The organism is Streptomyces sp. NPDC005004 (genome assembly GCF_053600675.1).
The window spans coordinates 1-113,731 of sequence record NZ_JBSGAH010000005.1 but is presented as its reverse complement, the minus strand read 5'-3'; the positions used below and the strand labels follow the sequence as shown (position 1 = coordinate 113,731).

The 113,731-nt window shown below is 72.6% G+C and carries 95 protein-coding genes and 4 pseudogenes (1 of these 99 cut by a window edge); 63 read left to right on the top strand and 36 right to left on the bottom strand.

The window, feature by feature from the left end; translation table 11 throughout:
- Positions 1-1,376, bottom strand: the 5' portion of a protein-coding gene (locus tag ACWEEU_RS08365) for a DUF6421 family protein (RefSeq protein WP_451730017.1). The gene continues 22 nt to the left of window position 1, outside the view; only the first 1,376 of its 1,398 coding nucleotides appear in the window; the start codon lies at positions 1,374-1,376; its stop codon lies beyond the left edge, outside the window.
- Positions 1,377-1,722: 346 nt separating this feature from the next.
- Between ACWEEU_RS08365 and ACWEEU_RS08360 the strand changes: the two genes are divergently transcribed.
- Positions 1,723-2,406: a glycerophosphodiester phosphodiesterase gene (locus tag ACWEEU_RS08360; RefSeq protein ID WP_385749654.1), complete on the top strand. Its 684-nt coding sequence runs from the start codon at positions 1,723-1,725 to the stop codon at positions 2,404-2,406.
- A 22-nt stretch (positions 2,407-2,428) separates the two neighbouring features.
- Here the strand turns inward: ACWEEU_RS08360 and ACWEEU_RS08355 are convergent, their stop codons facing one another.
- Positions 2,429-2,965, bottom strand: coding sequence for a GNAT family N-acetyltransferase (locus ACWEEU_RS08355; RefSeq protein ID WP_385749651.1), 537 nt, complete (start codon positions 2,963-2,965; stop codon positions 2,429-2,431).
- 72 nt (positions 2,966-3,037) lie between these two features.
- On the opposite strand from ACWEEU_RS08355, the gene ACWEEU_RS08350 reads away from it, so the two are divergent.
- The gene (locus ACWEEU_RS08350) at positions 3,038-3,430 is read left to right on the top strand and encodes a VOC family protein (RefSeq protein WP_385749648.1); all 393 of its coding nucleotides are present in this window, start codon (positions 3,038-3,040) and stop codon (positions 3,428-3,430) included.
- A 19-nt stretch (positions 3,431-3,449) separates the two neighbouring features.
- Here the strand turns inward: ACWEEU_RS08350 and ACWEEU_RS08345 are convergent, their stop codons facing one another.
- Together ACWEEU_RS08345 and ACWEEU_RS08340 are read right to left on the bottom strand one after the other, a co-directional pair.
- Entirely contained in the window at positions 3,450-4,070 is a 621-nt protein-coding gene (locus ACWEEU_RS08345; RefSeq protein WP_451730012.1) for a MarR family winged helix-turn-helix transcriptional regulator, read from the bottom strand.
- Positions 4,067-5,680 (bottom strand): FUSC family protein, encoded by a 1,614-nt coding sequence (locus tag ACWEEU_RS08340; protein ID WP_451730009.1) that lies wholly within the window; start codon positions 5,678-5,680, stop codon positions 4,067-4,069. Before ACWEEU_RS08340 ends, ACWEEU_RS08345 begins: the two co-directional genes overlap by 4 nt.
- 157 nt (positions 5,681-5,837) lie before the next feature.
- Between ACWEEU_RS08340 and ACWEEU_RS08335 the strand changes: the two genes are divergently transcribed.
- The 6 genes from ACWEEU_RS08335 (at position 5,838) to ACWEEU_RS08310 (ending at position 12,075) form a co-directional block, all read left to right on the top strand.
- Positions 5,838-6,386 carry a DUF5134 domain-containing protein gene (locus tag ACWEEU_RS08335; RefSeq protein ID WP_451730006.1) on the top strand — a complete coding sequence of 183 codons (549 nt, stop codon included), beginning with the start codon at positions 5,838-5,840 and terminating at the stop codon, positions 6,384-6,386.
- 102 nt (positions 6,387-6,488) lie between these two features.
- Positions 6,489-7,424 carry a M56 family metallopeptidase gene (locus ACWEEU_RS08330; RefSeq protein ID WP_451730003.1) on the top strand — a complete coding sequence of 312 codons (936 nt, stop codon included), beginning with the start codon at positions 6,489-6,491 and terminating at the stop codon, positions 7,422-7,424.
- A 91-nt stretch (positions 7,425-7,515) separates the two neighbouring features.
- Positions 7,516-8,205, top strand: coding sequence for an HAD family hydrolase (locus ACWEEU_RS08325; protein WP_451730000.1), 690 nt, complete (start codon positions 7,516-7,518; stop codon positions 8,203-8,205).
- 180 nt (positions 8,206-8,385) lie between these two features.
- On the top strand, positions 8,386-9,054 hold the full coding sequence (locus ACWEEU_RS08320; protein WP_385749632.1) for a TetR/AcrR family transcriptional regulator: 669 nt from the start codon (positions 8,386-8,388) through the stop codon (positions 9,052-9,054).
- A gap of 159 nt (positions 9,055-9,213) precedes the next feature.
- Positions 9,214-10,572 (top strand): FAD-dependent oxidoreductase, encoded by a 1,359-nt coding sequence (locus ACWEEU_RS08315; protein WP_451729996.1) that lies wholly within the window; start codon positions 9,214-9,216, stop codon positions 10,570-10,572.
- 129 nt (positions 10,573-10,701) lie between these two features.
- The gene (locus ACWEEU_RS08310) at positions 10,702-12,075 is read left to right on the top strand and encodes a nucleobase:cation symporter-2 family protein (protein WP_451729993.1); all 1,374 of its coding nucleotides are present in this window, start codon (positions 10,702-10,704) and stop codon (positions 12,073-12,075) included.
- Positions 12,076-12,098: 23 nt separating this feature from the next.
- Here the strand turns inward: ACWEEU_RS08310 and ACWEEU_RS08305 are convergent, their stop codons facing one another.
- The 3 genes from ACWEEU_RS08305 to ACWEEU_RS08295 form a co-directional block, all read right to left on the bottom strand.
- Entirely contained in the window at positions 12,099-16,463 is a 4,365-nt protein-coding gene (locus ACWEEU_RS08305) for an HAD-IC family P-type ATPase (RefSeq protein WP_451729990.1), read from the bottom strand.
- A gap of 10 nt (positions 16,464-16,473) precedes the next feature.
- Complete coding sequence (locus ACWEEU_RS08300; protein WP_385748391.1) at positions 16,474-16,995, bottom strand: hypothetical protein; 522 nt, start codon at positions 16,993-16,995, stop codon at positions 16,474-16,476.
- Between the two features lie 176 nt (positions 16,996-17,171).
- On the bottom strand, positions 17,172-17,927 hold the full coding sequence (locus ACWEEU_RS08295; protein WP_451729986.1) for a PaaX family transcriptional regulator C-terminal domain-containing protein: 756 nt from the start codon (positions 17,925-17,927) through the stop codon (positions 17,172-17,174).
- A 71-nt stretch (positions 17,928-17,998) separates the two neighbouring features.
- Here ACWEEU_RS08295 and ACWEEU_RS08290 point away from each other — a divergent pair, with 71 nt between their 5' ends.
- A complete protein-coding gene (locus ACWEEU_RS08290) occupies positions 17,999-19,666 on the top strand; it encodes an acyl-CoA dehydrogenase family protein (RefSeq protein ID WP_451729983.1) in 1,668 nt (555 codons plus the stop codon).
- 51 nt (positions 19,667-19,717) lie between these two features.
- On the opposite strand, the gene ACWEEU_RS08285 is transcribed toward ACWEEU_RS08290, so the two are convergent.
- Together ACWEEU_RS08285 and ACWEEU_RS08280 are read right to left on the bottom strand one after the other, a co-directional pair.
- On the bottom strand, positions 19,718-20,302 hold the full coding sequence (locus ACWEEU_RS08285; RefSeq protein WP_451729980.1) for an Rv1733c family protein: 585 nt from the start codon (positions 20,300-20,302) through the stop codon (positions 19,718-19,720).
- 242 nt (positions 20,303-20,544) lie between these two features.
- Entirely contained in the window at positions 20,545-21,453 is a 909-nt protein-coding gene (locus ACWEEU_RS08280; protein WP_451729977.1) for a LysR family transcriptional regulator, read from the bottom strand.
- Positions 21,454-21,622: 169 nt separating this feature from the next.
- Here ACWEEU_RS08280 and ACWEEU_RS08275 point away from each other — a divergent pair, with 169 nt between their 5' ends.
- The 3 genes from ACWEEU_RS08275 (at position 21,623) to ACWEEU_RS08265 (ending at position 25,040) form a co-directional block, all read left to right on the top strand.
- A complete protein-coding gene (locus ACWEEU_RS08275; RefSeq protein ID WP_385748378.1) occupies positions 21,623-22,357 on the top strand; it encodes an acetoacetate decarboxylase in 735 nt (244 codons plus the stop codon).
- 98 nt (positions 22,358-22,455) lie between these two features.
- Positions 22,456-23,475, top strand: a complete 1,020-nt coding sequence (locus tag ACWEEU_RS08270) for a 3-hydroxyacyl-CoA dehydrogenase family protein (protein ID WP_451729973.1) — start codon at positions 22,456-22,458, stop codon at positions 23,473-23,475.
- 77 nt (positions 23,476-23,552) lie between these two features.
- The gene (locus ACWEEU_RS08265) at positions 23,553-25,040 is read left to right on the top strand and encodes a CoA transferase (protein ID WP_451729970.1); all 1,488 of its coding nucleotides are present in this window, start codon (positions 23,553-23,555) and stop codon (positions 25,038-25,040) included.
- A gap of 63 nt (positions 25,041-25,103) precedes the next feature.
- Here the strand turns inward: ACWEEU_RS08265 and ACWEEU_RS08260 are convergent, their stop codons facing one another.
- Positions 25,104-25,781, bottom strand: a complete 678-nt coding sequence (locus ACWEEU_RS08260) for a uracil-DNA glycosylase (RefSeq protein WP_451729967.1) — start codon at positions 25,779-25,781, stop codon at positions 25,104-25,106.
- Between the two features lie 101 nt (positions 25,782-25,882).
- Here ACWEEU_RS08260 and ACWEEU_RS08255 point away from each other — a divergent pair, with 101 nt between their 5' ends.
- A complete protein-coding gene (locus ACWEEU_RS08255; protein ID WP_451729964.1) occupies positions 25,883-26,896 on the top strand; it encodes an N-acetylglucosamine kinase in 1,014 nt (337 codons plus the stop codon).
- 142 nt (positions 26,897-27,038) lie between these two features.
- Positions 27,039-27,962, top strand: coding sequence for a sirohydrochlorin chelatase (locus tag ACWEEU_RS08250; RefSeq protein WP_451729961.1), 924 nt, complete (start codon positions 27,039-27,041; stop codon positions 27,960-27,962).
- Between the two features lie 126 nt (positions 27,963-28,088).
- Here ACWEEU_RS08250 and ACWEEU_RS08245 read toward each other — a convergent pair whose 3' ends face one another.
- On the bottom strand, positions 28,089-29,132 hold the full coding sequence (locus ACWEEU_RS08245) for a lactonase family protein (protein ID WP_385748365.1): 1,044 nt from the start codon (positions 29,130-29,132) through the stop codon (positions 28,089-28,091).
- A gap of 101 nt (positions 29,133-29,233) precedes the next feature.
- Positions 29,234-30,721, bottom strand: coding sequence for an FUSC family protein (locus ACWEEU_RS08240; RefSeq protein ID WP_451729958.1), 1,488 nt, complete (start codon positions 30,719-30,721; stop codon positions 29,234-29,236).
- Between the two features lie 273 nt (positions 30,722-30,994).
- On the opposite strand from ACWEEU_RS08240, the gene ACWEEU_RS08235 reads away from it, so the two are divergent.
- Positions 30,995-31,474, top strand: coding sequence for an Lrp/AsnC family transcriptional regulator (locus ACWEEU_RS08235; RefSeq protein WP_385748359.1), 480 nt, complete (start codon positions 30,995-30,997; stop codon positions 31,472-31,474).
- A 72-nt stretch (positions 31,475-31,546) separates the two neighbouring features.
- On the top strand, positions 31,547-33,034 hold the full coding sequence (locus ACWEEU_RS08230; protein WP_451729954.1) for an MFS transporter: 1,488 nt from the start codon (positions 31,547-31,549) through the stop codon (positions 33,032-33,034).
- 39 nt (positions 33,035-33,073) lie between these two features.
- On the opposite strand, the gene ACWEEU_RS08225 is transcribed toward ACWEEU_RS08230, so the two are convergent.
- Complete coding sequence (locus tag ACWEEU_RS08225) at positions 33,074-33,853, bottom strand: LysR family transcriptional regulator substrate-binding protein (RefSeq protein WP_385748354.1); 780 nt, start codon at positions 33,851-33,853, stop codon at positions 33,074-33,076.
- Between the two features lie 59 nt (positions 33,854-33,912).
- Here ACWEEU_RS08225 and ACWEEU_RS08220 point away from each other — a divergent pair, with 59 nt between their 5' ends.
- The 7 genes from ACWEEU_RS08220 (at position 33,913) to ACWEEU_RS08190 (ending at position 47,520) form a co-directional block, all read left to right on the top strand.
- A complete protein-coding gene (locus ACWEEU_RS08220; protein WP_451729951.1) occupies positions 33,913-34,305 on the top strand; it encodes a DUF5997 family protein in 393 nt (130 codons plus the stop codon).
- Between the two features lie 104 nt (positions 34,306-34,409).
- Positions 34,410-35,264 (top strand): DUF4132 domain-containing protein, encoded by an 855-nt coding sequence (locus ACWEEU_RS08215; protein WP_451729948.1) that lies wholly within the window; start codon positions 34,410-34,412, stop codon positions 35,262-35,264.
- Positions 35,261-40,234, top strand: a complete 4,974-nt coding sequence (locus tag ACWEEU_RS08210; protein ID WP_451729945.1) for a hypothetical protein — start codon at positions 35,261-35,263, stop codon at positions 40,232-40,234. The genes ACWEEU_RS08215 and ACWEEU_RS08210 overlap by 4 nt, the downstream gene beginning before the upstream one ends.
- A gap of 88 nt (positions 40,235-40,322) precedes the next feature.
- Entirely contained in the window at positions 40,323-41,492 is a 1,170-nt protein-coding gene (locus ACWEEU_RS08205) for an AAA family ATPase (protein WP_451729942.1), read from the top strand.
- 5 nt (positions 41,493-41,497) lie between these two features.
- Complete coding sequence (locus tag ACWEEU_RS08200) at positions 41,498-45,013, top strand: vWA domain-containing protein (RefSeq protein WP_451729939.1); 3,516 nt, start codon at positions 41,498-41,500, stop codon at positions 45,011-45,013.
- Entirely contained in the window at positions 45,010-46,728 is a 1,719-nt protein-coding gene (locus ACWEEU_RS08195) for a hypothetical protein (RefSeq protein ID WP_451729936.1), read from the top strand. Before ACWEEU_RS08200 ends, ACWEEU_RS08195 begins: the two co-directional genes overlap by 4 nt.
- A 51-nt stretch (positions 46,729-46,779) precedes the next feature.
- The gene (locus tag ACWEEU_RS08190; protein ID WP_451729933.1) at positions 46,780-47,520 is read left to right on the top strand and encodes a class I SAM-dependent DNA methyltransferase; all 741 of its coding nucleotides are present in this window, start codon (positions 46,780-46,782) and stop codon (positions 47,518-47,520) included.
- Positions 47,521-47,535: 15 nt separating this feature from the next.
- On the opposite strand, the gene ACWEEU_RS08185 is transcribed toward ACWEEU_RS08190, so the two are convergent.
- Both ACWEEU_RS08185 and ACWEEU_RS08180 read right to left on the bottom strand, forming a co-directional pair.
- The gene (locus ACWEEU_RS08185; protein WP_451729930.1) at positions 47,536-48,333 is read right to left on the bottom strand and encodes a hypothetical protein; all 798 of its coding nucleotides are present in this window, start codon (positions 48,331-48,333) and stop codon (positions 47,536-47,538) included.
- A 72-nt stretch (positions 48,334-48,405) separates the two neighbouring features.
- Positions 48,406-50,700, bottom strand: coding sequence for a serine/threonine-protein kinase (locus ACWEEU_RS08180; protein WP_451729927.1), 2,295 nt, complete (start codon positions 50,698-50,700; stop codon positions 48,406-48,408).
- A gap of 397 nt (positions 50,701-51,097) precedes the next feature.
- Here ACWEEU_RS08180 and ACWEEU_RS08175 point away from each other — a divergent pair, with 397 nt between their 5' ends.
- The 7 genes from ACWEEU_RS08175 (at position 51,098) to ACWEEU_RS08145 (ending at position 56,858) form a co-directional block, all read left to right on the top strand.
- Positions 51,098-52,318, top strand: a complete 1,221-nt coding sequence (locus ACWEEU_RS08175; protein ID WP_451729924.1) for a metallophosphoesterase — start codon at positions 51,098-51,100, stop codon at positions 52,316-52,318.
- Positions 52,319-52,410: 92 nt separating this feature from the next.
- The gene (locus tag ACWEEU_RS08170; RefSeq protein WP_451729921.1) at positions 52,411-53,223 is read left to right on the top strand and encodes a DUF427 domain-containing protein; all 813 of its coding nucleotides are present in this window, start codon (positions 52,411-52,413) and stop codon (positions 53,221-53,223) included.
- Between the two features lie 118 nt (positions 53,224-53,341).
- Positions 53,342-53,767, top strand: a complete 426-nt coding sequence (locus tag ACWEEU_RS08165) for a sortase-dependent protein (protein ID WP_451729918.1) — start codon at positions 53,342-53,344, stop codon at positions 53,765-53,767.
- Positions 53,764-54,384: a class F sortase gene (locus ACWEEU_RS08160; RefSeq protein WP_451729915.1), complete on the top strand. Its 621-nt coding sequence runs from the start codon at positions 53,764-53,766 to the stop codon at positions 54,382-54,384. The genes ACWEEU_RS08165 and ACWEEU_RS08160 overlap by 4 nt, the downstream gene beginning before the upstream one ends.
- A 118-nt stretch (positions 54,385-54,502) precedes the next feature.
- Positions 54,503-54,994 carry an RNA polymerase sigma factor gene (locus ACWEEU_RS08155; protein ID WP_385751548.1) on the top strand — a complete coding sequence of 164 codons (492 nt, stop codon included), beginning with the start codon at positions 54,503-54,505 and terminating at the stop codon, positions 54,992-54,994.
- Positions 54,978-55,490: a hypothetical protein gene (locus ACWEEU_RS08150; protein WP_451729912.1), complete on the top strand. Its 513-nt coding sequence runs from the start codon at positions 54,978-54,980 to the stop codon at positions 55,488-55,490. Before ACWEEU_RS08155 ends, ACWEEU_RS08150 begins: the two co-directional genes overlap by 17 nt.
- A gap of 99 nt (positions 55,491-55,589) precedes the next feature.
- A complete protein-coding gene (locus ACWEEU_RS08145) occupies positions 55,590-56,858 on the top strand; it encodes an APC family permease (RefSeq protein WP_451729909.1) in 1,269 nt (422 codons plus the stop codon).
- Between the two features lie 234 nt (positions 56,859-57,092).
- On the opposite strand, the gene ACWEEU_RS08140 is transcribed toward ACWEEU_RS08145, so the two are convergent.
- A complete protein-coding gene (locus tag ACWEEU_RS08140) occupies positions 57,093-58,130 on the bottom strand; it encodes an Lrp/AsnC family transcriptional regulator (protein WP_451729906.1) in 1,038 nt (345 codons plus the stop codon).
- A gap of 144 nt (positions 58,131-58,274) precedes the next feature.
- On the opposite strand from ACWEEU_RS08140, the gene ACWEEU_RS08135 reads away from it, so the two are divergent.
- Both ACWEEU_RS08135 and ACWEEU_RS08130 read left to right on the top strand, forming a co-directional pair.
- Positions 58,275-59,675, top strand: coding sequence for an MFS transporter (locus ACWEEU_RS08135; RefSeq protein WP_451729903.1), 1,401 nt, complete (start codon positions 58,275-58,277; stop codon positions 59,673-59,675).
- Positions 59,676-59,787: 112 nt separating this feature from the next.
- Complete coding sequence (locus ACWEEU_RS08130) at positions 59,788-60,975, top strand: M20 metallopeptidase family protein (protein ID WP_451730468.1); 1,188 nt, start codon at positions 59,788-59,790, stop codon at positions 60,973-60,975.
- A gap of 96 nt (positions 60,976-61,071) precedes the next feature.
- On the opposite strand, the gene ACWEEU_RS08125 is transcribed toward ACWEEU_RS08130, so the two are convergent.
- On the bottom strand, positions 61,072-61,494 hold the full coding sequence (locus ACWEEU_RS08125; protein ID WP_385748135.1) for a YjbQ family protein: 423 nt from the start codon (positions 61,492-61,494) through the stop codon (positions 61,072-61,074).
- Positions 61,495-61,642: 148 nt separating this feature from the next.
- Here ACWEEU_RS08125 and ACWEEU_RS08120 point away from each other — a divergent pair, with 148 nt between their 5' ends.
- From ACWEEU_RS08120 to ACWEEU_RS08100, 5 genes are all read left to right on the top strand, one after another.
- Positions 61,643-61,726 (top strand): putative leader peptide, encoded by an 84-nt coding sequence (locus tag ACWEEU_RS08120; RefSeq protein ID WP_313884353.1) that lies wholly within the window; start codon positions 61,643-61,645, stop codon positions 61,724-61,726.
- A 181-nt stretch (positions 61,727-61,907) separates the two neighbouring features.
- A complete protein-coding gene (locus tag ACWEEU_RS08115; protein ID WP_451729899.1) occupies positions 61,908-62,783 on the top strand; it encodes an ABC transporter permease in 876 nt (291 codons plus the stop codon).
- On the top strand, positions 62,756-63,511 hold the full coding sequence (locus ACWEEU_RS08110) for an ABC transporter ATP-binding protein (protein WP_385748139.1): 756 nt from the start codon (positions 62,756-62,758) through the stop codon (positions 63,509-63,511). The genes ACWEEU_RS08115 and ACWEEU_RS08110 overlap by 28 nt, the downstream gene beginning before the upstream one ends.
- A 161-nt stretch (positions 63,512-63,672) precedes the next feature.
- Complete coding sequence (locus ACWEEU_RS08105) at positions 63,673-64,689, top strand: ABC transporter substrate-binding protein (RefSeq protein ID WP_451729895.1); 1,017 nt, start codon at positions 63,673-63,675, stop codon at positions 64,687-64,689.
- A gap of 17 nt (positions 64,690-64,706) precedes the next feature.
- A complete protein-coding gene (locus tag ACWEEU_RS08100; protein WP_451729892.1) occupies positions 64,707-65,867 on the top strand; it encodes an LLM class flavin-dependent oxidoreductase in 1,161 nt (386 codons plus the stop codon).
- A 119-nt stretch (positions 65,868-65,986) separates the two neighbouring features.
- Here ACWEEU_RS08100 and mltG read toward each other — a convergent pair whose 3' ends face one another.
- Positions 65,987-66,889 (bottom strand): endolytic transglycosylase MltG, encoded by a 903-nt coding sequence (mltG, locus tag ACWEEU_RS08095; RefSeq protein ID WP_385748145.1) that lies wholly within the window; start codon positions 66,887-66,889, stop codon positions 65,987-65,989.
- 68 nt (positions 66,890-66,957) lie between these two features.
- Entirely contained in the window at positions 66,958-68,760 is a 1,803-nt protein-coding gene (locus ACWEEU_RS08090) for an ABC transporter ATP-binding protein (RefSeq protein WP_451729888.1), read from the bottom strand.
- Positions 68,761-68,876: 116 nt separating this feature from the next.
- Between ACWEEU_RS08090 and ACWEEU_RS08085 the strand changes: the two genes are divergently transcribed.
- The 5 genes from ACWEEU_RS08085 to ACWEEU_RS08065 all read left to right on the top strand — a co-directional run bounded on the left by ACWEEU_RS08085 (position 68,877) and on the right by ACWEEU_RS08065 (position 74,228).
- On the top strand, positions 68,877-69,326 hold the full coding sequence (locus ACWEEU_RS08085; RefSeq protein ID WP_451729885.1) for a MarR family winged helix-turn-helix transcriptional regulator: 450 nt from the start codon (positions 68,877-68,879) through the stop codon (positions 69,324-69,326).
- A 163-nt stretch (positions 69,327-69,489) separates the two neighbouring features.
- The gene (locus tag ACWEEU_RS08080; protein WP_385748151.1) at positions 69,490-71,415 is read left to right on the top strand and encodes an ABC transporter transmembrane domain-containing protein; all 1,926 of its coding nucleotides are present in this window, start codon (positions 69,490-69,492) and stop codon (positions 71,413-71,415) included.
- Complete coding sequence (locus ACWEEU_RS08075; protein ID WP_451729882.1) at positions 71,412-73,193, top strand: ABC transporter ATP-binding protein; 1,782 nt, start codon at positions 71,412-71,414, stop codon at positions 73,191-73,193. The genes ACWEEU_RS08080 and ACWEEU_RS08075 overlap by 4 nt, the downstream gene beginning before the upstream one ends.
- Before the next feature lie 258 nt (positions 73,194-73,451).
- Positions 73,452-73,922: a DUF5709 domain-containing protein gene (locus ACWEEU_RS08070; protein ID WP_451729879.1), complete on the top strand. Its 471-nt coding sequence runs from the start codon at positions 73,452-73,454 to the stop codon at positions 73,920-73,922.
- Between the two features lie 42 nt (positions 73,923-73,964).
- Entirely contained in the window at positions 73,965-74,228 is a 264-nt protein-coding gene (locus ACWEEU_RS08065; protein ID WP_361784477.1) for a type B 50S ribosomal protein L31, read from the top strand.
- A gap of 14 nt (positions 74,229-74,242) precedes the next feature.
- On the opposite strand, the gene ACWEEU_RS08060 is transcribed toward ACWEEU_RS08065, so the two are convergent.
- Entirely contained in the window at positions 74,243-75,037 is a 795-nt protein-coding gene (locus ACWEEU_RS08060; RefSeq protein WP_451729876.1) for a metal-dependent hydrolase, read from the bottom strand.
- A gap of 145 nt (positions 75,038-75,182) precedes the next feature.
- Between ACWEEU_RS08060 and ACWEEU_RS08055 the strand changes: the two genes are divergently transcribed.
- Both ACWEEU_RS08055 and ACWEEU_RS08050 read left to right on the top strand, forming a co-directional pair.
- Positions 75,183-77,696, top strand: coding sequence for a DEAD/DEAH box helicase (locus ACWEEU_RS08055; RefSeq protein ID WP_451729873.1), 2,514 nt, complete (start codon positions 75,183-75,185; stop codon positions 77,694-77,696).
- 19 nt (positions 77,697-77,715) lie between these two features.
- The gene (locus ACWEEU_RS08050) at positions 77,716-78,582 is read left to right on the top strand and encodes an acyl-CoA thioesterase (protein WP_385748161.1); all 867 of its coding nucleotides are present in this window, start codon (positions 77,716-77,718) and stop codon (positions 78,580-78,582) included.
- On the opposite strand, the gene ACWEEU_RS08045 is transcribed toward ACWEEU_RS08050, so the two are convergent.
- Both ACWEEU_RS08045 and ACWEEU_RS08040 read right to left on the bottom strand, forming a co-directional pair.
- The gene (locus ACWEEU_RS08045; protein ID WP_451729869.1) at positions 78,569-79,564 is read right to left on the bottom strand and encodes a DUF6397 family protein; all 996 of its coding nucleotides are present in this window, start codon (positions 79,562-79,564) and stop codon (positions 78,569-78,571) included. The two genes, ACWEEU_RS08050 and ACWEEU_RS08045, sit on opposite strands and share 14 nt — an antisense overlap.
- A 126-nt stretch (positions 79,565-79,690) precedes the next feature.
- Positions 79,691-80,104: a roadblock/LC7 domain-containing protein gene (locus tag ACWEEU_RS08040; protein WP_199582027.1), complete on the bottom strand. Its 414-nt coding sequence runs from the start codon at positions 80,102-80,104 to the stop codon at positions 79,691-79,693.
- A 91-nt stretch (positions 80,105-80,195) separates the two neighbouring features.
- On the opposite strand from ACWEEU_RS08040, the gene ACWEEU_RS08035 reads away from it, so the two are divergent.
- Complete coding sequence (locus tag ACWEEU_RS08035; protein ID WP_451729865.1) at positions 80,196-80,624, top strand: PPOX class F420-dependent oxidoreductase; 429 nt, start codon at positions 80,196-80,198, stop codon at positions 80,622-80,624.
- 84 nt (positions 80,625-80,708) lie between these two features.
- Here the strand turns inward: ACWEEU_RS08035 and ACWEEU_RS08030 are convergent, their stop codons facing one another.
- From ACWEEU_RS08030 to ACWEEU_RS08010, 5 genes are all read right to left on the bottom strand, one after another.
- Positions 80,709-81,311, bottom strand: coding sequence for a GTP-binding protein (locus ACWEEU_RS08030; protein ID WP_385748167.1), 603 nt, complete (start codon positions 81,309-81,311; stop codon positions 80,709-80,711).
- Positions 81,312-81,501: 190 nt separating this feature from the next.
- On the bottom strand, positions 81,502-81,915 hold the full coding sequence (locus ACWEEU_RS08025; RefSeq protein ID WP_385748169.1) for a DUF742 domain-containing protein: 414 nt from the start codon (positions 81,913-81,915) through the stop codon (positions 81,502-81,504).
- Positions 81,916-81,934: 19 nt separating this feature from the next.
- Complete coding sequence (locus ACWEEU_RS08020) at positions 81,935-82,372, bottom strand: roadblock/LC7 domain-containing protein (RefSeq protein WP_385748171.1); 438 nt, start codon at positions 82,370-82,372, stop codon at positions 81,935-81,937.
- Positions 82,369-84,885, bottom strand: a complete 2,517-nt coding sequence (locus tag ACWEEU_RS08015; RefSeq protein ID WP_451729860.1) for a sensor histidine kinase — start codon at positions 84,883-84,885, stop codon at positions 82,369-82,371. Before ACWEEU_RS08015 ends, ACWEEU_RS08020 begins: the two co-directional genes overlap by 4 nt.
- 49 nt (positions 84,886-84,934) lie before the next feature.
- Positions 84,935-85,711 carry an MHYT domain-containing protein gene (locus ACWEEU_RS08010; RefSeq protein WP_451729857.1) on the bottom strand — a complete coding sequence of 259 codons (777 nt, stop codon included), beginning with the start codon at positions 85,709-85,711 and terminating at the stop codon, positions 84,935-84,937.
- Between the two features lie 174 nt (positions 85,712-85,885).
- Here ACWEEU_RS08010 and ACWEEU_RS08005 point away from each other — a divergent pair, with 174 nt between their 5' ends.
- A complete protein-coding gene (locus ACWEEU_RS08005) occupies positions 85,886-86,485 on the top strand; it encodes a class I SAM-dependent methyltransferase (protein WP_385744514.1) in 600 nt (199 codons plus the stop codon).
- A 59-nt stretch (positions 86,486-86,544) separates the two neighbouring features.
- Here ACWEEU_RS08005 and ACWEEU_RS08000 read toward each other — a convergent pair whose 3' ends face one another.
- Complete coding sequence (locus ACWEEU_RS08000) at positions 86,545-87,450, bottom strand: oxygenase MpaB family protein (RefSeq protein ID WP_451729853.1); 906 nt, start codon at positions 87,448-87,450, stop codon at positions 86,545-86,547.
- A gap of 97 nt (positions 87,451-87,547) precedes the next feature.
- On the opposite strand from ACWEEU_RS08000, the gene ACWEEU_RS07995 reads away from it, so the two are divergent.
- Both ACWEEU_RS07995 and ACWEEU_RS07990 read left to right on the top strand, forming a co-directional pair.
- Positions 87,548-87,847 carry a hypothetical protein gene (locus ACWEEU_RS07995; RefSeq protein ID WP_451729850.1) on the top strand — a complete coding sequence of 100 codons (300 nt, stop codon included), beginning with the start codon at positions 87,548-87,550 and terminating at the stop codon, positions 87,845-87,847.
- Between the two features lie 140 nt (positions 87,848-87,987).
- Positions 87,988-88,827 (top strand): hypothetical protein, encoded by an 840-nt coding sequence (locus tag ACWEEU_RS07990; protein WP_385744518.1) that lies wholly within the window; start codon positions 87,988-87,990, stop codon positions 88,825-88,827.
- A 115-nt stretch (positions 88,828-88,942) separates the two neighbouring features.
- On the opposite strand, the gene ACWEEU_RS07985 is transcribed toward ACWEEU_RS07990, so the two are convergent.
- Both ACWEEU_RS07985 and xylA read right to left on the bottom strand, forming a co-directional pair.
- The gene (locus tag ACWEEU_RS07985; RefSeq protein ID WP_451729846.1) at positions 88,943-89,125 is read right to left on the bottom strand and encodes a hypothetical protein; all 183 of its coding nucleotides are present in this window, start codon (positions 89,123-89,125) and stop codon (positions 88,943-88,945) included.
- A 190-nt stretch (positions 89,126-89,315) separates the two neighbouring features.
- Positions 89,316-90,482 carry a xylose isomerase gene (xylA, locus tag ACWEEU_RS07980; protein WP_451729843.1) on the bottom strand — a complete coding sequence of 389 codons (1,167 nt, stop codon included), beginning with the start codon at positions 90,480-90,482 and terminating at the stop codon, positions 89,316-89,318.
- A 204-nt stretch (positions 90,483-90,686) separates the two neighbouring features.
- On the opposite strand from xylA, the gene xylB reads away from it, so the two are divergent.
- The 5 genes from xylB (at position 90,687) to adh (ending at position 97,570) form a co-directional block, all read left to right on the top strand.
- On the top strand, positions 90,687-92,132 hold the full coding sequence (gene xylB / locus ACWEEU_RS07975; protein WP_451729840.1) for a xylulokinase: 1,446 nt from the start codon (positions 90,687-90,689) through the stop codon (positions 92,130-92,132).
- A gap of 107 nt (positions 92,133-92,239) precedes the next feature.
- Complete coding sequence (locus ACWEEU_RS07970) at positions 92,240-93,448, top strand: ROK family protein (protein ID WP_385744524.1); 1,209 nt, start codon at positions 92,240-92,242, stop codon at positions 93,446-93,448.
- Between the two features lie 524 nt (positions 93,449-93,972).
- Entirely contained in the window at positions 93,973-94,575 is a 603-nt protein-coding gene (locus ACWEEU_RS07965; RefSeq protein ID WP_451729836.1) for an N-acetylmuramoyl-L-alanine amidase, read from the top strand.
- A gap of 79 nt (positions 94,576-94,654) precedes the next feature.
- Complete coding sequence (locus ACWEEU_RS07960; RefSeq protein ID WP_451729833.1) at positions 94,655-95,989, top strand: GAF domain-containing protein; 1,335 nt, start codon at positions 94,655-94,657, stop codon at positions 95,987-95,989.
- A gap of 57 nt (positions 95,990-96,046) precedes the next feature.
- Positions 96,047-97,570 (top strand): aldehyde dehydrogenase, encoded by a 1,524-nt coding sequence (gene adh, locus ACWEEU_RS07955; protein WP_451729830.1) that lies wholly within the window; start codon positions 96,047-96,049, stop codon positions 97,568-97,570.
- Positions 97,571-98,225: 655 nt separating this feature from the next.
- On the opposite strand, the gene ACWEEU_RS07950 is transcribed toward adh, so the two are convergent.
- The gene (locus ACWEEU_RS07950) at positions 98,226-102,407 is read right to left on the bottom strand and encodes a CHAT domain-containing protein (RefSeq protein ID WP_451729827.1); all 4,182 of its coding nucleotides are present in this window, start codon (positions 102,405-102,407) and stop codon (positions 98,226-98,228) included.
- Positions 102,408-102,597: 190 nt separating this feature from the next.
- On the opposite strand from ACWEEU_RS07950, the gene ACWEEU_RS07945 reads away from it, so the two are divergent.
- The 4 genes from ACWEEU_RS07945 to ACWEEU_RS07930 all read left to right on the top strand — a co-directional run bounded on the left by ACWEEU_RS07945 (position 102,598) and on the right by ACWEEU_RS07930 (position 105,063).
- Positions 102,598-102,876 carry a hypothetical protein gene (locus tag ACWEEU_RS07945; protein ID WP_451729824.1) on the top strand — a complete coding sequence of 93 codons (279 nt, stop codon included), beginning with the start codon at positions 102,598-102,600 and terminating at the stop codon, positions 102,874-102,876.
- Between the two features lie 275 nt (positions 102,877-103,151).
- Complete coding sequence (locus tag ACWEEU_RS07940; protein ID WP_451729821.1) at positions 103,152-103,391, top strand: hypothetical protein; 240 nt, start codon at positions 103,152-103,154, stop codon at positions 103,389-103,391.
- 242 nt (positions 103,392-103,633) lie between these two features.
- Positions 103,634-104,614, top strand: coding sequence for an AraC-like ligand-binding domain-containing protein (locus ACWEEU_RS07935; protein WP_385744538.1), 981 nt, complete (start codon positions 103,634-103,636; stop codon positions 104,612-104,614).
- Complete coding sequence (locus tag ACWEEU_RS07930; protein ID WP_451729817.1) at positions 104,602-105,063, top strand: cupin domain-containing protein; 462 nt, start codon at positions 104,602-104,604, stop codon at positions 105,061-105,063. Before ACWEEU_RS07935 ends, ACWEEU_RS07930 begins: the two co-directional genes overlap by 13 nt.
- A 226-nt stretch (positions 105,064-105,289) precedes the next feature.
- On the opposite strand, the gene ACWEEU_RS07925 is transcribed toward ACWEEU_RS07930, so the two are convergent.
- Together ACWEEU_RS07925 and ACWEEU_RS07920 are read right to left on the bottom strand one after the other, a co-directional pair.
- Positions 105,290-106,513: a cytochrome P450 gene (locus ACWEEU_RS07925; RefSeq protein WP_451729814.1), complete on the bottom strand. Its 1,224-nt coding sequence runs from the start codon at positions 106,511-106,513 to the stop codon at positions 105,290-105,292.
- Between the two features lie 726 nt (positions 106,514-107,239).
- On the bottom strand, positions 107,240-108,139 hold the full coding sequence (locus ACWEEU_RS07920) for a LysR family transcriptional regulator (RefSeq protein ID WP_385744603.1): 900 nt from the start codon (positions 108,137-108,139) through the stop codon (positions 107,240-107,242).
- 94 nt (positions 108,140-108,233) lie between these two features.
- Between ACWEEU_RS07920 and ACWEEU_RS07915 the strand changes: the two genes are divergently transcribed.
- Together ACWEEU_RS07915 and ACWEEU_RS07910 are read left to right on the top strand one after the other, a co-directional pair.
- Entirely contained in the window at positions 108,234-109,124 is an 891-nt protein-coding gene (locus ACWEEU_RS07915; RefSeq protein WP_451729811.1) for a PhzF family phenazine biosynthesis isomerase, read from the top strand.
- A gap of 226 nt (positions 109,125-109,350) precedes the next feature.
- Positions 109,351-109,528 (top strand): annotated as a pseudogene (locus ACWEEU_RS07910) (IS982 family transposase); the annotation flags it as partial.
- Here the strand turns inward: ACWEEU_RS07910 and ACWEEU_RS07905 are convergent.
- Positions 109,528-110,211 (bottom strand): haloacid dehalogenase type II, encoded by a 684-nt coding sequence (locus tag ACWEEU_RS07905; protein ID WP_451729808.1) that lies wholly within the window; start codon positions 110,209-110,211, stop codon positions 109,528-109,530. The pseudogene ACWEEU_RS07910 and the gene ACWEEU_RS07905 overlap by 1 nt on opposite strands.
- A 980-nt stretch (positions 110,212-111,191) precedes the next feature.
- On the opposite strand from ACWEEU_RS07905, the pseudogene ACWEEU_RS07900 reads away from it, so the two are divergent.
- Positions 111,192-111,426 (top strand): annotated as a pseudogene (locus tag ACWEEU_RS07900) (sodium:solute symporter); the annotation flags it as partial.
- A gap of 87 nt (positions 111,427-111,513) precedes the next feature.
- Here the strand turns inward: ACWEEU_RS07900 and ACWEEU_RS07895 are convergent.
- Complete coding sequence (locus tag ACWEEU_RS07895; protein WP_451729805.1) at positions 111,514-112,113, bottom strand: TetR/AcrR family transcriptional regulator; 600 nt, start codon at positions 112,111-112,113, stop codon at positions 111,514-111,516.
- A 166-nt stretch (positions 112,114-112,279) separates the two neighbouring features.
- Here ACWEEU_RS07895 and ACWEEU_RS07890 point away from each other — a divergent pair, with 166 nt between their 5' ends.
- From ACWEEU_RS07890 to ACWEEU_RS07880, 3 genes and pseudogenes are all read left to right on the top strand, one after another.
- The gene (locus ACWEEU_RS07890) at positions 112,280-112,426 is read left to right on the top strand and encodes a hypothetical protein (RefSeq protein ID WP_451729802.1); all 147 of its coding nucleotides are present in this window, start codon (positions 112,280-112,282) and stop codon (positions 112,424-112,426) included.
- Between the two features lie 110 nt (positions 112,427-112,536).
- Entirely contained in the window at positions 112,537-113,187 is a 651-nt protein-coding gene (locus ACWEEU_RS07885; RefSeq protein WP_451729799.1) for a peroxiredoxin-like family protein, read from the top strand.
- Positions 113,188-113,263: 76 nt separating this feature from the next.
- Positions 113,264-113,350, top strand: a pseudogene (locus ACWEEU_RS07880) (NADP oxidoreductase); the annotation flags it as partial.
- A 277-nt stretch (positions 113,351-113,627) separates the two neighbouring features.
- On the opposite strand, the pseudogene ACWEEU_RS07875 reads toward ACWEEU_RS07880, so the two are convergent.
- A pseudogene (locus ACWEEU_RS07875) lies at positions 113,628-113,731 on the bottom strand (IS5/IS1182 family transposase); the annotation flags it as partial.

The following is a 113,731-nucleotide window of genomic DNA, read 5'->3' as shown; positions in this document are numbered from 1 at the left end:
CCGTCCGCCGTGATGCCCTTGGTGGAGGCAATCACGTTCTTCAGCTTCTTGGACAGGGCCTCATAGAACATGCTCAGCGGAAACTCGTCCGGGAGCACGTCGTCCACGAGCTTGCGCGGCGGCAGGCTCAGGTCGAGGGCGTCGGGACCCTTGGCCCACTTCGAGCCCGGGTGCGGGGCGAGGTAGGTCGCGACCAGCTCGTACCCGGCGAACCAGTGGACCAGCTTGGGCCGGTCGATGCCGTCGCGGTAGAGCCGCTCGATGTCGGCGCACAGCCGGTTGGTGACCTCGGGGGCGCGCTCCCAGTCGATGGAGAGCTTGTTGTCGGTCCAGCGGACCACGTCGTGCTTGTGCAGGTAGGCGAAGAGGAGCTGGCCACCCAGGCCGTCGTAGTTGCGCACGCGGTCGCCGGTGACCGGGAAGCGGAACATGCGGTCGAAGAGGATCGTGTACTGCACGTCACGGGCCTGGGGGACGCCGTCCGACTCCAGCTTCACGGCCTCCTTGAAGGCGGTGAGGTCGCAGCGCAGCTCCTCCAGGCCGTACATCCAGAACGGCTGGCGCTGCTTGATCATGAACGGGTCGAAGGGCAGGTCGCCGTGGCTGTGGGTGCGGTCGTGGACCATGTCCCAGAGCACGAACGCCTCTTCGCAGCGCTTCTGGTCGTGGACCAGCTCCGCGATGTCCTCGGGCAGCTCCAGGCCCAGGAGGGTGACTGCGGCGTCGGTGACCTTGCGGAAGCGCGCGGCCTCGCGGTCGCAGAAGATGCCGCCCCAGGAGAAACGTTCCGGTGCCTCGCGGACGGCGATGGTCTCCGGGAAGAGGACGGCGGAGTTGGTGTCGTAGCCCGAGGTGAAGTCCTCGAAGGTGATGCCGCAGAACAGCGGGTTGTCGTACCGCGTGCGCTCCAGCTCGGCCAGCCAGTCCGGCCAGACCATGCGCAGGACGACCGCCTCCAGATTGCGGTCCGGGTTGCCGTTCTGCGTGTACATCGGGAAGACGACCAGGTGCTGGAGACCGTGCTCGCGGCGCGCGGCGGGGTGGAAGGCCAGCAGCGAGTCGAGGAAGTCCGGCACCTGGAAGCCGCCCTCGGCCCAGCGGCGCAGGTCCTTCACGAGGGCCTCGTGGTAGGCGGCGTCGTGCGGGAGCAGCGGGGCCAGCTCCTCGACCGCCTCGGCCACCCGGCGGACGGCGGCCTCGGCGTCGGCTCGCGCGGGCGCGCCCTCGGCATCGAAGTCGATCGATCCGTCCTTGGACTGCCATGGCCGGATCTGCTCCACGGCATCCTTGAGCGTCGGCCAGGCCGGGTGCTCGATCACCCTGGTCAGCGAAGGAAGCCGTTCCTCCGCGCCTGCCTGCACAAGAATTTCCGTCATGTTCCATCCTCCACGGGAGAACCTCGCGTATGGACACCGTATGCATACCCGGTTTCACCGAACAAGAGGGGTCTCGGGAAATTATTCTGCGCAGCCGCCATTCGACCGCTGTTTTTCCTGCGGCAAACCGTGACGACGCTCACTTCCCTCAGCCAGACACGGCCGCACCGGCGTCTGTGGGTTTCAGCCACTCCGCGCGCGGGCAGCGGCACACGGTCCGTGACCGGGCGGACGCACATGAAGAGCCATCCCGGGGCGGGGCCATTAGGCTGCGGACGTGCCGCGCGGTCGACGACGTCCGTCGGGTCCGCGGACCGGGCCGCCGTCGACGGAAGCGAGTTGAACCTTGAACTTCCTTACCATCGGACACCGCGGGGTCATGGGCATCGAGCCCGAGAACACCCTCCGTTCCTTCGTCGCGGCGCAGCAGGCCGGCCTCGACGTCATCGAACTCGACCTGCACCTCAGCAAGGACGGCGCGCTGGTCGTCATGCACGACGCCGAGGTGGACCGCACCACCGACGGCTGCGGGGCGATCTCCGAGAAGACCCTCGCGGAGCTGCGCGCCCTGGACGCGGGGCTCGGTGAGCAGGTGCCGGTCTTCGAAGAGGTCCTGGACGCGGTGAGCGCGCCGCTGCAGGCGGAGATCAAGGACGTGGCGGCCGCCAAGGCGCTCGCCGAGGTCATGCACCGCCGGGACCTGGTCTCCCGCGTGGAGGTGCTGTCCTTCCACGACGAGGCGCTGGCGGAGATCTCCCGGCTGGTGCCGGGGGTGCGCACGGCTCTCGTCGCGAGCCGGTACGGCACCGACGTGGTGGACCGGGCCGTGGCGGTGGGCGCCACGGCCCTCTGTCTCAACATCCGCCGGCTGACCCAGGAGGTCGTGGAGAAGGCGCGCGCGGCGGACCTGCGGGTCTTCGCCTGGGTGGTCAACACCCAGGACGACCTGCGGCTGGTGCGCGCGCTCCAGCTCGACGGGGCGACGACGGACTATCCGGAGATCAAGCGCACGGGCCGCTTCACGGCCTGAGCCGCTCGGGACGGCCGCCGGGTCAGACCAGCGGCTTGACCAGCAGCTCGAAGCGCAGGTCGTCCCGGCGCGGTATGCCGAAGCGCTCGTCGCCGTACGGGAAGGGCGACGTCTTTCCCGTACGGCGGTAGCCACGCCGCTCGTACCAGGCGATCAGGTCCTCGCGGACGGAGATCACCGTCATGTGCATCTCGGTGACGCCCCAGGTCTCGCGGACCTGCCGCTCCGCCTCCGCCATGACGACCTTGCCCAGACCCTCGCCCTGGAGTGCGGGGCTGACCGCGAACATGCCGAAGTAGGCGTACTCACCGCGGTGTTCGAGCTGGCAGCAGGCGACGGCGCGGCCGTCGCGCTCCACGACGAGCAACCTGCTGTCCGGTGACTTGACGATCTCCCGCACGCCCTCGGGGTCGGTCCGCTGTCCGTCCAGGATGTCCGCCTCGGTGGTCCAGCCGACCCGGCTCGCCTCGCCCCGGTACGCCGACTCGACCAGCGCGACGAGGGTGTCCACGTCGGCGTCGGTGGCGTCACGGAAGGTCAGTCCGGTGGGGTGGTTCATGGAATGTTCTCCGACTTCTCGGGCGCGGCTCGGCCAGGGTCGAGGGTAACGGGGACATTAGGCTTCGCCCGCATGGTGCATGTACTCGGCAGTCGTCTGCTCGTCCGCCCGACCGACCCGGACCGTTCCCGCGCCTTCTACGGCGACCGGTTGGGCCTCTGTGTCTACCGCGAGTTCGGTACGGGTCCGGAGCGCGGGACCGTCTATTTCCTCGGCGGCGGTTTCCTGGAGGTCTCGGGGCGCTCCGAGCGGCCACCCTCGCCGGAGACGCGGCTGTGGCTCCAGGTCGCGGACGTACGGGCCGCGCACGAGGAGCTGCGGGCGAAGGGCGTCGAGATCGTTCGGGCGCCGGAGCGGGAGCCGTGGGGGCTGGACGAGATGTGGATCGCGGACCCGGACGGCATTCCGATCGTGCTGGTCGAGGTGCCGTCGGAGCATCCGCTGCGGTACCGGCCGGGGATCTGACGCCCATGCCGGGGCGGACTCAGGCACGCAGGCCGCCGAGGTGTCCCTCCAGTCCGTTCAGGAGCACGGCGAGCAGGTCGGAGAGTTCCTCCTGGCCGTCGGGGGCGAGGGCGGACAACACCCTCTTCTCGTAGGCGAGTTGCTCGGGCAGGATGCCGTCCACGAGGTCGCGGCCCGCGTCCGTGAGGCGGAGGTGGGCCACCCGGCGGTCGCGGGTGTCGGTGCGCCGTTCGACCAGTCCGGTCTCGGTGAGCCGCTTGAGGCGCTTGGTCACGGCGGCACCGGAGGAGAAGGTCTCCCGGGCCAGCTCGCCGGGGGTGAGTTCGTGTCCGGTGCGGCGCAGCGCCCCGAGCAGGTCGAACTCGGCGCGGCTGAGTCCGGCGCGGCGCAGCGGGGCGTCCTCGGCCTGCTGGAGGAGGGCGGAACAGCGGTTGATCCGCCCGATGACCTCCATGGGGCCGGTGTCCAGCCCGGCGTGCACGGCGCGCCACTGGCCGACGACCGAGGCGACGGTGTCGGTGCGGGGCGTGGAACGGGGGGCGGTGCCGGTGCCGCTCGCGCCACCGGTGGCCTCGGCCGTCGGTCCGGGGCCGTCCATCCGTCCGGTCCCGGTCTCCGGCCGCCCGTTCCTCGCCGTCATGGCCGTACCGCCTCCGTCGTCCCGTTGTCGTGCGTCCGCGCGTGTGCGGCTCGTACGTGCCGCATCGTCTCGGTGAGCGTACGGTGTCCCGCCTGTTCGGCGCGCAGGACCCGCTCCTCGGGCAGCGGGCGCTGCCACCACTCCCCCAGCGCGGTGTCGGCCGTGACCCGCAGGTCGATCAGGGCCGCGGCGAGGGCACGGCGTGCGGGGTCCAGGGCGTCCGGCCGGGGCTGGGCGAGCAGCCGGCCGGCGTGGACGCGGGCCTCCTCGACGGCGGTGAGGGCGTGCTCCACGTGCCGTCCGGCGCGCCGGTTGGTGACGAGGACGGCGGCGGCGAAGCCGGTCAGGGCACCGACCAGGGTGTCCAGGAGGCGCTGGGTCATCAGCGCGCCGGGGTCCTGGAGGCGGGTGAACTCGGTGATGAGCAGCGCCATGGGGGTCACGCAGACGGTGCCGAGCCAGTAGTTGCGGGCGATCAGCGCCTCGGCGCCGAAGTTGCAGGCCGCGCAGCACAGCACGAGCACCGCCGGGTGGAGGTGGGTCAGCGGGGCGACGGCGGCGAAGACGAGGACGCCGAGCAGGTTGCCGAGGACCCGCTGGAGGGCGCGGCTCCAGGTGCGGGTGACGTTGGCCTGGTAGAGCGCGGCGGCGGTGACGAGGGCCCAGTAGGGGCGGCCGACGCCGAGCGCGAGGGCCGCGTATCCGGCGAGCGCGCAGCCGAGGGCGGTGCGGACGGCGAGCGGGGCGAGGTGGGTCAGGGGGATGCGGCGGGGGCGCGGGTACGGCGGTTCCGCCGTCGCGTCGGGGGCGGCGGGAACAGGGCTGTTGCCGTGCAGCGCGTCGGCGTGGGCGCGGAGTGCGGCAGGGTCGGCGGCGGGGGTCGCGAGGGCGGTCTCGGCCTCGGTGAGCAGGGCGGCCAGCGCCCGCCGGGTGGGGTCGGGGCGGACACCGGGGGCGTGCAGGACCGACCAGGCGGTGTGCAGGGCGGCGTACGCGGCCGTGCGGGCGGGTCCCGCGCCGCCCTCGCCCGCGACCTGGGCGGCGACCGCGCGCAGGGCCGCGGCGACGGCGCGGCGTTCGGGCCCGTGCGGGCGCAGGAGGACCGGGGCCATGCCGACCAGCCAGGCCCAGGCTCCCGCGCCGAGCGCGAGGGCGAGGTGGCCGGGGACCTGGCCGATGGTCTGCGGGACGAAGAGCGCGGCGGACATGACGAAGGCGACGACCACGTTCCCGGGCGGTCCGATGCGGGTCGCCTCGCAGACGGTCTTCTGCACGGCGGCCAGCAGGGCGCCGACCGTCACCAGGACCACGGGGTCGGAGGTGAGCGACGCGGCGAGGAGGGCGGCCGCGAGACCGCCGGTCATGCCGAGGATCACCAGGGCGAGGACGCGGGCCCGGGCGGCGTACGGGCGGTCGTGGGCGTAGAGCGCGCACAGCGCCCCGGCCATCGTGTAGAGGGCGAGGTCGAGGCGGCCGAGAGCCAGCAGGACGAGGTTGGGCGGGAGGGTCGAGGCCACCACGCTGAGGGCGGGTTTGAACCAGATCGCGGAGGGCCGTCCGAGACGGAGCGTCTGAGCGAGCGGGAGCGGGCGGAGGGACAGGCTGCTCATACCAATGAACTTAACATGTGTTTTACCCGTAAAGCATTTGGGTTCTCGGGCGTGCGTGCTCCGGTGAGTGCTCCCCGTGTACTCCCTTGCGCTCGCGTGCGCTCCGCGTGTCGTGGGCATCGCATCCCTCGACCGACGTCGAACGGGGGTGGTGGGCGTGCACGGTCCGGCTTCACCGGCCTGGCTGCTGGTCGCGCTGTGCGCGGCGACCGGGGCCTACTGTCTGCTGCGGATGCGCAGCGGCGTCGAGGAGCAGCGCCGCGCGGCGGGCGGCGAGGCGCTGATGGGCTTCGGAATGGCCGCGATGGCGGTCCCGGCGGCGGTGTTCGCCCCGCCGCGCTGGGTGTGGCCGGTGTACGCGGCCGTGTTCGGCGCGGCGGCGCTGCGCGCGCTGTGGGCGGTACGGCGGGACGTCCATCATCTGCACCATCTGATGGGCACCGCGGCGATGGTCTACATGTCCGTGGCGATGGCGCTCGCACCGGGCGGGCACCATCACATGCCCGGCGGCTCGGGCGTGGCCCCGGTGACCGGCGCGCTGCTGCTGTACTTCACCGGCTACGTCCTGCTGACCGGGGCCCGGCTGGTACCGGCGACCGCGACCACGGGACCCGGCATGGCACGTTGGGGCGACCGTCCCGAGCTGGCGCGCGCCTGCCGTCTGTCGATGGCGATAGGCACGGTCGCGATGCTGCTGACGATGTGAGGACCCGGCACCTCAACATCCGTCCTGCTCAATGGCGTTGCCTGCGTCACTTCGGTGGACCGTGTGGCGTCGCGTGCCCCCTCCGCCCATAGGGTGCTGCCCATGACGGTCCCCGTGGCGCTGCTGCTGCTCGGCATCCTGACCTCCGTGGCCGCTCCCCGGTTGCTCGGGCGGGCGGACTGGCCGGACCGGGAGCCGGTGGTGGCGCTGTGGGCGTGGCAGTGCGTGGTGGCGGCCGTACTGCTGTGCTGTGCGCTGTCGATGACGCTCAGCGCGGCGGCGGCCTGGCAGGCGGTGCGTGGGCGGGTGTTCGCCCCGGCACCGCACGCGGTCGTCGAGGCGTACGCCCTCGGCAGGGGCGGTGCGTGGGCGGCCGGGACGGCGGTGACCCTCGCGTGCGGTGGCCTGTGGAGCGCGGCGATGCTGGTCCGCGAGGTGGTACGGGTCCGGCAGGGCCGTGATCGGCACCGGACCGAACTCCTTGTCCGCGCACCGCTGTTGCCCGGCGAGCGCGCGTCGGAGGGGCGACTCGTGGTGCTGGAGGGCGAGAGGCCGGACGCCTGGTGGCTGTCCGGGGCGGCACCCCGGCTCGTCGTCACCACGGCCGCGCTGCGCCGCCTGAAGGCGCGTCAACTCGACGCCCTGCTCGCCCATGAGCAGGGTCACGCCCGCGCCCGGCACGACTGGCTGCTGCACTGTTCGGCCGCGCTGGCGGACGGCTTCCCGCGCGTCCCGGTGTTCGCCGCGTTCCGCGACGAGATGCACCGGCTGGTCGAGTTGGCCGCCGACGACACCGCCTCCCGGCGCTTCGGGCGGGTGACGACGGCGCTCGCCCTGGTCGAACTCAACCAGCACCGGGGCGTGTTCGGGCCGTGCCCCACCCCCGAGTCGCATGTGCCGCAGCGGGTGGACCGCCTGCTGACCGCCCCGGAGCGGCTTCCGGCGCCGCAGCGGCTTCGGCTGACGGCGACGGCCGCGCTCATCCCGGTGGTTCCGGTGCTGGTGACGCTCATCCCGGCACTGCGGGCGCTGGGTTAGGGGGCGTCTCCCCGACATTCGTGGATCAGCTCGCGCCGTCTGGTGCCGGCATCCGGCGTACGGGGACGCGGGCCCGGGTAGATTCGCGCGCATGAACGCCGTCCTGTTCGACTTCTCCGGCACCCTGTTCCGTGTCGAGTCGGCCGAGTCGTGGCTGCGGGCCGGGCTCGCGGTGACCGGCGCCCGGCTCGACGAGTCCGAACTCGCCGCCACGGCAAAGCGGTTGGAGGAAGTCGGGGCGCTCCCGGGCGGTGCGGAGCCGCTGCGCGTGCCGGACGGGCTGGCGGAGCTGTGGGCGACCCGCGACCAGAGCGCGGAGTCCCACCGGGCCGCCTTCACCAGCCTCTCCCGGCTCGTCCCGCTGCCCGACCCGGGGCTGCACGACGTGCTCTACGACCGGCACATGACACCGGCGGCGTGGGCGCCGTACCCGGACGCGGCGGACGTGCTGCGCAGGCTGCGGGAGCGCGGGACGGCGATCGGGGTGGTCAGCAACATCGGCTGGGACCTGCGTCCGGTGTTCCGCGCGCACGGGCTCGACGCGTACGTGGACACCTATGTGCTGTCGTACGAGCACGGGATCAAGAAGCCGGACCCGCGGCTGTTCGCCCTGGCCTGCGAGCGGCTGGGCGTCGACCCGCGCGGGGCGCTGATGGTCGGGGACAGCCCGCCCGCGGACGGCGGGGCGGCGGCGCTCGGGTGCCGGGTGCACTTCGTGGACCATCTGCCGGTGGGCCGGCGTCCGGACGCGCTGCTGCCGGTGCTGGAGCTGAGCGGCTGAGAGCACGGCAAGCGGGATCGCGGGCGGATACCGCGATACGGCTCTCCGGTGTGCCGGCCGCCTGAGACGATCCCCCGCGTCGCCCCAGACGGCAGGCACCCCTGAACAGGCCCCGCGCTGAGCGGTGCCTGGTGCGACGAGTATAGTTGGCCGCCAGCCAGTCAACGCAGGAGTTCCCGGATGTCCCCGCGCAGCGCCTCGGTCAACGAAGAGCTGCGCCGCCGTTCCCGTGAGCGTCTGCTGCAGGCCGCGGTGGAGCTGGTCGGTGAACGCGGCTATGACGCGACCACCCTCGGGGACATCGCCGACCGCGCCGGTTCGGCGCGCGGACTGGTGTCGTACTACTTCCCCGGCAAGCGCCAGCTCGTCCAGTCCGCCGTGCACCGGCTGATGCACCGCACGCTGGAGGAGGCGCTGGAGCGGGAGCCGCGCACCGAGGACGGCCGCGAGCGGCTGGCCCGCGCCGTCGACGCGATCCTGGGCCTGGCCCGGGACCGGCCGGTGCTCATGCGCCAGCACATGGCGGGGCTGCTCCAGGCCGAGGGCTTCGTGCAGTGCCCGGAACAGCGGCGCCTGTCGGAGCTGCTGGGCGACACGGTCGCTCGGTACGGCTCGGCGGACGTCCCCGTCGACTACCCCATGCTGCGGGCGCTGCTGATGGGCGCGGTGTACGCGGCACTCGTACCCGGGGTGCCGATGCCGGTGCCGGTGCTGCGCGCGGAGCTGTTCGAGCGGTACGGCCTCGACTGGGAGCTGGGCGCGCCGCCGGAGAGCACGGCGGGCGAGACGGAGCAGGATCTGTCGCGGTTCTTCGCGACCGGGGAACGGGCGGAGACGCCTGAGGCGTGAGTCGGCGCCGCCGGACGTGTGAGCCGGAGCCGCCGGACGCGTGAAACGCGCGGCGGACACCGTCCCGCCGGCCTGCCGACCCCTGCCGTCGCGGTCGGCCGGTGCCATGCTGGAGGCGTCAGGGCACTCTCCCGATGCCCTCGGGGTGAGGAGGCCGCCGTGCTGCGTGTCGCCGTCGTCGGCTCCGGACCGAGCGGGTGCTACACCGCGCAGAACCTGGTCCAGCAGCATCCGGACGTGCGGGTGGACGTACTGGACCGGCTCCCCGCGCCCTTCGGCCTGGTGCGCTACGGCGTCGCCCCGGACCACGAGAAGATCAAGTCGCTCCAGGACAGTCTGCGGACGGTACTGGAGCACGACCGGGTGCGGTTCCTCGGCGGGGTCGAGGTCGGCGGCCCGCAGGGCGTCGCGCCCGAGCGGCTGCGGGAGACGTATCACGCGGTCGTCTACTGCGTGGGCGCCGCCATCGGCCGCCGCCTGGGCATCCCCGGCGAGGATCTCCCGGGAAGCTGGGCGGCGACGGACTTCGTGTCCTGGTACAGCGCCCACCCGGACGCGGCGGCCCTCGGGGCGCTGGACGACGTGCGTTCGGCGGTGGTGATCGGCGCGGGCAACGTGGCGCTGGACGTGACCCGGATGCTGGTGCGGGGCGCGCCGGAGCTGCACGGCACGGACATGCCGCAGGCCCCCCTGGACGCACTGGCCGCGAGCGGCATCCGCGAGGTGCACATGGCGGCCAGACGCGGACCCACCCAGGCCCGCTTCACCACGAAGGAGCTGCGCGAGCTGGGACAGGTGCCCGGTACGCAAGTCCACGTGGACCCGGCGGAGTTGGTGCTCGACCCGGCCTTCGCGGAGCTGTCCGCGCTGCCCTCCGCGCAGCGGCGCAACGCGGAGGTGCTGCGCGACTGGGCGGCCCTCCCGGGACCGGGGGCGGAGCGGGACATCCGGATGCGGTTCTTCCTGCGGCCCGTCGAAATCCTGGAGGAGAACGGCCGGGTGGGCGGTGTGCGCTTCGAGCGGACGGCGCCGGACGGGCGGGGCGGTGTCATCGGCACAGGACAGTTCGAGGACGTACAGGCGCAGTTGGTGCTGCGCTCGGTGGGTTATCGCGGAGTGCCGCCCGAGGGGCTGCCCTTCGCCCCGGTGACCGGGACCGTGCCGCACCGGGAGGGCCGGGTGCTGCGGGACGGGGTGCCGTCGGCCGGTGAGTACGTCGCCGGGTGGATCAAGCGCGGTCCGACCGGGGTGATCGGCAGCAACCGGTCGTGCGCCAAGGAGACGGTGACCTCGCTGCTCGCCGACGCGCCCGCGCTCGCCGCCCGCGTGGTGGCCGACGAACCCCTCGCGGCGCTGCGGGAGTCGGGGATCGAGCCGGTGCCCTGGCCGGGATGGCTGGCCATCGAGCGGGCCGAGGCGGAGCTGGGGGCGCGCCTCGGGCGGAAGGTGGTCAAACTGGCCGACTGGGAAGAGCTGTTGGCGGCCGCGCGGACCATGCAGGCGACGGACGCCGGGTAGTCGGCATCCCCGCGGCTCCGGCGGGGCAGGACACACGGCGGCAACACCGCGGAAATCAACAATCTGTTCAAGGCGCTTACCGTCGCCTGCAGTTCGGATGCCGCTCCCCCACCGCCGCCTGGAGTACCCATGACAGAGACCGCAGTCGTCCATCCCGTCGACGAGATACCCCCGGTGCGCGCTCTCGCGGCCTTCGGCCTTCAGCACGTGCTCGCGATGTACGCGGGCGCGGTGGCGGTGCCGTTGATCGTGGGCGGCGCGATGCGGCTGTCCGCCGCCGACCTGGCTTATCTGATCACCGCCGATCTGCTGGTGTGCGGGGTGGCGACGCTGATCCAGTGCGTCGGGGTCTGGCGGTTCGGCGTACGGCTGCCGATCATGCAGGGGTGCACCTTCGCGGCCGTCTCGCCGATGGTGCTGATCGGGACGACGGGCGGCGGACTGCCCGCGATCTACGGTGCGGTGATCGTGGCGGGGCTTGCGATCATGCTCCTCGCACCGGTGTTCGGCAGGCTGCTGCGCTTCTTCCCGCCGCTGGTCACCGGCACGGTGATCCTGATCATCGGGGTCTCGCTGCTGCCGGTGGCGGGCAACTGGGCGGCCGGCGGAGCGGGCGCGAAGGACTTCGGGGCACCCCGGAATCTGGCGCTCGCGGCGTTCGTGCTGGTGGTGGTGCTCGGGGTGCAGCGGTTCGCCCCCGCGTTCCTCTCCCGGATCGCCGTGCTGACCGGCATCGTGGTGGGCCTCGCGGTGGCCGTGCCGCTCGGCTTCACTGACTTCGGCGGGGTCGCGGACGCGGACTGGGTGGGCATCAGCACCCCGTTCCACTTCGGGGCGCCCGAGTTCCGGGTGTCCGCGATCGTCTCCATGCTGGTGGTGGCGCTGGTGACGATGACGGAGACCACGGGCGACCTGATCGCGGTGGGTGAGTTGACGAACCGTCGGATACAGCGGCGCTCGCTGGCCGACGGGCTGCGCGCGGACGGTCTGTCGACCGTGCTCGGCGGGGTGTTCAACACGTTCCCGTACACGGCGTACGCGCAGAACGTGGGCCTGGTCGGGATGACCCGGGTGCGCAGCCGCTGGGTGGTCGCCGCGGCCGGGGCACTCCTCGTGCTGCTCGGTCTGCTGCCCAAGCTGGGCGCCCTGGTGGCGGCGGTTCCCGCGCCGGTGCTCGGCGGGGCGGGGCTCGTGATGTTCGGCACGGTCGCGGCGAGCGGGCTGCGGACGCTGGCCCGGGTCGAGTTCAAGGACAACCACAATCTGACGGTCGTCGCGGTCTCGGTGGCGGTCGGGATGCTGCCGGTGGGGGTACCGGGTGTGTACGCGAAGTTCCCGGACTGGTTCCAGACGGTGATGAACAGCGGGATCAGCGCGGGCTGTCTGACCGCGATCGCGCTCAACCTGCTGTTCAACCATCTGCCGTCACGCCGGGGCGGGACCGACGAACCCGCCGCACCGGCCGAAGGTTCGCAGACGCCGACGCGGGAGACCACGGCCTAGCGGCCTTGCGGCCCGGCGACGGCTCAGGCCGCTTCCTCCTCCTTCGGGAGCAGCCGGACGACCGCCGCCTCCAGGCGCGGCAGTGTCCGCTGGCCCGCCACCGCGAGGACGATCGCCAGGGCCACGCCGGTCCAGGCGACGGGGCCGAGCGGGGTGCAGCCGACGAGGTTGCTGACGCCGGGGGTCTGGATGACGGCGACGAGGACGGCGGCCGAGCCGAGGGCGGTGAACCGGACGAGGGTGCTGTCGCGGCGGTCGAGGAGGGTCTGCACGAGCTGGGTGCCGACCACGCCGCACAGCGCCATGGTGCTGGAGCGCCGGGCGGTGCCGGGGGTGAAGCGGCCGAACAGCCAGGCTACGGTCGCGCCGAGCGCGGTGGTGAGCGCTCGGTACCGGATCTGCCGGATCAGGGGTGCGCCGAGGACACCGCCCGCCGCGTCCTCCGGGGTGGTGGCCCACTCGCCCGCCGCCGCGTCGTCGGCGGTCTTCGGGGTGACGGCGACCGCCATCGCCGGGAACAGGTCGGTGAACAGGTTGACCAGCAGCATCTGGCGCGTGGACAGCGGCGCGGTGCCGGAGACCAGGGTGCCGATGATGCCGAAGCCGACCTCGCCCGCGTTGCCGCCGATGAGGATGGCGATGGCGTCGGCGACGCTGTGCCACAGCGAGCGGCCCTCGCCGATGGCGTCGATCAGGACGGTCAGGTCGTCGTCGGTGAGCACGATGTCGGCGGCGTTGCGGGCGGCGGCCGAGCCCCGGGCGCTGATGCCCACACCGATGTCGGCGGCGCGGATCGCGGCGGCGTCGTTGGCGCCGTCCCCGACCATGCCGACCACCCGGCCGGCGTCCCGCAGCGCCTCCACGACCTGGAGTTTCTGCTCGGGCGCGACCCGGGCGACCACTCCGGCGTCGCGGAGCATCCGGGCGCGGGTCCTGCGGTCGGCGGCGGCCAGTTCGTCCCCGGTGACGACCTCGGTGCCCTCGGGCCAGCCCAGGTCGCGGGCGATGGCACGGGCGGTCTGCGGATGGTCGCCGGTGAGCATGACGGGGCGTACGCCCTCCTCGTAGAGTCCGCGCACCAGGGCCCGGGAGGTCTCGCGGGGTACGTCGGAGAGCGCGAGGAGGCCGTTGAACTCCAGGGCGTGCAGCGGGTCTTCGAGGACCTCGGTCTCGTCCTCGTCGTCGGCGAGGGGGCGTGCGGCCACCGCCAGGACGCGCAGTCCGTCCCCGGCCAGGTCGTGCGCGGTCGCGAAGGCGGGGTCGGGGGTGCCCTCGCAGGCGGGCAGGACGGTCTCGGGGGCGCCCTTGACCACGAGGAGCCGGGGTCCGCCGCCCTCGCGGCCGACGGCGGCGGCGTAGCCCCGGGCGGCCTCGAAGGACAGGCCGCCGAGCTGGGTCCACACCGGGTCGGGTCCCGCGGCGTCGAGGACGGCCTCGTCGGTGGCGTGCACGGGGCGCCCGGACCCGCCGTTCACGCGGGGGCAGGCGCGGGCCGCTCGCAGCAGGGTGCGTGCGGGTCCGGGGTCGTCGACGGCGCCGACCGTGCCCTCGGCGTCGGAGACCCGGACCAGGCGGAGCCGGTTCTCGGTGAGGGTGCCGGTCTTGTCGAAGCAGAAGGTGTCGACGCGGCCGAGGGCCTCCAGGGTGCGCGGGGTGCGTACGAGCACGCCGTCGCGGCTGAGCCGCCGGGCGGCGGCGAGCTGGGCGACGGTGGCGACGAGCGGCAGACCCTCGGGCACCGCGGCCACGGCGACGGCCACGCCCCCGCTGACCGCCTCGCGCACCGGGGTGCCGCGCAGCAGCGCGAGTCCGGTGACGGCGGCGCCGCCCGCGAGCGTCAACGGCAGCGCCTTGCGGGTGAGTTCCTGGAGGCGGCCCTGCACTCCGGTGGCCGGGGGCGTGCGCCCGGCGAGGTGGACGGCGCGGGCGGCCTCGGTGCGCTCCCCGATGTCGACCACGACGGCGTGTGCGGTGCCCGCCACCACGGTCGTGCCCTCGAAGACCATGCAGCGCCGTTCGGCGACGGGGGCGTGCGGGGTGGGATCGGCGTCCTTCTGCACCGGCAGGGACTCGCCGGTGAGGGCGGACTCGTCCACCTCAAGGCCGTCCTCCCACAGCAGCCGGGCGTCGGCGGGTACCACGTCGTCGCCTTTCAGCTCGATCACGTCGCCAGGGCGCAGTTTGCCCGCGTCGACGGTGACGGTGCCGCCTGCCGGGGCCTCCTCCGGCGGGGGTGCCACCCGGGCCTTGCGCTGCTGTTCGGCCTGGAGCCCGGACAGGGCCCGTTCGGCGCGCAGCCGCTGGACTCCGCCGACGAGCGCGTTCAGGTCGAGGGCGCCGACGACGAGGAGGGCGTCCACGACCGAGCCGAGGATGGCGGAGGCGGCGGAGCCGACGGCGAGCACCGGGGTGAGCGGGTCGTCCAGTTCGCTGCGTACGGCCTGGCCGAGCTGCCAGCTCCAGCGGGCGGGGACGAGCGCGGGATGCCGTACCGCGTGCCGGACGGTGCTGCGGGCCGCGGCGAGCGTGCGCTCCAGTGCGGTGGGCGGGGCGTCGGCGGTGCGGTCGAGGCGCTCCATGGCCTCATCGGGGCCGAGTTCGTGCCAGCGGACCCGGGCGCGGGGGCGCGGGGTGCGGGCGGAGGCCACACCCAGGGCGGCCCAGATCCCCGCGAGCAGCGCGGTGAGCGCCCCGGTGTCGACCGGCGCGTGCCGCAGTCCGGGCAGCAGCGAGCGGCGCCTGCCGCCGTCGTGGCCGTCCCCGATGGCCACGAGGAGGCCGGAGAGCGCGGCGCCGGAGCGGGCGAGGACCTGTCCGCGTCTGCTGACGTCGCGGGCGGCGGGGATCGCGGTCAGCAGCCGCCACACGTCGGGCAGTCCGTGCGGGGCGAGGACGTCGGCGTCCCAGACCACGGCGCCGCCGTGGTCGGTGAGCACCACGGCGATGTCGCTGCCGCGCAGCCCGGCCAGCACCTCGCGCTCCTCGGCGGTGCGCGGCCGGGCGACGGTGATGACGACGTCCTCCCGGCCGCGGGCCGCTTCGACGTCGTCCTCCTCGCCGGTGTCGGCGCGCAGCGCGTACACCACGTCGTCCAGCGGGCGCCGGGCGTCCACCACCTGGTCGGCGAGACCGGCGAAGTCCTCCAGGGCGGGGTCGTCGACCAGAACGACGCGGAGTCCGGCGCGGCGGGCGGCGTCGAGGACGGCCTCGGTCCACGGGTCGCCCAGCCCCTCGTCGGTGCGCAGCGCGCTCGGGTGGAGGACGAGGGTGCCCGCGATCTCGAGCTGTCTGAGCCGCTCGGGGTCGCGGACGAGCACGCCGTCGCGGGCGAGGGAGGTGCCGAACACGGCGTTGAAGGCGGCGGGCGCGTAGCGGGCGGCCTTCGGTGAACCGGCGAGCACGGCCTCGGCGGCGGAGGGTGTGTCGTGCTTGACCAGGAAGTCGGCCACCGCGCCGAGCAGGCTGCCGACCGAGGCGTGGGCGGCGTACGCCTGCGTGGGGGACTGGCGCAGGGGCGGGCGCGGGGTGTCGTCGGCGGTGACGCTGACGCGGTCGGGGGAGCAGAGCTGGTCGTGGACCGTGTCGAAGGCGGCGGCGCGGGCCACGGTCTCGGCGAGCTGGCAGCCGCGCAGGGCGCCGTCGAGCACCAGCGAGATGGGGGTCTGCCCGGCGGCGTGGACGATGGCGTTCGCGGTGGCCAGCAGGAGGTCCATGCGGGTGGCGCCGATGCGGGCGCGCAGCAGGGCGCGGAAGGGGGGGTTCTCGCGCAGCAGGGTGACCAGGGCGGTGAGCGCGCGGGGCGTGGGGGGTGTGCGCAGCAGGGACGTGGTGACGGCGACAAAGATGCCGAGGATGTCGATGCCGAGGGTGGCCGCGGCGGCGCGCACTCCGGCGGGGTCGGCGGGGTGGGTGTTCCCCTCGGGGTCGTCGCCCGCCATGAGCAGTCCCTCGCGCTCGGCGAGGTCGGCCGCGTAGTCCACGACCCGGTCGAGCATGTAGTCCTCGGCGACGGTGACGACGAGGCGGGCCAGGCCCTCGTCCCAGTAGGCGAAGACCACGTCGGGCCGCTCCGCCAGGGCGACGGCGATCCGCCGGGCCAGGTACGCGGTGCCGCCCTCGTGGCGTACGCGCTCCGGGTGGACGGCGCGCAGCGGGAGGTGGACGCGGGCACCCGCGCGCCAGTGGGCGGGGCCGCCGGGCAGCGCGGAGCGCACGACCCGGGTCACCCGGGCGGTCGTGTCGGCGGCTCGCACGCCCGCGCGGGCGGTGCCGACCGCCGCGCCCGCCGCCATTCCGACGGCGGGCGCGGCGGCTCCGGCGAGAAGTCCGGGCACGGCGGGCAGCCGTCGGACGGCGGTGAGCGGCGACATCAGCAGCTTCAGCACCATTGCGGCGCCGTCAGAGGCTGGTGCGTTCGGGGCGGGCGGTGGGCCCGAGGGGGCCGGTGGTGCCCTTGGCGTGGGCGCCGGTACGCGCCGGATTCACCGGGTTCGCCTTGACGGGGCCGGGGGGTTCTTGGTGGTGCGGCTCCGGTTCGGTACCGGATGCCTCAGTGCCGGATCTGAGGGCGGCTGTGCCGAGGTCGTGGGGGGCATCCGGGTCCACGTCGGCGTCGGTCTTCGCCGCCGTTTCCTCCGCCAGGGGGGCGCCGTTCGCGGGGTGCGCCGGGCGGGGCTGGGTCAGCCAGGCGACGGCCGCTCCGGTGAGCGCGACCGGCCACTCCACGACTCCCGTGACCCCCAGCACGCCCGCCCCGGTGTACACGAGCACGCGGCGCCCGCGCGGGGACACGGCGCCGACCTTGTCCAGCGTCTCCTGTGCCGCCTTGCCGACCGTGGCGGCACCGGGCACTCTGCCCAGGACGGAGGCGGCGCCGCGCAGGGGCGCGGTGAGGACCGACGAGGACTTCCGCTCAGCCATGACTCTCCTCGGGTGCGTTCGCCTGCCGTGCCCCACGAGCACGCACACGCTGTCCACCCCCTCATCCCAGGGAACGCCAGGGCGTGGCTCGCCGCCACTCGGCGGGGGCGGGCGGGCTACCCGACGGCCGCTGCCCTCTCCCGCCCCCGGCGGGACCGCTCAGCGGCAGAGCCCGCTCAGCCAGCCCCCGGCAGCCCCACCGACCCCGCCAGCTCCCGCTGGTACTCCGCGTAGGCGGACCGCAGCCGCTCCCCCGGCCAGCCCGGGGGGAGGAGTTCGGGCGGGAGCACCGGATCGGTCAGCAGAAGGCGGACCACCGCCGCGTACGCGCCCAGGCGGGCGCCCGGGGTGCCCGCCTCTTCCGCCCGGGTCAGCAGGGTGTCCGCGGTCCTCGCCCAGGCGGGCAGTGGCCACAGACGGGCGACCAGGCGTGGCGCGGGTTCGTCGGGGCGCCCGCGGTACGTCAGGGCGACGCGGCGCAGCTCCGCCGGCAGGGGCCGGGCCAGATTGGCCGGGCGGAGCCAGACGCCCTCGCGGAGTTCGGCCAGGCGGAGTTCTCCGAGGCGGGACCGGAGGTCGGCACGGTCGGCGGGATCGCGGCCGGTGGCCGTGACGACCAGCATCTCCCAGTCGCCGTCCCAGGGCCGGGTCAGGGGGTGCAGCGCCTCGTCCTGGCGCCGCTGGCGGGCGAGGAGCCGGTCGCTGAGGCCGTACACCGCGTCCGTGCGGCGCAGGTCGCCCGCGGCGACCATCCGGCTCAGCGCGGCGCGCAGGGTGGAGCCGCCCACGCCGAACGGCTCGACCAGCCGGAGCAGGTCCTTGACAGGCAGCCGGGGCGGGTGAGCGCCGAGGAGCACGCTCAGGACGACCGACCGCGCGGACAGGGGGCGCGGTGCGGGGACGGTCCCCTCCGGCGGATCTTTCAGGGGCATGGGCACGTACTGTACGGGCGGATCACTGTTGCACTATTGCTGCGGCCGTACGGAGAGTGCAACATGGCCATATGGTCTCGATGCCCGCGCAGCCGCCGCTCCCGCCGTCGTCCGCCACCCACGATGTCACCAACCAGCCCCCGCCGCTCGCCCCGTACGACGCCTCCGACGACCGCGCCCTGCTGGAGGGCCTGCGCCGCGAGGGCGCGGAGTGGGCCGAGGGGGACGTCCGGCGCCTCGGCGTGCGCGCGGGCGGCGCTCAGGCGCAGGAGTGGGGCGAGCTGGCCAACCGGCACGAGCCGGAGCTGCGCACCCACGACCGCTACGGCAACCGCGTGGACGAGGTGGACTTCCACCCGAGCTGGCACTCGTTGATGGGCGCCGCCGTCGAGGCGGGCCTGGCCGGCGCCCCCTGGGCGGACGAGCGGGTCGGCGCGCACGTGGCGCGTACGGCGGGTGGTCTGGTCTGGGGGCACACGGAGGCGGGCCACGGCTGCCCCACGTCGATGACGTACGCCGCCGTGCCCGCCCTGCGCGCCGAGCCGGACCTCGCCAAGGTCTACGAGCCGCTGCTGACCAGCCGGGTCTACGAGCCGGGGCTGCGCGTGCCCACCGAGAAGGCCGGGCTGCTCGCCGGGATGGGCATGACCGAGAAGCAGGGCGGCTCGGACGTGCGCACCAACACGACCGTGGCCACGCCGACCGGCGAACCCGGGGTGTACACCCTGCGCGGCCACAAGTGGTTCACCTCGGCGCCGATGTGCGACGTGTTCCTGGTGCTGGCCCAGGCGCCGGGCGGGCTCTCCTGCTTCCTGGTGCCCCGCGTGCTGCCGGACGGCACTCGCAACACCTTCCGCATCCAGCGTCTGAAGGACAAGCTCGGAAACCGCTCGAACGCGTCCTCCGAGCCGGAGTTCGACCGTACGGTGGCGTGGCTGGTGGGGCCCGAGGGGCGCGGGGTGAAGACCATCATCGAGATGGTCAACTGCACCCGGCTCGACTGTGTGATGTCCTCGGCCACGCTCATGCGCAAGACGCTCGTCGAGGCGGGTCACCACGCCCGGTACCGCAGCGCGTTCGGGGCCCGGCTCCTCGACCAGCCGCTGATGCGCAACGTCCTGGCCGACCTGGCCCTCGAGTCGGAGGCGGCGACGACGCTCACCCTGCGCCTTGCCGGGGCGGCGGACCGGGCGGTGCGCGGGGACGCCGGGGAGCGGGCCTTCCGCCGGATCGCCACCGCCGTCGGCAAGTACTGGGTGACCAAGCGGGGCCCGGCGTTCACCGCCGAGGCGCTGGAGTGCCTGGGCGGCAACGGGTACGTCGAGGACTCCGGGATGCCCCGGCACTACCGGGAGGCCCCGCTGCTGTCGATCTGGGAGGGCTCGGGAAACGTCAACGCCCTCGACGTGCTGCGGGCGCTGGTCCGCGAGCCGGAGAGCGCCGAGGCGCTGTTCGCCGAACTCGCCCTGGCCCAAGGCGCGGACGCCCGCCTGGACGCGACGGTGACCGACCTCAAGCGGCGGCTCGCCGAGGCCGACCAGGTCACCGCGCGCCGTCTGGTCGAGCGGATGGCCCTCGCCCTCCAGGCCGCCCAGTTGGTCCGCCACGCCCCGCCCGCCGTCGCGGACGCCTTCTGCGCGACCCGCCTGGCCGGCGACTGGGGGCACGCCTTCGGCACGCTCCCCGCGGGGACGGACCTGGACACGATCCTGGAGCGGGCGCTGCCGGAACGGGGCTGAGCGGGCCCGGGCCCTCAAGGTCCGGTTCCGGCCCTCCGCGGCTCTGCGTCCTCACCCCGTCGTGTGCCCCCACCGCGGTCCGAGCCTGGCCCACTCCGCGTCCCAGTGGGCCAGGCGCCGGCGCTCCAGGGAGGTGCGGACGACGCGCCCGCAGACGAAGGGGACAGCTCCCGCCGCCGTACCCACCAGGGTGCCGAGGAGACCGGCGCGGAAGGCGGCCTCGGCTGCGGTGGCCGGGCGGGTGACGAGGTGGCCCTGCGGGTCGGTCCAGACGCGGACCGGCGTACCGGCCGGGCTGCCGGGCGCGACCCGGACCTGGCCGGTGTGGGCGGAGCCGTCCGCCACGGTCCAGCGGACCTGGGCCCACACCCGCTCCCCGTCGGACTTCGGCTTCTGCCCGGCGGACCTGCCGGGGACGCGGGAGACGACACGGGCGACGGCCTGATGCCAGGTGGCGCGGTCGCGGGCGAGCCCGCTGTCCACCGACCGGGCCGCCGCGAGCCCTGCCGACACCCCGGCGAGCACCGTCAGCGCCCAGGCGCCGAGCACCACCCACGCCTCCACCACGTCGACCCTGCGCCTGAGCGGGTTGCGCCGCCAGCGCCAGAACCACACCTGCGGACCACGGAACGCCATCAAGGGCATCCTCCTCACCGAGCGCGCCGACCGGCCGTACCGTCCTCCCATACGGGCGGCTCCGCCCTGTTGCTCAGGACGGTCCGCCTTGCCGACGGTCGCACGGGAGACACCTCGCGCGCAGCCACATCCGGCAGACCGCCCGGAGGAGCCCGGTCACCGGCCGTACCAACCCCCGCCGACCTGCGTGGACTTGCCGGACGGAGATCCAGGTCACCGGCCGGGTGGCCGAGATGCGACGCTCATCCGCCCGCGCGGCGGTCGATCAGCTCCAGCAGCCGCAGTACGGCCGCGTCCGCCTCCGGGCGGCGTACGGCGACCACGCTCGTCTCCAGGTACGACGACGCGCCCCGCAGCGGGACGAAGACGACCCCGGGGACGGGGAAGCCGCCGAGCCGCCCGGGCAGCAGTCCGACGCACAGACCGGAGGCCACATAGCTGTACAGCCCGGAGAGGTCGTCGGCCACCGCCAGGCCCCGGGGCAGGAAACCCACGTCGTGACAGGCGAGTTGGATCTGGCGGGCCAGGGTCGGCAGGGCCACGGGGTCGGGCAGGACGAAGTCCTCGTCGCTCAGGTCGGCGAGGTCGATCTGATCGGCCCCGGCGAGCGGGTGTCCGTCCGGCAGGGCGGCGGCGATGCGCTCCACCGCGAACGGGGTGCTGACGACGTCGTCCGACACGGACGCGGGGTCACGAAGGAACCCGAGGTCGAGGGCGCCGGAGCGGACCAGTTCGGCCACGGCGGTCGAGGAGTCGTGGTGCAGATGGACCCGCAGACCGGGCAGTTCCTCGGCCACCGCGCGCAGGAAGCCGGGCAGATAGAGGTGGCTGAGGACGCTCACGTACCCCACGCGCACGACACCCTCCAGGCCCGCGGCCACCCGTCGCACCCGCTCGATCGCGGCGGACTGGGAGTCGAGGAGGCGCCGGGCGTCCACGGCGAACGCCTCGCCCGCCGGGGTCAGCGCGACCCCGCCGGGACCCCGGTCGAACAGCCGCACCCCGAGCCCGCGCTCCAGGCGCTGGATCGACTGGCTGAGCGGGGGCTGGCTCATGAAGAGCCGCTCCGCCGCCCGGCCGAAATGCCGCTCGTCGGCCACCACCAGAAACTGCTCGAGGAGGCGCTTCGTCAGATTGATATCGTCAGCCATATCGAACGCTAGCCAATCATATATTGGACAGACCTGCGCGTGAGGCGTCCACTGGACACCAGGGGATGCCACGCGAGACGGCGGCGGCTCCCCGGCACTACCGGTTTTCAGCAATCCCACGCGGGAGAGGCCCGGGCACGTACGGCGGCCCTCTCCCTGGAGGCACCCCATGCGCCAGCAGGACGTCGCCCGGCTCTTCACCACCCCGGTGGACTCCCCGGCCTACGCGCCCACGCGGTACCGCTTCACCGACCGCGAGTATCTGAACATCACCTACCGCACCGACCCCGGGGCGTTGCGCCGCCTGGTCCCCGAGCCGCTCACGGTCCCGGACCCGCTGGTCCGCTTCGAGGTCATGCGGATGCCCGACACCACCGGCCTGGGCGACTACACCGAGGCCGGGCAGCTCATCACCGTCGAACACGAGGGTGAGCGCGGCGAGTTCAACCTCGCGATGTATGTCGACAGTGTCCCGGCGATCTCCAGCGGCCGCGAGTACAGCGCGTACCCGAAGAAGTCCGGCTCCCCCACCCTGTACGTCGACTCCGACACGCTGGTGGGCACGCTGGACTACGGCAGCCTGCGCGTGGCCAACGCGACCATGGGCTACAAGCAGCGCGCGATGGACCTGGACGAGGCCCGCGCCGAGCTCTGCATGCCGACGTTCATGATCAAGACGGTGCCGAACTACGACGGCACCCCGCGCATCTGCGAACTGGTCCGCACCCGGATCACGGACATCACCGTGAAGAGCGCGTTCACCGGCCCCGCGCGGCTTCAGTTCTTCGCGCACGTGATGGCGCCGCTCGCGGATCTGCCGGTGCTGGAGATCGTGAGCGCGAGCCACATCCTCACGGATCTGTCCCTCGACCCGGTCGAGCCGGTCTTCGACTACCTCGCCTGATCCCGCGCGCGGCCCGGCACGAGTCCCCGTCCCCCTCCTCTTCCCCTCTTCCCCTCTTCCCCTCTTCGGACTTCCCGCTTCGAGAAAGCCGCGACATCATGTCCTCCGTTTCCGCACCCACCGCCGCCGGCACCACCCCGGACGCCCGCAAGCGCGCCGCGATCGTCGGCGGTGGCGTCATCGGCGTCTCCTGGGCCGCCCTCTTCCTCGCGCACGGCATGGAGGTGGTCGTCAGCGACCCCCGGCCGGACATCGAGGAGATCGTCCGCGCCGGACTGGCCGAGATCGCCCCGACTCTGACCGAGCTCGGGCTGCCCACCGAGCACTTGACCGATCGGCTCTCCTTCGAGGCCGACCTCGCGACCGCTGTCGCGCAAGCGGACGTCGTCCAGGAGAACGGCCCCGAGCGCCTGGACCTCAAGCAGGAGATCTGGCGCACCGTCGAAGAGAGCGCCCCCGCGCACGCGTTGCTCGCGACGTCGACCTCCAGCATCCCCGCGACCGCCATCGCCGCGGGGCTCTCCCGTCCCGAACGGCTCGTGGTGGGGCATCCGTTCAACCCGCCGCACCTGGTCCCGCTGGTGGAGGTCGTGCCCGGCGAGAAGACCTCGCCGGAGGTGGTCCGCGAGGCCGTGGGCTTCTACGCCTCGCTCGGCAAGAAGCCGCAGGTGCTGCACAAGGAGATCCCGGGCTTCGTCGCCAACCGCCTGCAGTCCGCGCTGTTCCGCGAGTGCGTGCACCTGGTCGGGGAGGGCGTGGTGACGGAGGAGGAGCTGGACGAGATCGTCACCTCGTCCATCGGGCTGCGCTGGGCCGTCGCGGGCCCCTTCCGCACCTTCCACCTCGGCGGCGGACCCGAAGGGCTCCCCCACTTCATCGAGCACCTGGGCCGCGCCATGGCCGACCACATGTGGCCCGCCCTCGGCAACCCCACGCTCGACGACGCCACCATCGCCCTGCTCTCCGGCCAGGCGCGGGACTCCTTCGGCGACGGCACCGTGGAGGAGCTGGCCGCAGCGCGCGACCGCGCGCAGATCGCGCTCATGCGCGCCCTGGGCGAGACCCCGGACCGGCGGACGGCCGACCCGGTCCGACCGCCCGCACCGGCGGGGCTTTGACCAGGACCGACCCCCGCACCGGACCCACCGCCGCCGGACAACCGCCTTCACCGCACCCCACGCGAGAAACGCACCCCATGAACCTCACCGAGAAGATCACCCGGGCGATCGACGCCCCCGCCACCGACGACGCGTTCGACGTCCACGCCGAAATGACCGACGTCCTCGGGGGCATCGGACTGAAGCCGGAGGACACCGGCGGCACGATCACCTTCGAGGGCGCCGACCCCGTCGTCCCCAGCACCCTGCGTCTCGGCGCCGCCTCCGGCATCGCCCTGGTCGCCAAGTCCGCCGCCATCGCCGCCCTGTGGAAGGACCGCACCGGCCGCGGCCAGGACATCCACATGGACCTGCGGGTGGGCCCGCACCGGCTGTGCCCGTTCTACGAGCGCAAGTGGGAGCTGCTCAACGGCTACACCGGGGGCACCCCGTCGATCATCAACATGGCCCTCGCCAACAACTTCTACCGCAGCGCGGACGGCCGTTGGATGATGCCGTTCAACATCTACCCCAACATCAAGGTGGCCGCCGAACGGCTGCTCGGCGTGGGTGACGTGCCCGAGCACGTCGCCGCCGCGATCGCCCGGTGGGACGCCCGGGAGCTGGAACGGGCGGGCGCCGAGGCCGGCTGCGTCATGCCGATGGTGCGCACGCCCGCCGAGATCCTGACCGAGCGTCAGTACATCGACGTCCTGGCCCACTTGCCGCTGGTGGAGATCACCCGCGTCGGCGACAGCGCCCCCGAGCCGCTGCCCGCCGACCCCACCGCCCCGCTGGACGGCGTACGCGCGCTGGGCATGGGCCACATCATCGCCGGGGCGGGCGCCGGACGCGCCCTCGCCCTGCACGGCGCGGACGTGCTGAACCTGTGGCGGCCGTACGAGCTGGAGCACGACGTCACCTACCTGACGACGAGCGTCGGCGTGCGCTCCGCCACGGTGAGCCCGTACACCCCGGAGGGACTGGCCCGTATCCATGAACTCCAGGCCGGAGCCGACGTGTTCTACGCCAACCGGCGTCCCGGCTTCCTGGAGTCCATCGGCATGTCCGAGGAGGAGGCCGTCGCACGGCGCCCCGGACTCGTCTACGCCTCGGTGTCGCTGAACGGCCACGAGGGACCGTGGAAGGACTACCTCGGCTTCGACCAGACGGCGGGCGCGCTCACCGGCCTGCTGCATCTGGAGGGCGACGGCGATCAGCCGGCGCTTCCGCCCATCACTGTCGTCAACGACTACCTCGTCTCGTGGTTCCTGACGGCCGGCATCGCCGAGGCGCTGCGCCGCCGCGCCGTGGACGGCGGCAGCTACCGCGTCCACGTCTCCCTGTCCCGGGTCGCCCTGTGGATTGTGTCCATGGGCATCTTCGACCAGGACTACGCGAAGCGGGTCGCGGGCACGGGCGAGCTGCACGCCTACCCGGACCCCGAGCTGTTCACCGCCGAGACGCCGCTCGGCCACTACCAGGGCATCACCGACCAGGTGCGGATGTCGGACACCCCGGGCGCCTACCGGCAGATCCTGGTGCCGCGCGGCTCCCAGCGCCCGGAATGGCTGCCGACCGCCTGATCCGGTGGCCCACGGTGTGCGGGGCGGCGGGGACGGTCCAAGTCCCCGGCGCCCCGCACGCCGCTACGGCAGGCGCCAGTCCACCGGCTCCGCGCCCTGCTGCACGAGCAGTTCGTTGGCCCGGCTGAACGGGCGCGAGCCGAAGAAACCGCGGTCGGCCGACATGGGCGAGGGATGCGCGGACTCGACGGCCGGGTAGGCGCCGAGCAGCGGGCGCGCGTTGCGGGCGTCGCGGCCCCACAGGATGGAGACCAGCGGCTTGCCGCGCGCGGCGAGGGCACGGATCGCCTGCTCGGTGACCTCTTCCCAGCCCTTGCCGCGGTGGGCGCCGGGCCTGCGCGGGGCCGTGGTCAGCGCCCTGTTCAGCAGGAGGACGCCCTGCCGGGTCCAGGGGGTCAGATCGCCGTTGGACGGGTGGGGCAGGCCCAGGTCCGAGTGCATCTCCCGGTATATGTTCTCCAGGCTGCCCGGCAGTTGCCGTACCTCCGGGGCGACCGCGAAGCTCAGGCCGATCGCCATGCCCGGCGTGGGATAGGGATCCTGGCCCACGATCAGGACCCGTACATCGTCAAAGGGCTGCTGGAAGGCGCGCAGGACGTTCGCCCCGGACGGCAGATAGGTCCGCCCCGCCGCCACCTCGGCACGCAGGAAGTCACCCATGGCCGTGATACGGCCCTCCACCGGCTCCAGGGCCTTCGCCCAGCCGGCCTCAACAAGTTCACTCAACGGTCGTCGTGCCACGTCACGTCACTCTAGTGGCCGCCACCGACAATCCCCTCCGGCGAGTGGAAAGCGCGCGACGGCCGGGACGCCCGCGCCTCGCACCGCTACTCTTCCTCTCCGTGAGCCGTGCGCCCGAGCGAGCCGACCGAGCAGAGCGGGCGCCGGTGTCCGCCTTCCTCGCCGTGGACTCCGGCGGCTCCGGCATCCGGGTGGCGGTGGGCGTCCCCGGTACGGGCCGTATGGCCAAGGCGTCGGCCCGGGAGTCGGTGCGGACCTCGGAGCGTGGCATCGACCCCGCTCATCTGATGACTCAAGTCGCGCCCCTGGCACGCGCGTTGGCCGCCGAGGCGGGGGCGGACCGGATCGCCTGGGCCGTCGTCGGCGCCGCCGGGTTCGCGAGTCTGGGGGACGCCCTGCGCGCGGAGCTGCCGGGTGCGCTCGGCCGGGAGCTGGGGGTGGGGACCGTGGCCCTGGCCGCCGACGCGGTGACCGCGTACGTGGGCGCTCTCGGGCCGCGTCCTGGTGCCGTGGTCGCCGCGGGCACCGGACTGATCGCCGTCGGCACGGATCTGGCCAACTGGCGGCGGGCGGACGGCTGGGGGCATCTGCTGGGCGACTGCGGCGGCGGCGCATGGATCGGCCGGGCCGGCCTCGATGCCGCGCTGCGCGCGTACGACGGACGGGACGGAGGCTCGGCCGCGCTGCTGGAGTGCGCGACCGAACGGTTCGGGGCGATGGCCGGACTGCCCGCCCGGATCTATCCGCGCACCGACCGCGCCGCCGTGCTCGCCTCCTTCGCTCCCGCCGTGGGCGCGTGCGCGGCCCACGATCCCGTCGCGGCCGGGATCCTGCGTGCGGCGGCCGGGCATCTGGCGGATTCTGCCGCCGCCGTGTGCCCGGCGGACGGTGAACCCGAAGTGGCTATCGCGGGCGGCCTCTTGAACCTGGGCGCACCTCTACTGGAGCCCCTGCGCGAGGAGTTGGCGAAGCGGCTGCCGCACGCCACGTCCGTACCGGCCGAGGGCGATCCGCTGCACGGCGCCGTACGGCTCGCGGCGGATCTGGCGGCCGGGCGGTGCGATGTCCCGATTGCGCCGACCATGCTCAATTTGGTCACCATACGTACGGATTGAGCCCGTCGAAGCACCAACTGTCCGGTGCGGGACGGGAAGAGCCGCCTCACCTGCGCAACTCATCAGACAAAACCGGACGGATACCGCTCACCTGCACCCTCCCCGAACAGGGGAGCACAGGAAACCAGTAACATGCGGCGCCATGAGCTCCCCCACTGGACCCGAGTCCGGCCTGCCAGTACGAATGCCGCGACCCCGCCAGCCCGGACGCCACCGTCGTCCGGAACCGCTGGTGGCTCCCGAGGACGCGCCCGCGTTCGTCCTCGCCGTGCCCGGCGCGCCCAGCGCCGCCACGCGCAGCCTCGCCGAGGAGGTCGTGAGCATCGCCCGCTCCGAGCTGCCCGGTCTGGATGCCCGGATCGGTTACCTCGACGGGGACGACGCGGACTTCCCGACCCTCAAGTCCGTGCTGGCGCGGACCGCCGAGGAGCGCACCGCCCGCTACGAGCAGGCCGTCGCCGCCGGCAGTGACGTGAAGAAGCCCGAGGGCCCCGTCGCCGCGGTCGTCCCGCTGCTGGCCGGCCCCGACGGCGCCCTGCTGCGCCAGATCCGCCAGGCGATGATGGACAGCCGGGTCGCCGCCGAGCTGACCGACGTGCTCGGCCCGCACCCGCTGCTCGCCGAGGCCCTGCACGTGCGCCTCTCCGAGACGGGCCTCGCCCGCGCGGACCGCGCCCGGCTGTTCACCGTGACCACCACGGCCGACGGCATCATCCTGGCCACCGTGGGCGGCGAGGAGGCCGTGCAGGCGGCCGGCATCACCGGCATGCTGCTCGCCGCGCGCCTGGCCGTACCGGTGATCGCCGCGGCGCTGGACCAGGAGGGCTCGATCGCCTCCGTCGCCGAGCAGCTCCGCGCGTCCGGCTCGCAGCAGCTCGCCCTCGCGCCGTACCTGATCGGCCCGGAGATCGACACCTCGCTGCTGACGGCTGCCGCCGAGGAGGTGGAGTGCGCCACCTCGGAGCCGCTGGGCGCCTACCCGGCGATCGGCAAGCTGGCGCTCGCCAAGTACACGACGGCGCTGGGCATCGCCCCGCAGCAGTCGCAGGGAGCGCCGGTCCGCTGACGCGGCACGGCACGGCACCCGCACGTCACGAGGGCCCGCTCCGGGAGACCGGGGCGGGCCCTTCGCATGTCCGAGCAGGCTCTTCCGCGCGCCTGGGCGGGGCTGGGCGGGGGCGGCGCGGGCCGCTCAGCCGAAGATCACACAGGAGGCGGCGGGGACCGCCAGGGAGCCGTCGTAGCGCGGCAGGCCGGTCTTGTCGTCCACGGCGAACCAGGTCACGTCGCCGGAGCGTTCGTGGGCGGCGTAGAGGCGGCCGCCGTGCCCGGTCAGGGCGCGGGGCCAGTGGCCGCCGCTGGGGACCGTGCCGAGCAGCCGGAGCCCTTCGCCCTCGACGCGGAAGGCGGACAGGACGTCCTCGCCGCGGGTCGCGGTCCATACGAAGCGGCCGTCGGGCGCGACCACGATGCCGGAGGGGTAGGCGTCCCCGGCCGGGGCGCCGGGGAGCACGGGTACCTCGGCCAGCGGCCGCAGGGAGCCCGCGGCGCGGTCCCAGCGGCAGACGGTGACGGTGGGGGTGAGTTCGTTGACGACGTAGGCGTGCATCCCGTCGGGGTGGAAGACCAGGTGGCGTGGGCCCGAGCCGGGTCGCAGGGCGATCTCGCGGTGCAGCACGGGGACGCCCGCCTCGAGCGTGCACACCCGCACCGAGTCGGTGCCGAGGTCCACGCTGACGATCCAGCGCCCCTCGGGGTCGGAGCGCACCTGGTGGGGGTGCGGACCGCGCTGACGGCGGTCGTGCGGCCCCGAGCCGATGTGCTGGAGCCGCCCGGAGGGCGCGGGCGCGAGGGCGCCGTCGGGGCGTACGGGGACCGCCGTGACCGAGCCGCTGCCGTAGTTGGCGGTGAGCAGGTGCCCTGCGTGCAGACCGAGGTGGGTGGGGCCGCTGCCGCCGACCGGCACGGGCGGCCCCGCGGGCTCCAGCTTGTCCCCCCGCACCCGGTAGGCGGCGACCGCGCCCTCGGCCGTCTCGCTGACCGCGTAGAGCATGTCCCCGGCGGGGGAGAGCACCAGGTACGACGGGTCGGGAACGGCGCCGAGACCGCCGGTGCGGATCAGGGCGCCGTCGTGGGGGCGGACCTCGGCGGTGACCAGACCGGGACCGCCGGCCGCCGTGTACGAGCCGATGAACGCCCGCTGGGGCGCTCGTCCGCGTTCGCCGCTTTCTGCCACGTCTGTCCCCTCTCGGTCGAGACTGTGCCGACGCTAGCAGCAGGTCACCACCGGTCTGGACCAAATGGCGGAGGGGTGCGGCCCGAACGGCGGGGGGCGCGTCAGGCGCCGACCAGCCGTGAGGGGGCGGGGGCGTGCAGCGGTCCGGCCAGTTCGGCGAGGGCGCGCTCCAGGCCGTGGAGGTGGGCGAGGGCGGGTTCGGCCGGGGTCTCGGCCGGACGCAGGATGTGCCCGGCGCCGCCCTCGGTGAGCGCCTCGACGGCCGCCTCGACGCGCCAGCAGGCGGCGGCGAGCCGGGCGTCGTGGGAGGCCACGGGGTCGGCGGCGACCGCGACCAGGCCGCGCACCTCGCGGGCGCAGTCGTCGAGGAGGGCGAGGACACGGCGGGCGCGGTGCTTGCGCCACGCCAGCGGGTTGAGCGGGTGGGTCAGTGGAGCCACCGAGAGCCGGACGCGGCCCAGCAGCTGCTCCAGCTCGGCCACGCGCGGGGCGGGGTCGGCGTCGGATCCGGCGAGGCGGGCGGCGGCCTCGGCGGTGCAGGCTCGTACACAGCGCAGGGCGCGCTGGATCGAGGCGTCGGTGGTGAGGTGGGTGGTGACCGGCAGCACGAACAGCACGGCGAGCACGGCGCCGACGACGCCGACGGCGGTCTCGGTCACACGTAGCGCGAGCAGTCCCGGGCCGAGGACGCCGAAGAGGCCGTAGAGGACTTCGGCGAGGAGGGTCACCCAGAGCATCATCCAGGTGTAGGAGACCGCGGCCGTGTAGAAGATCCCGAAGACGGCGACCGCGGCGAGCAGCGCGCTGGCGACCGGGGCGCCGTGCACGGGCATCGCGACGAGCACGCCGAGGGCGACGCCGAGCAGGGTGCCCAGGACGCGCCGGAAGCCGCGTACGAGCGTCTCGCCGCGCGAAGCGGTGTTGACGAAGACCCACCAGGTGGCGCCGACGGCCCAGTACCAGCGCTGTCCGGACACGAGCTGGCCGACGACCAGCGCGAACCCGGCGCCCGCGGCCGCCTGGACCGCCTGGCGGGTGGTCACCCGCGCCAGGCCGGTGCCGCCGGGCGGCGCGGGTACGGCGGCGGGCGGCATCCGGCGTTCGTAGCACCACAGGCCGAAGCGCACGACCGCGGCGGAGAGCAGGGAGAGCAGCAGGGCTGCGTACAGCTCGGGCAGCCGGGCGGGGGTGACCCGCAGGAACTGGCCGACGAAGAACATCATGAAGCCGAACACGCCGAGGCTGTGTCCGCGCGCTCCCCAGCGGCGGGCGTACACCCCGGCGCCGACGACGGCGATGAACACGAAGTCCCGGCCGACGGGGTGGGTGTGCAGCCCGGCGGCCAGCGCGAGCACCGGGATGCCGACGACGGGGAGCAGGGCGGTGGTGACGGCCTGACCGCGCACGGTGGCGTCGGCGACGGTGAAGAGCGCGAGCAGCGCGGCGAGTCCGCCCGCGACCATCCCGACGAGGGAGTGCCCGGCGAGGCCGCACACGACGACCGCGAGCCCGATCCCGAGGACCGCGCGCGCGGCGAAGCGCAGGCGTATGTGTCCCGGGTCCGGCGCCACGAACTCCTTCTTCAGCACTGCTGTCCGCCCCCTTGTGGCCGTCCGCACGAAAAAGGCGCCGCGGTGATCCGCAGCGCCATCGACCTGACTATATGAGCATCACAGGACCACTTGGCTCAACTGGCGTCCGATTCACTGAGCCAATGGACCACTCACGCACTGGAGCGCGGACCCGGCGAAGGGCCAACGGTCCAGCTCGCACGGGGTACGGCCCGGGCGCCGGGCTGGGCCATTGGTACAGTCGCCGGTGACCGGCGCGACCACCAGCGCGGTACGAGGAGGCGGAGCGTCATGGCCGTGGACGAACTCGACACGCGCATCCTGCGGTTGCTCCTGGAGCAGCCGCGCACCAGTGTGCGGGAGTACGCCCGCATCCTCGGTGTCGCCCGGGGCACGCTCCAGGCCCGCCTGGACCGCATGGAGCGGGACGGCGTGATCACCGGGACGGGTCCCTCGCTCTCCCCCGCCGCGCTCGGGCATCCGGTGCTGGCGTTCGTGCACATCGAGGTCACGCAGGGCCATCTGGACGACGTCGGCGAGGCGCTGGCGTCCGTGCCGGAGATCGTGGAGGCGTTCTCGACCACGGGCGGCGGGGATCTGCTGGCCCGGGTGGTGGGGCGGGACAACGCCCATCTGGAGGACGTGATCCAGAAGCTGATCAGCGTGCCGGGCGTGGTGCGCACCCGTACCGAGGTGGTGCTCCGCGAACGCGTGCCGTACCGGCTGCTGCCGCTCGTGGAGTCGGTGGGACGGGCGACGGCGCGCTCCTGACGCGGACGCACGGCCCCCGAGGCGGGCGGATCTCCGCGCGCGCTCGACGTACGCCCTGCATAGCGTGACCGTATGACTACAGTCCAGACCAGCCCGGTCACCGGCGAGCGACGGCGGTGGCAGGCGCTCGCGGTCTGTCTGACGGCGGGCTTCATGACGATGCTCGACAGCTCGATCGTGAACGTGGCGCTGCCCTCGATGGAACGCGGCCTGGGCGCCGACGCGGCCGACGTGTCCTGGGTGGTGTCGGGCTTCGCGCTCACGTTCGGGCTCACGCTGGTCCCGGCGGGCCGGCTCGGTGACGTGCGCGGGCGGCGGGTCGCCTTCCTGTTCGGGCTCGCGCTGTTCACGCTGTCCTCGGTCGCGTGCGCGCTGGCCCCCGGCGCGGGCTGGCTGGTGCTGTACCGACTGGTGCAGGGCGCGGCCTCGGGCGTCATCGCCTCGCAGACGACGGGGCTGATCCAGCAGATGTTCCAGGGCGCCGAGCGGGCCCGGGCGTTCGGGCTGCTGGGCAGCGTGGTGGGCGTGTCCACGGCGGTCGGGCCACCCGCGGGCGGTCTGCTGATCCATGTCTTCGGCGAGGCGGACGGCTGGCGCTGGATCTTCTACATCAACGTGCCGATCGGGGTCGCCGCCTTCTGCGCGGCGCTGCGCCTGCTGCCCCGCGCGCCGGTGAACCCGGGCCGCCCGCGCGAGGGCGTCGACCTGCCGGGGGTCGCGCTGCTCGGCGCCGGTGTGCTCGCGCTGATGCTGCCGCTGGTGCAGGAGCAGCAGTGGACCGGGCGCGCGAAGTGGGCGCTGCTGCCGGTGGCGGGGCTGCTGCTGGCCGCGTTCTGGGTCTGGGAGCGGCACCAGGGGCGGCGCGGGCGCGCCCCGCTGGTCGACCTGAACCTCTTCGCCCTGCGGTCCTTCACGCTCGGCGTGCTGCTGAACGTGGTGTACTTCGCGGGCTTCACCACCGTGTTCTTCGTCTACACCCTGTTCCTGCAGAACGGCCTGGGCTACAGCGCGCTCGCGGCCGGGATGGCCTCGCTGCCGTTCGCGGTCGGCTCGGCGGTGGGGGCGGCCCGGGGCGGGCGGCTGGTGGTCCGGTACGGGCGCGCGCTGGTGGTCGTCGGGCTGAGCGCGGTGGCGTTCGGGCTGCTCGTGGTCATCGTGACCGTCCAGGCGGTGCCGGGGCGCGACGTGGCCTGGGCGGCGGCACTCCCCCTGCTGATCGCGGGCCTCGGCTCCGGCATCACCATCTCCCCCAACACCGCGCTCACCCTGACCCGGGTCCCGGTCCAGCGGGCCGGTGCGGCGGGGGGTGTCCTGGTCACCGCCCAGCGCGTCGGCTCGGCGGCGGGCATCGCGGTCGTGGGCGCGGTGTACTTCGCCCACCTCGCCAACGACGGCAACCCCACGACAGCCCTCCAGCTCGGGCTCCTGACGGCGGTGGGCATCATCCTGTTCGCCCTGGCCCTGGCCGTCGCTGACCTGCGCGAACGCCGCATCCACCCGGAACCGACGACACCGGCCGAGGGCCCGGCGACTCCGGAGCCGACGAGCGCGCCCCGCTGACCCCGCGGAAGACCGCTCGAAGATCACGCGAACGGCGCCTCAGGACCTGCGACGGGGCTTGCCCGATCCCTTGCCGGACGAGCCGGACCGTCCCCGGGTGCCCCGGCCGGACGACTTCGCGGCGCCGCCGGTCCTGGCCTTGCCCGCGCCGCTCTTCTGCCGGCTCGGCTCCGGGCGCTTCCGCTCCTGCTTCGGCGCGCTCTCCGTGGAGCGGCCCCGGGTGCTGTTGACCGTACGGCCGCGCACGATGCCGATGAAGTCCTCCACCTGGTCGGTGGTGGCGTCCTCCGGCCAGGAGAGGGCGACGCTGGACTGCGGGCCGTCGGCCAGGGGACGGTAGGTGAGGTCCTTGCGGTGGTACAGGCGGGCCAGCGACTGCGGGACGACCAGGAGGCCGACGTTCGCCGCGACCAGTTCGACGGCGTCCTCGGTGGTGGCCGGGCGCTCGAAGGCGGGCTCCCCGGGGGGCGCGTCCCAGTCGAAGACGTCGTCCAGGGGGTGGAAGAGGACTTCCCCGGCGAGATCGGCCAGGGTCACCTCCTCGGCCGCCGTGAACAGATGGTCCTTGGGGACGACGACCACGGTGGTCTCGGTGTAGAGCGGGATCGCGCTGAAATACGTACGGTCCACCGGCAGCCGTACGAACGCGGCGTCCGCGTCACCCGCGCGCAGCAGCCCGTCGGTCTCGGCCGCCGGGACCTGCAGAAGGGTGAGCGGGATGTCCGGCAGCCGCTCGTTCCAGATCCGCGCCCATTTGGCGGGCGTCACCCCGGGAACGTACGCGAGCCGGAACGACGGTGTTTCCTCCGAGCCTGTCACCAGGCCAAGGCTACCGGCCCCGGTCGGCCCACCCGCACGCGGCCGATACCCTTGACCTCATGAGTTCGCAGCAGAGCACCCAGACGATGAAGCCCGCCACCGCGGCGAAGAAGCTGGGTGTGTACCTCCCCGCCACCCCCGCCGAGTTCCAGGAGGGTGTCGTTTCGCGCGCCGAGCTGAACGAGCTCCAGGCCAATCCGCCCGAGTGGCTGCGCGAGCTGCGGCAGAACGGCCCCCACCCGCGTCCCGTCGTCGCGGCCAAGCTCGGCGTGTCCATCGCCGGTCTGGCGCGCGGCGGTGTCACCGAGGCGCTCACCACCGAGCAGATCGAGGCGCTCAAGCACGAGCGTCCCGAGTGGCTGGAGAAGGAGCGCGCCACCCAGGTCGAGGTCCGCAAGGAAGCCGTGCGGATCAAGAACCTCAAGCAGGAGAAGGCGGCCCGCGAGGACTGACCCCGCCCGCCCCGCACACGCCCCCTGGCCTCGCCGGGGGGCGTTGTCAGTGGTGCCGCCTACAGTTCCCCTCACTTGATCGTTTGCGGTGCGGGGAGGCACGTATGGGGTGGGTGTCGGCCGGTGACTACGAGGTCACCCTCGACGGCGGAAAGGTGGTGTGCCGCAACGCCACGGGACGGCGGCTGAAGTCGGTGCCGCCGAAGATCGCCGACGATCCGGCGGTCGTGGGGCTCGCACAGCTCAGCGAGTGGCTGGAGCGGCACGAACGGGAGTGCCTGGACGGCGTGGAGCGGTGGATGGTCCGCTCGCTGCCGGTGCCGCTCGCCGTGCTCACCCGGGTCTGGCCCGACCCCGCCTGGCAGGCGGTGCTGCGCGACCTCGTGGTGACCGGCGACGACGGCCGGATCGCCGGTTTCCTGCGGGACGCCGACCCCGAGCGCGGCCTCGGCCTGGTCGACCTGGACGGCGACACCGTGCGCATGACCCCCGACCTGGTCCGCATCCCGCACCCGGTGCTCCTGGAGGACCTGGCGGACCTGCGCGAGTTCGCCGTCGAGCTCGGCGTGGAGCAGCGCGCCCAGCAGCTCTTCCGCGAGGTGTGGCACCGCCCGGCCGGCTTGGCCGAGGGCGCCACGCAGGTCGAGGAGTACGCGGGCGGCGCCTTCAAGGAGCTGCGCTTCCTGCACGGCCGGGCCGCTCAGCTGGGCTACCGGGTGCGCGGCGGCCAGGCGGTCCGCCCCGTCCTGGAGGACGGCCGGAGCGTCGAGGCCCGCGTCTGGATCGGCGACTACGACGGCTACGAGGCGACCGAGACCGGCCCGCTGATGTGGACCGACCCGGCGGGCCGGGTGCTGAGGCTCGGTCAGGTGGGTCCGGTCGCCTGGTCAGAGGGGATGCGCATGGCCGCCGCGCTGTACGCGGGGCGTGACGTGGAGAACGAGGAGCGGGCGGCATGACGACGTACGACGAGACCACCCTGGCCGCGCTCCTGGAGGCGGGCGCCGTCCTGCCGTCCGGCAGCACCGCGCGCGAGGACGCCGACACGCTCACCGTCCGCACGTACACCCACCCGGTGCTGGAGGGCCGGCAGGTCGTCCGGCTGGTGCCCGGCACCCTCGGGGAGGCCGAGGACCTGGCGCTGGAGTTCCTCGGTCTGACCCGGGAGCCGGAAGCGCCGGAGGTCGGCCAGGTGCGCCGCGAGACGCTGGGCTTCCCGGCCTGGGCGCTGGTGCACGACCCGGCGAACGGCCATCACGCGCTCGCCCTGGTCAAGGACGTGGAGCGGCTCGCCCGGCAGGCCAAGTCCCGTCCCGGGGCCGCCAAGCAGGGCTTCGAGGAGCTGGGCACACGGCTCGGGCGGGCGGTGCCGCACTTCCTTCCGACGTTCTACGAGCAGGCCGCGCGGGTCTTCCTCCAGCACGAGAACACCACGTACGCCTCCGCGTTCTTCGGCCGGGCCCGAGAGGCGGAGCGGGTGCACGCGCTCGCGGTGGACGAGGAGCGGCAGCGGGCGGTGTTCCTGGAGTTCGCCTTCGCCGGGGCGCTGACCGTCAAGGCACTCAAGGAGCATGTGAAGGACCTGGGCCGACGGCTCGACCCGGCCACCGCGTGGGCGCAGTTCCGGCAGTTGACGGTGGAGCGCTGCGCCGCCGGGATGCCGCCGTACGCCTCGCTGCCGCAGGACGCGCGCGGGCTGATCAGGGCGGCCGGGCTCGACCGGGACGCCGAGGAGCGCGCGCTCGTCGCCGACCTGCTCGCCTCGCCCGCCGCCGTCCGGGCGCCCGCGTCCTTCTGGACGGCCTACCGTCCGGTCCTCGGCGCCCTGGCCGAAGAGCGGCCCGGGGTGCGGACGCGGCTGCTGGACATCATGCCCGCCGGGCTCGGGGGCGGGGTCGAGGACGACGAGTTCTGGCTGGCGCTGCTGGCCGAAACCGGTGCCGACCGGCTCCTCATGGACGAGGCGGCGGCCCGCGAGCACGGCGTGGACGCGGCCGACTGGCTGACCCGCTGGGCGCTGCACCGCAAGCACGGCGGCGCGTTCGCCCGCCGTTCCCCGGCCACGCTCGCGCTGGCCGCGCGCATGGCGCCGCTGCTGCGCTCCGCCGGACGCCCGGTGGACCTGTTCACCGGGAACTGGGGGGCGAGCGCGCACCTGGATCTGCTGGACCTGTGCGTCGCCGAGGGCGTACCGCTGTCGGTCCCGGCCTCCGCGGCGCGGGGCCAGGTGTCGGTGACCACCTGGCTCTCGGACACCGGTGAGGGCCGCCGTGACCTGGTGGCCGTCGCGGCCGACCCGCGCCTGCGGCCGCTGCTGCGCGCGGCGGTGGAACAGGCCGGAAGCCAACGCGGCCGTGACGACGAGCAGTTGAAGGCTCTCGCCGCTCACCCCGTGCTCTCCGAGCTGTTGCGGGAATGGCTCGACGAGGTGTCCGCGGAGTTCACCCGCGCGGCCGGGCTGCCCGCCGCGAGCGCGACGCTCGACCGGCTGCGACCCTTCCGGACCGTCGCCCCCGGGGCGGGCCCCGAGGCGGTCGCCCGGGTCGCCGGGCACCCGGTCGCACCCCTGCTCGGCCGCACCCTGCGCGCCGGTGTCCTGGACGAACTGGGCTGGCCCGCCCTCGAAGAGGCGCTGGAGCGGCTCGACGCCCAGACCCTGGACCCGAAGACCCACCACCCGGTCACCGTCCACGAGGCGTGGCCCGCGCTCATCGTCTCCCGCGGGCACAAGGCGCTCGTCGTCGGCCCGGAGCGGATCCTCCTCGACCACGACCTGCGGATCCCTCAGGACCTGGACCGCCATCAGCGCCCCCGGTTCCGCTACGTGGACGGGGAGTTGCTGGTCGTCTGGCGGCGGGACGGCAAGCAGCATGCCTACTGGTCGAGCCGTCCCGCCGAGGTGTTCGCGCTCGGCGGCGAGCAGGTCCCGACCTGGTGGTACGGGCAGGACGACCTCGCCGCCTCGATCCCGCTGCCCGGCGGGGGCCGCGCCTCCGGCGGCCGTGCCCTGCACGCCGGGGACACCGACCTCCCGCCGAGCCGTCCCGTCCTGGGCGACGGCACCGGCTACTGGCGCGAGGGCAGGCAGGGCCCGCGCACGGTGTGGCTGGAGTACGACCCGGTGACGGGCGAGCACGGCCGGGCCTCCCTGCCCGCGCCGCTGCGCGCCGGTGTCCGCGAGGGCGCCGAGCTGACGGCCGGGATGTGCGAGCTGCTGCCGCTGCAACCCGGTCTTGAGCAGAGCCCGTTCGGCACCGACGGCACGGTGCTGGGGCGCTGGGTGCGCACCGAGGGGGACGGCGGGGAGCGGTACCGCACCGCCGGGACGCCGGACGGCCGTACGGTGTCGATGCCGAGGACGGACGCCATCCCCCTGGGCGCCCTGCGGCTGCCCGGTGCCGAGCCCGTCGTCGCGCGGACGTTCCAGACCGTCGCGCTGTTCGCGGGCGACGACCCCGCCGGGACCGGCCGGCTGGGGTACGTGACGCTGAACGGGCCGGGCGGGGAGTTCGCCGCGGGCACTCCCCTGGTGCCCCCGCTGCCGTTCTGGCACGCCCTGCGGCCGCGCGACGAACAGGGCTCCGCCGTGCTGCGCGCCGTCACCGACGAGCAGGCCGCCGATCTGATGCGGGCCATGGCCGAGGCGCTGGCCGAGCGTCAGGAGGCCCTGAAGCGCGCCGGGGACGACACCCGGGCCAAGGAGGCGGTGCCGAGCGCGGCCCGAGTGGCCGTGCGGGCGGTGCGCGCGGGGCTGCCGGACCTCACCGACGCCCGGCTGACCGTGGGCGTGGCCTCGCTGGTCCGCTCGGCGCTGCGTCTGGCCGACTCCGCGACCGCGTTCGCCGCGCCACCCAGGGAACGCCCCGCCCAGCCGCGCAAGCACACCGAGGGCATGTTCTTCGACTACAGCCCCGAGCACGGCGAGGACAGCACGCTGCGCGAGGCGCTGGCCGGGATCGTGAGCGTGTACGGCTACTGGCACGGCGAGCAGCGCACCGCGCTGCGTCAGATCAGGGCCGTGAACCACGTGCTGTCCGGTCACCCCGCCGACGGCAAGCCGCTGTCCGCCCGGGAGCGCACCGCCGTCCTCACCGACGGCTGGCGGAGCGAACCGCACACCGTCCCCGGGATCGGTCTGATGTGGCCGTCCGCCCTGGGCGCGCTGCGGGCCCTCGCCTTCCGGGCGACCTCCGCGACCCTGACCGACGCCGAACGCGAGGCACTGCTCCTGCTGTTCGAGGCGGTCGGCGAGGGGCCGCTCGTGTCGGGGCCCGGCGTGCTCCGGGAGGTCACGCTGGCCGAGCCCTCCGACGGGCGGCTGCGGACCGGTCAGGTGCTGCGGCACGGCGAACGCACGGTCGTGATCCTCGGCAGCCGGCGCATCGACCGGCTGCGGGACCGCGTCGAGTGGCTGGCGCTGGACCACGATCCGTCGGGCGCGTTCGGCCCGGTCGCCCACTTCCTCCTGAGCGACGAGGTCCGCCACGACCCGGGGATCTCCGGCGAGGAGCTGGCCGCCGTCACCGGGCTGATCCGCGCCAAGGGCGCCGCCCCTTGGCAGGCCGGGGCGCCGGAGGCGCTGACGGCCGCGACCGGCGGCGGTCTCGGTCCGGTCCAGGCGACGGTGCTGCTCGCCGCCCTGCCGCCGGACCCCACCGCCGAGGCGCTGGCCCTCATCGGCCTGAAGGTCCGTCAGCGCGAGTACGGCGTGGCCCGGCTCGGCTCGCTCCCCGCCGGGACGCGGACCGCGCTGCTCGGCGCGCTGCTGCCCGCCGACCCCGAGGCGCTGTGGACCTCGGGCCCGGACACCGGCGCCGCCGGACGCGTCTGGGCCGAGCGGCTCGGCTCGGCGCTCCGGCTGCCGGAGGAGATCGACGCCGAACTGGCCGGGATGAACGCCGAGTACGCCGAGGACGTCCTCAATCCCTCCCGCACACCCTGGCTGTCCCGTACGACACGGCAGCACCTCCGCGAGGACGGCGAGCTGGTCCCTGAGGACCCGGCGGCACTGCCCGGCGGGCGCTCCCTGTCCGGCGCGGTCACCGCGCTCGCGGCGCTGGCGTACGTCCTGCCGTACGGCCACCCGCTGCGCGCCGCCCTGCCGGATGGCCTGGCCGCCGTGCGCCGTCGGATGGCCGACCCGGAGCTGCTGCTCGACCCGGGCGTGGCGTGGACGGAGAAGGGCACGCCCACGTCGGTCGAGATCCGCAAGGCGTACGGGCTGCCCGAAACCGGCGGCGCCGACGCACAGGGACTGACCCGCGTGGGCGAGACCCTGGTGCTGCGCCCCTGGCACTACGGCGAGGCGGTCCTGCTCCGCACGGCCGCGCTGAGCGGCCCCGACGACCCGGTGCTCGGACTCCTCGAGGGGCTGGTCGGTCCGGAACGCGGCGACCAGGTGGGCGCGCTGAGCACCGCCCTGGGCCCGGAGCTGGAGCGCGCGGTGGCGGCCGGTGCCGAGGGGCCGCGGGGGTACGCGCAGGACCCGTCGGTCAGCGTGCCCGAGCTGGTCGCGGAGGTCGCCGCCACGCACGGTCTCGGCGAGGACGCGGCCGTGCTCTATCTCCAGTTGCTGGCGCTGCCCGACCCGACGGACCGCAACCGGGCGCGCTGGACCGGCTGGAAGCCCGCCCGGGCGAAGAAGGCGCGGACCGAACTCACCGCGAGCGGTCTGGTCGTCGAGGCCAAGCGGCCGCGCGCCGGGCGCACCCTCTTCCTGCCGTGCGGCTGGCGGGACCTGAAGTCCCCCGCGCTGCCGGTGGAGACCTGGAAGGAGGGGCTGTACCCGGTGCCGGTGCGCCGTCGTGCCGTACCCCTGCTGCCGGTGCCCGAGCTGTTCACCCGCGCCTGGGGGCGCGTCCGCGCGGGTGAGGGACCGGCGTACGAGGAGCTGACGACCCGGGCGAACCGGAGGGGTCGGCGCAGGTGACCGCCTCCGCCCACGACGTTCACGACGTTCACGGGGAGGGCGGCGCCGACGCCCGCCCTCCCCGCACCACCACGAAGGACTCCCGCTCATGACCACCGACCTCGCCCCCGGCCCGGCACGCCAGATCGTCCCGCCGGAGGACCGGTACGCGACCGAACTCGCCTTCCTCGCCGCATACGACACCGGCCCGCGCCCGCCCGCCTGGCGGCTGACGCCCCGCGCCGTCGTCACCTTCGTGATGGGCAGCGAGGGGCGCGCCCTCGCGCTGCCCACCGACGCGGTCGTCCCGGACGGGGTGCCGCGACGCCTTGAGATCACCGGCAAGTTCGTGGGGGAGCGCGCACTGGTGGAGCGGTGTGTCGTCACGCTCGCCGGGGAGCGGGGCCTGCTGCTCGTCGGCGAGCCGGGCACCGCCAAGTCGATGCTGTCCGAGCTGCTGTCGGCCGCCGTGTGCGGCACCAGCGGGCTGACGGTGCAGGGCACGGCGGGGACGACCGAGGACCAGCTCAAGTACGGCTGGAACTACGCCCTGTTGCTGGCTCAGGGGCCCAGCAGGCAGGCGCTGGTGCCTTCTCCGGTGCTCACCGCGATGACGCGCGGGGCCATCGCGCGTGTCGAGGAGGTCACCCGCTGTCTGCCGGAGGTGCAGGACGCGCTGGTGTCGCTGCTGTCCGAGCGGCGCATGGCGGTCCCCGAACTCGCGGGCGGTGAGGACGCGTTGGCCCACGCGGCACCCGGCTTCAATCTCGTCGCCACCGCCAACCTCCGGGACAAGGGCGTCTCCGAGATGTCCGCCGCGCTCAAGCGCCGGTTCAACTTCGAGACGGTGGGCCCGATCTCGGATCTCGACGCCGAGACCGCGCTGGTGCGCGGGCAGGCCCGGGCGGCGGTCGAGCGCTCTGGCGCCGCCTTCCAGGTGGACGACGCGGTGCTGGAGGCTCTGGTCACCGCGTTCCGGGACCTGCGCGAGGGACGGTCGGCGGAGGGCTGGGAGGTGGAGCGTCCCTCCACCGTGATGAGCACGGCGGAGGCGGTGTCCGTCGCGGGCGCGCTGGGGCTGGCCGCCGCCTACTTCCCCGGGGACCGTGACGTGCTCGGCCTGCTGCCGGGTCACCTGCTCGGCGTCGTACGCAAGGACGACCCGGCGGACGCGGCCCGGCTGCGCGGCTACTGGGACGGTCCGGTACGGCGCCGGGCCGAGCAGGGCTCCGCCACCTGGCGCACCCTGTGGGACCTGCGCACGGTACTGGAGGGCTGAACACCGTGTCGCACGCATCCCCCGAGGCGGCGGTGGCCGCCCTGACCGACCCGGCGGCGCCGTATCTGATCGGGGTACGGCACCACGCGCCCTCGCTGGCGGCGGCCGTACCGGCACTGCTGGACGCGGCGAAGCCGGACGTGCTCCTCGTGGAGCTGCCCGCCGAACTGGAGGAGTGGCTGCCGTGGCTCGCGCACGCGGAGACGCGGGCGCCGGTCGCGCTGGCGGCGGCGCCCGCGGGCGGGGGCGTGGGGCCGACGGGCGGAGGCATGGGGCCGGCTTTCTATCCGTTCGCGGACTTCTCGCCGGAGCTGGCGGCGGTGCGGTGGGCTGCCCGGGAGGGGGTGCCGGTGCGCACCTGCGATCTGCCGCTGGCCGACCGGGCGTGGGCGGGCGAGGAGACGGCACGGCAGGCCGCGTCCGGTCCCGGCATCACCGCCGCTCTCCGTGCCCGGCTGACCGGGCGCCCGGACGACGACCTCTGGGACCGGCTGGTCGAGGCCGCCGCGCCCGGTTCGCCGCCGGAGGCGCTGCGGCGCGCGGCGCTGCTGACGGGGTGGGCGCTGCGCGCGGAGGCGGCGGCCTCGGGCGGGGTGCCGGAGCTGGATCTGCGCCGGGAGAACTGGATGCGGTCCCGGCTGGCCGCCGCCACGGCCGACGGGCAGCGGGCCGCCGTGGTCGTGGGCGCCTTCCACGCCCCGGCGCTGCTGGCACCGGCCGAGGGCACTGGCGTACAGCCGCCCTCGGCCACGACGTGGACCACCTCCCTCATCCCCTACACCTATGCCCTGCTGGACGAGCGCTCCGGTTACCCCGCAGGCATCCGCGACCCCGAGTGGCAGCACCTGGTGCTCGACGCGGCAGGCGATCCCTCGGCCCTGACGGACGCGCTGACCGGCGCCGCGGTGCGGATCTGCGCCGAGCTGCGGGCGCTCGGGCATCCCTCGGGGCCCGCCGACGCTCGGGAGATCACCCGCCTCGCCGGTGATCTCGCCCGGCTGCGGGGGCTGCCCGCGGCGGGCCGGGGCGAACTGGTGGAGGCGGTGCAGACGGTGCTCGCGCAGGGCGAGCCGTACGGGCGGGGCCGGGCCGTGGCGCGGGCGATGGAGCGCGTGCTCGTCGGTACCCGGGCGGGGCGCCCGGCGCCGGGCGCGCCCCGCAGCGGTCTCGCCCCCGCCGTGGAGGCGGAGTTGGCGGACCTGGGGCTGCCCGGCCCCGCCGGCCCGGGCGCCGCCCGCGACCTGCGTCTGGACCCGCTCCGTTCGGCGCTGGACGCCCGCCGGGAGGTGCTGCTGCGCCGCCTGACGGTGTGCGGGGTGCCGTACGCCGAGCCCAGGGAGGTCGGTGCGGCCGGTGGCGGCGAGGCGTTGAGCTCCCGCTGGGAGGTGCGCTGGACGCCCGCCACGGCGGCCATGCTCAACGCGGCCGGGGTCCGGGGTGTGACCTCGGCCCAGGCCGCCGAGGGACTGCTGCGCGAGCGGCTGCGCGCGGAGCGGGACGAGGGCGGCCCCACGGCGGACCAGTCGCTGCGGGGCCTGGAGGAGGCGGCGCGGTGCGGGCTGCCGGGGCTCGTCGAGGAGCGCGTGGAGGACATCGCGTCCGCCCTGCCCGACTCGGGCACGCTGCCCGAACTCCTGGCGGGGCTGGCCCTGTTGGACCGCCTGCGGGCCGGTCACATCGCCGGAGGGGACTTGCCGGACGGGGACACGAAGACGCGTCTGACCGCCGTCGCCGAACTGCTGACCACGGCGGCCGTACGGCAGGTCGACGGTCTCGCAGGCTCCGACGACCCGGCCGACGCCCGCGCTCTGCTCGAACTCGCCCACCGCGCCGATGTGTTCGGCGGCATCCGGCTCACGGACGCGCTCGCCCGGCTGGCCCGCGAGGGCTCCCCGCTGATGCGCGGGGCTGCCGGAGCCGTCCGGGTACTGCTCGGACACGAGGAGCCGCAGGCACTCGGCGACCGGGTGGCGTCGTGGGTGGACGGCGCGACCGACACCGCGAGCCGTACGGCGCTCACCGGCCGGCTGACCGGGCTGCTCACGGCCGCCGGACCCCTGCTGGAGTCCGCTTCCCCCGCCCTGGAGCCGCTCCTTGACCGGGTGTCGGCCCTGTCCGACGCGGACTTCCTCTCCCGCCTCCCGGCCCTGCGCGGCGGCTTCGACACGCTGAGCCCGGCGGCGCGCGAGCGGCTGCTGTCCACGGTGGAGGAGCGGCTGGGGACGCACCACCTCGCGGACACGGGCGCGGTCGATCCCGTGGCGCTGGCACGGTGGACGCGGGCGGACCTGGCCGCGCGGGAGGCGCTGGCGGCGGTGGGGCTGCTGCCGGAGCCGGGGCGGACGGTTCCGGGGACGGACGCGGACGCCCCCTGCCTGTCGGACGAGCCGGTCCCGGCCTCTGCCGGACACATCGCCCCGGCCGACCGCTGGCGACTGGTGCTGGGGCGCCGTCGCGATCAGCTCCCGCCCTCCGCGCGCCGATGGGCGACCGCGCTGGACGAGCTGTACGGCACGGGACGCGGTGAGGGCAGCCGGGGCGATCTCACCGGGCGCGGGCCCGGCTCTGGCGGCAGCCGGGAGGCGCCGTATCCCGGGGTGCGGGAGTGGTCGCAGGAGCTGGCGGCGCTGTTCGGACCGGGTGTCCGCGAGGAGGTGCTGGCGGCGGCCGCGGCGGCGGGCCGCACGGACGTCTACGCGGAACTCGACGCGGACAGCGTCCGCCCCTCCGTGGACCTGCTCCGCTCGGTGCTGCGGCACGCGGGCGGGCTGCCCGAGGCGCGGCTCGCGACGCTGCGGCCGCTGGTACGGCGCCTGGTGGAGGCGCTGACCCGGGAGCTGGCGACCCGGCTGCGACCCGCGCTGCACGGCACCGCCCTCCCCCGGCCGAGCCGGCGCCCCGGCGGCGGTCTCGATCTGCCCCGGACGCTGCGGGCCAACCTGGCCACGGCGCGCCGGGCGCCGGACGGCACGGTGACGGTGATCCCCGAGCGACCGGTGTTCCGCACCCGGGCCCGCAGGGCGGCCGACTGGCGGCTCATCCTGGTCACGGACGTGTCGGGCTCCATGGAGGCGTCCACGATCTGGGCGGCGCTCACCGCCTCCGTGCTGGCCGGGGTGCCCACCCTGTCCACGCATTTCCTGGCCTTCTCCACCGAGGTGATCGACCTGACCGAGCGGGTCGAGGACCCGCTCTCGCTGCTGCTGGAGGTGAGCGTCGGCGGCGGTACGCACATCGCGGCGGGGCTGCGGCACGCGCGTGAGCTGGTCACCGTCCCCTCGCGGACGCTGGTCGTGGTGATCAGCGACTTCGAGGAGGGCTACCCGGTCGGCGGCCTGCTGAGCGAGGTCCGCACGCTGATCGGCGCGGGCTGCCATGTCCTGGGCTGCGCGAGCCTGGACGACGCGGGCCGCCCGCGCTACTCGACCGGCGTGGCGGGCCAGTTGGTCGCGGCCGGGATGCCGGTGGCCGCCCTCAGCCCCCTCGAACTCGCGCGCTGGATAGGGGAGAAGATCGCATGAGCACCCAACTTCCGCCCGTCGCACCTGAGGTGACCGCCGCGCTGGTCGAGGGGCTCTCTCCCCGGCTGCGCAAGCGGCTGGACGCGGGCATCGCCAAGCTGGCGGACCGCCCGGTGGACCGCGAGGGCGACACCGTACGCATCGCCGTCGACGACACCACGTACGTCGAACTCCACGCGCCCGGCGGGGCGGTGACGTCTGCGGACGCGGTCCGCTGTGGATGCCTGCTGGCGCCGGACTGTCTGCACCGGGCGGCGGCAGCGTCGGCGGCGCCGGTGGCGGAACTGCCGCTCGCCGCAGAGCCGTTGTCCGGCTCCCCGACAGAGGCTCAGGACTCCGAGGCGCCCGGCCCCGAGCGGGCCGCCCCCGACCAGCTCGCCGCCGCACGCGCCGTGTGGACGGCGGCGGCCGCCGTGCTCGACGCGGGTGCCGACGGCTGCGGAGCCGTCCTCCAGGCGGAGTTGCTGCGCGCCGCGCACACCGCGCGCCTGGCCGGTCTGCACCGTGTCGCCGCCGCCTCGTCGTCGGTGGTCACCGCGCTGCGCGCGGCCCGCTCGGCCGACCCGTCGTACCGGCTCGCGGACCTCGTCGCGGCACTGGGCGATGTGCTCGCGGTGTCCCATCGTCTCCCGTCCGCCGAGGGCTCCGAGCTGGCCGCCCTGCGCGGCACCGCTCGCCGGCCGTACCGCCCGGACGGCTCGCTGCGGCTGTACGGCTTGTTCACCGAGCCGGTGCTCACGGCGAACGGGTACGCGGGCGCGGTGACCTGGACGGCCGACGCGCACGGCAGGCTCTACCAGGTGCCGGACGTGGCCCCCGGCGGCGCGGCCCGTGCGGTGGGCGCCGCCGACCGCGCGGTACGGCTCGGCGACACGGCCCTCACCCACCGCGAGCTGTCCCGGGCGGGGCTCGCGGTCTCCGGCGCGACGGTCTCCCCGACGGGCCGGCTGGGTGCGGGCGCCACCGTGCGCGCGGTACGCGCCCCCGGCGCCGGCTGGCGCGCGGACCCGCTGGACCGGCTCTGGCACGTCCCTCTGGCGGACCAGCTCGCCCACGCCCTGACGCCCGACTCCCCCGGGCTGCTCTTCCTGGAGGTGACTTTCACGGGAACGGTCCGCGAGTCGGCGGGCGACTGCCTCCTGGCCGCCTCCGACGGCATCACTCTCCGTCTGACCGCGGCCCACGACGACCCCGCCCTCCCCCACCGCGACAACCTCCGCCTCCTGGCCGCCGCCACCGACGGGCCCCTGCGCGTGATCGCCCGTCTGATCCCGGCCTCGCACCCCCGGGCCACCCTGCTGGCGACGGAACACCCGACCACCCCGGGCGCGCACGTGGACGTGGGCCTGGACCGCCTGCAGAAGGCGGACCTTCCGCCCCACGCTCCTGTCCCGCACCCGGCTCCCCCGTCCGACGAACCCCCGGTCCATCTCCTCGTCCGCCGCGTCCACCAGACCGCGGCGGGCGGCCGCCGTGCCCTGGCCCATCCCGGCTCCGGCGGCGCCACCGACCTTCGCCACCTCGCCGCCCACGGTCTCCCGACGGCGGCGGCCCTCCTGACGGAGCTGCACTCCTCGGCGACGACCCGCTCCCGCGACGCGTTCGGGCGTCTGCTGCCGGCCGACCCGACGCGTTTCACCGAGGCATGGCTGAAGGCCCGGGAGTACACGGTGGCGCTGGACAGGGCGTTGTGCGTGGCGGGCTGGACCGCGTGACGGGGTAAACCGCTCGACAACCCCGGACTCCAGCCGGAAAAGTTCCTCGCCGTGACGAGCAGCGAAGTGTGGAGCCGTGCCACCGCCGAGCGGTACGACGAGGAGGACGCCGAGATGTTCTCCCCTTCCGTACTCGGTCCGGCCCTCGACTTCCTGGCCGAACTGGCGGGTCACGGACCGGCGTTGGAGTTCGCCATCGGGACCGGCCGTGTCGGGGTGCCGCTGCGGGAGCGGGGTGTGCCGGTGACCGGCGTCGAGCTGTCCACGCACATGGCGGCGGTGCTGCGCCGGAAGGTGGACGAGGAGACGCTGCCGGTGGTCCTCGGGGACATGGCGAGCACGGTCGTTCCGGGCGAGTTCACCCTGGTCTACCTCGTCTACAACACGATCTCGAACCTGCTCACCCAGGACGAACAGGTGGAGTGCTTCCGCAACGCCGCGCGCCATCTGGCGCCCGGCGGCCGCTTCGTCATCGAACTGAACGTGCCCCCGCTGCGGTTCCTGCCGCCCGGTGCTGCCGCCGTTCCGTTCGACGTGTCGGAGCACCACCTCGGCTTCGACACGTTCGACCTGGTCGAGCAGATCCTCGTCTCGCACCATCTGACCCGCGACGCCGAGGACGGCCGCTACCGCCGCGACGCCTCCCGGCACCGCTACGCCTGGCCGGCCGAGCTGGACCTGATGGCGCGGCTGGCCGGGCTCGAACCGGAGCGGCGCGTGGCGGACTGGGACGGGACGCCGTTCACGGCCGACTCCCCGAAGCACGTGTCCGTCTGGCGCAAGCCGGCCTGACCCGGCCGTCGTCGCTCAGAGGGGCAGCACGGGCCGGGTGGAGAAGTCCTCCCACATGTCCTCGCCGTCCTCGCCGTAGACGAGTTCGGCCATGGACGGATTGCGGTTGGCCGTGGCGAGCGGCAGCCAGCCCAGGAACATCCCGTACCCGCCGCACACCGACTCGCCCCCGTCCCCGCCGTGCACGGCACCGGTGTCCTGGCTCAGCTCGGCGGAGTACGTGTCGTGCGCGATGCGCAGGCCGAAGGCGTTGCGGTCGTTGTGCGGGCCGGAGCTGTCGCCGTACGGGATCCGGTCGAGCGGGCACGCGTCGCCCCACCGGAACAGCGTGCCCGCCCCGACGCCGCACGCGTGCTCCCACTCGTCGGCGCTGGGCATCCGCAGCCCGCGCGCGGCGAGCGCGTCCGGCATGTCGGCGGGCGGCTCGGTCAGCGCCTCGGCCTCGACGGCCATCAGGACGGTCGGCACGGTGACGGTCCGCCGGGGGCTGAGCACCTGCGAGAGGTGGGTCCGCGGATCGGGGCCGTAGGCGAGTCCCTGCGCCAGGCTCTCGGCGTGGTCGGCCTCCTGCTCCGCCGTGGGCCGCCAGGCAATCAGGTCGAAGCCGACCGTGACCCGGCCCCCGGGGATCAGCGCGAACTCCTGACCGTCCCGCTCGACGAGCACCCGATGCCACGGTCCACCGTGGTGCTCCCCGACGCCGACCTCGCTCACCGATCCCCCGACCCGCTCAGCCGTCTCCTCGGCCAACCGGCGCGCCGTGGACGTGTGGAGGGACCGCCACCCGGTGAAGTCGAGATCATCGAGAACCATGCGGTGCAGTCTCCCACGCACGCCCGTCGCCGCCCCACGTCGCCTTCTCGTGGTGCGCAGGGGTCCGCGGGGTCAGCCCGTCTTCGGCGGCCTCTGCGTGTCGAAGGCGAAGAGCGTGTTCTTCGCCGCGGCCACGACCAGCGCCCGCCCCGCGACGGTCACGCGCGCGCTCACCCCTTGTTCCCCCGTGAAGCCGTCGGCCCGCGGCCCCGTCGACCACAGGGTCGTGCCGTCGCGCGGCGACAGGGCGACCACCCGGCCGGTGGCCGAGCTGAAGTACAGGGCCCCGGCTCCCGCCACGGGTCCCGACGCGCCCTCCACGTCCGTCTGCCGGGACCACTTCGCGCGGCCGGTCGCGGGGTCGAGTGCCGTGACGCGACCGGTCTGCCCGCTCACGTAGAGGGTGCCGTCGACCATGCCGGGCGTTCCCCGGTACGTCCTGGCCAGCCGGGAGTACGCGACCTTCCGCGAGGCCGCGTCGACCCGCACCACCCCGTCGTACCCCACCGACGGCGCCGCTTCCTCCACCGGCTGCCGAAGGAGGACGAGCCGGCCGTCGGCGACGCCCATCGGCACGGCGGGTCCGTCGACCGCGATGGGCGCGCCCAGGGACCCCGAGGTCCGGTCGAGCGGGTAAAGGACCGGGTGGCGCACCTCCGGGGCGTCCGCCTCCGCGTCCGTCGCGCACATCGCGAAGAGCCGTGCGCCGGCCGGGACGGGAGCGCACTGCGTGCCCGCGGGAAACGGCGTCGTCCAGCGGATCTCGCCGCTGTGCGCGTCGCGGGCCTCGAAGCGGGAGTTGGCGCCGTCGACCGACACGACGGCGGAACCGATCACGAGGGCGTCCCGGGTCTGCCCCGTGACCGCCTGCGACTGGGCGCCGGACGGCGCGGACCACAGCTCCCGGCCGCTGCGCGCGTCCAGGGCCACGACCTCTTCGGGAGGGGACTGCGGGTCGTCCTGCGCGGCGACGCGGTATCCGAGGACGGTGTCGTCGGTGGCGCCGGCCATGTACATCCCGTGGGCGGGGACGCCCGGGCTCGTCACCGTCCACACCCGCGAGCCGTCCCCGGCCCTGACGCGGGTCGCGACGACACCGCCGCCCCCGCAGTAGAGCGCGTCGCCGTGCGCGACGCACCGCAGTTCGTCGGGGAGGTCCTGACCGCCCCGCACGGTCGTGCGCCACGGCCTGAAGCCGCTGGGAAGCGCGGCTCCCGACGCCGTGACGCTGCCGCCCTTGCCACCGCCGTCGCCCCCGAGGCGGCCCCCGCTCAGCGCGGCGACTCCCCCGCCGATCGCCGCCACCGCGACCGCGGCCGCGAGCACGGGCCGCCACCGACCGCGCGGACGGCGGCCGACGGGGGTGCCGGCACGTGCCGCGCTTGCCACGTCCGCAGCGGGCGACGCGGAGGGCGGGGTGGCCGGCGCAGGAGTGACCGGTGCCGAGGTGACCGGTGCGGGAGCGGTCGTGGCCGGGGTGTCCGGCGTGGCGGAGTGGTGCTGGGTGATCATGTCGCGGGTGCGGCCCGCGCCGACCGCCTTCGCTTCGGTCCCGCCGAGGTCGACCGGCAGGTCCCGCAGCAGCACGAGGAGTTCGTCCGCCGAGGGGCGTCCGCCCGGCTCCTTGTCCAGGCACGGCTCCACGACCGCGCGCAGAGCGGCGGGCACGGCGTCGAGCGAGGGCTCGTCGTGCACCACCTGGTACGCCGTGATGTAGGGGCTGTCCGCGTCGAAGGGCCCGCGTCCCGTCGCCGCGTACACCAGCAGCGTGCCCATCGAGAAGACGTCCGACCGCGGCCCCACGTCACGCGGCGACTGCAACTGCTCCGGCGACATGAAGGGCGGCGTTCCGATGACGCGCCCCGTCATCGTCAGGGTCTCCTGGTCCACGGCGCGCGAGATGCCGAAGTCGATGACGCGCGGACCCTCGGGCGAGAGCACGACGTTCGAGGGCTTCAGGTCACGGTGGACGACCCCCACCCGGTGGATGTCGCGCAGCGCCTCCGCCATCCCGATGGCGAGCCGCCGCAGCTCAGCCCCGCTCAACGGGCCCTGCGTGGCGCAGTGTTCGGCGAGCGTGCGCCCCTCGATGTAGGCCGTCGCCATCCACGGCTGTTCGGCCTCGGGGGCGGCGTCGACCACGGCGGCGGTGAACGCCCCGCTCACCCGCCGCGCCGCCGCCACCTCCTGCCGGAAACGGGTACGGAACTCGTCGTCCTCCGCGAACTGCCGGTGGATCAGCTTGATCGCGACGGGCCGTCCCGAACTCGTACGACCCAGGAAGACCGTCCCCATGCCGCCCGAGCCGAGCCGCGCCTCCAGTGGATAACCACCGATCTCGGCTGGATCACCATCGCGCAGCGACACCGTCCCCGACCTCCCGCTTCCCCGCACCTCAGCCACCGCGGGCCTGCGTACCCGCCGTGCACAAACTAGCCGCAGGGGGGTACGGCACGGCGACGCGGGTGACGATCGGAGAGCCGTCCGCGCTCCCGCCGAAGCGGGTCTCTGCGGGGGGAGCGAGTAACTCCTCCTCCCAGAGGGAGAGTTCACGCAGAGACACCCCCCGTGTCCCTGCGCGGGCGACCCGGTGACACCGCCCCGGCCCCGGAGACCGCCGGCAACGGAATCGACGGGGCCCGGGTGGGCGCCCCTTTCCCCGACGGCGGACAATGAGTTGCCCGGAGCCTTCGCAGGTTGAGTCCGGAGCAGAATCAGGGCAACGGCGGTGCATCACGCCGGACGGAACCTCAGGAGGGGAAGCGTGACCGAGACCAGCGACACCCGAGCCGCCGCCGGTGAGGCCGAAGAGGCACCACCGAGCCGGCTCCGGCGCCTGATGCGCTACATCCCCCTCGTCGCCCCCGTCCTGCTGTGGGCGGTGCCCTGCTGGGTGCTCCTGTACGGCGGCCAGCACTGGCCACTCCCCGCGACACTGACCGGCACCGCGCTGTTCGTCCTCGGTCTGATCGGTATGCCGCTCGCCATGGCGCGCGGCCACGGGCGGCGTCAGCAGGACTGGGCGGCGATCGTGGGGGACACGCTGCTGGGCGCCACATGGGTCCTGTTCACCTGGTCCGTCCTGCTCGGCGTCCTGCTGCGGCTCGCCCTGACCGTGGCCGGCGTGGGTGACGGTCAGGACCGGGCGCGCATCGTCACCTGGGCCGTGCTCGGCGTGGCCGCCGTGCTGCTCGCCTGGGGTTACACCGAGGCCCGCCGCGTGCCCCGCGTGCGCCGGCTCGACGTGCGCCTCCCACGGCTCGGCGCCGGGCTGGACGGCACCCGGGTCGCCCTGATCACCGACACGCACTACGGCCCGCTCGACCGCGCCCGCTGGTCGGAGCGGGTCTGCGAGACGGTGAACACCCTGGAGGCCGACCTGGTCTGCCACACCGGCGACATCGCGGACGGCACGGCCGAACGCCGCCGCGCCCAGGCCGCCCCGCTCGGCACCGTGCGGGCCACCCGGGCCCGCGTCTACGTCACCGGCAACCACGAGTACTACAGCGAGGCCCAGGGCTGGGTCGACCTGATGGACGAGCTGGGCTGGGAGCCGCTGCGCAACCGCCATCTGCTGCTCGAACGCGGCGGCGACACGCTCGTGGTCGCCGGCGTGGACGACGTCACCGCCGAGTCCTCCGGCCTGCCGGGCCACCGTGCGAACCTCGCCGACGCCCTGGACGGCGCCGACCCCGGCCTCCCCGTCCTCCTCCTCGCCCACCAGCCCAAGTTCGTCGACCGCGCGGCCGCCCACGGCGTCGACCTCCAGCTCTCCGGCCACACCCACGGCGGCCAGATCTGGCCCTTCCACCACCTGGTCCGCCTGGACCAGCCCGCCCTCGCCGGCCTCACCCACCACGGCCTCCGCACCCTCCTCTACACCAGCCGCGGCACCGGCTTCTGGGGCCCGCCGTTCCGCGTCTTCGCCCCCAGCGAGATCACCCTGCTCGTCCTCCGCTCCGCGCCGCAGCCCGCCGCGGCTTAGGGCCTGGCGTCGCCCCGCAGGCGGGAGTTCGACGACAGGCCCTACGACGGGCCGTCCCAGCAACCCGGCAGCAAGTCGAAGGAGTACCGGTCATGACCGCGTTCCCCAACGCTCCGCACGTCAGGACCACCCCCGAGGGCATCCGGTGGGAACCCTCCGAGCGCTGGGTGCGCGGCCGTGCGGGCGACACCACGGTCGTCGACAGCCGGCGTCCCGTGCTCGTGTGGGAGCCCGGGACGCCGGTGCCGCTGTACGCCTTCCCGCGCGAGGAAGTACGGGAGGACCTGCTCCGCCCGGCGAAGAACCCGCCCCTGGGCACGCACAGCGGATCGCAGGTCTTCTACGACCTCGAACTCGACGGCGGCCCGAGGGAGAACGCCGCCTGGACCTTCCCGTCCGAGGACCTGGCCGGGCACGTCGCCTTCGAGTGGTTCGCGCGGGTGGGCCGGGGCCTGGACCACTGGTACGAGGAGGAAGAGGAGATCTTCGTCCACCCCCGCGACCCGCACAAGCGGGTGGACGCCCTCCCGAGCAGCCGCCACGTCCAGGTCGCGATCGACGGCACGGTCGTCGCCGACACCCGGCGCCCGGTGCTGCTCTTCGAGACCGGCCTGCCGACGCGGTACTACATCCCGCGCGAGGACGTACGCCTGGACCTGTTCGAGCACACCGACCACAGCACCGGGTGCCCGTACAAGGGCACCGCCGCGTACTGGTCCTGGCGGGGTGAGGGCGATGTCCCGCCGAATGTCGTCTGGAGCTACCCCCACCCGCTGCCCGCCGTCGGCGCCGTCAAGGACCTCCTCGCCTTCTACAACGAGGCGGTCGACATCACCGTGGACGGCGAACGCGTGGAGCGCCCCGTCACCCCGTTCACCAGGCGGTCGCCGGGTGCGGACTCCTGACCCGCCGCGACTTTGCCGATCCTTTACAACCCGCCCCGCCGCTGTCTCGTCTCTCCGCTCGACCATCATGAAGCCCGCCCGGCCCCGCGCCGGGCGGGCCGACGAAAGAGAGCGATTCATGCGCCGAACAGTCCTCAGCGCCACGGCGGCCGCCTGCGTCGCCGTGCTGGCGAGCACGGTGCCCGCGTTCGCCCACGGGGGGACCCCGGCCCCCCGTCCCTCCGCGCCGTCCACCGCCGTGCCGTCGACGCGGCCGAGCGCCCCGGGCGGCACGGAGCCGAGCGCGGTCCCCACCCGGGTCCCGAGCACGGTCCCCAGCCGTAAGCCGGGCGCGGAGGCCACCCCGGTCCCGTCCGTCGCACCCGGCAAGGGACGCGGCCAGGTCGCCGTCGTGCCCAGCGGCGCTCCCGACACCGGGGAGACCACCGGCTCCGGCGACTCCGACCAGCACACCGCGCTGATCGGCGGCAGCGCCGTGGGCGCCCTCGCGGTGGGCGGCGCGGCGGTCTTCCTCGTGCGCCGCCGACGGGCGACCGGGGCATGACCCGTTTCTCCGGGCGCGCGCTCGTCGTGGCCGCGCTGGTCCCCCTGCTCGCGAGCTGCGCCGGCCACGACGGCACCGGAGTCTCCGCCGGAAGTCCCGTGGACACGCACGCGAGCGCGCCGCCCTCCAAGGGTCCGGTGAACTCCCCGGCAAAGCCCGGCCGTTCGGCACCCGCGCGGCTGCGGATTCCCGGGATCGGTGTCGACACCCCGGTCATGCGGCTGGGGCTGGACCGGGACGGCGGTGTGCAGGTGCCTCCGATCACGGCGCACGACCGGGCGGGCTGGTACGAGAACTCCCCGACGCCCGGCCGGACCGGGCCGTCGGTGATCCTCGGCCACGTCACGGTCGGTGCCTACGGCGACGGCGTCTTCCGCCATCTCGACCGACTGCGCCGGGGCGACGGGATCACGGTGCGCCTGGAGAACGGCACGTCGGCCCGGTTCACGGTCACCTCCGTACGGACCGTCGCCAAGGCCGACTTCCCGACGAAGGCGGTCTACGGCGACGTCGACCGGCCCGAGTTGCGGCTCATCACGTGCGGCGGTCCCCGTACCGGCGACGGCTATCGCGACAACGTGATCGTCTTCGCCGCGTCCGGCACCGCGCGCCACTGACCGGCCGCCACCACACGGTCCCGGGCCGACGGAACGTACGCCGTCGGCTCGGGGTCCTACCCGTGGGTGCCCCGGGCCCGCCCGGTCCGGAAGGGTGCCCCCTCCCCCATGGAGAACGTTGAAACGGTCCCGAGAGAAGGCGGCGGCAGAGCTGTTCGCCGCCCTCTACCCGCGCCTGGCCGGCTGGTGCCGCCGTCTGGTCGACGACGACGAGACGGCCCACGAGATCGCCTCGGAGGCGTTCACCCGCCTCTGGGCACGCTGGACGTCCGTGTCGGAGCCCCGGGGCTTCCTCTACGTCACGGCCGCCAACCTCGTCCGGGACCACTGGCGGCACCTGGAGCGCGAACGCAGGGCCATGCGCCGCGCCACCGTGGAGGCGTCCGTCCTGCCGCCCGCCGAGCAGGCCGACCCCTCGGTCCGCCTGCTCGTCCAGGCGCTCCCCGAACGGCTGCGCATACCGACTCTGCTGCACTACTACGCTGACCTGCCGATACGGGAGGTGGCCATGCTGACGGGGCGCAAGGAAGGGACCGTCAAGGCCGACCTGCACGCGGCCCGCGAACTGCTCCGCGCCCATCTGAGGAGAAGCCTTGACCACATACAGTGACGACGGTCCCGACTTCGACCCCGACGACCCCCTCGCCGTCATCCTGCGCCCGCCCACCGCACACCTCGCCCCTCCCCCGGGCCGCTACGAGGAGATCCGCCGGGGCGCGACCCGCCGCCGCGTCCTGCGCGCCGCCGCCGGCGCGGGCGCGACCTGCGCACTGGCCGCCCTCCTCGCCGTACCCCTCCTCCGCACGACCCACGAGCCCCCCGCCACCCCGACGGTCCCCCTGGCACCCCCGCCCGCGACCAGCCCTCCGGCCGTGCCGACCCCGGCCGCGTCGGACGCCCCGGGCCCCGTCACGCAGACCCCGACGGGCCCCACCCGCCGCACGTCCTCCCCCACCTCCCCGTCCGCCGTCCCGTCGGGCCGCGACTTCTCGGTCCCGTCGGTCCCCGTGGTCCCCACGGCACGCTCCCGCGGCGCCGCTCCGTCGGCGGACCCCGGGCGGTCCGAGGCGTCAGCGACGGTTTCACCGTCGCGCCGTAGCGGTTGAAGTCCCCTGGAGCCGCTGCGTCTTCGGCCGGTGCGTGATGCCGCCCTCCGCTATCGTCCGCCGGGACCGGCAACCGCGTGGGCGAACGGAAGGCGCGTGATGGGCAGGGCACCGACGGCCGGCGGTATGCCGGATGAACTGCGGCGACGCCTGGGACTGCCGGACGCCGTGGTGATCGGCCTGGGGTCGATGATCGGCGCCGGGATCTTCGCCGCGCTCGCCCCGGCCGCGCGTGCGGCGGGCTCGGGCCTGCTGACGGGCCTGGCCGTGGCCGCGGTCGTCGCGTACTGCAACGCGACCTCGTCGGCGCGGCTGGCCGCCCGGTACCCGGCCTCCGGCGGCACCTACGTCTACGGCCGGGAGCGGCTGGGCGCGTTCTGGGGGTATCTCGCCGGGTGGGCGTTCGTGGTGGGCAAGACCGCCTCGTGCGCGGCGATGGCGCTGACCGTCGGCGCGTACCTGTGGCCCGTGCAGGCCCACGCCGTCGCGGTGGCGGCGGTGGTGGCGCTGACGGGGGTGAACTACGCCGGGGTGCGGAAGTCGGCGTGGCTGACCCGCGTGATCGTCGCGCTCGTGCTGGCGGTGCTCGCCGCCGTCGTGACCGTCACCCTCACCTCCGGGGCGGCGATGGCCTCCCGGCTGGACCGGAGCGCCGACGCGTCGTTCGGCGGGGTACTGGAGGCGGCCGGCCTGCTGTTCTTCGCGTTCGCGGGCTACGCGCGCATCGCCACCCTCGGCGAGGAGGTACGCGACCCGGCCCGGACCATCCCCCGTGCCGTCCCGCTCGCGCTGGGCATCACCCTCGTCGTGTACGCCCTGGTCTCCGTCGCCGTGCTGACGGTGCTCGGTCCGGACCGTCTGGCCGGTGCCGCCGCGCCCTTGACGGAGGCGGTACGGGCGGCGGGCGCGGGTTGGCTGTCCCCCGTGGTCAGGGCGGGCGCGGCGGTGGCGGCTCTGGGTTCCCTGCTCGCGCTGATCCTCGGCGTCTCCCGCACCACGCTGGCCATGGCCCGCGACCGCCATCTGCCGCATGCCCTGGCGGCGGTGCATCCCCGTTTCAAGGTGCCGCACCGGGCGGAGCTGGCGGTCGGCGCGGTCGTGGCCGTGCTGGCGGCCGTGACGGACGTACGCGGCGCGATCGGTTTCTCCTCGTTCGGCGTCCTGGTGTACTACGCCCTCGCCAACGCCTCCGCCCTCACCCTCACCCCCGAGGAGGGCCGCCCGCCCCGCCCGGTCCCCGTCCTCGGCCTCGCCGGATGCGTGGTTCTCGCCGTCGCGCTCCCGTCGGCGTCGGTGGTCGCCGGGGCAGGGGTGGTGGCGGTCGGCGCGGCGGCGTACGGCATCCGGCGGGCTCCGTTCGGTCGGTGAGCCGTCTGACGCGGGCGGGGGCACCCCGCTCGGAACCCGGGCGGAGCGGTCGACGCCGACCTCCTTCATCGCCTCCACGGCCGCCGGGCTGACGGAGTCGGCCGGAGCGGAACCGGCCGGGCGGACCTCGCCGCGGCCCTCGGCAGGCCGGGTGAGGAAGGCGGCGGTCACCCGCGAGCGGCCGGCGGCGTGGAGGTGGACGAACGCGTCTGCGCGCCGTGACCCCCGGACAGCTCAGCGGGCCGGGTTCCTCGTCGGCTGGTCGGCGGGGGCGATCGGGACGTAGCCGGCGGAGCGTCCGTTCTCGTCGAGCAGGTGGCCGACCAACTTGACCGTTCCGAAAACCAGTTGGCGCGACAGCGGGCGGATTCCGGGGAAGCGTGCCGCGAGTTCCTGTTCGAAGCGGCGTTGCTCGGAGGGGTGGTGGGTCACCACGTAGGCGACCAGGTTGGCGTCTCCCAGCGTCACCGCGCACATCCGGACCTGCGGGAGTTCGGCCAACGTCGGCACCACCTTGGGGAGTTCGGCGGGCGGGACGTCTAGCCAGAGCATGGTGCCCAGTGCGTGACCGTTGAGGTGGGGAGAGACGTCGCAGCGCAGGACGAGCCGGCCGTCCGAGCACAGGCGGGACAGACGGCGGCGCAGGCTGGTGGCCGGCAGGCCGGTGCGGGCGGCCAGTTCGGCGAGCGGCATCCGGCCGTCGGCGCCGAGCGCCTGGGCGATGGCGAGGTCGGTGTCCCAGTCCGCCGGTGGCACGGCGGACGGGAGCGCGCCCTTGCGGTCGCCGACCGTCGCGGCGAGGGCGCGGCGCTGCTCGGGATCGAGCGCGCCGTCGCGCCAGCGGCTGCCCTCCCGCAGGGTCCGCTCGACCAGGGAGGTCCGGGTGGACTGGACGCCCGGCACCGTGGCGATGTGCCGCAGCACGCACCGTCCCAGCTCCGCGGGGCCGAGCGCGGCCACCGTGAGCACCAGATCCGTACCGCCGGAGACGATCTCGACGGAGGCGACCCAGGGCTGTGCGGCCAGACGGGCGGCGACGTCCATGACATGACCGGCCAGGCAGTCGACCTCGACCAGCGCGGTGAGTCCGCGTCCCAGCCGGTCCACCGACAGATAGCAGGCCACCCAGGCGTCCCCGGAGGACGTCAGCGTGGCCCAGCGCCGCGACAGTGTGGCCGGGTCGACGCCCAACGGCCCCGCCAGCTTCGACCAGGGCGCACGCGGGGCGACTCGTACGGCATCGACAAGCGCCAGGTCGAGCTCGTCGATCATGGCGGATCCATGCACAGAGGAGGTCGTGGAGGCCGATTCATGCAGTCCGGTGTCACGGCGCACGAGGTTAGCCATTCTGTCGGCCACCTGTCACGCACTCGCCAGCCGCCGGGCCTCGCCCGGACGTTCCCCCAGGAGCCGCCCATGCCCCGGTCCGCCTCACGTGTCGTGGCTCTGCTGGTACTGCTCGAGTTCGGCAGCGGGATGCTCCAGGGCGGCTTTCCGGTGCTGCTACCCGGTCTGGCCGGCCGGCTGCACCTGGGGGCGGGGGACCAGTCCCTCGCCACGGGGGTCGAGTTCCTGGTCTCGGGCATGGTCGTACCGGTGACCTCCCGGCTCGGCGATCTCCTCGGCCACCGCCGCTGGCTGTGGCTCACCCTCCTGATCACGTTCGTCGGCTACGTGCTCACCTCGACCGCCGGATCGCTCACGATGCTGCTGGTCGGCCGGGCGCTCGCGGGCTTCCTGCCCTGCTGGCTTCCCTTGCAGTTCGCGCTGGTCCGCGACCTCGTCGGCCCCGAGCGGGGCGGGCGCGCGGTGGGGCAGTTGGTCGGCTCGCTGACCGTCGGCAGCATCGTCGGGGCCGTACTGGTAGGGCAGTTGGGATCGGAGTCCGGTGGACTGCGGCCGCTGCTCTGGGGATTGGCGGCGGTCCCGCTGCTCGGGCTGCTGCTGGTCGGCCTGGGGGTGCCGGAGTCGACCGTCCGGGCGTCGGGCCGGATGGACTGGCGGGGTGCGGTACTGCTCTCGCTCGGGCTGAGCCTGCTGTTCGGCTGCTTCAGCGGGGCCGGCGGTCTCGGTGCCGTCGGCGCGGTGGCGCTGCTGCTGGCCGGGGCCGGGATGTTCACGCTGTTCGTCCGGCACGAACGGCACACCGACACACCGCTGTTGGACCTGCGCGTGCTGACCGGACGGGCGACGGCGCCGGTGTTCGGCCTGAGTTTCCTGCTCGGCTGCGTGCTGTACGGCGCTCAGGCGCCCACCCGGAGCTTCCAGGCCGCGGACCCGGCGGTGACGGGGTACGGGCTGCGGGCCGACAGCGATCTGCTGGGCCTGCTCACCGTGCCGTCCGTGCTCGGCGCCCTGATCGGCGCGCTGGTCGCGGACCGGCTCGGGCGCCGGTTCGGCGTACGGCAGGTTCTGGTGGGCGGCTTCGCGCTGTCGGCCGTGGGCTACGTGGCGGTCGCGGCCTGGCACGGTACGGCGGCGAGTTTCGTGCCGACCGGTCTGCTGATCGGGTTCGGCGGTGGGCTCGCGCTGAGTCTGCTGCCGGCGCTGCTGATGCGGCGGCTGCCGGCCGAGCAGACGGGTGTCGGCACCGGCGTCTACAACACGCTCAAGACGCTCGCGGGCGCGGCGACCGGCGCGGCCGGCACGGCGTTGCTGAACGCGGTGGTGCTCCAGGCCGGGGTGCCGCGGGAGGGCGCGTACGTGGGGGTGTGGCTGGGCTGCGCGACGCTGGGCGCGCTGGGAGCGCCGGTGGCGCTGGCGTTGTGGGGAAGCGGCGGGGTCGGCGGGGTGCCCGTCGCCGTCGAGCCTGTGTGACCGACCGTTCTCGACGATCTGCCCCCCGCATGGCCCTGATCGTCCGCAGGTATCCGATCGTCCGCCCGTATCCGATCGTTCTCAAGGATCTGAAGGAGATGCTGTGACCAGCCTGACCGAGGCCGCGGCCGCGATACGTTCCGATCTGGTGGCGCTGCGCCGCGCGCTGCACCAGGAACCGGAGATCGGGCTCGATCTCCCGCTGACCCGGGCCAAGGTCCTGGAGGCGCTGGACGGACTGCCGCTGGAGATCACCCTGGGCCGCAGGCTCAGCTCGGTCGTCGCCGTGCTGCGCGGCGGGCGTCCGGGACCCGCCGTACTGCTGCGCGCCGACATGGACGCCCTTCCGGTCCAGGAGACCTCGGGCCTGCCGTACGCCTCGCGCATTCCGGGGGCGATGCACGCCTGCGGACACGATCTGCACACCGCCGCGCTGGTCGGCGCGGCGCGGCTGCTCGCGGAGCGGCGGGACGAGCTGGCGGGGGACGTGGTGTTCATGTTCCAGCCCGGCGAGGAGGGCTGCGGCGGTGCGCAGTTGATGATCGACGAGGGCGTGCTCGACGCGGCGGGTGAACGGGTCGCCGCCGCGTACGCGCTGCATGTCGGTGCGGCACTGCTCCCGCACGGATGGGTGGCGACCCGGCCCGGCCCTGTGATGGCGGCGGCCGACGTGCTGGCCGTGACCATGCGCGGACGGGGCGGCCACGGCTCGATGCCCCACACCGCGCTGGACCCGGTGCCCGCGGCGTGCGAGGCGGTGACCGCGCTCCAGGCGATGGTGACCCGGCGGTTCGACGCGTTCGACCCGGTGGTGGTCACGGTCGGGAGCTTCCACGCGGGAGCGACGGACAACGTCATCCCGGACAAGGCCGAATTCGCCGCCACCGTACGGTCGTTCTCACGGGAATCCCGCGAGCGGGTGCGGGCGGAGTCCCTGCGCCTCGTCCGTGGAATCGCGGCGGCGCACGGCCTGGAGGTGGACGCCGAGTTCCGCGAGGGCTACCCGGTGACGGTGAACGACCCGGCGGAGACGGCGTTCGCGGTGTCGGTGGCCCGGCAACTGGTCGGCGACGAACGCTGCGTGGAGATGCCGCACGCGATCACGGGGTCCGAGGACTTCGGCATGCTCGGCGAGCACGTCCCGTCCGCCTACCTGATGCTCGGCGCCTGCCCGCCGGACCTGGACCCGTTCACAGCGGCGTACAACCACTCCCCGGTCGCCGCCTTCGACGACTCGGTCCTGGACGTGGCCGCGGCGCTGCTGGCGGGCCTGGCGACGGGACGCCCGGCCAGGGGGTGACCGCATCGGCCGCTGAGGGCGGGTCAGGAGGGCGCGCGACGCCGACGAGGTGACGCTGCCGCTCTCGGTGCTCTCCCGACGACCACTCGCCCCGCCTCACCCCAGGAAGCTCAACCTGACCTGGCGGTTCGGGTTGTCCCGGTTGGTGTCCACCAGGCACACCGACTGCCACGTCCCGAGCGCCAGGCGGCCGTCGATCACGGGGAGGGTCGCGTGGGGCGGGACGATCGCCGGGAGGACGTGGTCGCGGCCGTGGCCGGGGCTGCCGTGGCGGTGCTGCCAGCGGTCGTCGGCGGGGAGCAGGGTGTGCAGGGTGGCGAGGAGGTCGTCGTCGCTCCCGGCTCCGGTTTCGAGGACGGCGATTCCGCAGGTCGCGTGCGGGACGAAGACGTTGAGGAGTCCGTCGCGGCCGTGCGCCGCCTCGCGCAGGAAGTCCTCGCACTCGCCGGTGAGGTCGACGACCCGCTCGTGGGAACCGGTGGCGATGTTGAGCACGCGCGTGGTGAAGGCATCTGACATGCCCCCATCCTCACCCGGACACGGGACTTCACGCGCCTCGACGCGACGGATTCCACCAAGGGCGCGGCGTGCCCGCTCTCCGATACGCACGGTCCATCAGTCGAGACACCGTTGACCCGCGACCGGCCATCTGGCTACTTTCACGGGCATGTTGCGTTCAGCCCTGCTCACCACGCGCGGTCACATCGACCTGCTGCGGGTGGCCTCCGCCGCGTGTCGTCGCGGCCGCTGACGCCCTTCCCGCTCGTTTCCCCACCGCCCTCGTCCAGGGCGACATCCCCGTGGCACCCGTACGCCGTCCGCGCGTATCCCTCGTGACCACGTGCCCGGCGTCGCCGTGCGGTCCGCTGATCCCCGGTCCGGACCGGCACGGCACCGCGTCCCGCGCCCCGCCTCACCTCCGTGGAGCAGCCATGAGCATCAGCCATGCCCCACCCAGCGCCCACGATCCGGACACATCCGGCATATCCGCTCCCCTCGCGCCCGGCTCCCTCCAGCGCCTCGTCCCCGACTCCTCCCGCCGCGCCCGCGTCCCGCGCTGGCTGCGCCGCACCACCGGCCCCCTGCTGCTGCTCCTGCTGTGGCAACTCCTCAGCGCCACCGGGGTCCTCACCCCTGACGTACTGGCCTCGCCGGGACGCATCGCACGGGTCGGCGCCGACCTCGTCGGGGACGGTTCGCTGCCCTCCGCCGTGGCCACCTCCCTGGGCCGGGTCGCGGCGGGGCTCGCGGTCGGCACCGTGACCGGCATCGGACTCACCCTGGTCTCCGGGCTGTTCCGCATCGGGGAGGACCTGGTGGACGCCCCGGTGCAGATGCTGCGGACGGTGCCGTTCGTCGGTCTCATCCCGCTGTTCATCATCTGGTTCGGCATCGGCGAGACCCCGAAGATCGCCATCATCACACTCGGTGTGACCTTTCCGCTCTACCTCAACGTCTACGCCGGGATACGCGGTGTCGACTCCCAGCTCATCGAGGCGGGCGAGTCGTTGGGGCTGTCCCGCTGGGGGCTGGTACGGCACGTGGTCCTGCCGGGCGCGCTGCCCGGCGCGCTCACCGGGCTGCGCTACGCGCTCGGCGTCGCCTGGCTCGCCCTGGTCTTCGCCGAACAGGTCAACGCCGACTCCGGTATCGGATTCCTCATGGTGCAGGCACGGGACTTCCTGCGGACCGACGTGATCGTGGTCTGCCTCATCGTCTACGCCTTCCTCGGCCTGCTCACCGACTTCATCGTCCGCTCCCTCGAAAGGCTGCTGCTGCAATGGCGACCGACGTTCACGGGCCGGTGAGCCCCGCGAAGACCGGGCTCGCCCAGGTCGTACGCGTCGAGGGGCTCACCCGCTCCTTCGACGGCCGCGCCGTCATCGACGACCTCGCTCTGGACATCGCGCCCGGCGAGTTCGTCGCACTGCTCGGCCGCAGCGGCTGCGGCAAGTCGACGCTGCTGCGCGTCCTGGCGGGCCTCGACCGGGACATCGAGGGGACCGTCCTCGTGCCGCGGCGCCGGGCCGTCGCCTTCCAGGCGCCCCGGCTCATGCCGTGGAAGAAGGTGTGGCGCAACGTCGTCCTGGGTCTGCCGGGCAGGCCGGAGCGCGCCCTCGCGGAACGCGTGCTGGAGGAGGTGGGCCTCGGCCACCGCGCCGACGCCTGGCCGAAGACACTCTCCGGCGGCGAGGCCCAGCGTGCCTCCCTCGCCCGCGCCCTGGTCCGCGAGCCCGATCTCCTGCTCCTCGACGAACCCTTCGGCGCGCTCGACGCGCTCACCCGGATCAAGGCCCAGCGTCTGGTCGGCGAGGTGTGGCGGCGCCGGGGCTGCGCGGTGCTGCTCGTCACGCACGACGTCGAGGAGGCCGTCCTGCTCGCCGACCGGGTGCTGGTGATGGACGGTGGCCGCATCGCCCACGAGCAGCGGGTCGCTCTCGACCGGCCGCGCGACATCACCGACCCCCGGTTCGCGGAGATCCGCGCCGGGCTGCTGGAACGTCTCGGCGTCGACACGGCAGCCGAAGCCGCCTGACTCCCGCTGTCCGTGCCGTCCGTGCTGTCCGAGCTGTGCTGAGCGGCCTTGAGCCGACCCGCCCCGTGACCGGTCCGCCTCGGCGTGAAGACGCCCCGGACACCGCCCGTCCCCACCTGCCCCCACGCCCGTATCCGCCTCCGTACACGAACGGAACCGCCATGCGACGACGTCTGCTCCCCGCCGCGCTGCTCCTGCCGCTCTCCCTCCTGGTCACCTCCTGCGGTGGCGACGCGACCGCGGGGACCGGGACCAAAACCGACGGTTCGGGGTCCGTCACCCTCGCCGTCGGTGACCAGAAGGGCGGCTCCGAGGCCGTTCTGCGGGCCGCCGGAGAGCTGAAGAACCTGAAGTACCGCATCAAGTGGTCGACCTTCACCTCCGGTCCGCCGCTGCTGGAGGCCGTCAACGCCAAGGCCGTCGACATCGGCGGTGTCGGCAACACACCGCCCGTCTTCGCGGCCGGTGCCGGTTCGCAGATCGCGGTGGTGGCCGCTCAGCACGGAACATCGCTCGGCGACGCCATCCTCGTGCCGAAGGGGTCGAAACTCACCGCCCCGAAGCAGCTCAAGGGCCGTTCGGTGGCCGTCGCACAGGGTTCGTCCGCCCACTACCAGCTGGTCGCCTCCCTCAAGGCGGCCGGGCTGACCCTCAAGGACGTCAAGGTCAAGTACCTCCAGCCGGCCGACGCGCTCGCCGCGTTCAACTCCGGCAAGGTCGATGCCTGGGCGGTCTGGGACCCGTACACCTCCCAGGTGCTCCAGGCCCGGCAGGGCCGCGTGCTCACCACCGGCGAGGGCATCACCAACGGGCTGTCCTTCCAGGTGGCCGCACCCGGCGCGTTGCACGATCCGAAGAAGGCCGCCGCCATCAAGGACTACCTGGCCCGGCTCCGGCGCGCACAGGTCTGGGTCCACGACCACCAGCAGGAGTGGGCCAAGGTGTGGGCCAAGGACACCGGACTGCCCTACGAGGTGGCGCTCGCCTCAGTACGGCGCACCAACTCCACCCGCGTCTCGGTCGCCGTCGACAAACCCCTCGTCGCCTCCGAGCAGCAGATCGCCGACACCTTCACCGCGCTGGGGCTCATCCCGAAGAAGGTCGACTTCGGTGACTTCGTGGACCCGCGCTTCAACGGCGATCTGCCCCCGTCGACCACCGCCCCGGCCCGGAACTGACACAGGAGGAATCCGAGATGACCGTACGACTGCACTGGTTCCTGCCGACGGGCGGCGACGGCCGGACCCTGGTGGACCGCCACGCCTACGGCCCGAACGGCCAAGCCGGCCGCAAGACACCCGGACTGCGCCTGCCCGACATCGAGTACCTCGCGCAGATCGCCAAGGCCGCCGAACGACTCGGCTTCGAGGCGGTACTGACACCGACCGGCACCTGGTGCGAGGACGCGTGGCTGATCACGGCCGCCCTCTCCCAGCACACCGAGCGGCTGAAGTTCCTGGTGGCCTTCCGCCCCGGGCTGCTCTCCCCCACCCTGGCCGCGCAGATGGCCGCCACCTACCAGCGGGTGACGCGCGGACGACTGCTGCTCAACGTGGTGACCGGCGGCGACTCCTCCGAACAACGCCGCTTCGGCGACCACCTCGACCACGACCGCCGCTACGAGCGCACGGACGAGTTCCTCTCGATCGTGCGCGGAGTCTGGCGGGGTGAACCGTACGACTTCCAGGGCACCCACTACCAGGTGGACGGCGGTCTCACCGCGCTGCCGCCCGACCCGGTGCCGGAGGTGTTCTTCGGCGGGTCCTCACAGGCCGCCGGGCCCGTCGCCGCCCGGCACGCGGACGTGTATCTGACCTGGGGCGAGCCTCCCGCCCAGGTGAAGGAGAAGATCGACTGGATCCGCTCGCTGGCCGAGCGCGAGGGCCGCACGGTCCGCTTCGGTGTCCGGCTGCACACCATCTCCCGGGACTCCTCCGCCGAGGCGTGGGCCACGGCGAACCGGCTGCTCGACGACCTCGACGCCGACACCATCGCCGCCGCGCAGACCGCGCTCGGGCGCAGCGAGTCGGTGGGACAGCGCCGGATGCTGGAGCTGCACGGCGGCTCCCGCGACCAGTTGGAGATCCACCCGAACCTGTGGGCCGGTGTCGGCCTGGTGCGCGGCGGCGCCGGGACCGCGCTGGTCGGCAGCCACGCGGAGGTGGCCGACCTCATCGAGGAGTACCACGCCCTCGGCATCGAGCACTTCGTCCTCTCGGGTTATCCGCACCTGGAGGAGGCGTACTGGTTCGGCGAGGGCGTCATCCCCGATCTCGCCGCGCGCGGTCTGCTGAGCGGTACGGCCGCCGAGGGCTCCGGTGGGGCTGCGCCGCTGCTGGCGGCGGGCGGGCGCTGACGCCGGACACCTGCGGCGGGCGGGTCCGGGGTGCAGTGCCCTGTCGGACCCTCCCGCCCCGTCGTACCGTCCGCTCCAGCCCTGAGTCCTCAGTCCTCAGGGGTGCTCAGTCCTCAGGCTCAGCGGGGCGTCTGGGCCACCGGTGTCCGGTGCGCGGCGTGCGGGCTGCCGCTCGGCGTCGCCGGCTGCGCGGTGGCGGGGGTGGCGGTCCGCTGCTGGTTGAACTCCGTCACGTTGCGCATGTGCTGGATGTAGTCGGAGGTGAAGCGGGTGTCCCCGGGCTTGACCGTGACGAAGTACAGCCAGTCACCCGCCGGCGGGCTGAGCACGGCCTTCATCGCGTCCTCGCCCGGGTTGCCGATCGGGGTGGGCGGGAGCCCCATGCGCTGATAGGAGTTGTACGGGCTGTCGATGCGGGTGTCGTCGGTGCTCGTGCGCAGGATGTGGCGGTTGAGCGCGTAGTTGAGAGTGGCGTCCATCTGGAGCGGCATCCCGCGCTCCAGCCGGTTGAACACGACCCGGGCCACCTTGCCCATGTCGGCCTTGTTCGCGGCCTCGGCCTGGACGATGCTGGCGATGGTGACGGCCTGGTAGACGTTCAGCGAGTTGCGCTGCGCCCCGGCGGCGACGGGCGCGGCGTCGAACTTGTCATTGGCGGTGTCGACCATCAGCCGCAGCAGCGACTCCGCCGTTGTGCCCTCCCGGAGCGGGTAGGTGGCCGGGAAGAGATAGCCCTCGGGATTGCCCTCGGCGTCCTTCGACAGCTTGAGCCCTGCCTTGGGAGCGGCCGTGCGGGTGGTGCCCGGTTTCAGTTCGAGTGCCTTGTCGACGGCCTCGTAGATCTGGCTCGCGCGCCAGCCCTCGGGGATGACCAGGGTCGCCGTTGTGGACTCCCCGCTGAAGAGGCCGATCAGCGACGCCGCCACGGCGGTGCCGGCCAGTACGGTGCCGACCCCGGCGAGGACGAGTCTGCCCCGGCGCGTCAGTCGCATCGTGCTCCGTGACGGAGTGTTGATGTTCATGCGGGCAAGGTAATACGCATATCACCCGATTCCCGGCACATCACCTGGTCGCGTACTCCCGCCGCGCGTCAGGAGGTGGGGGCCAGTTGAGCGTCGCGGCGCACGAGGGCCGCGTAGCGACCGTCCTGGTCGAGGAGTTCCTCGTGCGTGCCGCACTCGGCTATGCGGCCGGAGTCGAGGACGACGATCTGATCGGCGTCGCGGACCGTGGACAGCCGATGGGCGATCGTGATGGTCGTCCGGTCGGCCGACAGGACGTCGATGGCTTCCTGGACGGCGGCCTCGGTACGGGTGTCCAGGGCGCTGGTCGCCTCGTCCAGGATGAGCACGGGCGGGTTGCGCAGGATGGTGCGGGCGATCGCCAACCGCTGCTTCTCGCCACCGGAGAATCGGTGTCCGCGCTCTCCGACGACCGTGTCGTACCCGTCGGGCAGCGCCGCGATGTGGTCGTGGATCTGGGCGGCCCGTGCGGCTTCGTACAGTTCCTCGTCGGTGGCGTCCGGCTTGGCGAAGCGGAGGTTGTCGGCGACCGAGGCGTGGAAGAGGTACGTCTCCTGGGAGACGACGCCGACCGCGCGGGCGAGGGTGTCGAAGTCGAGGTCCCGGACGTCCACGCCGTCCAGCGTGACGCGGCCGCCGGTGACGTCGTACAGCCTGGGCACCAGATAGCCGAGCGTGGACTTTCCGGCGCTGGTGGGCCCGACCACGGCGAGGCCGCTTCCGGCGGGCACGGTGAGGTCGATGCCGCCCAGGACGGCGCCGCCCTTGTCGTCGTAGCGGAACTCGACGCCTTCGAAGCGGACCTCGCCCTTGATCTCGTCGAGGTGGACGGGCCGGGCGCGCTCGGTGATGTCGATCGGCAGGTCCAGGTACTCGAAGATGCGCTGGAAGAGGGCCAGCGAGGTCTGGATCTGGACGCCGGTCGCCAGCAGGCTCACGGCAGGGCGGAACAGGCCCTGCTGGAGGGAGACGAAGGCGACGAGCGTGCCGAGCGACACCTCGGGTCCGCCGAACCGGAGCGCCAGACCTGCGGCCCAGTAGATGACGGCGGGCATCGCGGCCATCACGATCGTGATGACGGCCATGCGCCAGCGTCCGGCCATGCTCGCTCGGACCTCGAGGTCGACCAGACTCTCGGACTCCGCCGCGAAGCCGGCCGTGAGGGACTCCGAGCGACCCATGGTGCGGCCGAGCAGGATGCCGCTGACGGACAGCGATTCGGTGACGGTGGCGGCCATGGCCGCCATCTGCTTCTGGCGCCGGGTGGTGATCCTCTTGCGCTCCTGGCCGACGCGGCGGCTGATCCAGACGAAGGCCGGCAGCAGGACCAGGGAGACGATCGTGAGCCGCCAGTCGAGCGCGACCATGGCCACGACGGTGGCGATGACGCTGGTGGCGTTGGAGACCAGAGAGGTCGCGGTGGAGGTGACCGTGGCCTGCATTCCGCCGATGTCGTTGGCGATGCGGGACTGCACCTCGCCGGTGCGGGTGCGGGTGAAGAAGGCGAGCGACATCCGCTGAAGGCGGCCGTAGACGGCGGTACGCAGGTCGTGCATGACGCGCTGGCCGACGGTGGTCGAGATCAGCGTCTGCAGCACACCGAAGACGCTGGAGAGGACCGCGCTGAGGATCATGCCGAGCGCGAGGAGACTCAGCAGACCGGTGCGGCGCTGCGGGATGGCGACGTCGAGGATTTCCCGGAGGAGGAACGGCGTGGCCACGGAGACCAGCGAGGCCGCTCCGACGAGCAGGGCGACGATCGCCAGACGCCCGCGATAGGGGCGGAAGAGTCTCAGGATGCGGCGCACCTGCCGGGGCTGCTGCCCTGCGTCGGCAGGCGGGTTCCAGGTGATTTCACGTTCGGGCTTCATGGGCTCCTACGAAGAGGGCAAGGGGCCGCCACGCGGGTCGGCCGACGATGACTCGAAGAGCATAGCTCATTGTTACCTATACTCACAATGAACGGGGTCCTGATATTGTTCCCGGCATGAGCACCCCCGACTCCGAAAGCGCTCTCGCGGAGCAGTTGCTGCGGCTCACCCGCCGGGTGCACCGCATCCAGAAACGCCACCTTCAGCAGCGCGACCTGGGCGTCACCCCCGCCCAGTCCCGCCTCCTGCGCGTCCTCGCGCACTACGACTCGCCCCCGCGCATGGCCGATCTGGCCGAACACCTGGAGGTGGTCCCCCGCGCGGTGACGACCCTGGTCGACGGGCTGGAGGCGAGCGGCAAGGTACGCCGGATGGCGGACCCGGCGAACCGCAGGGTGACCCGCATCGAGCTGACGGACGAGGGCCGCGCGACCCTGGGCGAACTGCGCGGGGCGCGCCGCTCGGCGGCCGAGGAGATCCTCGCCCCGCTCACCGACAAGGAGCGGCAACTGCTCGGTCTGCTGCTGGACACCCTGATGGACGGGGATCTCCCCAAGCCCTGCTGAGCGGCGGGCGTCCCCCAGGGCATCGGAACGGCGGACGGCGCGGCTCCGTGGAATCTCACGGAGGACCGGGAAAACCGGTTGAAATTCACCCCCGCTCGACGCGACCCTTTCACGGCTTGCCGCCGTCTGTTGTCCTCCTCCGGACACGAGCCACTGGGACGCCATGCAGATCCAAGACCTTCCGTACTCCGATCCGGGCGTGGCCGACGCACGCTCGGGTCCGCACCTGCTGTGGTGGCTCTTCCGCAACCAACGGGGCGGCCAGCTCAAGGCATTGCTCTGGGGCCTGTTGCACTTCTCCGCAGTCTGCGCGCTGCCCTTCTGCGTCGGGCTGGCCGTCGAGGCGGCCGTGAAGGGCTCGGCCGCCGGACTCCTCCGGACAGGTGGCCTGCTGCTCCTGTGCGGCATCTGCGTCGCGGTCGGCGACACCTTCCTGCACCGGGCCGCCGTCACCAACTGGATCACAGCTGCGGCCAGGCTGCAGCAACTGCTGGCGCGCAAGGCCGCGCACCTGGGTTCCGCGCTGACCCGGCGCGTCGCGGCGGGCGAGGTGGTCGCGGTCTCCACCGGTGACGTGGAGAAGATCGGCTGGTTCGTGGAGGCCGTCTCCCGCTTCACCGCCGCCGCCCTGACGGTGGTCCTCGTCTGCGTCGCCCTCATCGTCTATCAGCCCGCTCTCGGTGTGGTCGTCGCCATCGGTCTTCCGCTGGTGGCCCTCGCGGTGCTGCCACTGCTCCCCAGCGCCACGCGCCGTGCCGACGTCCAGCGCGAGAAGGCGGGCCGGGCCACCGAACTGGCCTCGGACACCGTTGCCGGGCTGCGTGTGCTGCGGGGCATCGGCGGCGAGGAACTGTTCCTCACCCGCTACCGCAGTGCCTCGCAGGAGGTACGGCACGCCGCCGTGCGCAGCGCCCGCATGTGGTCGCTCATCTCCGCCATCCAGGTGGTGGTACCGGGTCTGCTGCTGATCGCGGTGGTCTGGCACGGCGTCCAGTTGGCCCGCGAGGGCCGGGTGACCGTCGGTGAACTGGTCACCGTCTACAGCGCGGTCATGGTTCTCAATTACCCGATGCGGCACTTCGAGGAGATCGCGATGGCCTTCTCCTTCTCGCGCCCCTCCGCGACGCGTGCGGCACGCGTGCTGTCTCTACGGCGCCCGACGGAAACCGAGCTCACGGGCTCCGAGGGCACGGCTTCCGACGAGGCGGGCACCGACAACGCGGGCACCGACACGGTGCCGGGGGGCGACCTGCACGACCCCCTCACCGGACTCCTCGTCCCAGCCCGCCGGTTCACCGCCGTGGTGTGCGGCGACCCGGACGCGGCGGGCGAACTGGCGGCCCGGCTGGGCGGCCACCCCGCCGAACCGGGACCGTCCGTGCTGCTCGGCGGCGTGGCGCTGAACGACCTCCCCCTGAACCGGGCCCGCACCGCGGTCCTCGTCCAGGACAAGGACCCGGTGCTGTTGTCCGGTTCCCTGCGCGAACTGCTCGACGTACCCGCCTCCGGCGCCGTCCGCGCCGAGGACGCCCTCGCCGCCGCCCAGTGCGACGACGTCCTGGACGCCCTGGCCCAGGCTTCGCTCGACGCATCGGATCCCATGGACACCCGCGTCACCGAACGCGGCCGCTCCCTGTCCGGTGGCCAGCGCCAGCGGCTGGCCCTGGCCAGGTCGCTCGTCACCGACCCGGAGGTCCTGGTCCTGGACGAGCCGACCTCGGCCGTGGACTCGCACACCGAGGCACGGATCGCCGAGGGCCTGCGCGAACTCCGCTCCGGCCGCACCACCGTGGTGTTCACCTCCTCGCCCCTTCTGCTGGACCGCGCGGACAGCGTGGTCTTCCTCCACGAGAACACCGTCGTCGCGACCGGTCCGCACCGCGAGCTGATCGCCACCGACCCGCGATACCGGGCCGTGGTGACCCGCGAGACCGAGGCCGAACAGGACGACAGCGCCCGCGACGCCACCACCGACCTGACCGGCCGACGGGACCGGGCCGACGGCGACGCCTTGCTGGGCACGCTCGACCGGCTCGAAGAGAACCGCCTCGAAAAGAACCGGCTCGAAGAGATCGAGGAGAGCGCATGATCGGCGTCGCGCCACCGGCGTACGACCCGGCGGCCCCGAAGACCGCGACCACCCTCCCCGTAGGCGCGGCCTCGACGGTTCGCGCCTACGTCGCCGACCTGTTCCGCCGGCACCGCCGGGCCTTCCTGCTCCTCATCGGCGTCAACACGGTCGCCGTCATCGCCTCCATGGTCGGCCCGTACCTGCTCGGCGACCTCGTGGAGCGAGTGTCGGACCACGCCCGCGACCTGCACCTGGGGCTGACGATCGGCCTGTTCGTACTCGCGCTCGCCGTGCAGGCCCTGTTCGTCCGCGAGGTCCGGCTGCGGGGCGCGATGCTCGGCGAGCGGATGCTGGCCGACCTGCGCGAGGACTTCCTCGTCCGCTCGGTCGGGCTGCCGCCGGGCGTGCTGGAGCGGGCCGGCACGGGCGACCTGCTCTCCCGGATCACCACCGACATCGACCGCCTGGCCAACGCCATGCGGGAGGCGGTGCCGCAGTTGGCCATCGGGGTCGTCTGGGCGCTGCTGCTGCTCGGCGGTCTCGTCGTGACGGCGCCTCCGCTGGCGGCCGCCGTCCTGCTCGCGGTGCCGGTGCTGGTCGTCGGATGCCGCTGGTACTTCAAACGGGCGCCCTCGGGCTACCGCTCGGAATCGGCCGGGTACGCCGCCGTCGCCGCCGTGCTCGCGGAGAGCGTCGACGCGGGCCACACCATCGAGGCGCACCGCCTGGGCGCCCGCCGCGTCGCCCTGTCGGACCGGCGGATCAAGGAGTGGACCGCGTGGGAGCGGTACACCCTCTGGCTGCGCTCGGTGCTCTTCCCGGTGATCAACGCCGTGCACATCATCGTGCTCGGTTCGGCACTCCTGGTCGGCGGCTTCTTCGTGCTGCGCGGCTGGATCAGCGTGGGACAGCTCACGACGGGTGCCCTGATCGCCCAGATGCTGGTCGACCCGGTCAACCTGATCCTGCGCTGGTACGACGAGGTGCAGGTCGCCCAGGTGTCGCTGGCCCGCCTGGTCGGAGTGCGGGACATCGAACCCGCCGCGGGCGAGGCCGCCCTGGTCCCCGACGGCCGGAACGTGCACGCGGACCGCGTCCACTTCGGTTACCGCGCGGGCGTCGACGTACTGCGCCAGGTGTCCCTGGAGGTCGCGCCGGGCACCCGGCTCGCCCTGGTCGGCCCCTCCGGCGCGGGCAAGTCCACCCTGGGCAGGCTGCTCGCCGGCATCTACGCGCCCCGCGACGGGCGCATCACCCTGGGCGGTGCCGAACTGTCCCGGATGCCCGCCGAGCGGGTCCGCTCGCACGTCGCCCTCGTCAACCAGGAGCACCACGTCTTCGTCGGTTCCCTGCGCGACAACCTCCTGCTGGCCCGTGCCGGTGCGGAGGACGCCGCGCTGTGGGCGGCGCTCGGGGCGGTGGACGCGGACGGCTGGGCCCGCGCACTGGACGACGGCCTCGACACCGAGGTGGGCTCGGGCGGACTGGCACTGACCCCGGCGCAGGCCCAGCAGATCGCGCTGGCCCGGCTCGTACTGGCCGACCCGCACACGCTGGTCCTGGACGAGGCGACCTCGCTGCTGGATCCGCGCGCCGCACGCCATCTGGAACGCTCCCTGGCCCGCGTCCTGGACGGCCGCACCGTGGTCGCCATCGCGCACCGGCTGCACACCGCCCACGACGCCGATGTGATCGCCGTCGTGGAGAACGGCCGCATCAGCGAGCTGGGCAGCCATGACGAGCTGGTCGCGGCGGACGGGGCCTACGCGGCCTTGTGGCGGTCCTGGCACGGCTGATGTCGCGACCGGGCGACTCGGTCCGCCACGGTGACCAGGCAGCCGACCGCGCCGGCTGGCACCCGCGACGGCACGTCGCCCGGCCCCGCGCCGGGTGGCGTGCCGTTGCGCGGTCCCGATCAGGGATGGAAGGCTGGTCAGGGAGACCGGTTCGCAGGACTCCGGGGGACGGTCCGGTTCTCGCCGTGTGACACCGGCGCCGGCGGGCATCCGCGCCACGCGATGACGCCCGGCCGCGCCCAGGACCTGGAGGTTTTTGTGAACAGCGCCGACGGCTGGGGGGACGACGTCTACCAGCCCGACCCTTCCGACATCCCGGAGGACGCCGGGCCCCTCGACGCCGACGACACCCTGATCTCCGACGGCGTCGCCGATCCCCTCGACCGGGGCTGGTCCCCGCCGGAGCGGCCGTGGGCGGTGGAGCACAACGGTGTGACGGCGGCGGAGCGTCGGGCCGGGGAGACCCTCGACCAGCGACTCGCGGAGGAGCTGCCCGACCTCGCGGCGCTCGACGGCGACGGCCTCGGCGACTACGACGGCGGTGACGGCGAACTGCTGGACAACGAGGTCGGCCGGCGCCGCTCCGGCCGTCTGGTCGCCCCTGACGAGGGGACGCACGAGGACGACGAGAGCGCGCTCGTGGCCACCGACGTCGGTATCGACGGCGCCGCCGCCAGCGCCGAGGAGGCCGCGGTGCACATCGTCGACGAGGACTCCTTCCCCGGCTGATCCGCCCCTACCCTGCCCCACCGCCCCATGCGAGGAGCCGCCATGCAGCAGGACAAGCACCCCGAGTACCGCCCCGTCGTCTTCCGCGACCGGGCCGCCGGGTACGCCTTCCTCACCCGGTCCACCGCGGTCAGCGAGCAGACCATCGAGTGGGACGACGGCGAGACCTACCCCGTGATCGACGTGGAGATCTCCTCGGAGAGCCACCCCTTCTACACGGGGAAGGCCCGCACCGTGGACACCGAGGGTCGCGTCGCCCGCTTCGAGCGCCGATACGGCGGGGCCGACTCCGGCGAGGCGACCTGAGAGGGAGCCGCGCGTCAGATCACGTTGAGGGCCGCCGCGCAGCCCACGCCGCCGAGCACCATGAAGACGGGCATCAGCACCTTGATCTCGACCCAGCTCCCGGCCCGGAACCGCATGGCCTTCGGCGGACCCACCGGGTACCAACGCTTGCGTCCGACCGGGATGGGCCACAGGATCGGGCAGCCGGAGACGGTCAGCGCGTCCCCGATGTCGTGGACCAGCGCGCCCAGGATGATCGGCAGGCCCAGCCACATGTACTCCTGGCCGTGCGCGTCGAACAGCCAGCGGGAGCCGTTGCCGTCCTTGTCCAGCATTCCCGCCAGGATCCAGGCACTGGTCGCCGCGAGCAGCCAGACAAGGACATCGCTGCTGGAGCCGCGCGCCGCGCGCCACAGCAGACCCTCGATGGCCAGCACCATGTGCACGAAGAGGATCGCCAGCACCGCCCAGCGGCCCCAGGCGACCGCCATCCCCGAGCAGGCGGCTCCGAGCATGACCGCCCACAGCCAGGTGTGGGTGAGCGTGCGGTGCCCGCCCGAGCGGCGCGCGTCGCCCGGCTTCCGGGTCGCCTTGTAGACGGCGTACGACAGCTTGTCGACGACTTCGCAGACTCTGCGCGACACCGGCCCGAACGACCGCGAGATGGTGGCAGCCTTGTGGTCGAGGTCCGGGGCGAGCGCGGCACCCGCGCAGATCAGGGCGCCCACCAGCAGGACCGGCCAGGGCATCGGGTAGCCGAAGGCCGCGGTGGCGGCCCCGACGCCGAGCCAGGCAGCGGCTCCCGACAGTGAGTGTGCTGGTCCCATCATGGCCGCTTTCCGCCCCATTCCTCGTGTACCACTGTGCAGTTGACCGGGAGCGTTGACGCTCCGTCGGCGACACAGCGTAGCTGCCATGATCATGGAGGCGACAGCCGATTCCCCGGTTGGTGCTCGGGCCAGGCAAGATGGGGGCGTGACCCTCATCGATCAGTTGCCGCCGACGGCCGACCCCGACGCCCTGTACGAAGCCTTCGAGTCGTGGGCCGACGAGCGCGGTCTCACGCTCTACCCCCACCAGGAGGAGGCGCTGATCGAGGTGGTCTCCGGGGCGAACGTGATCGTCTCGACGCCCACCGGCTCGGGCAAGAGCATGATCGCAGCGGGCGCCCACTTCGCCGCGCTGGCTCGCGACGAGGTCACTTTCTACACCGCTCCGATCAAGGCCCTGGTCTCGGAGAAGTTCTTCGAGCTGTGCAAGCTCTTCGGGACCGAGAACGTCGGCATGCTCACCGGCGACGCCTCGGTGAACGCCGACGCTCCCGTGATCTGCTGCACCGCCGAGATCCTGGCATCCATCGCCCTGCGCGACGGCAAGAACGCCGACGTCGGCCAGGTCGTGATGGACGAGTTCCACTACTACTCGGAGGGCGACCGCGGCTGGGCCTGGCAGATCCCGCTCCTTGAACTGCCTCAGGCGCAGTTCATCCTGATGTCGGCGACCCTCGGTGACGTCTCCTTCTTCGAGAAGGACCTCACCCGCCGCACCGGCCGGCCCACCTCGGTGGTCCGCTCGGCGACGCGCCCTGTACCGCTCTCCTACGAGTACCGGCTCACCCCGCTCACCGAGACCCTGACCGACCTGCTGGAGACCAAGCAGGCGCCGGTGTACATCGTGCACTTCACGCAGGCGCAGGCCGTGGAGCGGGCGCAGGCGCTGATGAGCATCAACATGTGCACGCGCGAGGAGAAGGAGCGGATCGCCGAGCTGATCGGCAACTTCCGCTTCACCACCAAGTTCGGCCGCAACCTGTCCCGTTACGTAAGGCACGGCATCGGCGTCCACCACGCCGGGATGCTGCCCAAGTACCGGCGCCTGGTGGAGAAGCTGGCTCAGGCCGGCCTGCTGAAGGTCATCTGCGGCACGGACACCCTCGGCGTGGGTGTGAACGTGCCCATTCGAACGGTGCTGTTCACCGCGCTGACCAAGTACGACGGCAACAGGGTGCGCACGCTGCGGGCGCGGGAGTTCCACCAGATCGCGGGCCGGGCGGGCCGGGCGGGCTTCGACACCGCGGGTCTCGTCGTCGCGCAGGCACCCGAGCACGTCATCGAGAACGAGAAGGCTCTCGCCAAGGCGGGCGACGACCCGAAGAAGCGCCGCAAGGTGGTGCGCAAGAAGGCTCCCGAGGGCTTCGTCGGCTGGACGGAGAACACCTTCGAGAAGCTCATCGCCTCCGAACCCGAGCCGCTGACCTCGCGCTTCCGCGTGACACACACCATGCTGCTGTCCGTGATCGCCCGGCCCGGCAACGCCTTCGAGGCCATGCGCCACCTCCTCGAGGACAACCACGAGCCGCGCAAGCAGCAGCTCCGGCACATCCGCCGGGCCATCGCGATCTACCGCTCGCTGCTGGACGGCGGGATCGTCGAGAAGCTGGACAAGCCGGACGCCGAGGGCCGCATCGTGCGTCTCACGGTAGACCTCCAGCAGGACTTCGCGCTCAACCAACCGCTGTCCACGTTCGCGCTCGCGGCGTTCGAACTGCTCGACCCCGAGTCGCCGTCCTACGCCCTCGACATGCTGTCGGTGGTCGAGTCCACGCTGGACGACCCGCGCCAGATCCTGGTCGCCCAGCAGAACAAGGCGCGCGGCGAGGCCGTGGCCGCCATGAAGGCGGACGGCGTCGAGTACGAGGAGCGTATGGAGCGCCTCCAGGACATCACGTACCCGAAGCCGCTGGAAGAGCTGCTCTTCCACGCGTACAACACCTACCGCAAGAGCCACCCGTGGGTCGGCGACCACCCGCTGTCGCCGAAGTCGGTCGTCCGTGACATGTACGAACGGGCTATGTCCTTCACGGAGTTGGTGTCCTTCTACGAACTCGCCCGCACCGAGGGCATCGTGCTGCGCTACCTCGCCGGCGCGTACAAGACCCTCGACCACACCATCCCGGACGACCTGAAGTCCGAAGACCTCCAGGACCTCATCGAGTGGCTCGGCGAGATGGTGCGCCAGGTGGACTCCAGCCTGCTGGACGAGTGGGAGCAGTTGGCCAACCCGGCGGAGATGACCGCCGAGGAGGCCCAGGAGAAGGCCGACCAGGTGAAGCCGGTCACCGCCAACGCGCGGGCCTTCCGCGTCCTGGTCCGCAACGCCCTCTTCCGCCGTGTGGAGCTGGCCGCCCTCGACCAGGTCGAGGAGCTGGGCGAGATGGACGCCGAGGCCGGCTGGGACGCCGAGGCCTGGGGCGAGGCCATGGACAAGTACTGGGACGAGTACGACGACCTCGGCACCGGACCCGACGCCCGCGGCCCCAAGCTGCTGGTGATCGAGGAGGAGCCGCAGAACAAGCTGTGGCGCGTCCGCCAGATCTTCGACGACCCCCATGGTGACCACGACTGGGGCATCAGCGCGGAAGTCGACCTCGCCGCCTCCGACGCGGAGGGCCGTGCGGTCATCCGTGTCACCGATGTCGGCCAGTTGTGAACAACAGGAGAATCCACCGATGACGAACCCGGCCGAGAGCCTGGTAGACCTGCTCGATCTGGAGCAGATCGAGGTCAACATCTTCCGCGGCCGCAGCCCGCATGAATCCCTCCAGCGGGTCTTCGGCGGCCAGGTGGCCGGCCAGGCGCTGGTCGCCGCCGGGCGCACTACCGAAGGCGACCGCCCGGTGCACTCGCTGCACGCGTACTTCCTGCGGCCGGGTCGCCCCGGCGTGCCGATCGTGTACCAGGTGGAGCGCGTCCGCGACGGGCGCTCGTTCACCACCCGGCGGGTCACGGCCGTGCAGCAGGGCCGCACGATCTTCAATCTGACCGCCTCCTTTCACAAGCCCGAGGAAGGACCGTTCGAGCACCAGCTCCCGCCGGCCCGTGAGCTGCCGGACCCGGAATCGCTGCCGCCGGTCGCCGAGGAGATCCGCAAGCATCTGGGCGCACTGCCGGAAGCCCTGGAGCGGATGGCGCGCCGCCAGCCCTTCGACATCCGCTACGCCGACCGGCTTCGCTGGAACCCGGAGGAGATCAAGGGCGCCGAGCCGCGCAGCGCGGTCTGGATGCGCGCGGTCGGACCACTGGGCGACGATCCGCTGGTGCACACCTGCGCGCTGACCTACGCGAGCGACATGACCCTCCTGGACGCGGTCCGCATCCCGGTCGAACCCCTGTGGGGACAGCGCAACTTCGACATGGCCTCGCTGGACCACGCCATGTGGTTCCATCGTCCGTTCCGCGCCGACGAGTGGTTCCTGTACGACCAGGAGTCCCCGATCGCGATCGGCGGCCGAGGGCTGGCACGCGGCCGTATCTACGACCAGCAGGGGAATCTGCTCGTGTCGGTCGTCCAGGAGGGCCTGTTCAGGTCCCTCTGAGACAGGTGCGAGCTCCGTGTGCGCGCCTGGCGCTCACCGCCCCTGCGTTCCGGGAGCGTCGGCCGCGCAGCCAGGCCAGCAGCCTCCGGCGTTCCCGCGCCGCTTCCGGGGTCTGCGGGCGGACGAGGGGCCCGGGCCGTCGGGACATCGAGGCGGGGCTCGGACGGGGCGAGCGCCCTCGCGTCTCCTGCTCCCGGGAGCCGGCCCGCGCTTCCCTCAGGGCCTGATCCAGGTCCGCGCGCAGCCACATGATCTCGTCAGGGTCCTGTGCCGTCATGAGTTCCTCGGCGATGTCCGCGGACGGTGTGCCTGGGGCGCCGTGGCGGGGCGGCACCGGCCGGAGCCGGTCCAGACGTGCCCGCTCGGCGGGGCTCTCGGTGACGGCCGCGACCTCGTCGGGCGGAAGCAGGGCCGCCAGGGCTCCGGCTCGTGCCCACGGGTCGCCTTCCGCGTCCCGCAGCAGGAAACCGAGATGGCGGCCCCGCCAGTTGCGGGCGCGCAGGTCGACACCCGCCGCCACCTGGCTCCTCAAGGTCTCGGGTGTCCTGCCCGCCAAGAGGTGGGCGTTCACCTCGCGTGCCGCGAACTCCTCGACTTCTTCGGCGAGATACTGCCAGACGACGACCCGGTAGCGGTTCAGGTAGAAGCGCACCGGCACCAGCAGCCCCAGCCGGGCGAGCCGGGCGAAGCGGCCGGGTGAGATGTCCATGATCGCTGCGGCCCCGGTCGTCGTCACGAGCCGTACGCGCGCTCGGAGCGTTTCCGGGAAGCCGGCCTCGGCACGGATGCGTTCGATCTCCGTGCGTTCGACGCGGCGGCCACTGCCGCTCTCGTCCCGCACGGTCCGGATGCGACCGAGCTGGGCGGCGAGTTCGAACTCGGCCCGGTTGAGGCCCAGTTCTCGTGCGGCGCGACTCGGGGTACACGTGGTCGGGCTCGGTGAGGTGGTCAGGCCAGGTGAGGTCAGAGTGATTCCCGGCATGGTCGTACTCCCCCGTGGAGTGTGTGGCTTACGCCCTGTGCGTCCGCCGTGCACACACCGTAGCCGGTTCCTCGCGATGCGTGGCAGCCCTGTGGATAACTCCAGTTGCCGCGGTGAAGCAGCAGGTCAAAGGTCTGCGACTGGAGTGTGCTCGGGTCGGCGGGCGTCCACCTGGAGGTGTTCCCCGACCCGGTTGACGAGCACCGTCATCTCGTAGGCGATCTGTCCGATGTCCGCCTCGGCCCCGCTGAGGACGCACAGGCAACTGCCCGAGCCCGCGGCGGTGACGAACAGCACGGCGTCGTCGAATTCGATCATCGTCTGGCGGACCCGGCCGGCCCCGAAGTGCCGGCCCGATCCCTTGGCAAGGCTGTGCAGGCCGGAGGCCACGGCGGCGAGATGCTCCGCGTCCTCCCGCCGAAGTCCCGTGCTGGCACCGGTGACCAGGCCGTCGTTCGACAGGACCAGTGCATGGCGAACGTGGTCCACGCGCTCGGTCAGATCGTCAAGAAGCCAGCCAAGTCCTTGGTTATGCCCCATGTTCCGTCTCCCCGTGCGACTCTCCCCCTGGCCGGAGGATCTATCCGCCAGCCTTCCCCACCTCCGGCGTCCGGGCAAGCAGGATGGGCGTATGGCACAGAAGATGACCGACGAGGAATGGCGGGCGTTCGTCTCGTACGGCACCCGAACCGGCAAGCTGGCGACGGTCAGGGCGGATGGGAGCCCCCATATCGCCCCGATCTGGTTCCTGCTAGACGGTGACGAACTGGTCTTCAACACCGGCAAGGAGACCGTGAAGGGGCGAAATCTCGCCCGTGACAGCCGCGTCGCCCTGTGCGTGGACGACGACCGGCCGCCCTATTCCTTCGCGGTGCTCAACGGTGACGCCCGCCTGACGGAAGATCTGGACGAAGTACGCCACTGGGCCACCCGGATCGCCGCGCGGTACGTGGGCGAGGAGCGGGCCGAGGAGTTCGGCGCCCGCAACGGCGTTCCGGGCGAGCTGCTGGTCCGGGTGTCCATCGGCCATGTGGTCGCGATGAAGGACATGACGGACTGAGGGCTCCTCAGCCCGTCACCGCTCGAGGCGTCGGCGGCTCAACCCACCGGCGCCTCGGCCCAGCGCGTATCAGCTCACCGTGCGTCAGCTCACCGAGTCGAGCAGCCGGGCGGTGTGCATCCGCCCGGCGTACTCGACGAGGCGGATCAGCACCTCCTTGCCGGAGTCCCGGTCCCGCGCGTCGCACAGCACCACGGGCGTGCCCGAGTCCAGGTCGAGGGCGCGGGAGACGTCGTGGGCGCCGTAGGAACGAGCACCGGGGAAGCAGTTGACGGCCACCACGAACGGGATGCGCCGGTGCTCGAAGTAGTCGACCGCCGGGAAGCAGTCCTCGAGGCGGCGGGTGTCGGCGAGGACCACGGCCCCGAGGGCACCCTGCGACAGCTCGTCCCACAGGAACCAGAACCGGTCCTGCCCCGGCGTCCCGAAGAGGTAGAGGGCGAGGCCGGAGCGGATGGTGATGCGGCCGAAGTCCATGGCGACGGTCGTGGTGGTCTTCCGGTCCACGCCGTCGGTGTCGTCCACCAGCCGTCCCGCCTCGCTGAGCATCTCCTCGGTGCGCAGCGGCCGGATCTCGCTGACGGAGCCGACCAGGGTGGTCTTGCCGACGCCGAATCCGCCTGCGACAAGTATCTTCAGCGCCAGGGCGGAGCTGTCGTCGGCGGCGTCGGAGTGCTCAGAGGCCATGATCACTTCTCTCGGGAGGGCCGGCAGCGGTCGACGTGCTCGGAGCGTGGGGTCAGCATCATGACAACTCCGGTACCACTGCGGGCGTTCGGACTGAAAAGCACTCGAAGTGACCGATTCCCGTCCGGATGGTTGCCGGATGCGTACGGAACGCGTAGGGGCGGGCCCCGGGCTGGTCGTGAACGTTCATCTACAGCGCCCGCAATCCCTCGATGACCTCGCGCAGGATCCGCTCGTCCGGCAGGCGGGCCGGGGGGACCGGGCGGCTGACGGTGACGCAGCCGAGCTCCAGGAGGTCGCCGAGGAGCACCCGGACCACGCCGACCGGGAGATCCGCGTCCGCCGCGAGTTCGGCGACCGACTGCGTCTCCGTGCGGCACAGCTCGATCAGGGTCCGGTGCTCGGGGCCGAGCGCGGTCCCGTCGTCCGTCCCGGGTGCGGCGGGGTCGAGCGTGACGAGCGCGATCAGGTCGAAGGCCACTCCCGTCGGGCCGGGCTGCGTGCGCCCGCCGGTCATGGCGTAGGGGCGGACCAGGGGCCCGGCCTCGCCGTCGTACCACTGGCTGCCCGGCTCCCCCAGGGCGCCTGGCGGGTTCTCGGTCATCCGTGCCGACCCTTCCGGTTCATCCTGCGGCGGGCGGCCGCGTCACGATGCGCGGGGCCGAGGAGAGGTGTTCGCCCACCCGCTTGACCAGGCGCGCCATTTCGTAGGCGACCAGGCCGATGTCGGCGGTGACGGCCGTGAGGACCGCCAGACAGGAGCCGTCGCCCGCGGCCGCCACGAAGAGGAAGGCGTCGTCCATCTCCACCATGGTCTGGCGCACGCCGCCCGCGCCGAAGTGCCGCCCCGCGCCCTTGGCGAGGCTGTTGAAACCGGAGGCCACGGCGGCCAGATGCTCCGCGTCGTCCCGGCCGAGGCCGCTGGAGGCGCCGACCGCCAGGCCGTCGTTGGACAGGACGACCGCGTGGCGCACCTCGTGCACCCGCGTCACCAGGTCGTCCAGCAGCCAGTCGAGTTCGCCGGAGCGCTGCGCGCCCGTTCTGTTCGAGTTCTGGATCATGCCGGTTCTCCTTCGGTGCTGTCGCTGCCCGTACGGGGCTCCTGGGCGGCGCGGCCGGGCCGTCTTCCGCCGCCACGCGCCCATCCGTCGCGGTAGGCAGTCATCCGCTGCCGTACGAGGTCGGGGGTACGTGTGTCGTCCGCGTCGGGTTCGGGTTCCGGCGCCGCCTCTTCGGGGCGCTGGTGCCGGAGCTGGGGGACGAGGTTCGCCTGGCGCACGCGGCGCGGGAGATCGTCCGTGGGCTCGGATTCGGTCGGTGGGTGGTGCGGCCTCAAGGTGCTGACTCCGGTGAGCGGTGGTTCGGGCGCCGGAGTGGGCGCGGGCGGGGCGGTGACGGCCAGGGCGGGGCGGTCGGCCGGGGCGGCCACCGCGGGCGGGGGTGTCGGCACCTCGGGCACGCGCGCGTACTCGGGGCGCGGCTCCTGGAGCGCCTGGGGTTCCTCGGGGGCCGGTGCCTCGGGGCCGTTGTGCACGAGGGCGGTGGGCAGCAGGACGACGGCCGTGGTGCCGCCGTATGGCGAGGTGCGCAGATGCACCTTGATGCCGTGCCGGGAGGCGAGTCTGCTGACCACGAAGAGTCCGAGGCGGTCGGTGTCGAAGAGGTCGAGGGCCTCGGACTGCTCGATGCGCCGGTTGGCGTCGGCGAGGACGTCCGGGCCCATGCCGAGCCCGCGGTCCTCGACCTCCAGGACGTAGCCGTTGCCGACGGGTTCGCCGGAGACACGCACACGGGTGTGGGGCGGCGAGAACTGGGCGGCGTTCTCCACCAGTTCGGCCAGCAAGTGAGTGAGGTCGGCGACGGCCGCGCCGACGACCGCTGCGGCGGGGAGCTGGCGCACCTCCACGCGCGCGTAGTCCTCGACCTCGGACACGGCGGCGCGGACCACGTTGGTGAGGGAGACCGGCATCCGCCAGGCCCGGCCGGGTGCCGCTCCGGAGAGGATGATCAGGCTTTCGGCGTGACGCCGCATACGCGTGGTGAGGTGGTCCAGGCGGAAGAGGTCGCTCAGCTCGTCCGGGTCGTCGGAGCGCCGCTCCATGCTGTCCAGGAGGCTGAGCTGACGGTGCACCAGGACCTGGCTGCGCCGTGCGAGGTTGACGAAGACGCCCGAGATGCCGCTGGCGAGTTCGGCGCGCTCCATGGCGGCCCGGAGGGCCGCGCGGTGCACGGTCGTGAGGGCCTCGGCCACCTGGCCGGTCTCGTCCTCGGCCGGGGGCCCGGCGGGTGCCTCCGCCCGGATGTCGATCTCCTCACCGGCGCGCAGTTTCCGCATGGCCGTGGGGAGTTTGCGGCGGGCGATCTCCAGAGCGTCGTTGCGCAGGCTCACCAGCTCGACCACCAGCCCGCGGCCGATGCGGACGGAGATCACCAGCGAGGCGACCACCGCCGCGAGTCCGAAGAGCACGGCGGCGCCCGCGGGGCTGAGCAGTCCGCCGGTGAACGGGTCGGCGCGGCCCGCGACTTCCCGGCTCGTGTCGGCCGCGACGGCGGACATGCCCTCCTGCACGCGCGCGTACGCGACGGTCCAGGCCGACCCGGAGGACGAGTCGATCGTCCTGGCGTCACCGCCCGCGGCGAGAACGTCGTCCTCGCCGGCCGTGAGCGACATGTAGGCGCTGTCGCTCACGACGCGGCTCCAGGCGGCGCGCTGGGCCACGGGCAGGTCCGCGACGGCCGTGTCCGTCAGGGCGCGGCGGGTGGTCACGGCGGCGTCGAACAGCCGGAGCCGTTCGCCGCGCAGCGCCGTGGTCGGCCGGGTACCGGCGACGAGGGCGTTCTCCTGAGCCAACGATTCGGCGGCGCGGGAGAACTCGAGGAGCACGCGCGCGTCGGAGCCGGTGTCGGACTGCTGGATGCCGGTGAGGGCTCCGTCCACGGCGAAGGCGCTGCCGATGGTCTTCGTGTACTGCACGTACGCCTGGTTCCAGCCGGTCGTGCGGTCGAGTACGGACGAGCGCAGCGTGCGCAGTTGTTCGGCGCCCTTCACGAAGGCCGTCAGACGGCTGCCCACCACGGCGGGCAGTTCCTGACCGGCGGCGACGGTGCTGTCGTCGCCGAGGCGCAGCGCGGCCACCGCCCGGTCGGTGCGGGATACCAGGTTGCGCAGGTCGTCGGCGTGGGCGGCGCTCGGATCGTTCGCGTACCGGAGGGCGGCGGTCCGTTCGTTCTGGAGGGCGGTGACGGCGGTCGCGACCGGGCTGCGCAGTTCGTCGTCGACGCGCTGCGACTGGCGCAGCCGGGTGACGTCCTGGGCGGTGGTGACGGTGGCGTACGCCCACAGGGCCAGCAGGGAGACGACGGGGACCATCAGCAGGCAGACCACTTTGGCGCGCACCGTGCGCGGTCGCATGTGCCAGCGGCCCGCGCGCGGGGGCGTGTGGTCCGGCGGGATGTCGAGGAGCGCGTCCAGGGGCTCGTCGGCCGGCGGTCCGGCGTGCGCACGGCGACCGCGTCGCGGGGGCGGGGCCTGCGTCGACGCAGCGGCCTGTGGAGTGCTTCGGGGTGGGCGCATGGCCTCCTCGCTCGGGACGTGGTTCGGCATTGTCGGGGCGGCGCTCCCGCTAGCGGGCGGCGCTCTCGACGGGCCGTTGTTGGGCGGTGGCGGACGCCGCGCGCTCGTCGGCCGTGGGTGAGAGGGCCACGAAGGCCGAGGTGATGAACAGGTAGGAGCCGAGGCCGACGGCGAGCGGGAAGATGAACTGCATCGCCGTCGCTCCGGGCAGCGGCGCGCCCGACGGATCGACCCGCACGCTCACGGCGAACATCCCGCTGTAGTGCATGCTGCTGACGGCCGCGCCCATGACGAGGGAGGCCAGCGTCACCGCGAGGGGCGACTTGATGTTGAGGCCGGCCCACAGCGCCGCGGTCGCGGCCACGACGGCGATCACCACCGAGAGTCCGACCAGGGCGGGGTCGTAGGCCACGTGCCCATGCAGCCTCACCGCTGCCATGCCGAGGTAGTGCATGGCGGCGACGCCCAGACCTGTGGTGAGGCCGCCGAGCAGGAGCGCTCGGTTGCGGTCCTTGCTGTAGCCGACGGCGAAGACACCGGCGCACACGACGACCATGGCGACGACGAGGCTGAGAATGGTCAGGGGTACGTCGTATCGGATGTCGGTGCCGCTCACCCGGAAGCCGAGCATGGCCACGAAGTGCATGGTCCAGATGCCGGTGCCGATCGCTGAGGCGGCCGTGACGAGCCAGTTGCGGCGCGCCCGTCCGGTGGTGGCGAGCGCGCGCACGGTGCAGCGCAGGCCGAGCGCGGCACCTGTGCAGGCCATCGCGTACGACAGTGCGGGGGTCAGCCACCCGAAGGCGGCGTGGTCCATATGTCCCATGGCTCACGGACGCTAGCCGCAGCGGGGGCGTGCGCAGGGGGCGCGTTTCGAAAGGTGTCACAACATGACGCAAACGCGGTCGCACCATGACGCAGAGTTGCGATGAACGGGTCCTATCGTGCTCGATCAGGCGCGCGGCGGCGTCATCGATTCCGGTGAGAGATCATGCGGAACATGAGTGACGACCACACACACGTCCAGGAGTTCTTCGGCGCCCGGGCGGCCGGCTGGGACAGCAAGTTCCCCGACGACGGACCCGCCTATGAGGCGGCGGTGGCCGACCTCGGGTTGCGCGAGGGCGACCGCGTACTGGACGCGGGCTGTGGTACGGGGCGCGCGCTGCCGTTCCTGCGGTCCGCCGTCGGGTCGGAAGGGACGGTGATCGGGGCCGATCTGACCCCGGCGATGCTCCAGGCCGCGGTGGACGCGGGCCGGAACCGCGACGCGGCACTGCTGCTCGCCGATGTCGTCGCGCTGCCGCTGCGCTCGGAGTCGTTGGACGCCGTCTTCGCGGCGGGGCTGCTCGCGCACTTGCCGGATCCTGCCGAGAATCTGCGGGAGCTGGCCCGTGTGGTGCGGCCGGGCGGGCTGCTGGCGCTGTTCCACCCCATCGGCCGGGCGGCGCTGGCGGCACGCCAGGGGCGAGAACTCACCCCGGCCGATCTGCGCGCCGAGGCCAATCTGGGGCCGCTGCTCGCCGGTTCGGGCTGGCGCATGGCGTCGTACGTCGACCAGGACGACCACTTCCTGGCCCTGGCGGTACGCGAGTCCTGAGGCACGACGGGGCGCCCGGGGGGTGACGCGGCGACAACCACCCCCCGCGCGGCCTCCGTTCACTCCGATGCGTCGGCCGCCGGAGTGGGCGTGTGCCGTACCGGGCAGCCGCCCAGCCCCGGCACGGGCCAGGTTCCCAGCTCGGCGGTGCGATACCCGTCCGGGTAGCTTCTGACCTCCCAGTTCTGGCGGGCGAAGTGCGGGGCGCTGCGCGGTGGCAGCAGCCGGACCAGGCGGCCACGCGCCCGCACGACACGGCGCACGAGCGCGGTTGTCGCCTCACCGGGCGCTTCGTAGCGGAAGGCGCGCAGCAGCGGCTCGTCCAGCAGCGCGAGCGTGGCCGTGCGCAGCAGGGGTGCGAGAGGGCCGGGGTACCAGGACGTCATCAGGTCGAGGGTGGCGTCGGAGACCTGCCGGGATCGCTCGTCCCAGGCGAAGTGGGCCGCTTCGTAGGCGTCGAGCAGGGCCTCGAACTCCTCGTAGCTCTCCGGGATGCCGGGGATGCCCAGGTGCCGGCCGAAGGTGCGGTAGTACTCGGTGGTGGCGACGACCTCGTGCCGGGACAGGCGTCGCCAGCCGTAGGCGTCGATCCAGCGCCGGGGCATCACGACGAAGGTGGACAGGACGTAGCGCATGTCCTCGTCGCTGATGTCGTAGGCGCGGTGCATCTGGTTGATGCGGCGGATCGCGGTACGGGCCTGTTCGGCGGCGAAGCCGTGTTCCATGACGGCGTCGAGGAGCAGCGAGGTGTCGTCGTACCGCTTCTGCGTGCGGTCGGTCAGCTCAGCCGTCTCCGCCAGCAGGCGTCCGATGCTCGGGACGGCGTAGGTGCGGAACAGGGCCAGTTCCAGGGCGCGGGTGTAGTCCCAGGGGAATTCGAACGCAGCGCTGAGCCGGTAGATCTCGTGGGCGTCGGCGACGGGGTCCAGCCGCCGGATCTCCTGGAGCCGCGCGAACCGTTTCACTGACCTGTCCCCTTCTGCCGTTGAATCTCCAACTCTACGGTGGGCAGCGGCAGATGCTCGATCGGCGACTACCCCGGTCAGGGGAAAGGCGGTTCGCATGTTCGACACGATCCGCAGGTACGTGACCAAGTTCCACAGCACCTCCTCACAGGTGAAGCCCGTGCGGAGGCCCGCGCGGCGCACCCCCAACTTGTTCGAGGCGGCGGCCGCCTATGTGGCGGCGCGCGCCGAGGACGATCAGGACGGGATGGACGAGGCATCGGCCTGGGTGTCGCCGGAGGCGCTGTCCTTCGGGGTCAACGAGCTGGCGTGTCGTGCCGTCGTCACCCTCGCCCGGGAACGGTCCACATCTCCCCGTGCGGTCGCCCGTGATCTCCTCGGCCTGCCCGCGGTGTGAAAGACGGCGGTGACGGACAGGGGCCGATTCGCCCCCGTCCGGGCGGAAAACCGCAGCTCCGGGTGGTGCGCGTACTCGTGACAACCCTCTCCCGCTCCCACTAGGGTGCGCGCCACGGACGAACCACTGGGGAGGCTGAGATGGCCGGGACGGACGAGGAAACCGTCACCTCCAGCGACGCGCTGTTCGTACTCACGGCGGTGCTGCTGACACCGGCGCAGTTCCCCAGCGTGCTGGGTGACGACTATCCGGAGGCGTGCGCGGCGCTGGGACTGGCGCCATGCGCCGACGGGTACGGACTGGTCCTCGGCCAGGACGGCGAGGGGGCTCGCTGGACGGCGGTGATCGACGACGTGTCGCTGGTCGCCGTCGCCATCGCGTCCTGGGACTGCGGTATGGAGTACGACCTCTCGCCGGACGAGCGGACGATCGTGGCGGCGCTGCCCGGGTGGCCGCTCGCCGTCGCCGTCGCGGCACCCGATGTGCCCGCACCGCACGACCCGTCCCCGGAGGACGGCGGCATGGAGCCGCTCGTCCCGCCCGACGCGACGGTCTGGGGACCGGCGCAGCGGCGTCTCGGAGCCGACGAGATCGCGCTCCAGTGGGCGACATGGCGGAACAAGTTGCGCGGCGGTGTCTTCGCCGCGCCGGACGACTCGACGGAAGAGACGGAGTCCGCGCCCCCCTCCGAGGAGCGCAAACCGAAGAGCGGGCATCCGGGAGTCCGACGGGTGCTGGCGGAGGCGCGCGCGTACCTCGACTCACCGCCGCCGCTCGGCCGGGTCCGCTCGGCGTTCGCCCCCGGAGACGCCCGGACGCTGCGCGCCGACGGTCCGGGCTGGTCGATCGTGGCCCGCACCGACGACATAGCCTTCGTCCTCCTCGACGAGAAGCCCGGCGAGGTGCTGCCGGTGGGCCGTGGCCCGGAGCTTCCCGGCCTGTTGGAGGCGCTGGACAAGATGGCCGTCCGGCCCAACTGATCCGACGGCGAACACTCCCGAAGGCACCGGAGGAGCCACGCCACCCGCGCGGGCGCGGCCTCCACTGCCCGGTCCGCCCACGGCCGGCTCGACGAGAGGATGGACGCGGCTCGCGTCAGCGGCCCAGCTCCTTTCGCGTGACCCGGCGCAGCCTCCGCCGCTGCGAGGGGTCCAGCGCCAGATAGGCCGCTGCCGGTACTCCCACGATGACCAGAAGTGCCACCCACCAGGGCAGCCATATGAGCAAGATCAGCCCGACGGCCAGACCACCCACCGCGATCTTCGCGTTCCTGGACATGAGCGCCGCCTCCTTCGTCGCAGCCACTGCCGCTCTCTGCATGGGAAACGGCTCCACGAGCGCCGCGGTTCCGGCCTGCGTCCCTGAGACATCCCTGATGAGCCCCTGAGACGCGATCTCGGGGGCTCATCAGGGACTACGAGGACGGGAAGCCGGGTAGACACCCGCGTTCCGACCCGGTGCGGCTACTTCAGCCCCGCGCGCCGAGCAGGTGGTCCATCGCCAGCTGGTCCAGCCGCTCGAAGGCCATGCCGCGCGCCCCGGCGGACTCGACGTCGAAGTCCTCGAACGCGGCGCGGTCGGCAAGCAACGCGTCCAGGCCGTCCGCCGCCGTCGGCTGAGCGAGCTGGTCGAGACGCGAGGCGCGCAGGGCCTCCTGGACCTCGGGATCGGCCCGGAAGGCGGCGGCGCGGTCCTTCAGGATCAGGTAGTTGCGCATGCAGCCGGCCGCCGACGCCCACACCCCGTCGAGGTCCTCGGTCCGCGGCGGCTTGAAGTCGAAGTGGCGGGGGCCGTCGTAACCGGCGCTCTCCAGCAGGTCGACGAGCCAGAAGGCGGACCGGAGGTCTCCGGCGCCGAAACGCAGGTCCTGGTCGTACTTGATGCCCGACTGTCCGTTGAGGTCGATGTGGAAGAGCTTGCCCGCCCAGAGCGCCTGGGCGATGCCGTGCGGGAAGTTGAGGCCGGCCATCTGCTCGTGGCCCACCTCGGGGTTGACGCCGTACAGCTCCGGCCGCTCCAGGCGCTCGATGAAGGCGAGGGCGTGGCCGACGGTCGGGAGCAGGATGTCGCCGCGCGGCTCGTTCGGCTTGGGCTCGATGGCGAAGCGGATGTCGTAGCCCTGCGCGGTGACGTACTCGCCGAGGAGGTCGAACGCCTCCTTCATCCGGTCCAGCGCGTTCCGCACGTCCTTGGCCCCGCCGGACTCGGCACCCTCGCGTCCACCCCAGGCGACGTAGGTCCGGGCGCCTAGCTCCACGGCGAGGTCGATGTTGCGGATGGTCTTGCGCAGGGCGTAGCGGCGCACGTCGCGGTCGTTGGCGGTGAAGCCGCCGTCCTTGAAGACCGGGTGCGTGAAGAGGTTGGTCGTGGCCATCGGCACGCTCATGCCGGTGGCGTCGAGCGCCTGCCGGAAGCGCTTGACGTGCGACTCGCGCTCGGTCTCCGAGGCGCCGAACGGGATCAGGTCGTCGTCGTGGAACGTGACCCCGTGGGCGCCCAGCTCGGCCAGGCGCTGGACCGTCTCGACCGGGTCGAGGGCACGGCGGGTGGCATCGCCGAAGGGGTCCTTGCCCTGCCAGCCGACGGTCCAGAGACCGAAGGTGAACCTGTCCTCGGGGGTGGGCTGGTAACTCATGTCGCGGCTCCTTCGCTGCACACGGCTATTTCGTCATGGCCGTTTACAAATTAGTATGCGAACACATCTCTGGGAAGAGACAAGGTGTCTCGGACAGTGAGGCGGGCTTCGACAGGTGCCGTGCGGCTTCGACGAACGTGCGAAACGTGCCGGTGTCCGCCCGCTCGCCGTCCGCCCCGCAGAGCCGCGGAAGAGGAGAGCCCGATGTCAGCAGCCGAGGGTCCGCTCGTCGTCGGCGTGGACACATCCACGCAGTCCACGAAGGCACTGGTCGTCGACGCGGCGACCGGGGAGGTGGTGGCGAGCGGTCAGGCGCCTCACACGGTGTCCTCCGGCGAGGGCCGGGAGAGCGATCCCCGCCAGTGGTGGGCGGCCCTGTGCGAGGCGCTTCACCAGTGCGGCGACGCGGCGCGCGAGGCGGCGGCCGTGTCCATCGGCGGCCAGCAGCACGGCCTGGTCACGCTGGACGGACAGGGTGAACCGGTGCGGCCCGCCCTGCTGTGGAACGACGTCCGTTCGGCACCGCAGGCCCGCCGTCTCGTGGACGAACTGGGCGGTCCTGAAGCCTGGGCGGAGCGCGCCGGAAGCGTGCCGGGTCCCTCGTTCACGGTGACGAAGTGGGCATGGCTGGCCGAACACGAGCCCGAGGCCGTCCGCGCCACCAAGGCTGTACGACTCCCCCACGACTACCTCACCGAACGCCTCACCGGTCAGGGCACCACCGACCGGGGCGACGCCTCCGGCACCGGCTGGTGGGCGTCCGGGACGGAGACGTACGACGAGGAGACCCTGGCTCACGTGGGGCTCGATCCGGCACTGCTGCCGCGCGTCGTGCGCCCCGGCGAAGTCGCCGGCACCGTTCGCGACAGCCATGATCTGCCCTTCTCCAAAGGAACGCTGGTAGCGCCGGGCACGGGGGACAACGCGGCCGCGGCACTCGGTCTGGGACTGCTTCCGGGCACCCCGGTGCTCAGCCTCGGCACCTCGGGCACGGTCTACGCCGTCTCCCGGCACCGGCCCGCCGATCCGACCGGCACGGTCGCCGGTTTCGCCGACGCTCACGGGGACTGGCTGCCACTGGCCTGCACACTCAACTGCACTCTCGCGGTGGACCGGATCGCCGCCCTGCTGGGCCTGGACCGCGAGGCCGTGGAGCCGGGCACCTCGGTCACCGTGCTCCCGTATCTGGACGGCGAGCGCACGCCGAACCTGCCACACGCCTCCGGTCTGCTGCACGGGCTGCGCCACGACACGACCGCCGGTCAACTGCTCCAGGCCGCCTACGACGGCGCGGTCCACTCCCTGCTCGGCGCCCTCGACCTGGTGCTCGACCAGGACGCCGACCGCACCACTCCCCTGCTGCTGATCGGCGGCGGCGCGCGCGGCACGGCCTGGCGGCAGACGGTACGCAGGCTGTCGGGCCGTCCGGTCCAGATCCCCGAGGCCAGGGAGTTGGTCGCGCTCGGCGCCGCCGCCCAGGCTGCGGGCCTGCTGACCGGTGAGGACCCGGCGTCGGTGGCACGGCGCTGGAACACGACGGCCGGACCGGTGCTGGACCCCGTTGAGCGGGACGAGGCCGCCCTCGCCCGGATCTCCGGGGTACTCTCCGACGCGGCACCGCTGCTGGAGCGGGGTACGGAACGCGGCTGAGCGGAACGGCTCGGCCGTGAAACCGCGTACCGGCGGCCCGCCATGGACGCCGTGAACCGACGGACCACCATCGCGGCACAAAGGAACACCGAGGAAACGACGGAGGCATGACCGCACCGCTGCCCGACGCGCGCCCGCCCAGGAAGGGGCGCGCGCTGCCGGACACCCAGCACGGCATACGCCGGCGCAACCTGGGGCGCGTCATGCACGCCGTCAGCGCGGAGGGTCCGCTGTCCCGGGCCGCGGTCGCCTCCCACATCGGCCTGACCCGGGCGGCCGTCTCGACCATGGTCGACGATCTGATCCGCTGGGAACTCCTGGAGGAACTGGGCCCTGAGCGGCCCGGCCGCGTGGGGCGCCCGGGATCGGCGCTCGCGGTGAGCGGGCGCGGCCCGGCCGGTATCGGTGCCGAGGTCGGCGTGGACCACCTCGCCGTCTGCGCCGTCGACCTGCGCGGCAGGGTGCGTGCCCGGGCGGTGCGCCACGGCTCCAACCGAGGGCGTGCTCCCGAACCGGTGACGGAGGAACTCACGGAGCTGATCCGCCGAGTCGTGGCCGAGGCGGAACGGGACGGTCTGTGGGCCGCGGGGCTCGCGGTGGCCGTGCCCGGTCTGATCGCCCGCGACGGCCGCACGGTCGTTCGCGCGCCGAACCTCGGCTGGCAGGACACGGACCTCGGCGCGCTGCTGCCCGCCGAGCTGTCTCCGACCGTGGACAACGAGGCGAACTTCGGCGCTCTCGCCGAGTTGTGGCTCGGCGTCGGCACTCCCCCCGACTTCCTGCATGTGTCGGCTGAGATCGGTATCGGCGCGGCGGTCGTCGTGGACGGAGACCTGTTGCGCGGTACGCGGGGCTTCGCGGGTGAACTGGGCCATGTGCCGGTCCGGCCCGACGGGCCCGACTGCCCCTGCGGTGGCCGGGGCTGCCTGGAGCAGTACGCGGGCGAGGAGGCGGTACGGCGGGCGGCGGGGATCGAACCGCACGAGGAACTGGTCGGGCTGCTCGCGGAGCGTGCCGCGTCGGGCGACCGGGCCGTTCGCGGCGCGCTGAGCGACGCCGGTACGGCGCTGGGGATCGCCCTGACCGGAGCGGTCAACCTCCTCGACCCCCAGACGGTCGTCCTCGGCGGGGCCCTGGCTGGTCTCTCGCCCTGGCTGCTGCCCTCCCTGGAGGCCGAGTTGCGCGGTCGCACGGCCGGTCCGGCGTGCCCGGTGACCGTGTCCGCGCTCGGTCCGGAGGGCCCGCTGCTCGGCGCGGCCCATGCCGTGGTGCGAGCGGTGCTGGACGACCCGGCGGTCGTGGCGGAACGGTTCTGACGGCGGGTCTCCTGCGGCGTTGAGACGCGGTGACCGATGCCGTCCAGTCCTGCTGGGACTTGGGCGCGGGGCTCGATGCCCAGTGCTGGTCTGCCGAAACTCACTCGTTCAGGCGGCCGAGTTGTCCACAACACCTGCCCAGTCCACGGAAACGTCGCACGGTCTTCTGCGCAACTCGACCTCGCCGTACCGTGATTCACACGAGACGCGACCGCCGGACCAGCCCGGCGTGACCATTTCGCGCGAGGAACGCACATACACGGCATCGAGGAACGACACGCACCGGGCAGCACACCCCTGTGAGCCGGACGCATACCGCCGGGCAACCCGACAGGCCCAATCCCCCCGACCGCCGCGCGTGGCACTGAACTGCTCGCACGCAGCGGGGATACACACGTGAGAGCTGTTCGCGGGTGCGGCGTTACCGGCGGCGACCGTGGCCTCGGAACGCGATCCGGCACCGGCTCCGATGGCCGGCTTCCGATCAGCTGCCCAACCTCCCACCTTCGGAAAGGCATCGGACGATGGACAACGAGCGGCCACTTCACCACCTCACCCGACGCGGCATCCTGAAGGGTGCGGCACTCGCCGCCGTCCCTTACGCGCTGCTGTCCGGCCCCCCGGCGAGCGCGCAGCCCTCCAAGGACTATCCGGACGGGGAGTGGTACCCGGCGAGCAGCGCCAACTACACCGCCTCCAGGCGCCCTTCCACCTACAAGATCGATCGTGTGATCATCCACGTCACCCAGGAGACCTACATCGGCGCGTTGAACGTCTTCAGCAACCCGGCGAAGCAGGTGTCCGCGCACTATGTCGTCCGCTCCGCGGACGGTCACGTCGCCCAGTGCGTCCGGGAGACCGACGTGGCCTGGCACGCGGGCAACTGGGACTACAACACCCGCAGCATCGGCATCGAGCACGAGGGCTGGGTGGATCAGCCCTCCTACTTCACCAACGCTCTCTATGAGCAGTCCGCGCGGCTGACGGCGACGATCTGTGCCAAGTACGGCATCCCGAGAGACAGAGAACACATCATCGGCCACTACCAGGTGCCCGGCACCGATCACACCGACCCGGGGGTGAACTGGGACTGGGTCCGCTACATCAGACTGGTCAATTTCGCCTAGTCCCACGTCATGCCGGTTGTCCGTGTCGGCAGCGCGCGTGACGATGATCCCAGCCGTTCCATCGTCCGGGGAGGACGAGTTGACCGATCAGTGGGTGGCCCTGGAACCGGGAGCCGACCCGGCCGAGCGGGTCAGGTCGCTGCGCCAGGCGCACGAGAAGTTCACCACGGCGGGCACGCTGGCACAGCGGGTACGGCCGGTGGTCGCGGAGTCCTGGCGGCGCAGCGCGCGGGCGGGTGTGCGGGTCGACGGCACGGCGAACGTGGAGCTGACCGACGGCGACCTGGGCGTCTATCGTGCCGAGCATCCACTGGCCCAGGTGATGCCGTTGTTCAGAGAGCTGCTGGGTACGTTCGCCGTCGACGGCGAACATCTGCTGGCGGTGTGCGACGCCCACGGCAGACTCCTGTGGGTCGAGGGGCATCCGGCGACCCGGCGTCAGGCGGACCGGATGAACTTCGTACCGGGTGCGCGCTGGTCGGAGACCGCCGTCGGAACCAACGCGCCCGGCACCGCCGTGGCGGTGGACCGGCCGGTCCAGGTCTTCTCCGCCGAGCACTTCATACGGCGCGTGCAGCCGTGGACGTGCGCGGCCGCGCCGGTACACGATCCGCGCACCGGGCGGGTCCTCGGCGCCGTGGACATCACCGGCGGAGACCGGCTGGCACATCCGCACAGCCTGGGCTTCGTGCAGGCGGTGGCGCGGGCGGCCGAATCGCACCTGGCCCTCCTCGCCCCGCCAAACAGGGCCGCGGACGCTCCGTTCCTGAGCGCGCTGGGCCGTGACGAGGCGCAGCTCCGCCTGGGCGACGGGCCCCGGATCCGACTCAGCCGACGGCACAGCGAGATCCTCGTGCTGCTGGCCCGTCACCCCGAGGGCATGACCGGGGACGAACTGCTGTGCGCGCTCTACGCGGACGAGTCGGTGACGCCGGTGACCCTGCGCGCCGAACTGGCCCGGCTGCGAAGGCTGCTGAAACCGGGTCTTCTTGCCTCACGGCCGTACCGGCTGACGGCCCCGGTGGAATCCGATGTCGCCGTGGTGGAACGCAGACTGGAGGCGGGTGCGCTCACCGCGGCGTGCCGTGCCTACCGCGGTCCGCTGCTGCCGGGTTCGCAGGCGCCCGCGGTCGTGCGGCTCCGGCGACGGCTCGCCGCCACCCTGCGGACGGCGCTGATCACGCACGGCGATCCGGATCTGCTCGCCGACTGGGCGCACGCTCCGTGGGGCGAGGCAGATCTGCCGGTGTGGCGAGCGCTGGCGGCGGTCCGGCCGACGGCTCCGGTACGAGCGCGGCTCGCGGCCCTGGAGGCCGAACTGGCCGCACCCGCGACTACGGTCCGGCGGCCGCCCCGGGCTCGCACACCCACGTCGACCAGCAACGCAACATATGTGCAACGTCCGCTCGTCTAGTTTTCTCAGCGAGAGCCGTCCAACGGCGGGCGGCACTTCACCGGGAGGCAGAGCAGCATGACCCGATACGCGATGCCCGGCTCCGAGGGCTCGATCGTCTCCTACCAGCCGCGCTACGACCACTTCATCGGCGGTGAGTACGTCCCGCCGGCGCGCGGCCAGTACTTCGACAACCCCTCGCCGGTCAACGGACAGCCGTTCACCGAGATCGCACGCGGCACGGCGGAGGACGTCGAGCGGGCACTGGACGCGGCGCACGCGGCGGCGCCCGGCTGGGCCCGTACGTCGGTGACGGAGCGTTCGGACATCCTGCTGAAGATCGCCGACCGGATGGAGGCCAACCTCGAGGCCCTGGCGGTGGCCGAGACCTGGGAGAACGGCAAACCGGTCCGCGAGACGCTGGCCGCCGACATCCCGCTCGCGATCGACCACTTCCGGTACTTCGCGGGTGCCATCCGCGCGCAGGAGGGCTCGCTCGGCGAGATCGACGACGACACCGTGGCGTACCACTTCCACGAGCCGCTCGGCGTGGTCGCACAGATCATCCCGTGGAACTTCCCGCTCCTCATGGCGACCTGGAAGCTCGCCCCGGCGCTCGCCGCGGGCAACGCGATCGTCCTCAAGCCGGCCGAGCAGACGCCGGCGTCCATCCACTTCTGGATGAGCCTGATCTCCGATCTGCTGCCGCCGGGCGTGCTGAACATCGTCAACGGCTTCGGGGTGGAGGCGGGCAAGCCGCTGGCGTCCAGCCCCCGCGTGGCGAAGGTGGCGTTCACCGGCGAGACCACGACCGGCCGGCTGATCATGCAGTACGCCTCGGAGAACATCAAGCCCGTCACCCTGGAGCTCGGCGGCAAGTCGCCCAACATCTTCTTCGACGACGTGTGGCTGCACGACGACGACTTCCGCGACAAGGCGCTCGAGGGCTTCACGATGTTCGCCCTCAACCAGGGCGAGATCTGCACGTGTCCGTCCCGCGCACTCGTCCAGCGCGGTCACTACGCGGACTTCATCGAGGCCGCCGTCGCCCGCACCAACCTCATCAAGCCCGGCCACCCCCTCGACACCGACACGATGATCGGCGCCCAGGCGTCCAACGACCAGTTGGAGAAGATCCTCTCCTACCTGGACATCGGCCGCCAGGAAGGCGCCAAGGTGCTCACCGGCGGCGAACGCATCGAGTACGACGGCGAGCTGAAGGGCGGTTACTACGTCCAGCCGACCATCTTCGAGGGCGACAACCGAATGCGGATCTTCCAGGAGGAGATCTTCGGCCCGGTCGTCTCGGTCACGTCGTTCGACGACTTCGACGACGCCATGAAGCTGGCCAACGACACCCTCTACGGCCTCGGCGCCGGCGTCTGGACCCGCGACATCAACACCGCCTACCGCGCCGGCCGCACCATCCAGGCAGGCCGCGTCTGGACCAACTGCTACCACGCCTACCCGGCCCACGCCGCCTTCGGCGGCTACAAGCAGTCCGGCATCGGCCGCGAAACACACAAAATGATGCTGGACCACTACCAGCAGACGAAGAACATGCTCGTGTCGTATTCGCCGAAGAAGCTGGGCTTCTTCTAGGCCCAGAAGAAGGGCACCTGACCAGGGCAGATGCCCGACAGGTGCCCTTCTCAGCACACATCTAAGCAGCGAGTCGAAATACGCCCTTACTCCCGATATCTCCCACCCGTATCCAGGGTCTGACCAGCAGTTCCGGGGCATTTCCGGGCCAAGATCCTGCTAAGACGCTCTCCGCATCGTCATCGTCCGCCGCCTCCTCCCATCGCCGCATGGAGTCTTCGATCAGGGTGTTGGCGTGGTTCCGTGCACCAGCCAGGAACTTGGCGTAGTAGCGGAAGAGGACCTGGATGCATTGACCAGCCCGGCGGGCACACTCCGCGGGGTCGACGCCGGAGGCCAGCCAGAACGAGATGCCGGCGTGGCGCAGGTCGTAGGGACGTTTCACCAGGTCAAGGGCGTGCTCGTCGATCGTGAGAGCAGTCTCACGCGCTCGCCCCCAGGTGATGCCGTACGCCGAGGCGTCGATGTAGTTCCCTGCTGCGTTCCGGAACAGGCGCCCGTCGGGAGCAACACCGAAGGTGGGCGGCGATCCACGATGAGCCCCTGGTGGAAGGCGTCGATGACCAGCAGCGCAGAGGACGGGCGCACCGGCCACAGAGTCCCCACGAACGCCCCGGCCCCGGCTCTCATGAACTGCGGGGCCAAGCCCGGACTGTCAGCTCGGAGCTGTGGCGGGAAGGGGGCCCGCCGGGTCGATGTGGGTGTCGAGCCAGTGGACGACGCTCTCCATGAAGGAGTCGAGCCGGGGCATCACCTGCGCGGCCGTATCTCCGCAGGCGAGTCGGAGCAGGAACCCGGCAAGTGGGTCGTGCTCACCGCCGCCGGCCGGCAGCTCATCCAAGGCCTGCTGAAGCTCGGCCGCCGCCCCCGCGTCGCCGTTCGCGGCGGCCACCACCCTAGACAGGAGGTGCCGCACGGACTGGAGAACCCACAACCCCGGCGGGATGCCGACGTCGGTCTTCGGCATGTGCAGCAACCGGTAGACGATCACATGGTGGAGGAGCTTGAGGTTGTCGTCGGGCACGTCAGCCCGGTTCTCGAGCACGCCACGCAGGATGCGGACCAGCGGGCTCCACTCCGGAAATTCTCGGAGGTCGTCCAGCGCGAGGTGGGCCTGCCGGCGGGCGGTGTCGTCGCCGGCCACCGCGGCAGCGATCGCTGACAGCACTGGGTCCCAGGCTGCGAGATGAGGGGCGAAGCGGAGGTTGAGCCGGCGCCAGGCACGCCGCAGGAGGTCGTCCAGCGTTCGCTGTGGCAAGAGGGGGTCCTCTGTGGTGAAGAGGCCGGGAAGGCTCCGTTCGAGGGGGATGCCGATGTACTCGTAAGCGACCCGGTGCACGTCCGGCCAGTCGAGGGGGCAGGCCATGACGCGTCCTTTATCCAGATTCTCGGCCAGCTGGTCCGCCACGGAATCGGAGGTGGTGACACCGCCACGCACGCACTCGATGACGGCTCCGATGAGGTGATTGCACAATGCCTGCAAGGGCTCATCGGCGGCGACGTGCATGTTGCCCAGGTTGAGATGACCGATGCTGAGATCATGGAGATCACCGGCCTCGGTAGAGTGGCGGAGGGCTTCGCGCTGCAGGCGGACGGCCACCTCGACGTGGCCCTGCAGGTACTCAAGACCAGCCTGCGAACCCATGACCATCCCCAGCAGCTTCGAATCGTCCCCTTGTTCGGCTGTCCGGCGTACCCGCAGAAGCAGCTCTCGGGCGTCGTCGAAGCGGCCCAGCGCCATCAGTGGGGCGTGATTGTGGAATTCGACGCGGACGGATTCGGCTCTTACCGCCATCCTCTGGCGCATCAGGTCGAGGAGGTCGTTGTTGAGGTCGAGCGCCCTCTGCCATTCACGCAGGCCCACCGCGGCACGGAAGCCCATCTCGAGGGCGGACTCGATCAATCGTCGTATCTCCCGCCCGCGGGGGGAGCTGTCGGCCGGGGGCGTCAGGACCGACTGGTCGCGCAGCCTGGTCAGATGGCCCAGCACTCGGTGGAAGTCGCCCTCCTCGTAGGCTTCCTGCAGGTCATCCAGCCAGGTCTCGGACTCCATCTGCGGCTGAGGAGCACTGAGGCCCGGCTCTCCCGGGAAGCCGGACGGGATGTGGTCGTCGTCTGCTGGGGCAGACGAGGCCCCCGACGCCTTGGCGATCCACCGCCGGCAGAAGGAACGCACGGGAGCGGCGTCCGCTTCCTCGGCCGCCTGGCGCAGCCAAGGCAGCACGCCGCGTACCGTCTCCGGCGACGCGTCCCGGGAGAAGAGCACTTCGAAGAGCTGGTGGACCTCACTCCAGGCGCCTTGCCGCGCTGCGTACGGGATGGCGTGGCGAGCAGCCGCGGCCTCCATGATCGTCAGTTCGCGATCCGGGTAGTTCAGGGCTTCCGCGCTCATCAGGCGCATCCACAGTCCGGCGAGACATCCGGAGACGGTCCGCGGGAACTCCGGTTCGGCCATGGCACGCACGGCTTCCGCCACCGTGGGATGGACGCGGATACAGAGAACGCCCTCGTCGTCGTCATGGACACCGACGACGAGGCCGGGGTAGATCTCCACCGCGGCCTGACCCGTCATAGTGAAGGCGGTTCCGGGGCTGTCGGCGGAGCCCTGGACGGGCGGAACCTCGACCTCGAAAGTGTTCTGTTCCGTCGCACGTTCGACGGTCAGCAGCGCCCGTGCCTCGAGACTGCGCACCAGGGTTTGCCAGGGGGGTGCGGTGCCCGGCCGGTCGAGGTGTTGCCACAGCTTCGGCCAGGCATCGCGGAGAACCCAAGGGATGCGGTCGTTCTCCTCCAGGTCGCACAGCAGAGCCGCCAGCAGCTGCTCGGGTTGCGGCAGTTGACCGGTCACCGTGCAGGTCCACCGGGTGATGGCGAGCTGGTCGTCATTCAGTTCGGCGTGACGGAAGCCGTCGGGCGGCCCTGCGTCGAGGAGGACGTCGCGCGAAGCGTCCATCAGCAGTCCTGGGTGGCCCCCACACGCTCGTAGGAGGCTGCGAATGGTCTCTCGGGACCTCGATCCCTCGCCGAAGAGCGCCGACGTGTCCGGCAGCGACCTGGCCAGGAGCGCGGCCTCGCGGGTCGACAGCGGCACGACAGGCAGACGCGTCACCCGGTCGTCCAGGTCTGGGACGGCACTCGAAGTCGTCATGACCAACCTGGACAGACCGGAGTGGCCGGTCACCGCGTCGACGAGCATGCCCCATCGGTGGTCCCGCCACCGCCCCTGTTCGGTGAGCAGAGGAGTCGCATGGTCCAGTACGACGAGGACGCGGTTGTTGGTAAGGAAGATCGACAGCAGGCGCAGGGACCTGGCGAGCAGGTCCGGGTCGTCCAGGGTGCGCGGGTCGTCGAAGTGGGCGATCGGTGTGAGGCCGGCATCCTCGAGCTGCTTCCGGAGCTCGCGTGCGAAGCGTTGCAGGGCCGTGCCCACGTGCTCGTCGCCACGCACCTCGTGCCATACGACCGCCGCGAACCTGTCGGCGTGGGTGTGCGCGAGTTCGAGGGCGCAAGCGCTCTTGCCCACCCTCGGCATGCCGTGCAGCACCACTCCCGACGCACCGCTGCGGGGCGCGAGTGCCTTGCTCGCGGCGGTCAGCAGTCCGGCGCGGCCCACGAATTCCGCTGGCGGAGAGGGCAGGAATGCCTGCTGTCTGGAGTGGGTCGCGCCGAGCGGCGGACCGGTGAGGGCGGGGGCAGTCAGCCTCACCTCCGCGCCTTGACACCCGAAGAGGATCGGCGTCATCTCAGCGAGTGTCGGCCTTCCGGACTCCTCTTGCCATTCCGACAGGGCGAAGGCCAGTGCCTGGGGCGGGGATTGAGCGGCATCGCCGATCAGGCGGTTGTAGACGCGGTGGGACAGTTCGATCGCGAACCGGTCATCGACCGGGTAGCGCATGCCCAGCACCCAGCAGCCCAGTTGTGCGGCCAGGGCCGCGGCCAGTGAGGGCGACGGTGATGTCCGATCCGGCCGGGACACGGTGTTCCTGTGGACCGGTCGGAGTTCATCCACGCGTGCGGCGAAAGCGTCGGATTCCGAGGCGCCCGATGAGCACGAGGAGACCATGGCGAACTTGACCCGCGCGGCCAGGGGGCCGAGGAGAATCCGCAGGTCCTCGCTGGTGACCAGGTCCGGTGAACCGTCCTCCCGCTCCAGCAGGAGGCCGGTCGTCGATCCATGGGCGGACACATGGAGGATGTCCCAGCCCTGTCCGTCGTTGACGACGTCCCGCAACCGCTTCCGTGTCACGCCGTACTGAAGGATCCGCAGGTCGATCGCCTTCCTGTGTACGGCACTCACCTCCTGGAAGAGGTTCATCAGCGCGACCCTCTCCCGGCGGAGGCTCAGCGGGCTCGCGTCGTCGGGAAGGCTGAACAGGCCGAGCACCCGCAGTGCCGGTCGGGCTTCCACCCGCGGCCGCACCGGTGTCTGGAGGTCGAGATCGACGACGAAGCGAATGTCTCGTGAGGCGAGCGTGCGGCTGTCCGCGATCGCCAACTCCCATGGCCAGAGGGCAAGGTGACGTGTCTGCGCCGAGGTGACGAGCCGTACGGTGACCGGGACCGACTGGGCCACGAGCGCCTGCCCCACCGTCCCCAAACCGTACGTGTACGCCCAATGCCCGATCTGGGTCAGGATCTCGCTCTCGCTGTCGGCAGAGATGTCAGTCACGCCTGCCCACTGCAGATGGCCGTGCAGGTCCTGCAGAGCATCGGACTCCCAGCAGGGTTCGGGTATGACCACCTGGTGGTCGGCCAGGAACTCGCCTTCCCGGCTGAGCACCCACCTCCAGGACCTCGGCCCATCGAAGTCCTCCACGCGGAGCTGCAACTCCAGCACCCGGCCGCCCCCTTGCCCCGTACGCACGCGTAGCGAACAGGGAATTACTGTATGTGATCGACCACCGCCGGGGACAGGACTCCGTGGAAGTTTTCCGGGTGCAGTGGACCCGCATCACCGAAGCCCACATCCGTCACCGAGGAGGACGCGCGCTTCGGCCTTCCGGCCGCACCTCATCGGCTGGAAGAAGTTGACGCCTGGCAAGACGCACTGCTGGCTCGCCCAGGCCATCGACTGCGCCGGGCAGTGGTCCGGCAGCGGCCCCCTGGACTCCGGCGAGACGAGGAACACCCTAGGCCCGGGCAAGATCACCGTCATCGCGGGCGGAACCAACCCCACGGACATGACCGAGTTCCAGTGGTCCCTCAACCACCCGATCTACGACAAGAAGGCCGTCCCCGCCCCGGCCCTGGCCTCGACGGCCCCGGCGACGGTAAGCCGATGTCCTGGCCGTCGACGGCACGGATGACCTGCGTGTCCATCCGGCAGATGCCACTGGTGACGTGGACGCCTGGATGGCCGCCGCCACCGATGACGGCAAGCCCGCACCCTCTGGCTACTTCAAGGACGCGCTGATCGCGCACTCCGGCGACTGGGCCCGCATACCCGACGGCAAACTCTACGTCTGTCAGGGCGACGGAAACTGCCGCTTCGAAATCAGCCGCCGCACCGAAATCCTCCGCCCCGCCGACGCACCCGACCCCGCCACCCTCAGCCAGATCGTGGTGGTCCAGGACGCCGACGGTGACAAGTCCGAGGACATCCGCCGACGGCAAGGACCTCACCTACGGCACCGCCGGATGGGACAGCACCACCTGGCCCCTCCTGCGCGGCACCCCCGACGTCGACTCAGACGGCATCCCCGACCTCCACCTCACCCGCAACGACGGCGCCCTCCACCTCTACTACGGAGGCCGTCCCGCCATCGCCAACGGCCGGTGCGTCGAGGAAGACGACTGGGCCACCGCCCGCACCGTCGGATAATCCACACCACTGACCGGCGCCCACCAAGATCCGGACCAGCTCCGGGCCAGCCCTCGTCAACCATGGGCATGTTCCACCGTTTTCGCTGGTCAGCACGGGTGCCGCTGATGTACCACCAGCAGACGAAAAACATCCTCGTGTCGTATTCGCCGAAGAAGCTCGGCTTCTTCTAAAGACGCCGTTTCGTTTGGTGTGACCTTACGGCAGCGCCCGCGCAGAAGTGTCGCCGTTATCGTTGACCGGTGATCGGCGACCTTGAGACGTTCCAGGACGAGCTGGCCGCCAGCGGGTTTCCGCCGCTGGTCAACAAGCTGGCCGGGGCCGACTTCCGGGGCCGGATCGCCACCCGCGGCCTCGGGCCGCTGCGGCTGGTCTCCCTCGACACGCCGGAGAGCTCCTGCATCGGGCGGGAGCGCGACGCCTCCGACAGCGAGAACCTGGCGGTCAAGGTGATGACCCGGGGCCGGACGCGGATCGAGCAGGGACGCGGCGACGCCGAACTCGGGCCGACCGACCTGGTGCTGCTCGATCCCACGCGTACGCTCCGGTTCGAGAGCACCGCCGCGGCGCACGTCACCCTCCTGGTTCCGCGCCGGGAGCTGCGGATCCGGCCCGCGCAGATCGACCGGCTCGTCGGCCTACGCATCGACGGCAGCCACGGCCCGGGCGCTCTCGTGTCCGTGCTGGCCCGGGAGTTGGCGCGGTCGGCGACCGAGTTCCGCGAGGCGGAGGCGCTGCGGTCGGCGGCGGCCGTCGTCGAGCTGATCGCGGTCGCACTGGAGGCCAGGATCGGCGACGAACAGCCGGCCCCGGACGAGTGGCTGCGGGACCGGATCACCGGCTACATCGAGGCGCGGCTGGCCGATCCCGATCTGTCCCCGCCCGGCATCGCCGCCGCCCACCACATCTCAGTGCGCCGGCTGCACAAGCTGTTCGAGGACCAGCCGCTCACCGTCGCGGCCCTCATCCGCCGTCGCCGCCTGGAGCGCTGCCGGGCCGAGCTGACCGGAGGCGGACGTACTGTCACCGCCGTGGCCGCCCGGTGGGGCTTCTCCGATCCCACCCATTTCAGCAAGCTCTTCAAGGCGACGTACGGCTACAACGCCCGCGCACTGGTAACCAGCAACCGTGCACAGACGACCAAGACGCGCACGGCCGGCCCGGGAAAGGATGGTGGTGACCAAGGCACCCGAGAGCAACAGGAGAAGTCGTGGCGAAGGTGAACATCGTCCGCCCCGGTGAGGGCGAGATCCTCGGCAGCGGGGCACAGCAGATCCGTATCCTGGAGAACGGCGAGCACACCGAACACCGGCTGGGGTTCGCCGAGGTCACCATTCCGCCAGGCACCCCGAGCCCGTTGCAGCATCGCCACGCCCAGCATGACGAGGGCTTCTACGTGCTGGCGGGAACTTTTCGGTTCACCGTCGGCGAGGACCAATACGACGCCGGGCCGGGCACCTGGGTCATCGTGCCGACCGGGGCGCCGCACACGTTCGCCAACGTCGGCGACGAGAACGCGGTCATGCTGAACACCTTCACGCCGGACCTGTATGTGCAGTACTTCCGCGACTTCAAGGCCATGATCGATTCCGGCCAGCCGGTCAACGCCGAGACCATGCAACCGCTCTGGAAGAACTACGCCACCGAGATCTCGAACGAATACGCCTCGTGAAGCACCTTCGACAGGACCGCTACCGAGGTCCGGAGGTGATGCGGCTCGCCGAGTTCGAGCCACCACGGCCGGGTCAGGACGAGGTCACGCGCTGACCTGCCGGTCGTCCATCGGGATGCGGGGCTGACCGCGCTGCCGGTGTGGTTCACCCCGGTCGGCGGATAGCGGCCAGCCCGCTGGGCCCCCGTGGCGAGGGGGTCCAGCGGCGCGGGTCAGGCGACGGGGGTCAGGCGATGGGGGTGAACCGCACCGGGAGGGTCTGGGGGCCGCGGGTGAACACGCCCTGCTCGACCGGGTCGAAGCCGTCGGCGAAGCGCAGGTCCGGCATGGCGTCCAGCAGTTGGGCGACGCCGATCTCGACCTCCGCCTTGGCGAGCAGCGCGCCCACACAGAAGTGACGGCCCAGCGCGAACGCCAGGTGGTCGGCGGCCGCGGAGAAGGCGGTGGTGGCGGTGAGGTCCTCGCGGAAGATGTCGAAGCGGCCGGGCTCGCGGTAGCGGCTCTCGTCCCGGTTGGCCGAGCCGATCAGGCAGGTGACGGTGACCCCGGCCGGGATGGTGCCGCCGCTGAGCTTCACCTCGGTGGCGGACTGCCGCATGATCATGTGCACCGGCGGGGTGAAGCGCAGGGTCTCCGCGAACGCCCGCGGGATCAGGCTGTGGTCGGACCGGACGGCGGCGAGCTGGTCGGGGTGGCTCAGCAGGTTGGCGAAGATGCTGGCGATCGCCTTGTCCGTGGTCTCACCGCCGGCGGCGAGCAGCAGGCTGCAGAACGCCTTGATGTCCTCGTCGCTCATCCGCATCCCGTCGACCTCGGCGGCGCACAGTACCGACAGCAGGTCGTCGCCGAGGTGCTCCCGGCGCTCGCGGATGATCGGCAGCATGTACTCCGCGAACTCCACGCGGGTGCGCTCGCCGGCCGCGGCCACCTCCTGGTCGCCGGACAGGTTGCCGAGAAAGGCGATGACGGCGGTGTACCAGCGGTGGAAGCGGGCGTGGTCGGCCTTGTCCAGGCCGAGCATGTCCGCGATCACGTTGACCGGGAACCGGGTGGCGTAGTCGGTGACGAGGTCGGCGGAGCCGGAGTGCCGGAAGGCGTCGATCAGTTCGCGCGAGTTGCGCTCGATGACGGGCAGGAAGTTCTCCTGCAGGTCCCGGCCGCGGAAGGCGGGGGCCACCAGCGCCCGGCGCACGGCGTGCTCCCGGCCGCTGAGCTGGAGGATCGTCTTGCCGTGGACCGGCTCGATCTGCCAGTCGTAGTTGTCGGTGGTGAACTCGCCGTCCTTGTCCTTGAAGACACGTTCGACGTCTTCGTAGCGCGAGATGATGTAACTCTGCGTGGCCTCGTGCCAGATGAGGGGCGCGGACTCCCGCATCAGCCGGTAGGCCTGGTACGGGTCCGCCGCGAACTCGGGCGAGAGGATGTCGGGTATCGGTGCCGCAGTGTTCATAATGCTCCGTCGAGACCGGGAATCGCGTGTTCCGTAAGGTTATTGATCATCCGTCAGCGATGACAGCCCCAAGGCTCCGAGTGGGGCGCAGTGCTCGGCTTCGCCGGATACCGGTCGCCCCAGAGCGGGGTGTGCGGCCCGTTGTTGCGGGACGGCCGTGTCCTTGGCGGCGCGGGCACAGCCGCACTGTGGGGGCCGGAGCCATCACATGCGCGAGGCGCCGTCCTGGGCACGGCCGGGACGGGGGCGCGCTCCCGGGGCGGTCGGCAGCGGCGGCGCAGCCCTCGCCGACTCGGCGAGGACAGTGCCCATGCGGCTGTCCCCTCGGGCGGTGTTACGCGCCTGCTCGGCGGTCGACGTGGGCGGGTTCGAACGGCGGCACGTTGTCGTGGTTCAGCCAGGTGTCCGCGTCGGTGGTGGCGCACGGGATCGGCGGTGTGTCGCCGAGCGCCCCGGGCGTCGGTCTCGATGTCCCGGGCGGCCTTCACGGTGGCCGGTGGCCGGGTGCGCCGTCGGCTCCATCCCGCAGGGCGGGCGTGTGCGGCCTGTGACGGGCATCTTCCATGCAGCGAGCGGCTGCCGCGTGGGCTCGTATCGGGGAGTCGAGGGCATCGCCCTCGCTTCCTCCCTGAGGGCGATGCCTGGACGAGTAGCTCCAAAGTGATCAGTAGTCGAACGAGCGTGACAGGCCGGCCGGGCACACGGTCCGTCGGCACACCCGTGTGCTCAGTGGGGGAAGTGGTGTGGTAGCTGGGCGGTGAGCGCGGCGGCCGCGGGAGAGAGCCAGCGTCGGCGATGGCGGGCCAGTTGGACGGTGACGCCCGGGAACTGCGGGCCAGGCACCTGTGTGAGGCGGCCTGCCGCGAGCGCGTCCGCGACATTGGCGCGGGCCAGCAGGCTGAGACCGAGACCGGCGGTCACGCAGGACCTGGCGGCTTCCAGACTGCCGAAACGGGTGATCCGGGGCGGCGTGCCCTTCGCCGCGGCGAGCAGTCGTTCGATGAAGCGGTCGCTGTACGAGCAACCTTGCTCGTGCAGGAAGTAGTCCTCGCGGGCCAGCTCCGCCCAGTCGGTGGTGCCGCGGGTGGCGGCGGGGTGTTCGGGGGAGCAGACGAGCACCAGCGGCTCACGGGCCAGCGGCGTGCACTCGATGTCGCGGAAGGCGGCCTCGTCCTCCAGCAGGAGGGCAAGATCCAGCTCGCCGGTGCGGAGCGCGGCGACGGCGGCTGCGGTGCCCATCGTGCGCAGGTCGACCTCGACTCCGGGGTGGTTGCGGCGCAGGGAGACGATGACTCCCGGCAGGCGCGCGGACACCAGCGTCTCGCCGGCCGAGAGCGTCACGCGTCCGGTCACCTGACCGTCCGCGCCGCCGGCCGAGGCGGCGACCGCCCGTAGCCGGGACTCGGCCTCCAGTACTTCTTCGGTCTGCGCCAGCACCTCGCGGCCGGCGCTGGTGAGCACCACTCCGCGCGGCAGTCGGTCGAACAGGCGCAGGTCGAGTTCCTTCTCCAGTGCCTGCACATGGGCGGTCACGGTGGACTGGACGAGGTGCAGGTGCTCTGCGGCGGCGGTGAGGTTCTCGGTCCGGGCGACGGTGGCGAAGGTGCGCAGCAGTCGGGTGTCCATGGTGCCGACGATAGTCTTTGCCATCGCGGATGACGATGGGAATGATCGGAATCCATCGCTTGTCCGGATGTCTGTGCGGTGCCACGGTAGGGGCATGAGTCAGACACCCCCCGAGATCCTGCGCTACACGGCCTTCAGCACCGACTCCGCCGGCGGTAACCCGGCCGGTGTCGTGCTTGACGCGACGGCGTTGGACGATGGCGCCATGCTGGCGGCCGCTGCCGAAGTCGGCTACTCGGAGACCGCGTTCGTCACCGCGGCGGACCAGGCGGCGCGCCGCTTCCGGCTGCGCTACTTCAGCCCACTTGCGGAGGTCGCCTTCTGCGGTCACGCGACCGTCGCCACCGCGGTGGCACTGGCCGAGCGGATCGGCACCGGCCCCCTCGTCTTCGACACGCCGGTGGGCGAGATCGCCCTGGACACCTCGGCAGCGCCCGGACACTCGGTGACGGCGACGCTCACCAGCGTCCCCAGCCGCTCCCGGCCGGCGGGCGAAGCGGAGGTGCACGCCTCGCTGGCGGCCCTGCGCTGGTCCCCGGAGGACCTTGACCCGGCGCTGCCGCCGCATGTCGCTTTCGGCGGTAACGAGCACCTGGTCCTGGCCGCGGCCACCCGCGAGCGTCTCGCTGCCCTGGACTACGACTTCGACGCGCTGGCCGAGGTCATGCGCCTTCACGGCTGGACCACCCTCCAGTTGGTCTGGCGGGAGGCCCCCGAACTCTTCCACGCCCGCGACCCGTTCCCGATCGGCGGTGTCGTCGAGGATCCGGCCACCGGCGCCGCGGCGGCCGCCTTCGGCGGCTATCTGCGCGTCCTCGGCGCCCTCCCGTCTTCCGGTGCGTTCACCATCCGCCAGGGCGAGGATCTCGGCCGGCCCAGCCTTCTCCGGGTCGAGGCCTCCCCCGCGGACCCGCGCGTGCGAGTGAGCGGGCAGGCGGTGGCGATCGTGGACGCTGGCGCGAGCACTGGCGCGGAAGAGTCCTGAGTGGACCGGTGGCGATGCACGCGATGTTCGTGCGACAGGGGCCGCTTGGGGGGCACCGGCCACTGCCACTCACGCCGTACGCACAGTCGAGGAACTCTGCGTGGCCCCGCAGGCGACTCCCCCGTGGACGAGCAGATCCGCGATTCCGCCTCGCGTAAGGGGTGAGGGTCTGAAGGATTCAGTTTCTGACGACCGACCGACACGGTCTGGATCACCGACTCCACCCCCGGTGCCGTGCGGCACGTCCCGGCCGACCGTCACACGCTCGGACCTGGCAGGCCGGGCCGGCTACAGCTACTGCGCCTCCCACTCACGGTTCTTCAGGGGCCCGCCTGCATCTGGTCCGCGCCCCGACCGGCGTGGGGATTCTGTGGGTCCTGGCCAACCCCAAGCCCGGTGAACGTCACTGGTCGGCGACCAGCACCTTCACAAGCTCCTCCAGATCCCGCGCGCTGAAGCTGGGCGGGGTCATCGTGCACGGGTACACGGTGGCTCCGCGCCGCAGCCACGCACCGCCCAGCCCGGCTCTGCGCGCCCCGTCGATGTCCCAGGGATGCAGGGCGACCAGCATCGCCTGCTCAGGCCGGACGCCGACCCGTTGGACGGCATAGTGGTAGGCGGCCGGCGCAGGCTTCCAACAGCGTGGTCCGCGCACGTCCGACAGTGCCTCGAAGCGGTCCAGCACCCCTGCCGCGTCCAGCAACCGCTCGGTCAGCGCGATGCTTCCGTTGGTCATCGCCGTCAGCCGATACCCCGCGTCGCTCAACCTCCGTACGTCCGGCACATCGGGGTGCACGCCCAACTGGGAGAAGCCGTCCAGGATGTGCCGTGCCGCGGCCTCCTCATCTCCCGTCCATCCCTCCAGGCCGGACAGCAGCGTCCGTAGTCCGTCGTACGCGACGGAGGTGAAGTCCGCATACCCACCTGCCGCGGTCAGGGCGAATCCGTCCCGCAGCACCCCGGCGAACCAGGTCGGCAGCAGGTGCCCGGGGGCACCGGTGTCCTCGAAGCGACCGCGCAGTGGTGCGAGGTCACTGAGTGTCTCGTTGACGTCGAAGACGAGGACCTGGTGCTGGTCGGCGGGCATGTTCTTCTCCTCCTCGCGTCCGTGCGCGGATGCCAGACGTCGTGACCCCCTCAGGCTGCGAGTACCCGTCCTGTGCGTGGTTGCGGCAGCGGGCTGTTCCTCTCTCCATCCGATGCGGCGTGCTGCCGGGGTACGGGGAGACGGAGTCCGCGGACGGTTCGAGCCTCGAGTCGCATGTCGGCGCCCCAGCTGTGGCCATGTTCCGACAGGCGGGTCAGTGCCAGGCGGATGTGGGTCGCGGGTTCGTCGATGCAGAGACGTTCCTCCGCGTGGGCGTGGGTGAGCGGATGAACCCGGAAGCGGTGGGGTGCGGTGCGTTCGATCAAGTGCTCTGCCGCCAGAGCGGTGAGGTGATGTTCGGTGGCAGCGGACGGTTCGCCCAGGAGAGCGGCCGCGCCTGCGATCTCCACCTCTGTCGGCGGATGGAGGGCCAGCAGGCGAAGAAGTCGCCCTGCGCCCTGCGCCCTGCGACAACCGTGCGTCTGAGGTGGCCAGTGCGGTGCGCACGCCCTCCTCAAGGGTCAGGGTGATCAGAGGCTCGCGGTAATAGCCGCCGAGTGCCCAGGCGGGATGGTCGCGCATGTGGCGACCGATGGCCGACAGCGCGAGCGGGAGGTGACCCGGTAAGCCGGCGATCCGCTGGACCGCCGGGAGGTCCGAGGCGAGGCGTTCGGCTCCGGTCGCTGTCCGCACCAACTCGACGGACTCGTCCGGGGCCAGCGGCGGCACCCTCAGCCGGGCGGTTTCGGCGAGGCCGTCCAGCGCGCGCCGACTGATGATCAGCGTGCGGCATCCCGAGGTCCCGGGCAGGAGGGGCCGTACCTGTTCCGTGTCGGCCGCGTCGTCCAGGACGATCAGCGCGCCCCGTCCCGCCAGGAGTTGGCGGTAAATGGCTGCTCGCGCGTCGAGGTCGTACGGGATGCGATCGCCGGTCGTGCCGAGCACCGGAGAAAGGTCTCCAGTACGGCGGCAGGGTCGGCGCGGTCGGCATGATCTACGGCACCCTCGCCGCCTACGGTGTCGCCTCGCCCGCACAGGAGCACTTCGGCGGCTCGGCGAAGGAGATCCCGGGCATCGGCCAGACCGGCTACATCGGCCTGACGGCGTTCGTGCTCAACGTCGCCGTGACGGTGGTCCTCACCTTCGTCCTGAAGGCGGCCAAGGCCCCTGAGGGCATCGACGGCACATCCCCGGGGGGACTACACCGCGGATGCGGCAGTAACCGAAGCCGTGTCAGCTGCCACCCCCGTCCGGGGACTTCACCTGCCCCCGAGCCCGGTCGAGAGCCCGATCCTCGGACGCCTACGCCGTCGCCCTGACACCGAGCGAGTCCAGGGCGGCGGCCACCGTCTTTCGCAACGACGCGGCGTCGGCACCGGCACGCGAGCGCAAGTTGACCCCGTAGGCGAGCAACGCCAGCAGGTCCGCGGAAGCACCGGGGTCGACCCCGGGGGCCAGCTGCCCCTGGCGTTCGGCCGTGACAAGTGCCGCGTACATCGCCTCGCGCAGCTCCCGGTGGTGCTGGTCCAGGACGCCACGCACCTTCGGATCACTGTTCTCGACCCCGGCGTGCGCGTTGGAGACCATGCAGCCCCATCGGGCGTACTCACCCGAGCAGCGCGCCCCGATCAGGCCGGCGAAGAACTCGGAGACGGCCGGCAGTCCCCGCTCGTCCTCGGCCAGGCGCCGGAACATCGGCTGGGACCGCTGCTCCAGGTACCGGCGCAGCGCGGCGAAGTAGAGGTCCTGCTTGCCGCCGAACGTGGCATACAGACTGGAGCGGTTGAGCCCGGTCGCGGTGACCACGTCCTGGATCCCGGTCGAGGCCACGCCCTGGCGCCAGAACAGCCGCACCACGGTCTCCAGGGTGGCATCCGGGTCGAAGTGTTTGATGTCCGGCACGTTTCACCCCGCCATCCTGAAATAGAGATTCCAAGATACTCCCCGTTCACCACCCCGCAAAGGTACCGACGGGCACAGAGCAGGGCAGGCCGCCCACCTGCGCGAAGGCATCCAGGTTCGTCCACGATCCACCCGGGGTGGCGCCGATCGCCGCGACCATGCCCCCATGAATCGCATACCAGCCCTCTGGGCCGTCGCCTACGACTCGCGCACGCCCCGCATCCGCCGCTTCCTCGCTCGCCGCACGGTTCGCCTCGGCGCCTTCATCCGCGCCCTCGCACTGACCGACCATCGCCCCTTCACCAGCCTCTGACTCTTCGACACCTCCGCACCACTGGCGCGGGGCTCCGCATACCCATATCTTGGAACGAACATTTCAAGATAAGCCCCGCTCCAGCCGTCAGCCAGGAGGAACGAAGCGTCATGACCACCCTGAACGCCGAACTGCGCACCTTCTACGAAGCACGTCAGCGGCAGATCCCCGCCGAGATCCGGGAGATCATGCGGCGGGCCGGCCAGGAACTCGCCGACTCCGGCCGGGCCGACAGCGCCCTGTCCGTCGGTGCGCAGGCTCCTCGCTTCAGCCTCCCCACCGCGACCGGACAGACCCTGGCCCTCGACGCCCTGCTGGCTGACGGCCCCGTCGTGCTGACCTTCTACCGCGGCGCGTGGTGCCCGTACTGCAACATCGCGCTGCGCTCACTCCAGCAGCACCACGAGGCCGTCACCGCCCGCGGCGCCCGCCTGGTGGCCGTCTCTCCCCAGATCCCCGACGAGTCCCTCACTCTGACAGAAAGGCACGGCCTGGACTTCGAGGTCCTCAGCGATATCGGCTCCGACACCGCCAAGCAGTACGGCCTCGCCTTCGACCTCCCCGACGACCTCGCAGCCGTCTACGACAAGCTCGGCTTCGACCTCCAGCGCGTCAACGACGGCCATCCGCGTACGCTCCCGCTGCCCGCGACCTTCGTCATCGACCGCGACGGAGCGATCCGCTGGGCCTTCGTCAACACGGACTACACCACCCGCGCGGAACCCGCCGACATCCTCGCCGCCCTCGACGCACTGAGCTGATCGCATCCCCCTCAGCTGTCGCAGGCGCACCAGCGCGACAACCAACGAAGCTCCTGTACGGGCGAGTTGGGACACGTGTGCGGGACTCCGGGAAGGGACCGCAGCGCTGTTCATCGCCCTGTGGGCCGGTAAGGGGGCGGACGCGCAAGCAATCGCACCCCCCGCCGGCCTGTTCGGGTGGACCGAGCCACCAGGAAACGGAAGGCGGCACGGGGGCTTTCCGTCAGGAGACTCAGCCACGCTCCTCACGGTCTATCTCGGTACGCCTGCGGCCGATGCGATTGCCACAAGGTCGCATCGGCCCGGTGACGCGATGAGCGGCCCGTCAGAATCTTCCGGCGGACCGCTGCAATAGGTTTGACGAAGCTCCGCTAAAGGTTGTCCCGTAACTGATATTGAGGTCGGTTTTGACATGGGCGACCGCTGCATGAACTCACCTGTCATTCAGTGAGGTTGAGGTTGTGCAGGCGAGCAATGCCGAGCATGGCGTAGTGGATGCCGTCGCCCTTGAGGCGGCAGTCGCGCAGGATCTTCCAGCTCTTCA

Bases quoted from the DNA above. Each gene is read 5' to 3' on its own strand.
- ACWEEU_RS08350 (WP_385749648.1), top strand. From the start codon at position 3,038: ATGGTGCATGTACTCGGCAGTCGTCTGCTCGTCCGCCCGACCGACCCG.
- ACWEEU_RS08060 (WP_451729876.1), bottom strand. From the start codon at position 75,037: ATGATGGGACCAGCACACTCACTGTCGGGAGCCGCTGCCTGGCTCGGC.
- ACWEEU_RS08125 (WP_385748135.1), bottom strand. From the start codon at position 61,494: ATGTCAGATGCCTTCACCACGCGCGTGCTCAACATCGCCACCGGTTCC.
- ACWEEU_RS07995 (WP_451729850.1), top strand. From the start codon at position 87,548: ATGTTCGACACGATCCGCAGGTACGTGACCAAGTTCCACAGCACCTCC.
- ACWEEU_RS08085 (WP_451729885.1), top strand. From the start codon at position 68,877: ATGAGCACCCCCGACTCCGAAAGCGCTCTCGCGGAGCAGTTGCTGCGG.
- ACWEEU_RS08005 (WP_385744514.1), top strand. From the start codon at position 85,886: ATGAGTGACGACCACACACACGTCCAGGAGTTCTTCGGCGCCCGGGCG.
- ACWEEU_RS07925 (WP_451729814.1), bottom strand. From the start codon at position 106,513: ATGAACACTGCGGCACCGATACCCGACATCCTCTCGCCCGAGTTCGCG.
- ACWEEU_RS08215 (WP_451729948.1), top strand. From the start codon at position 34,410: ATGGGGTGGGTGTCGGCCGGTGACTACGAGGTCACCCTCGACGGCGGA.
- ACWEEU_RS08110 (WP_385748139.1), top strand. From the start codon at position 62,756: ATGGCGACCGACGTTCACGGGCCGGTGAGCCCCGCGAAGACCGGGCTC.
- ACWEEU_RS08040 (WP_199582027.1), bottom strand. From the start codon at position 80,104: ATGGGGCATAACCAAGGACTTGGCTGGCTTCTTGACGATCTGACCGAG.
- ACWEEU_RS08230 (WP_451729954.1), top strand. From the start codon at position 31,547: ATGACTACAGTCCAGACCAGCCCGGTCACCGGCGAGCGACGGCGGTGG.
- ACWEEU_RS08300 (WP_385748391.1), bottom strand. From the start codon at position 16,995: ATGGCTGAGCGGAAGTCCTCGTCGGTCCTCACCGCGCCCCTGCGCGGC.
- ACWEEU_RS08195 (WP_451729936.1), top strand. From the start codon at position 45,010: ATGAGCACCCAACTTCCGCCCGTCGCACCTGAGGTGACCGCCGCGCTG.
- ACWEEU_RS08165 (WP_451729918.1), top strand. From the start codon at position 53,342: ATGCGCCGAACAGTCCTCAGCGCCACGGCGGCCGCCTGCGTCGCCGTG.
- ACWEEU_RS07985 (WP_451729846.1), bottom strand. From the start codon at position 89,125: ATGTCCAGGAACGCGAAGATCGCGGTGGGTGGTCTGGCCGTCGGGCTG.
- ACWEEU_RS08285 (WP_451729980.1), bottom strand. From the start codon at position 20,302: ATGGCGTTCCGTGGTCCGCAGGTGTGGTTCTGGCGCTGGCGGCGCAAC.
- ACWEEU_RS08185 (WP_451729930.1), bottom strand. From the start codon at position 48,333: ATGGTTCTCGATGATCTCGACTTCACCGGGTGGCGGTCCCTCCACACG.
- ACWEEU_RS08045 (WP_451729869.1), bottom strand. From the start codon at position 79,564: ATGCCGGGAATCACTCTGACCTCACCTGGCCTGACCACCTCACCGAGC.
- ACWEEU_RS08205 (WP_451729942.1), top strand. From the start codon at position 40,323: ATGACCACCGACCTCGCCCCCGGCCCGGCACGCCAGATCGTCCCGCCG.
- mltG (WP_385748145.1), bottom strand. From the start codon at position 66,889: ATGAACATCAACACTCCGTCACGGAGCACGATGCGACTGACGCGCCGG.
- ACWEEU_RS08145 (WP_451729909.1), top strand. From the start codon at position 55,590: ATGGGCAGGGCACCGACGGCCGGCGGTATGCCGGATGAACTGCGGCGA.
- ACWEEU_RS08140 (WP_451729906.1), bottom strand. From the start codon at position 58,130: ATGATCGACGAGCTCGACCTGGCGCTTGTCGATGCCGTACGAGTCGCC.
- ACWEEU_RS08160 (WP_451729915.1), top strand. From the start codon at position 53,764: ATGACCCGTTTCTCCGGGCGCGCGCTCGTCGTGGCCGCGCTGGTCCCC.
- ACWEEU_RS07965 (WP_451729836.1), top strand. From the start codon at position 93,973: ATGGACAACGAGCGGCCACTTCACCACCTCACCCGACGCGGCATCCTG.
- ACWEEU_RS08305 (WP_451729990.1), bottom strand. From the start codon at position 16,463: ATGGTGCTGAAGCTGCTGATGTCGCCGCTCACCGCCGTCCGACGGCTG.
- ACWEEU_RS08310 (WP_451729993.1), top strand. From the start codon at position 10,702: ATGACAGAGACCGCAGTCGTCCATCCCGTCGACGAGATACCCCCGGTG.
- ACWEEU_RS08010 (WP_451729857.1), bottom strand. From the start codon at position 85,711: ATGGGACATATGGACCACGCCGCCTTCGGGTGGCTGACCCCCGCACTG.
- ACWEEU_RS08325 (WP_451730000.1), top strand. From the start codon at position 7,516: ATGAACGCCGTCCTGTTCGACTTCTCCGGCACCCTGTTCCGTGTCGAG.
- ACWEEU_RS08020 (WP_385748171.1), bottom strand. From the start codon at position 82,372: ATGATCCAGAACTCGAACAGAACGGGCGCGCAGCGCTCCGGCGAACTC.
- ACWEEU_RS08030 (WP_385748167.1), bottom strand. From the start codon at position 81,311: ATGGCCTCTGAGCACTCCGACGCCGCCGACGACAGCTCCGCCCTGGCG.
- ACWEEU_RS08080 (WP_385748151.1), top strand. From the start codon at position 69,490: ATGCAGATCCAAGACCTTCCGTACTCCGATCCGGGCGTGGCCGACGCA.
- ACWEEU_RS08065 (WP_361784477.1), top strand. From the start codon at position 73,965: ATGCAGCAGGACAAGCACCCCGAGTACCGCCCCGTCGTCTTCCGCGAC.
- ACWEEU_RS08220 (WP_451729951.1), top strand. From the start codon at position 33,913: ATGAGTTCGCAGCAGAGCACCCAGACGATGAAGCCCGCCACCGCGGCG.
- ACWEEU_RS07990 (WP_385744518.1), top strand. From the start codon at position 87,988: ATGGCCGGGACGGACGAGGAAACCGTCACCTCCAGCGACGCGCTGTTC.
- ACWEEU_RS07915 (WP_451729811.1), top strand. From the start codon at position 108,234: ATGAGTCAGACACCCCCCGAGATCCTGCGCTACACGGCCTTCAGCACC.
- ACWEEU_RS08345 (WP_451730012.1), bottom strand. From the start codon at position 4,070: ATGACGGCGAGGAACGGGCGGCCGGAGACCGGGACCGGACGGATGGAC.
- ACWEEU_RS08340 (WP_451730009.1), bottom strand. From the start codon at position 5,680: ATGAGCAGCCTGTCCCTCCGCCCGCTCCCGCTCGCTCAGACGCTCCGT.
- ACWEEU_RS08090 (WP_451729888.1), bottom strand. From the start codon at position 68,760: ATGAAGCCCGAACGTGAAATCACCTGGAACCCGCCTGCCGACGCAGGG.
- ACWEEU_RS08025 (WP_385748169.1), bottom strand. From the start codon at position 81,915: ATGACCGAGAACCCGCCAGGCGCCCTGGGGGAGCCGGGCAGCCAGTGG.
- ACWEEU_RS08100 (WP_451729892.1), top strand. From the start codon at position 64,707: ATGACCGTACGACTGCACTGGTTCCTGCCGACGGGCGGCGACGGCCGG.
- ACWEEU_RS08270 (WP_451729973.1), top strand. From the start codon at position 22,456: ATGTCCTCCGTTTCCGCACCCACCGCCGCCGGCACCACCCCGGACGCC.
- ACWEEU_RS07890 (WP_451729802.1), top strand. From the start codon at position 112,280: ATGAATCGCATACCAGCCCTCTGGGCCGTCGCCTACGACTCGCGCACG.
- adh (WP_451729830.1), top strand. From the start codon at position 96,047: ATGACCCGATACGCGATGCCCGGCTCCGAGGGCTCGATCGTCTCCTAC.
- ACWEEU_RS08105 (WP_451729895.1), top strand. From the start codon at position 63,673: ATGCGACGACGTCTGCTCCCCGCCGCGCTGCTCCTGCCGCTCTCCCTC.
- ACWEEU_RS08320 (WP_385749632.1), top strand. From the start codon at position 8,386: ATGTCCCCGCGCAGCGCCTCGGTCAACGAAGAGCTGCGCCGCCGTTCC.
- ACWEEU_RS08170 (WP_451729921.1), top strand. From the start codon at position 52,411: ATGACCGCGTTCCCCAACGCTCCGCACGTCAGGACCACCCCCGAGGGC.
- ACWEEU_RS08120 (WP_313884353.1), top strand. From the start codon at position 61,643: ATGTTGCGTTCAGCCCTGCTCACCACGCGCGGTCACATCGACCTGCTG.
- ACWEEU_RS08290 (WP_451729983.1), top strand. From the start codon at position 17,999: ATGGTCTCGATGCCCGCGCAGCCGCCGCTCCCGCCGTCGTCCGCCACC.
- ACWEEU_RS07970 (WP_385744524.1), top strand. From the start codon at position 92,240: ATGACCGCACCGCTGCCCGACGCGCGCCCGCCCAGGAAGGGGCGCGCG.
- xylB (WP_451729840.1), top strand. From the start codon at position 90,687: ATGTCAGCAGCCGAGGGTCCGCTCGTCGTCGGCGTGGACACATCCACG.
- ACWEEU_RS08280 (WP_451729977.1), bottom strand. From the start codon at position 21,453: ATGGCTGACGATATCAATCTGACGAAGCGCCTCCTCGAGCAGTTTCTG.
- ACWEEU_RS08210 (WP_451729945.1), top strand. From the start codon at position 35,261: ATGACGACGTACGACGAGACCACCCTGGCCGCGCTCCTGGAGGCGGGC.
- ACWEEU_RS08250 (WP_451729961.1), top strand. From the start codon at position 27,039: ATGAGCTCCCCCACTGGACCCGAGTCCGGCCTGCCAGTACGAATGCCG.
- ACWEEU_RS08265 (WP_451729970.1), top strand. From the start codon at position 23,553: ATGAACCTCACCGAGAAGATCACCCGGGCGATCGACGCCCCCGCCACC.
- ACWEEU_RS08135 (WP_451729903.1), top strand. From the start codon at position 58,275: ATGCCCCGGTCCGCCTCACGTGTCGTGGCTCTGCTGGTACTGCTCGAG.
- ACWEEU_RS08050 (WP_385748161.1), top strand. From the start codon at position 77,716: ATGACGAACCCGGCCGAGAGCCTGGTAGACCTGCTCGATCTGGAGCAG.
- ACWEEU_RS08075 (WP_451729882.1), top strand. From the start codon at position 71,412: ATGATCGGCGTCGCGCCACCGGCGTACGACCCGGCGGCCCCGAAGACC.
- ACWEEU_RS07905 (WP_451729808.1), bottom strand. From the start codon at position 110,211: ATGCCCGCCGACCAGCACCAGGTCCTCGTCTTCGACGTCAACGAGACA.
- ACWEEU_RS08115 (WP_451729899.1), top strand. From the start codon at position 61,908: ATGAGCATCAGCCATGCCCCACCCAGCGCCCACGATCCGGACACATCC.
- ACWEEU_RS08330 (WP_451730003.1), top strand. From the start codon at position 6,489: ATGACGGTCCCCGTGGCGCTGCTGCTGCTCGGCATCCTGACCTCCGTG.
- ACWEEU_RS07885 (WP_451729799.1), top strand. From the start codon at position 112,537: ATGACCACCCTGAACGCCGAACTGCGCACCTTCTACGAAGCACGTCAG.
- xylA (WP_451729843.1), bottom strand. From the start codon at position 90,482: ATGAGTTACCAGCCCACCCCCGAGGACAGGTTCACCTTCGGTCTCTGG.
- ACWEEU_RS08235 (WP_385748359.1), top strand. From the start codon at position 30,995: ATGGCCGTGGACGAACTCGACACGCGCATCCTGCGGTTGCTCCTGGAG.
- ACWEEU_RS08355 (WP_385749651.1), bottom strand. From the start codon at position 2,965: ATGAACCACCCCACCGGACTGACCTTCCGTGACGCCACCGACGCCGAC.
- ACWEEU_RS07920 (WP_385744603.1), bottom strand. From the start codon at position 108,139: ATGGACACCCGACTGCTGCGCACCTTCGCCACCGTCGCCCGGACCGAG.
- ACWEEU_RS08035 (WP_451729865.1), top strand. From the start codon at position 80,196: ATGGCACAGAAGATGACCGACGAGGAATGGCGGGCGTTCGTCTCGTAC.
- ACWEEU_RS08275 (WP_385748378.1), top strand. From the start codon at position 21,623: ATGCGCCAGCAGGACGTCGCCCGGCTCTTCACCACCCCGGTGGACTCC.
- ACWEEU_RS08295 (WP_451729986.1), bottom strand. From the start codon at position 17,927: ATGCCCCTGAAAGATCCGCCGGAGGGGACCGTCCCCGCACCGCGCCCC.
- ACWEEU_RS08015 (WP_451729860.1), bottom strand. From the start codon at position 84,885: ATGCGCCCACCCCGAAGCACTCCACAGGCCGCTGCGTCGACGCAGGCC.